Source organism: Spirillospora sp. NPDC127506 (assembly GCF_040302145.1).
Lineage (GTDB): Bacteria > Actinomycetota > Actinomycetes > Streptosporangiales > Streptosporangiaceae > Spirillospora.
Window position 1 is genome coordinate 55847 of the sequence record NZ_JBEORG010000007.1, and the last position, 112486, is coordinate 168332.

At 73.4% G+C, this 112486-nt stretch carries 102 protein-coding genes, 1 tRNA gene, 1 other RNA gene and 1 pseudogene (2 of these 105 cut by a window edge); 48 read left to right on the top strand and 57 right to left on the bottom strand.

The window, feature by feature from the left end:
• On the bottom strand, positions 1-247 hold the 5' portion of the coding sequence (locus ABTW95_RS09870) for a PH domain-containing protein (protein ID WP_396447110.1). 314 nt of this gene lie to the left of the window's left edge; only the first 247 of its 561 coding nucleotides appear in the window; it begins with the start codon at positions 245-247; its stop codon lies off the left edge, out of view.
• 246 nt (positions 248-493) lie between these two features.
• Here ABTW95_RS09870 and ABTW95_RS09875 point away from each other — a divergent pair, with 246 nt between their 5' ends.
• Both ABTW95_RS09875 and ABTW95_RS09880 read left to right on the top strand, forming a co-directional pair.
• On the top strand, positions 494-1486 hold the full coding sequence (locus tag ABTW95_RS09875) for an ATP-binding cassette domain-containing protein (protein WP_500225977.1): 993 nt from the start codon (positions 494-496) through the stop codon (positions 1484-1486).
• Entirely contained in the window at positions 1483-2292 is an 810-nt protein-coding gene (locus tag ABTW95_RS09880; protein ID WP_396447108.1) for an ABC transporter permease, read from the top strand. Before ABTW95_RS09875 ends, ABTW95_RS09880 begins: the two co-directional genes overlap by 4 nt.
• 317 nt (positions 2293-2609) lie before the next feature.
• On the opposite strand, the gene ABTW95_RS09885 is transcribed toward ABTW95_RS09880, so the two are convergent.
• Positions 2610-3983, bottom strand: coding sequence for an NAD(P)/FAD-dependent oxidoreductase (locus ABTW95_RS09885; RefSeq protein WP_396448619.1), 1374 nt, complete (start codon positions 3981-3983; stop codon positions 2610-2612).
• 388 nt (positions 3984-4371) lie between these two features.
• Here ABTW95_RS09885 and ABTW95_RS09890 point away from each other — a divergent pair, with 388 nt between their 5' ends.
• The 3 genes from ABTW95_RS09890 (at position 4372) to ABTW95_RS09900 (ending at position 9340) form a co-directional block, all read left to right on the top strand.
• Positions 4372-4965, top strand: coding sequence for a YbhB/YbcL family Raf kinase inhibitor-like protein (locus tag ABTW95_RS09890; RefSeq protein ID WP_500225979.1), 594 nt, complete (start codon positions 4372-4374; stop codon positions 4963-4965).
• Positions 4966-5233: 268 nt separating this feature from the next.
• A complete protein-coding gene (locus ABTW95_RS09895) occupies positions 5234-6973 on the top strand; it encodes a hypothetical protein (protein WP_500225980.1) in 1740 nt (579 codons plus the stop codon).
• A gap of 126 nt (positions 6974-7099) precedes the next feature.
• Positions 7100-9340 carry a SulP family inorganic anion transporter gene (locus ABTW95_RS09900; RefSeq protein ID WP_500225982.1) on the top strand — a complete coding sequence of 747 codons (2241 nt, stop codon included), beginning with the start codon at positions 7100-7102 and terminating at the stop codon, positions 9338-9340.
• 83 nt (positions 9341-9423) lie between these two features.
• Here ABTW95_RS09900 and ABTW95_RS09905 read toward each other — a convergent pair whose 3' ends face one another.
• The 6 genes from ABTW95_RS09905 to ABTW95_RS09930 all read right to left on the bottom strand — a co-directional run bounded on the left by ABTW95_RS09905 (position 9424) and on the right by ABTW95_RS09930 (position 14477).
• The gene (locus tag ABTW95_RS09905) at positions 9424-9621 is read right to left on the bottom strand and encodes a hypothetical protein (RefSeq protein ID WP_396448616.1); all 198 of its coding nucleotides are present in this window, start codon (positions 9619-9621) and stop codon (positions 9424-9426) included.
• A gap of 343 nt (positions 9622-9964) precedes the next feature.
• An RNA gene (gene rnpB / locus ABTW95_RS09910) (RNase P RNA component class A) lies at positions 9965-10362 on the bottom strand.
• A 50-nt stretch (positions 10363-10412) separates the two neighbouring features.
• Positions 10413-11756: a TrpB-like pyridoxal phosphate-dependent enzyme gene (locus tag ABTW95_RS09915; RefSeq protein ID WP_500225983.1), complete on the bottom strand. Its 1344-nt coding sequence runs from the start codon at positions 11754-11756 to the stop codon at positions 10413-10415.
• A 44-nt stretch (positions 11757-11800) separates the two neighbouring features.
• Positions 11801-12919, bottom strand: a complete 1119-nt coding sequence (locus ABTW95_RS09920) for a bifunctional RNase H/acid phosphatase (protein WP_500225985.1) — start codon at positions 12917-12919, stop codon at positions 11801-11803.
• Complete coding sequence (locus ABTW95_RS09925; protein WP_500225986.1) at positions 12916-13659, bottom strand: zinc ribbon domain-containing protein; 744 nt, start codon at positions 13657-13659, stop codon at positions 12916-12918. Before ABTW95_RS09925 ends, ABTW95_RS09920 begins: the two co-directional genes overlap by 4 nt.
• Positions 13656-14477 carry a Nif3-like dinuclear metal center hexameric protein gene (locus ABTW95_RS09930; RefSeq protein ID WP_396448612.1) on the bottom strand — a complete coding sequence of 274 codons (822 nt, stop codon included), beginning with the start codon at positions 14475-14477 and terminating at the stop codon, positions 13656-13658. Before ABTW95_RS09930 ends, ABTW95_RS09925 begins: the two co-directional genes overlap by 4 nt.
• 115 nt (positions 14478-14592) lie before the next feature.
• Here ABTW95_RS09930 and ABTW95_RS09935 point away from each other — a divergent pair, with 115 nt between their 5' ends.
• The 5 genes and pseudogenes from ABTW95_RS09935 (at position 14593) to ABTW95_RS09955 (ending at position 17707) form a co-directional block, all read left to right on the top strand.
• Positions 14593-15132, top strand: coding sequence for a pyridoxamine 5'-phosphate oxidase family protein (locus ABTW95_RS09935; protein WP_396448611.1), 540 nt, complete (start codon positions 14593-14595; stop codon positions 15130-15132).
• 45 nt (positions 15133-15177) lie between these two features.
• Positions 15178-15522 carry a DUF6191 domain-containing protein gene (locus ABTW95_RS09940; protein WP_396448610.1) on the top strand — a complete coding sequence of 115 codons (345 nt, stop codon included), beginning with the start codon at positions 15178-15180 and terminating at the stop codon, positions 15520-15522.
• 49 nt (positions 15523-15571) lie between these two features.
• Positions 15572-15970, top strand: coding sequence for a hypothetical protein (locus tag ABTW95_RS09945; RefSeq protein WP_396448609.1), 399 nt, complete (start codon positions 15572-15574; stop codon positions 15968-15970).
• Positions 15971-16039: 69 nt separating this feature from the next.
• Positions 16040-16147: pseudogene (locus ABTW95_RS09950) on the top strand (DUF2510 domain-containing protein); the annotation flags it as partial.
• Positions 16148-16858: 711 nt separating this feature from the next.
• Positions 16859-17707: a M48 family metalloprotease gene (locus ABTW95_RS09955; protein ID WP_500226123.1), complete on the top strand. Its 849-nt coding sequence runs from the start codon at positions 16859-16861 to the stop codon at positions 17705-17707.
• Here ABTW95_RS09955 and ABTW95_RS09960 read toward each other — a convergent pair whose 3' ends face one another.
• Positions 17708-19831: a hypothetical protein gene (locus ABTW95_RS09960; RefSeq protein ID WP_500225989.1), complete on the bottom strand. Its 2124-nt coding sequence runs from the start codon at positions 19829-19831 to the stop codon at positions 17708-17710.
• 163 nt (positions 19832-19994) lie between these two features.
• On the opposite strand from ABTW95_RS09960, the gene ABTW95_RS09965 reads away from it, so the two are divergent.
• Positions 19995-22757 (top strand): ATP-binding protein, encoded by a 2763-nt coding sequence (locus tag ABTW95_RS09965; protein WP_500225991.1) that lies wholly within the window; start codon positions 19995-19997, stop codon positions 22755-22757.
• 127 nt (positions 22758-22884) lie between these two features.
• On the opposite strand, the gene ABTW95_RS09970 is transcribed toward ABTW95_RS09965, so the two are convergent.
• From ABTW95_RS09970 to ABTW95_RS09995, 6 genes are all read right to left on the bottom strand, one after another.
• Complete coding sequence (locus ABTW95_RS09970) at positions 22885-23328, bottom strand: OsmC family peroxiredoxin (RefSeq protein ID WP_396448605.1); 444 nt, start codon at positions 23326-23328, stop codon at positions 22885-22887.
• A 125-nt stretch (positions 23329-23453) separates the two neighbouring features.
• Entirely contained in the window at positions 23454-24188 is a 735-nt protein-coding gene (locus tag ABTW95_RS09975) for a maleylpyruvate isomerase family mycothiol-dependent enzyme (protein ID WP_396448604.1), read from the bottom strand.
• 48 nt (positions 24189-24236) lie between these two features.
• Complete coding sequence (locus ABTW95_RS09980) at positions 24237-25445, bottom strand: glycosyltransferase (protein WP_500225994.1); 1209 nt, start codon at positions 25443-25445, stop codon at positions 24237-24239.
• Complete coding sequence (locus ABTW95_RS09985) at positions 25442-29671, bottom strand: beta-ketoacyl synthase N-terminal-like domain-containing protein (RefSeq protein WP_500225996.1); 4230 nt, start codon at positions 29669-29671, stop codon at positions 25442-25444. The genes ABTW95_RS09980 and ABTW95_RS09985 overlap by 4 nt, the downstream gene beginning before the upstream one ends.
• Entirely contained in the window at positions 29668-35490 is a 5823-nt protein-coding gene (locus tag ABTW95_RS09990) for a beta-ketoacyl synthase N-terminal-like domain-containing protein (RefSeq protein ID WP_500225997.1), read from the bottom strand. Before ABTW95_RS09990 ends, ABTW95_RS09985 begins: the two co-directional genes overlap by 4 nt.
• Before the next feature lie 186 nt (positions 35491-35676).
• The gene (locus tag ABTW95_RS09995) at positions 35677-36681 is read right to left on the bottom strand and encodes an alpha/beta fold hydrolase (protein WP_396448599.1); all 1005 of its coding nucleotides are present in this window, start codon (positions 36679-36681) and stop codon (positions 35677-35679) included.
• 326 nt (positions 36682-37007) lie between these two features.
• On the opposite strand from ABTW95_RS09995, the gene ABTW95_RS10000 reads away from it, so the two are divergent.
• A complete protein-coding gene (locus tag ABTW95_RS10000) occupies positions 37008-37850 on the top strand; it encodes a hypothetical protein (protein WP_500225999.1) in 843 nt (280 codons plus the stop codon).
• Here the strand turns inward: ABTW95_RS10000 and ABTW95_RS10005 are convergent.
• A complete protein-coding gene (locus ABTW95_RS10005) occupies positions 37831-38463 on the bottom strand; it encodes a hypothetical protein (protein ID WP_396448597.1) in 633 nt (210 codons plus the stop codon). The genes ABTW95_RS10000 and ABTW95_RS10005 overlap by 20 nt on opposite strands.
• Positions 38464-38640: 177 nt before the next feature.
• The gene (glnII, locus tag ABTW95_RS10010) at positions 38641-39654 is read right to left on the bottom strand and encodes a glutamine synthetase GlnII (protein WP_396448596.1); all 1014 of its coding nucleotides are present in this window, start codon (positions 39652-39654) and stop codon (positions 38641-38643) included.
• A gap of 285 nt (positions 39655-39939) precedes the next feature.
• Here glnII and ABTW95_RS10015 point away from each other — a divergent pair, with 285 nt between their 5' ends.
• Positions 39940-41007: a right-handed parallel beta-helix repeat-containing protein gene (locus tag ABTW95_RS10015; RefSeq protein WP_396454298.1), complete on the top strand. Its 1068-nt coding sequence runs from the start codon at positions 39940-39942 to the stop codon at positions 41005-41007.
• A gap of 63 nt (positions 41008-41070) precedes the next feature.
• On the opposite strand, the gene ABTW95_RS10020 is transcribed toward ABTW95_RS10015, so the two are convergent.
• Positions 41071-42021 carry an ArsR/SmtB family transcription factor gene (locus ABTW95_RS10020; protein ID WP_500226002.1) on the bottom strand — a complete coding sequence of 317 codons (951 nt, stop codon included), beginning with the start codon at positions 42019-42021 and terminating at the stop codon, positions 41071-41073.
• 73 nt (positions 42022-42094) lie between these two features.
• Between ABTW95_RS10020 and ABTW95_RS10025 the strand changes: the two genes are divergently transcribed.
• Positions 42095-43465, top strand: coding sequence for a hypothetical protein (locus ABTW95_RS10025; protein WP_500226004.1), 1371 nt, complete (start codon positions 42095-42097; stop codon positions 43463-43465).
• A gap of 61 nt (positions 43466-43526) precedes the next feature.
• On the opposite strand, the gene ABTW95_RS10030 is transcribed toward ABTW95_RS10025, so the two are convergent.
• Positions 43527-43940 carry a VOC family protein gene (locus tag ABTW95_RS10030; protein ID WP_500226005.1) on the bottom strand — a complete coding sequence of 138 codons (414 nt, stop codon included), beginning with the start codon at positions 43938-43940 and terminating at the stop codon, positions 43527-43529.
• 76 nt (positions 43941-44016) lie between these two features.
• Here ABTW95_RS10030 and ABTW95_RS10035 point away from each other — a divergent pair, with 76 nt between their 5' ends.
• The 3 genes from ABTW95_RS10035 to ABTW95_RS10045 are packed head-to-tail and all read left to right on the top strand — an operon-like array spanning position 44017 to position 45916.
• Positions 44017-44847: a sigma-70 family RNA polymerase sigma factor gene (locus ABTW95_RS10035; RefSeq protein WP_500226007.1), complete on the top strand. Its 831-nt coding sequence runs from the start codon at positions 44017-44019 to the stop codon at positions 44845-44847.
• Positions 44847-45182 (top strand): VOC family protein, encoded by a 336-nt coding sequence (locus ABTW95_RS10040; protein WP_396448588.1) that lies wholly within the window; start codon positions 44847-44849, stop codon positions 45180-45182. Before ABTW95_RS10035 ends, ABTW95_RS10040 begins: the two co-directional genes overlap by 1 nt.
• Before the next feature lie 53 nt (positions 45183-45235).
• Positions 45236-45916, top strand: coding sequence for a DUF899 domain-containing protein (locus ABTW95_RS10045; protein WP_396454295.1), 681 nt, complete (start codon positions 45236-45238; stop codon positions 45914-45916).
• Between the two features lie 95 nt (positions 45917-46011).
• Here the strand turns inward: ABTW95_RS10045 and ABTW95_RS10050 are convergent, their stop codons facing one another.
• Together ABTW95_RS10050 and ABTW95_RS10055 are read right to left on the bottom strand one after the other, a co-directional pair.
• A complete protein-coding gene (locus ABTW95_RS10050; RefSeq protein WP_396448586.1) occupies positions 46012-46845 on the bottom strand; it encodes a CPBP family intramembrane glutamic endopeptidase in 834 nt (277 codons plus the stop codon).
• A 59-nt stretch (positions 46846-46904) separates the two neighbouring features.
• Positions 46905-47528: an NADPH-dependent F420 reductase gene (locus ABTW95_RS10055; protein ID WP_396448585.1), complete on the bottom strand. Its 624-nt coding sequence runs from the start codon at positions 47526-47528 to the stop codon at positions 46905-46907.
• Between the two features lie 152 nt (positions 47529-47680).
• Here ABTW95_RS10055 and ABTW95_RS10060 point away from each other — a divergent pair, with 152 nt between their 5' ends.
• Positions 47681-48556 (top strand): LysR family transcriptional regulator, encoded by an 876-nt coding sequence (locus tag ABTW95_RS10060; RefSeq protein WP_500226009.1) that lies wholly within the window; start codon positions 47681-47683, stop codon positions 48554-48556.
• Between the two features lie 329 nt (positions 48557-48885).
• On the opposite strand, the gene ABTW95_RS10065 is transcribed toward ABTW95_RS10060, so the two are convergent.
• The gene (locus ABTW95_RS10065) at positions 48886-49146 is read right to left on the bottom strand and encodes an ArsR/SmtB family transcription factor (RefSeq protein WP_500226011.1); all 261 of its coding nucleotides are present in this window, start codon (positions 49144-49146) and stop codon (positions 48886-48888) included.
• Between the two features lie 37 nt (positions 49147-49183).
• On the opposite strand from ABTW95_RS10065, the gene ABTW95_RS10070 reads away from it, so the two are divergent.
• On the top strand, positions 49184-49504 hold the full coding sequence (locus ABTW95_RS10070; protein ID WP_500226013.1) for an antibiotic biosynthesis monooxygenase: 321 nt from the start codon (positions 49184-49186) through the stop codon (positions 49502-49504).
• 214 nt (positions 49505-49718) lie between these two features.
• On the opposite strand, the gene ABTW95_RS10075 is transcribed toward ABTW95_RS10070, so the two are convergent.
• A complete protein-coding gene (locus tag ABTW95_RS10075) occupies positions 49719-50186 on the bottom strand; it encodes a hypothetical protein (RefSeq protein WP_500226014.1) in 468 nt (155 codons plus the stop codon).
• A gap of 452 nt (positions 50187-50638) precedes the next feature.
• Between ABTW95_RS10075 and ABTW95_RS10080 the strand changes: the two genes are divergently transcribed.
• The gene (locus ABTW95_RS10080; RefSeq protein WP_500226016.1) at positions 50639-51139 is read left to right on the top strand and encodes a protein-tyrosine phosphatase family protein; all 501 of its coding nucleotides are present in this window, start codon (positions 50639-50641) and stop codon (positions 51137-51139) included.
• A 152-nt stretch (positions 51140-51291) separates the two neighbouring features.
• Here the strand turns inward: ABTW95_RS10080 and ABTW95_RS10085 are convergent, their stop codons facing one another.
• Entirely contained in the window at positions 51292-51720 is a 429-nt protein-coding gene (locus tag ABTW95_RS10085; RefSeq protein WP_500226017.1) for an NUDIX hydrolase, read from the bottom strand.
• A gap of 78 nt (positions 51721-51798) precedes the next feature.
• Here ABTW95_RS10085 and ABTW95_RS10090 point away from each other — a divergent pair, with 78 nt between their 5' ends.
• Together ABTW95_RS10090 and ABTW95_RS10095 are read left to right on the top strand one after the other, a co-directional pair.
• Positions 51799-52182 (top strand): GntR family transcriptional regulator, encoded by a 384-nt coding sequence (locus ABTW95_RS10090; protein ID WP_500226019.1) that lies wholly within the window; start codon positions 51799-51801, stop codon positions 52180-52182.
• 20 nt (positions 52183-52202) lie between these two features.
• On the top strand, positions 52203-52730 hold the full coding sequence (locus ABTW95_RS10095) for a tyrosine-type recombinase/integrase (RefSeq protein ID WP_500226125.1): 528 nt from the start codon (positions 52203-52205) through the stop codon (positions 52728-52730).
• A gap of 60 nt (positions 52731-52790) precedes the next feature.
• Here the strand turns inward: ABTW95_RS10095 and ABTW95_RS10100 are convergent.
• The 8 genes from ABTW95_RS10100 to ABTW95_RS10135 all read right to left on the bottom strand — a co-directional run bounded on the left by ABTW95_RS10100 (position 52791) and on the right by ABTW95_RS10135 (position 58964).
• Positions 52791-52862: transfer RNA gene (locus tag ABTW95_RS10100), tRNA-Val, on the bottom strand.
• Between the two features lie 54 nt (positions 52863-52916).
• Complete coding sequence (locus ABTW95_RS10105) at positions 52917-54068, bottom strand: geranylgeranyl reductase family protein (RefSeq protein ID WP_500226020.1); 1152 nt, start codon at positions 54066-54068, stop codon at positions 52917-52919.
• Positions 54068-54703: a dienelactone hydrolase family protein gene (locus ABTW95_RS10110; protein ID WP_396451103.1), complete on the bottom strand. Its 636-nt coding sequence runs from the start codon at positions 54701-54703 to the stop codon at positions 54068-54070. The genes ABTW95_RS10105 and ABTW95_RS10110 overlap by 1 nt, the downstream gene beginning before the upstream one ends.
• A complete protein-coding gene (locus tag ABTW95_RS10115) occupies positions 54700-55119 on the bottom strand; it encodes a CBS domain-containing protein (RefSeq protein WP_396454757.1) in 420 nt (139 codons plus the stop codon). Before ABTW95_RS10115 ends, ABTW95_RS10110 begins: the two co-directional genes overlap by 4 nt.
• A gap of 48 nt (positions 55120-55167) precedes the next feature.
• Positions 55168-56076 (bottom strand): PAC2 family protein, encoded by a 909-nt coding sequence (locus ABTW95_RS10120; RefSeq protein WP_396451107.1) that lies wholly within the window; start codon positions 56074-56076, stop codon positions 55168-55170.
• A 79-nt stretch (positions 56077-56155) separates the two neighbouring features.
• The gene (gene cbbX, locus ABTW95_RS10125) at positions 56156-57106 is read right to left on the bottom strand and encodes a CbbX protein (RefSeq protein ID WP_396451109.1); all 951 of its coding nucleotides are present in this window, start codon (positions 57104-57106) and stop codon (positions 56156-56158) included.
• Complete coding sequence (locus tag ABTW95_RS10130; RefSeq protein ID WP_396451110.1) at positions 57103-57531, bottom strand: ribulose bisphosphate carboxylase small subunit; 429 nt, start codon at positions 57529-57531, stop codon at positions 57103-57105. Before ABTW95_RS10130 ends, cbbX begins: the two co-directional genes overlap by 4 nt.
• The gene (locus ABTW95_RS10135) at positions 57531-58964 is read right to left on the bottom strand and encodes a form I ribulose bisphosphate carboxylase large subunit (RefSeq protein WP_396451112.1); all 1434 of its coding nucleotides are present in this window, start codon (positions 58962-58964) and stop codon (positions 57531-57533) included. The genes ABTW95_RS10130 and ABTW95_RS10135 overlap by 1 nt, the downstream gene beginning before the upstream one ends.
• A gap of 200 nt (positions 58965-59164) precedes the next feature.
• Between ABTW95_RS10135 and ABTW95_RS10140 the strand changes: the two genes are divergently transcribed.
• Positions 59165-60178 (top strand): LysR substrate-binding domain-containing protein, encoded by a 1014-nt coding sequence (locus ABTW95_RS10140; protein WP_500226025.1) that lies wholly within the window; start codon positions 59165-59167, stop codon positions 60176-60178.
• Here the strand turns inward: ABTW95_RS10140 and ABTW95_RS10145 are convergent.
• The gene (locus tag ABTW95_RS10145) at positions 60135-60311 is read right to left on the bottom strand and encodes a hypothetical protein (protein WP_396451113.1); all 177 of its coding nucleotides are present in this window, start codon (positions 60309-60311) and stop codon (positions 60135-60137) included. The two genes, ABTW95_RS10140 and ABTW95_RS10145, sit on opposite strands and share 44 nt — an antisense overlap.
• Before the next feature lie 124 nt (positions 60312-60435).
• Between ABTW95_RS10145 and ABTW95_RS10150 the strand changes: the two genes are divergently transcribed.
• Positions 60436-61614 (top strand): saccharopine dehydrogenase family protein, encoded by a 1179-nt coding sequence (locus tag ABTW95_RS10150; protein WP_500226027.1) that lies wholly within the window; start codon positions 60436-60438, stop codon positions 61612-61614.
• Here the strand turns inward: ABTW95_RS10150 and ABTW95_RS10155 are convergent.
• Both ABTW95_RS10155 and ABTW95_RS10160 read right to left on the bottom strand, forming a co-directional pair.
• On the bottom strand, positions 61574-62764 hold the full coding sequence (locus tag ABTW95_RS10155) for a sensor histidine kinase (RefSeq protein ID WP_396454754.1): 1191 nt from the start codon (positions 62762-62764) through the stop codon (positions 61574-61576). The genes ABTW95_RS10150 and ABTW95_RS10155 overlap by 41 nt on opposite strands.
• Positions 62761-63417, bottom strand: coding sequence for a response regulator (locus ABTW95_RS10160; RefSeq protein WP_396451119.1), 657 nt, complete (start codon positions 63415-63417; stop codon positions 62761-62763). Before ABTW95_RS10160 ends, ABTW95_RS10155 begins: the two co-directional genes overlap by 4 nt.
• Before the next feature lie 160 nt (positions 63418-63577).
• Between ABTW95_RS10160 and ABTW95_RS10165 the strand changes: the two genes are divergently transcribed.
• A complete protein-coding gene (locus tag ABTW95_RS10165; RefSeq protein WP_500226030.1) occupies positions 63578-64564 on the top strand; it encodes a phosphoribulokinase in 987 nt (328 codons plus the stop codon).
• A 212-nt stretch (positions 64565-64776) separates the two neighbouring features.
• On the opposite strand, the gene ABTW95_RS10170 is transcribed toward ABTW95_RS10165, so the two are convergent.
• The 5 genes from ABTW95_RS10170 to ABTW95_RS10190 all read right to left on the bottom strand — a co-directional run bounded on the left by ABTW95_RS10170 (position 64777) and on the right by ABTW95_RS10190 (position 67062).
• Positions 64777-65145 (bottom strand): hypothetical protein, encoded by a 369-nt coding sequence (locus ABTW95_RS10170; RefSeq protein ID WP_396451121.1) that lies wholly within the window; start codon positions 65143-65145, stop codon positions 64777-64779.
• A 69-nt stretch (positions 65146-65214) separates the two neighbouring features.
• A complete protein-coding gene (locus ABTW95_RS10175) occupies positions 65215-65709 on the bottom strand; it encodes a peroxiredoxin (protein WP_396451122.1) in 495 nt (164 codons plus the stop codon).
• 18 nt (positions 65710-65727) lie between these two features.
• Entirely contained in the window at positions 65728-66156 is a 429-nt protein-coding gene (locus ABTW95_RS10180) for a DUF3052 domain-containing protein (protein ID WP_396451124.1), read from the bottom strand.
• Between the two features lie 228 nt (positions 66157-66384).
• Positions 66385-66792, bottom strand: coding sequence for a secondary thiamine-phosphate synthase enzyme YjbQ (locus tag ABTW95_RS10185; RefSeq protein ID WP_396451126.1), 408 nt, complete (start codon positions 66790-66792; stop codon positions 66385-66387).
• 72 nt (positions 66793-66864) lie between these two features.
• A complete protein-coding gene (locus ABTW95_RS10190) occupies positions 66865-67062 on the bottom strand; it encodes a DUF1918 domain-containing protein (protein WP_396451128.1) in 198 nt (65 codons plus the stop codon).
• A gap of 319 nt (positions 67063-67381) precedes the next feature.
• Here ABTW95_RS10190 and aceE point away from each other — a divergent pair, with 319 nt between their 5' ends.
• Positions 67382-70165: a pyruvate dehydrogenase (acetyl-transferring), homodimeric type gene (gene aceE, locus ABTW95_RS10195; RefSeq protein WP_500226034.1), complete on the top strand. Its 2784-nt coding sequence runs from the start codon at positions 67382-67384 to the stop codon at positions 70163-70165.
• A 197-nt stretch (positions 70166-70362) separates the two neighbouring features.
• Here aceE and ABTW95_RS10200 read toward each other — a convergent pair whose 3' ends face one another.
• The 4 genes from ABTW95_RS10200 to ABTW95_RS10215 all read right to left on the bottom strand — a co-directional run bounded on the left by ABTW95_RS10200 (position 70363) and on the right by ABTW95_RS10215 (position 73679).
• Positions 70363-70737 (bottom strand): VOC family protein, encoded by a 375-nt coding sequence (locus tag ABTW95_RS10200; RefSeq protein ID WP_500226035.1) that lies wholly within the window; start codon positions 70735-70737, stop codon positions 70363-70365.
• A gap of 229 nt (positions 70738-70966) precedes the next feature.
• Positions 70967-71833: a DUF1963 domain-containing protein gene (locus ABTW95_RS10205; RefSeq protein WP_500226037.1), complete on the bottom strand. Its 867-nt coding sequence runs from the start codon at positions 71831-71833 to the stop codon at positions 70967-70969.
• Between the two features lie 132 nt (positions 71834-71965).
• A complete protein-coding gene (locus tag ABTW95_RS10210) occupies positions 71966-72673 on the bottom strand; it encodes a helix-turn-helix transcriptional regulator (RefSeq protein ID WP_500226038.1) in 708 nt (235 codons plus the stop codon).
• Positions 72674-72728: 55 nt separating this feature from the next.
• Positions 72729-73679 carry an alpha/beta fold hydrolase gene (locus tag ABTW95_RS10215; RefSeq protein WP_500226040.1) on the bottom strand — a complete coding sequence of 317 codons (951 nt, stop codon included), beginning with the start codon at positions 73677-73679 and terminating at the stop codon, positions 72729-72731.
• A 174-nt stretch (positions 73680-73853) separates the two neighbouring features.
• Here ABTW95_RS10215 and ABTW95_RS10220 point away from each other — a divergent pair, with 174 nt between their 5' ends.
• A complete protein-coding gene (locus ABTW95_RS10220) occupies positions 73854-74642 on the top strand; it encodes a 3-hydroxybutyrate dehydrogenase (RefSeq protein WP_396451136.1) in 789 nt (262 codons plus the stop codon).
• A gap of 11 nt (positions 74643-74653) precedes the next feature.
• Positions 74654-76537, top strand: coding sequence for a helix-turn-helix domain-containing protein (locus ABTW95_RS10225; RefSeq protein WP_500226044.1), 1884 nt, complete (start codon positions 74654-74656; stop codon positions 76535-76537).
• A gap of 84 nt (positions 76538-76621) precedes the next feature.
• Here the strand turns inward: ABTW95_RS10225 and ABTW95_RS10230 are convergent, their stop codons facing one another.
• Genes ABTW95_RS10230 through ABTW95_RS10250 form a run of 5 tightly spaced genes read right to left on the bottom strand, consistent with a single transcriptional unit; the run spans position 76622 to position 81200 of the window.
• Positions 76622-77611, bottom strand: a complete 990-nt coding sequence (locus tag ABTW95_RS10230; RefSeq protein ID WP_500226047.1) for a branched-chain amino acid ABC transporter permease — start codon at positions 77609-77611, stop codon at positions 76622-76624.
• Positions 77608-78471 carry a branched-chain amino acid ABC transporter permease gene (locus tag ABTW95_RS10235; protein WP_500226049.1) on the bottom strand — a complete coding sequence of 288 codons (864 nt, stop codon included), beginning with the start codon at positions 78469-78471 and terminating at the stop codon, positions 77608-77610. The genes ABTW95_RS10230 and ABTW95_RS10235 overlap by 4 nt, the downstream gene beginning before the upstream one ends.
• Positions 78472-78483: 12 nt before the next feature.
• Entirely contained in the window at positions 78484-79722 is a 1239-nt protein-coding gene (locus ABTW95_RS10240; RefSeq protein ID WP_500226050.1) for an ABC transporter substrate-binding protein, read from the bottom strand.
• A gap of 10 nt (positions 79723-79732) precedes the next feature.
• Positions 79733-80425 carry an ABC transporter ATP-binding protein gene (locus tag ABTW95_RS10245; RefSeq protein WP_500226052.1) on the bottom strand — a complete coding sequence of 231 codons (693 nt, stop codon included), beginning with the start codon at positions 80423-80425 and terminating at the stop codon, positions 79733-79735.
• Complete coding sequence (locus tag ABTW95_RS10250) at positions 80412-81200, bottom strand: ABC transporter ATP-binding protein (RefSeq protein ID WP_500226053.1); 789 nt, start codon at positions 81198-81200, stop codon at positions 80412-80414. Before ABTW95_RS10250 ends, ABTW95_RS10245 begins: the two co-directional genes overlap by 14 nt.
• 261 nt (positions 81201-81461) lie before the next feature.
• Between ABTW95_RS10250 and ABTW95_RS10255 the strand changes: the two genes are divergently transcribed.
• Positions 81462-82751, top strand: coding sequence for a tannase/feruloyl esterase family alpha/beta hydrolase (locus ABTW95_RS10255; RefSeq protein ID WP_500226055.1), 1290 nt, complete (start codon positions 81462-81464; stop codon positions 82749-82751).
• A 45-nt stretch (positions 82752-82796) separates the two neighbouring features.
• On the opposite strand, the gene ABTW95_RS10260 is transcribed toward ABTW95_RS10255, so the two are convergent.
• The gene (locus tag ABTW95_RS10260; protein WP_396447102.1) at positions 82797-83825 is read right to left on the bottom strand and encodes a PHP domain-containing protein; all 1029 of its coding nucleotides are present in this window, start codon (positions 83823-83825) and stop codon (positions 82797-82799) included.
• An 84-nt stretch (positions 83826-83909) separates the two neighbouring features.
• On the opposite strand from ABTW95_RS10260, the gene ABTW95_RS10265 reads away from it, so the two are divergent.
• The 10 genes from ABTW95_RS10265 to ABTW95_RS10310 all read left to right on the top strand — a co-directional run bounded on the left by ABTW95_RS10265 (position 83910) and on the right by ABTW95_RS10310 (position 94108).
• Positions 83910-85208: a sensor histidine kinase gene (locus ABTW95_RS10265; RefSeq protein ID WP_396447101.1), complete on the top strand. Its 1299-nt coding sequence runs from the start codon at positions 83910-83912 to the stop codon at positions 85206-85208.
• On the top strand, positions 85205-85870 hold the full coding sequence (locus tag ABTW95_RS10270) for a response regulator (RefSeq protein WP_396447100.1): 666 nt from the start codon (positions 85205-85207) through the stop codon (positions 85868-85870). Before ABTW95_RS10265 ends, ABTW95_RS10270 begins: the two co-directional genes overlap by 4 nt.
• Before the next feature lie 161 nt (positions 85871-86031).
• Positions 86032-86979 (top strand): alpha/beta hydrolase, encoded by a 948-nt coding sequence (locus ABTW95_RS10275; protein ID WP_396447099.1) that lies wholly within the window; start codon positions 86032-86034, stop codon positions 86977-86979.
• Positions 86972-88138 (top strand): acyltransferase family protein, encoded by a 1167-nt coding sequence (locus tag ABTW95_RS10280; RefSeq protein ID WP_396447098.1) that lies wholly within the window; start codon positions 86972-86974, stop codon positions 88136-88138. The genes ABTW95_RS10275 and ABTW95_RS10280 overlap by 8 nt, the downstream gene beginning before the upstream one ends.
• Before the next feature lie 11 nt (positions 88139-88149).
• On the top strand, positions 88150-89187 hold the full coding sequence (locus ABTW95_RS10285) for an alpha/beta hydrolase (RefSeq protein WP_396447097.1): 1038 nt from the start codon (positions 88150-88152) through the stop codon (positions 89185-89187).
• 54 nt (positions 89188-89241) lie between these two features.
• Positions 89242-90411, top strand: coding sequence for a PucR family transcriptional regulator (locus tag ABTW95_RS10290; protein WP_396447096.1), 1170 nt, complete (start codon positions 89242-89244; stop codon positions 90409-90411).
• 102 nt (positions 90412-90513) lie between these two features.
• The gene (locus tag ABTW95_RS10295; RefSeq protein ID WP_396447095.1) at positions 90514-91440 is read left to right on the top strand and encodes an ACP S-malonyltransferase; all 927 of its coding nucleotides are present in this window, start codon (positions 90514-90516) and stop codon (positions 91438-91440) included.
• A complete protein-coding gene (locus ABTW95_RS10300) occupies positions 91437-92405 on the top strand; it encodes a beta-ketoacyl-ACP synthase III (RefSeq protein WP_396447094.1) in 969 nt (322 codons plus the stop codon). Before ABTW95_RS10295 ends, ABTW95_RS10300 begins: the two co-directional genes overlap by 4 nt.
• A 58-nt stretch (positions 92406-92463) precedes the next feature.
• Positions 92464-92715: an acyl carrier protein gene (locus tag ABTW95_RS10305; RefSeq protein ID WP_067636232.1), complete on the top strand. Its 252-nt coding sequence runs from the start codon at positions 92464-92466 to the stop codon at positions 92713-92715.
• Between the two features lie 85 nt (positions 92716-92800).
• Positions 92801-94108: a beta-ketoacyl-[acyl-carrier-protein] synthase family protein gene (locus tag ABTW95_RS10310; protein WP_396447093.1), complete on the top strand. Its 1308-nt coding sequence runs from the start codon at positions 92801-92803 to the stop codon at positions 94106-94108.
• A 166-nt stretch (positions 94109-94274) separates the two neighbouring features.
• Here ABTW95_RS10310 and ABTW95_RS10315 read toward each other — a convergent pair whose 3' ends face one another.
• Complete coding sequence (locus ABTW95_RS10315; RefSeq protein WP_500226061.1) at positions 94275-94769, bottom strand: DUF3145 domain-containing protein; 495 nt, start codon at positions 94767-94769, stop codon at positions 94275-94277.
• Positions 94770-95082: 313 nt separating this feature from the next.
• Here ABTW95_RS10315 and ABTW95_RS10320 point away from each other — a divergent pair, with 313 nt between their 5' ends.
• Genes ABTW95_RS10320 through ABTW95_RS10335 form a run of 4 tightly spaced genes read left to right on the top strand, consistent with a single transcriptional unit; the run spans position 95083 to position 99831 of the window.
• Positions 95083-96312, top strand: coding sequence for a S8 family peptidase (locus ABTW95_RS10320; RefSeq protein ID WP_396447091.1), 1230 nt, complete (start codon positions 95083-95085; stop codon positions 96310-96312).
• Between the two features lie 38 nt (positions 96313-96350).
• Positions 96351-96875 (top strand): RNA polymerase sigma factor, encoded by a 525-nt coding sequence (locus tag ABTW95_RS10325; RefSeq protein WP_396447090.1) that lies wholly within the window; start codon positions 96351-96353, stop codon positions 96873-96875.
• A complete protein-coding gene (locus tag ABTW95_RS10330; protein WP_396454158.1) occupies positions 96872-97321 on the top strand; it encodes a hypothetical protein in 450 nt (149 codons plus the stop codon). Before ABTW95_RS10325 ends, ABTW95_RS10330 begins: the two co-directional genes overlap by 4 nt.
• Positions 97318-99831 (top strand): CHAT domain-containing protein, encoded by a 2514-nt coding sequence (locus tag ABTW95_RS10335; protein WP_500226065.1) that lies wholly within the window; start codon positions 97318-97320, stop codon positions 99829-99831. Before ABTW95_RS10330 ends, ABTW95_RS10335 begins: the two co-directional genes overlap by 4 nt.
• Before the next feature lie 12 nt (positions 99832-99843).
• Here the strand turns inward: ABTW95_RS10335 and ABTW95_RS10340 are convergent, their stop codons facing one another.
• The 3 genes from ABTW95_RS10340 to ABTW95_RS10350 form a co-directional block, all read right to left on the bottom strand.
• On the bottom strand, positions 99844-100674 hold the full coding sequence (locus ABTW95_RS10340; protein WP_396447086.1) for a sulfurtransferase: 831 nt from the start codon (positions 100672-100674) through the stop codon (positions 99844-99846).
• 107 nt (positions 100675-100781) lie between these two features.
• On the bottom strand, positions 100782-101906 hold the full coding sequence (locus ABTW95_RS10345; protein ID WP_500226067.1) for an alkaline phosphatase family protein: 1125 nt from the start codon (positions 101904-101906) through the stop codon (positions 100782-100784).
• Positions 101903-102484 carry a DUF5998 family protein gene (locus ABTW95_RS10350; RefSeq protein ID WP_396447084.1) on the bottom strand — a complete coding sequence of 194 codons (582 nt, stop codon included), beginning with the start codon at positions 102482-102484 and terminating at the stop codon, positions 101903-101905. Before ABTW95_RS10350 ends, ABTW95_RS10345 begins: the two co-directional genes overlap by 4 nt.
• 87 nt (positions 102485-102571) lie before the next feature.
• Here ABTW95_RS10350 and ABTW95_RS10355 point away from each other — a divergent pair, with 87 nt between their 5' ends.
• Entirely contained in the window at positions 102572-102901 is a 330-nt protein-coding gene (locus ABTW95_RS10355; RefSeq protein ID WP_500226069.1) for a hypothetical protein, read from the top strand.
• Between the two features lie 16 nt (positions 102902-102917).
• Here the strand turns inward: ABTW95_RS10355 and ABTW95_RS10360 are convergent, their stop codons facing one another.
• On the bottom strand, positions 102918-105356 hold the full coding sequence (locus tag ABTW95_RS10360) for a bifunctional acetate--CoA ligase family protein/GNAT family N-acetyltransferase (RefSeq protein WP_396447081.1): 2439 nt from the start codon (positions 105354-105356) through the stop codon (positions 102918-102920).
• 168 nt (positions 105357-105524) lie between these two features.
• On the opposite strand from ABTW95_RS10360, the gene ABTW95_RS10365 reads away from it, so the two are divergent.
• Positions 105525-106448, top strand: coding sequence for a carbohydrate kinase family protein (locus tag ABTW95_RS10365; protein ID WP_396447080.1), 924 nt, complete (start codon positions 105525-105527; stop codon positions 106446-106448).
• A gap of 144 nt (positions 106449-106592) precedes the next feature.
• Here ABTW95_RS10365 and ABTW95_RS10370 read toward each other — a convergent pair whose 3' ends face one another.
• Positions 106593-107567, bottom strand: coding sequence for a LysR family transcriptional regulator (locus ABTW95_RS10370; RefSeq protein ID WP_396454156.1), 975 nt, complete (start codon positions 107565-107567; stop codon positions 106593-106595).
• Positions 107568-108124: 557 nt separating this feature from the next.
• Here ABTW95_RS10370 and ABTW95_RS10375 point away from each other — a divergent pair.
• Complete coding sequence (locus ABTW95_RS10375; protein ID WP_396447078.1) at positions 108125-108652, top strand: pyridoxamine 5'-phosphate oxidase family protein; 528 nt, start codon at positions 108125-108127, stop codon at positions 108650-108652.
• 61 nt (positions 108653-108713) lie between these two features.
• On the opposite strand, the gene ABTW95_RS10380 is transcribed toward ABTW95_RS10375, so the two are convergent.
• Positions 108714-110801 carry a RecQ family ATP-dependent DNA helicase gene (locus ABTW95_RS10380; RefSeq protein WP_500226074.1) on the bottom strand — a complete coding sequence of 696 codons (2088 nt, stop codon included), beginning with the start codon at positions 110799-110801 and terminating at the stop codon, positions 108714-108716.
• Positions 110802-110994: 193 nt separating this feature from the next.
• Here ABTW95_RS10380 and ABTW95_RS10385 point away from each other — a divergent pair, with 193 nt between their 5' ends.
• Together ABTW95_RS10385 and ABTW95_RS10390 are read left to right on the top strand one after the other, a co-directional pair.
• The gene (locus tag ABTW95_RS10385) at positions 110995-112323 is read left to right on the top strand and encodes a threonine/serine exporter family protein (protein WP_396447076.1); all 1329 of its coding nucleotides are present in this window, start codon (positions 110995-110997) and stop codon (positions 112321-112323) included.
• Between the two features lie 55 nt (positions 112324-112378).
• Positions 112379-112486: the beginning of a DUF8820 family protein gene (locus ABTW95_RS10390; RefSeq protein ID WP_396447075.1), read on the top strand. 219 nt of this gene lie beyond the right edge of the window; 108 of the gene's 327 nt are visible here — the first part of the coding sequence; its start codon is at positions 112379-112381; its stop codon lies beyond the right edge, outside the window.

The window sequence follows — 112486 nt, forward strand, 5'->3', positions numbered from 1 at the left end:
CGGCGCCGATGACGTAGGGCAGCCAGCCGACACGCCCGGACACCCAGCCGGGCAGGGCGTCCCACCCGGAGTCGCCGGCCCAGGCGGCCACGCCCAGCGCGAGCCCGAACGCGAGCCCCCACAGCAGCAGGTACTCGATCGCCCAGTGCGCGATGGCGCGGGGCGAGACCCGGTGTTCGGGCGGCCGCAACCGCGGCGGGTGCGGCCCCCCGCCGTCCTTCTGGTGACCGCGCCGCACCGTCGTCACACCGCGAGTCTAGAACGCCGGAGGCCCCCTCCAGCCGGTCCGGCCGGGAAGGATCACCGGAATCGGCGGCACGATCCCGGCCGCGGCGACGTTTTGTCAGTGGCGGATGCCAGGTTGGGGAACACCTCTCGCGCATCCGGCAGGGGCGGCGGAAAAAACCGAATGACACCACCCCGGACACCGCATATTTTGGCTGGTCCCCGTCGGAGGGCCCCGCACGTCCGGCAGACGATCCCAGGAGATCACATGACGTACGCGATCCAGGCCGAGGACCTGGAGAAGCGGTTCGGTGAGACCCAGGCGCTGGCCGGCGTCTCGCTCACCGCGGAACCCGGCACCGTCCTCGGCGTGCTCGGGCCGAACGGCGCCGGCAAGACGACCATGACCCGCATCCTCGCCACGCTGATCGAGCCGACCGCCGGGACCGCGCGCGTCGGCGGGTTCGACGTGGTGAAGGAGGCGCACAAGGTCCGGCAGCTCATCGGCCTCACCGGCCAGTACGCCGGGGTCGACGAGATGCTCACCGGCACCGAGAACCTCATCCTGATCGGGCGGCTGCTCGGCATCCCCCGCAAGGAGTCCAGGGCGCGGGCCGCCGAGCTGCTGGAGCGGTTCCAGCTCACCGAGGCCGCCGAACGCGCGGCGAAGACCTACTCGGGCGGGATGCGCCGCCGCCTCGACCTCGCGGCGAGCCTCGTCGGGCGCCCGCAGATCCTCTTCCTCGACGAGCCCACCACGGGCCTCGACCCGCGCAGCCGCAACGGCCTGTGGGACATCGTCCGCGGCCTGACCGACGACGGCGTCACCGTCCTGCTCACCACGCAGTACCTGGAGGAGGCCGACCAGCTGGCCGACGACATCATCGTCATCGACCGCGGCGAGGCCATCGCGCACGGCACGTCCGACACGCTGAAGGCGCAGGTCGGCGGGCAGGTGCTGGAGGTGCGCCCGATCCACGGGGCCGACGGCGGCACCGTGGCGAAGATCGTCGGCGAGCTGGCCGACGCCGTCCCCGAAGTGCGCGACGGCCTGATCAGCACGCCGATCACCGACCCGCGGATCATGCCGGCGGTGGTCCGCCGGCTCGACGACGCCGGCGTCGCCGTCGGCGAGATGTCGCTCCGCAAATCCAGCCTGGACGAGGTGTTCTTCGCCCTCACCGGCCACCACACCGACGACATCGACGCCGAGGCCGACGAGCTCGCCCAGTCGGCCGACAAGGAGGGGGCGTCCGCATGACCACCGCGACACTCGCGCCGCAGAGCCTGTCCAAGCGGATCGCCCCCGGCACGGCCCTGCGCAACACGGCCACGCTGGCCTGGCGCAACCTCGTCCAGATCAAGCACAACCCGATGGAGCTGCTGGACCTGTCCATCCAGCCCATCATGTTCGTGCTGCTGTTCGCGTACGTGTTCGGCCCGGCCATGGCGGGCAGCGTCGAGGCGTACCTGCCGGTCGTCATCCCCGGCATCATCGCGCAGAACGCCCTGTTCGCCGGGATGAGCACCGGTTTCGGGTTGAACACCGACATCACCAAGGGGGTGTTCGACCGGTTCCGCAGCCTGCCGATCGCGCGCAGCGCCCCGCTCGCCGGGCGGATCATCGCCGACACCGTCAAGCAGGCGTGGTCGATGCTGATCCTGCTGCTGGTCGGCTTCGCCATCGGCTTCCGGATCGAGACGAACGTGCTCTCCCTGCTCGGCGCGTTCCTGCTGCTGCTCGCGTTCGCGGTCCTGTTCTCCTGGACGTCGGTCTACATCGCGATGAAGGTCAACGAGCCGGAGAAGGTGCAGATCTTCGGCTTCGTGGTGATCTTCCCGCTGAGCTTCCTCAGCACCGCGTTCATCCCGAACACCGACGGCATCCCCGGCCCGGTGGCGTTCGTCATGGACAACAGCCCGGTCACGCAACTGGTCGAGGCGATGCGCGGGCTCCTGGTCGGCGGCCCCGTCTTCGAACACGCCTGGATAGCCCTGGCCTGGGGCGCCGGCATCTCCATGGTCTTCGCCCCACTGTCCCTGAGGGCCTTCAAAAAGCGGGCGTGATCTCCCAGGGGGGCGACTCCCTGGAACCCCCCGTTAGCGACGCAGGCGATCCTCACGACGTCGTTGCGGTTGCTGTGCCCGTTGCGGTTTGCGCGGCGTCGCTGCGGTCGCCTGCGTCGCGCGGGCATGCCCGCTCCGGGCGCAGAGCGCCCCCCGCGTGCCTGCCCGTGCCGGTCGCTTCGGTCTGCGCCACGGCTCAGGTCTGGTGCAAGAGGGTTCGAATCGTGCTCGTCCCGGGCGGCGTGGTGGGCCGGGGGCGATTCTGGTGGGTGTGGTGACGCCCCGGCGGTTGTGGGCCGCCGGGGCGTCAGGGTGCGTCAGGCTGCGGTTTCCTCTACCTTGCCCGTCGCCTTGGTGTCGTCCAGGGCGGCGAGCTGGAAGTCGGCGCGCGGCTGCTCGACGGTGGCGAGGGAGACGGTCTCGCGCTTGAGGAACAGCGCGAGCGTCCAGTCGGCGACGACGCGCAGCTTGCGGTTGAAGGTCGGGACCTTCGCGCCGTGGTAGCTGCGGTGCATGAACCACGCCGGCCAGCCCTTGACCTTGAAGCCGTAGGTCTGGGCGACGCCCTTGTGCAGGCCGAGCCCGGCGACGGCGCCGATGTTGGCGTGCACGTACGGCTTCAGGTGCTTGCCGCGCAGCGACCGGACGATGTTGTCGCCGAGGAGCTTCGCCTGCCGGACCGCGTGCTGCGCGTTCGGCGGGCAGTACATGCCCTCCTGCGTCAGGTCCGGGATGGCGGCGTTGTCGCCGGCGGTGAACGCCCGCACCAGGCCCTCGATGGTGAGGTACTCGGTGCCCTTGACGCGGCCCCGCTCGTCCAGCGGCAGGTCGCCGTGCCGGACCACCGGCGACGGCTTGACGCCCGCGTTCCACACCAGCGTCCCGGCCGGGAAGCTGCTGCCGTCCGACAGCTCGATCTGGCCGTCGACCGCCGACTCCAGGTAGGTGTTCATCTTCACGGCGATGCCGCGGCCGCGCAGCTGCTCGGCGGTCCACTTGCCCATGTCGGGGCCGACCTCGGGCAGGATGCGGTCGGCGGCCTCGACGAGGATGAACCGCAGGTCCTGCGGGGTGACCTTGCGCATGTACTTGGTGGCGTCGCGGGTCATGTCCTCCAGCTCCGCGACCGCCTCCACGCCGGCGAACCCGCCGCCGACGAACACGAACGTCAGCGCCTTGCGGCGCACCGCGACGTCGTCCGTCGACTCGGCGATCTCCAGCTGCTCGAGGACGTGGTTGCGCAGGTGGATGGCCTCGCCGACGGTCTTGAGGCTGATGCCCTGCTCGGCGAGCCCGGGGATCGGCAGCAGCCGCGGCACCGCGCCGGCGGCCATGACCAGGTAGTCGTAGGAGATCCGCTCCGGGGGCCCGGACAGCGGCTGGACGATCGCCCAGCGCTCCTCGTGGTTCAGCTCGGTGACGCGCGCCTTGCGCACGGTGCACTTGGGCAGCACCCGGCGGAGCGGGACGACGACGTGCCGCGGGGAGATGTTCCCGGCGGCGGCCTCGGGAAGGAACGGCTGGTACGTCATGTACGAGTTGGGGTCAACGACGGTGACCTTGACCTCGCCGCGTCTCAGCTCTCGCTTCAGCTTCTTCTGCAGACGCAACGCGGTGTACATGCCCACATAGCCGCCACCCACGATGAGGATGTGGGGAGCGCCAGAGGTCTCCTCGGCGGTCCTGGCCATTGCGGCCCTCCAATGTCACGGTCGGCTTGTGAAGACATTCACAAGCTATCCGATGGGACGTGCCCTGCACCAACGAATAACCAGGGAAGAATGCGAGAACTTCCCGATCCGGCAAAGCGAGGTCCTGGATCGCGTGTGAAACCCGCCACTCCTTCTCAAATAATGGGATGGAACGGGTCAAAGCACACATGACGAAGGTCACAGGGAGGCCGGCGGGGCCGCCCGGCGGGCGGCCCCGCGAACCGCCCGTCGCACCCCCGGGAAAGCCCTATCGTTGGGGCCGACGAGGAAGGGGGCGCCGGGGGCGGACGCGCGCGGCCGATGAGCGGGACCGAGATGACGGCGGCCCGGCGGTCCGCGGGCTACGATCTCGCCCGGGAGCGTATCGATGATGAGCAGAGACCGGCGTCCGACGCCGACCGCGGCGGGTGCCGTCGCCCTCGCCCTCGCCGGGGCCCTGAGCGGCTGCGGGCTGATCGGGCCGCCGCAGAACAAGAGCGCCGAGCTGTCGGAGTGGTTCACCGTGACCAGCCCGGTCTTCCGCGATGGCGGAGACTTGCCCCCGCGGTACGGCTGCACGACGTACCCTGGCGGGCAAGGGAAGACCCCGCCGCTCCGGTGGTCGGGCACTCCGGCCGGGACCAAGTCGTTCGCGATCGTCGTGGACGACCCGGACGCGGTCGGCGGCGCCTACGTCCACTGGGTGATCGCGGGCATCGACGGCACGGTGAACGAGATCGTCGAAGGTGCCCGGCTGGACAGGACCGTCGAAGGGTTGACCACAGGCAAGAAGGCGGGCTACGCGCCACCGTGCCCGCCCAAGGGACAAGAGCATCGGTACCGGTTCACCATCTACGCGCTGGACGATCCGGCACCGTTCCAGAACGGCGCCGAACTGAAGGACTCGCTCCCCGCCATCGCCGAGCACACCATCGGGCGCGGGCGGATCACCGGGAACTTCGGCGGCGAGCAGGCGCGTTGACCGTGCAGCCTGGCGGCGCAGGGTCAGCGCGGACCCCTCGGGGGGCTGGAGCCGACAGGGGTGTGCGGATCGGCGAAGTTGGCCGATCGGTACACGCCGTGTGAGGGTAAATGTGCGCGAAGGGTGTGACAACGGTCATAGCGGTCGGACACAATCGGGCTGAGCCCCGGCGGCATCAGTCCGAGATGATCCGGACGCTTGCGACAATCGGGACGGACCCGCGGTCCACGCCGGCGACTCTCGCTGGGCCAAGGCATTGGGTGGTGGCATGACTTCTTACATCGTGGTCTTCGGCCTCATTGTGGTCGTCGTCCTGGTGGTCGTCCTCGTGGCCCTGGGCCTGCGGGCCAGCAGAGCCGGACGCGACGACGACGACTGGATGGACGACGAGCCGCAGAAGGCGCGCGGCCGCCGGGGAGTCCCGCCGCAGGAGCAGCTGGGCCACGACGACTACGGCCCCGGCTACAACGACGGGTACGACGAGGGCTACGACGGCGGCTACGACCGCGCGCCCGAGCCCGGGCCGGACCGCCGCGTCGCCGGCGGGCCGCTCGCCGCGCCCACCGCCGCCCCGTCCCCGCCGCCCCCCGCGCCCAGCGGCCAGGCGTCCGACGAGATGGAGGACGACGACTACTGGGCGACGATCACCTTCGACAAGCCCAAGTTCCCCTGGCAGCACGACCGCGACCACGAGGGCGAGCGCCCGGAGCCCGACCCCGCCGCCGACCCGCTGAACGCGCCCGGCCCGCCGCCCGAGCCGCAGCCCGCCGAGCAGCCCCAGCTGACCCAGCCGGTCTCGATGGGCGCCGACGGCACCGTCCTGAACGGCCTCGGCCACCCCGGCCGGCAGGGCGGCGGCACCGGCCCGCAGCAGATGCCCGCCCCGGGCGGGTTCCCGGGCGGTGCGCCGTTCGGCAGCGACCCCGGCGCGACGTCGCTCGACCCGGTCCCCGCCGACCTCGGCGGGCCGTCCTACGGCGGCCCGGGCGTGCCCGACCAGCCGGCGTACGGCGGGCAGGAGCCGCAGCCCGCGTACGGCGCCGCCGCCGACTACGGCCCCGGCGACCCGTCCTACGGCGGCCAGGACCAGTACGGCGCTCCCGAGCAGCCCTCGTACGGCTCCCGCGAGCCGTCCTACGGCGACTACGGCTCCGACCCGCTCGGCGGGCGCCCGGCCGCCGGGCCGCCCCCCGGCGGCCGCCAGGACTTCGACATGCCGCTCGGCCCCGGCGGCGACCCGCGGGCGTCCGACCCGCTCGGGCTGCCCCTCGGCCGCCCCGACGAGCCGGCCGCCCCGCCCCCTCCCCCGGTGCCTCCGGCGCAGGCTCCGGCCGCCCCGGCCGCGCACGGCGGCTCCGGCGGCGGGTCCGACACCGACGGCCACAAGCTCCCGACGGTGGACGAGCTGCTCCAGCGCATCCAGTCCGACCGGCAGCGGTCGGCGGGCGCCGCGGCATCGTCCGACTCGGGCGGCTCCTACGGCGGCGGCCCGCTGAACGACCCGCTCGGCGACCCGCTGAGCACCGGCTCCTACGGGACGAGCCCGCCCTCGGGCGGCACGGGCAACACCGGCCCATGGCCGTCCGGCGGGCAGGCCGGCGGGTACGACACGGGCATGGGGTCCGGCTACGACTCCGGCCTCGGCGCGCCGTCCGGCTACGGGCAGGGCCAGCAGCAGAGCGACGGCTACCCGACGGCCCCCGCCTACGGCGAGGCCACCCGCTACGACGACCCGCTGGGCGGCGGCGGCCACGACTCGTACGGCAGTTCCGGCGGCGTGTACGGCGACTTCAGCGGCAGCAGCTACAACGGCGGCGCCGACCCGCTGGCCGCACCGCACGACCCGGGCGCGCAGGGCGGCTACGCCGACCCCAACGCCACGCAGGCGTACGGTTCCGGCTACTACGGCGGCGGAGCGCAGCAGCAGGGCGGCTACCCGGGCGGGCAGCAGAACGACCAGTACGGCAACCGCCAGCCCGCCGACGACTGGGAGAACTACCGCCGCTGAGCACGTCTCTCCGAAGGGCCCGGCGGATCCACCCGGCGGGCCCTTCGCCGGCTCTGCGAGCGTGTAATCGCGTGAAGCCGCGCTAGTCATGATTATATACACTCTGTGACTTCAAAGCCACGCAGTGTGTCCATCTTCCGGCGGGATCTGCTCGCCTCGTTCGTCGTCTTCCTCGTCGCGGTCCCGCTGTCGCTGGGCATCGCGGTCGCGTCCGGCGCCCCGGTCGCCGCGGGACTGGTCGCGGCGGCCGCCGGCGGCATCGTCGCCGGGCTGCTCGGCGGCTCGCCGCTCCAGGTCAGCGGGCCGGCCGCCGGGCTCACCGTGCTCGTGGCGGAGCTCGTGCAGACCTACGGCTGGCGCGCCACGTGCACGATCACCATGCTCGCCGGGCTGGTGCAGCTCGTCCTCGGCGCCGGACGGGTGGCGCGGGCCGCGCTCGCCGTGTCCCCCGCCGTCGTGCACGGGATGCTCGCCGGGGTCGGCGTCGTGATCGTCCTCGCGCAGGTGCACGTCGTCCTCGGCGGCAGCCCGCAGCAGTCCGCCGTCGCCAACCTGCGGGAGCTGCCCGGCCAGCTCGCGCGCCCGGCGCCGTGGCCGGCGCTGGTGGGCGGGCTGACCGTCCTGGTCCTGCTCGGCTGGTCGAGGCTGCCGCGCGGCGGGCGGCTGCGGCTCGTCCCGGGGCCGCTGCCCGCCGTCGCGCTCGCCACCGCCGCCGCCTGGGGCCTCGGCCTGCCGGTGCGGCACGTCGACCTGCCGGACTCGCCGCTGGACGCCTGGTCCGCCCCCGCCCTGCCGGCGGGCTCACCGCTCGGCATCGCCGGGGCCGTCGTGTCGATCGCGCTGGTGGCGGCCGTCGCGTCGCTGCTGTGCAGCGTGGCGGTCGACCGGATCCGCCCGGCCGGGACGCCGCCCGCCGACCTCGACCGGGAGCTGCGCGCCCAGGGTGCCGCGAACGCCGTGTCGGGGCTGCTCGGCGGGCTGCCGGTGGCCGGCGTGATCGTCCGCAGCACGGCCAACCTGGACGCGGGCGGGCGCACCCGGCTGTCCCCCGTCCTGCACGGCGTGTGGGTGCTCGGGCTCGCGCTGGCCTGCGCGCCGCTCGTCGAGCGCGTCCCGCTGTCGGCGCTCGCCGCGCTGCTGATCGTGCTCGGGCTGCGGCTGACCGACCTCGCCCGCGTCCGCGCCCTGCGGCGCCACCGGGAGGCGCCGGCGTACTTCGGCACCGTCGCCGGGGTCGTCCTGCTGGGGCTCGGCGAAGGCGTCCTGGCGGGCGTCGCGATCATGGGGGTGCTGGCGCTGCGGCGGCTGACGCGGCTGTCGGTCCGGATGGAGGAGCTCGTGCCGGTGCCGGGCGACGGGCCCGTCCCGCCCCGCCGGCACGTGGTCGTCGAGGGGACGTTCACCTTCCTCGGCGTCCCCCGGGTGACGCGCGCGCTGCGGGAGATCCCGGCCGGCTGCAGCGTCGACCTGGACCTCAATGTCGACTTCATGGACCACGCCGCGTTCGACGCGATCCACCAGTGGCGGCTCGCCCACGAACGCCAAGGGGGGAGGGTCGACATCGACGAGATTCATGAGGCTTGGTATGAAAGAGCCGTGACAGGCGATATGAGTCAGCCGCGGAAAACAGCCCCGCCTTCCCGCTGGTGGGCCCCCTGGGCGAACCGGCGGCGGCGGACCGAGGCTGAGCTCGACGCCCCGGAGACGTCCCCGGCCTCGGTGCTGCTGGACGGCGTCCGCGAGTACCACGGCAGCACGGCGAACCTCGTCCGGCCGATCATGGCCGAGCTGGCGATGGAGCAGAAGCCGCAGCACCTGTTCATCACCTGCGTGGACTCGCGGGTCGTGCCCAACATCATCACCGCCAGCGGCCCCGGCGACCTGTTCATCAACCGCAACGTCGGCGCCCTCGTCCCCCGGCACGGGACCCGGACGCCCGACGACTCGGTGTCGGCCACCGTCGAGTACGCCATCAACGTCCTCGACATCCGGACGATCACGATCTGCGGCCACTCCAACTGCGGCGCGATGGCCGCGCTCCTCGCGGGCGGCACGGAGGTCGAGCACCTGACGGGCCTGTCGCGCTGGCTGCGGCACGGCAACCACAGCCTCGCCCGCTTCCTGTCCACCGACCCGGACGGCTGGGACGAGCCGCCCCTCACCCGCCTCTGCAAGATCAACGTCATGCAGCAGCTCGACAACCTGCTGACCTACCCGTGGCTCCGGGAGCGCGTCGAGTCCGGCGAGATCGAACTGGTCGGCCTCTACCTGGACCTGTCCACCGCGACGGTCGAGGTCCTCGACCGCTCCACCGGGACGTTCGCCCGCGTCCCGGACGAGGTCCCGAACACCCGCACCCTTACCTGAGGGTGCGGGCCGTCCCCCCGCCTGGACGACCCGCACGCTCCCCGCCGATCCGCCGGGCCCCGGCGCCCGGCGGATCTGCTCGGTCAGCGGCCGACCAGCTGATCGTCGCTCCGGTAGTCGCGCACGTACATCCCCGTCACCCGGCGCGCCCGGCGCGCGCGCCCGTCCTGCGCCGGGAGGAACAGCGCGTCGCGCCGGCTGGCGCGCGAGAAGTCCCACAGGTACACGAGGCCACCCAGCAGCCCGGCGAACGCGAGGGCCATGAACACGATGACGAACATCAGCACTCCTCTCCACGGGGCTCAGCACCCCGGCCCCGCCGTCGTCACCGATCAAGGCGATCAGCTCTTACCTGGACGGTAAGCGCCCCGTTTCATCCCGTCTGTGTCCCATGACCCGATTCGCCAGGGTCGCATGCCCCAGCGGAGGCGGAGAGGTGAGGCGCCGAGTCGGAGGCGCGTGCGGCCCGGGTACGCGATGCGCCTCTACGGCATCTCGTGCCGGAGGCCGGCGGCCGGGCTCGTAGCGCGCTGGATCGGGCGTTCAAGCCGGTGCTCGATGTGCCCTGAAAGTGCCCTGGGCGATCTTGCGCTCAGTCGCGCTCCTGGTCAGAGCGTCTGGGGGCGGACGAGTCGGCCTGTAAGCCGGGTTCTGTGCCCGCCGTCCCTTGCGGGGCGGCGGGTGACGGCCATCCATCTCGGACCGCCGTTGCCGGCGGCCTCCAGCGGTCTACCCGCAGGCTCGGGCGGGCCGCCCTCGGGCACCTGCGCGGGGCCTCTTGCGGGGCCCCTTCTTGACCTTGCTCCGGGTGGGGTTTACCGAGCCGCCCACGTCACCGTGGGCGCTGGTGAGCTCTTACCTCACCGTTTCACCCTTACCACCGCGCGAGGCGGTGGCGGTCTGCTTTCTGTGGCACTTTCCCGCGGGTCACCCCGGGTCGGCGTTACCGACCACCCTGCCCTGTGGAGCCCGGACTTTCCTCGACGGGGATCGCTCCCCGACGCGGCCGTCCGGCCGGCTCGTCCGCCGTACACAGAAGGTTAGCGGGTCCGGCGGGGCGCTTGTTCCCCGGTCAGGGGAGGCCGGCCCACGCCTGCTCCAGGCGCGCTTCGGGGAGGGTGTGGTCTTCCATCTCACCGGAGAGGTAGCGGTCGTAGGCGGCCATGTCGAGGTGGCCGTGGCCGCAGAGGGCGGTGAGGATGACCTTGGGTTCGCCGGTCTCGGCGCAGCGGCGGGCCTCGGCGACGGCGGCGGCGAGGGCGTGGGTGGGTTCCGGGGCCGGGACGATGCCTTCCGTGCGGGCGAACAGGACGCCGGCCTCGAAGCATTCGCGCTGCAGTTTCGCCTCGGCCTCGAACAGGCCCAGGTCGTACATGTGGGAAAGGAGGGGCGCCATTCCGTGGTAGCGGAGGCCGCCCGCATGGATCGGGTCGGGGACGAAGTCGTGCCCGAGCGTGTGCATTTTGAGGAGCGGGGTGAAACCGGCGGTGTCGCCGAAGTCGTAGGCGTAGTGGCCCCGGGTGAAGGACGGGCAGGCGGCGGGTTCCACGGCGCGGATGTCCGGGTTCATGCGGCCCGCCAGTTTCTCGCGGAGGAACGGGAAGAAAAGGCCGGCGAAGTTGGAGCCGCCGCCGGTGCAGCCCACGATCAGGTCCGGGGTGTCGCCGGCCAGGGCCAGCTGTTCCAGGGCTTCCTCGCCGATGACGGTCTGGTGCAGGAGGACGTGGTTCAGGACGCTGCCGAGCGCGTAGCGGGTGTCATCGGGGGCGGCGGATTCGACCGCCTCGGAAATCGCGATGCCCAGGGAGCCGGGTGAGTCGGGGGAATCCGCGAGGATTTTCGCGCCCGACGACGTCAGGGGTGAGGGGCTCGCGTGCACCTGCGCGCCGTACAGTTCCATCATCGAGCGGCGGTACGGCTTCTGGTCGTAGGAGGCGCGCACCATCCAGATCTCGCAGTCGAGTGAGAACTGCGCGCAGGCGAAGGCCAGCGCGCTTCCCCATTGGCCCGCGCCCGTTTCGGTCGTCAGGCGGCGGATTCCCTGGCGCGCGTTGTAGTAGGCCTGCGGGACGGCCGTGTTCGGCTTGTGCGAGCCGACCGGCGAGACGCCCTCGTACTTGACGTAGATGCGGGCCGGTGTGCCGAGGGCGCGTTCGAGGCGGTGCGCCCGGATGAGCGGAGTCGGACGCCAGAGGCGGTAGACCTCGCGCACCTCTTCGGGGATGTCGATGTACCGGTCGCCGCTGACCTCCTGGGCGATCAGATCCATGGGGAACAGCGGCGCCAGGTCGTCCGGCCCGACCGGCTCACGCGTGCCGGGGTGCAGGGGCGGGGGCGGCGGCGCGGGCAGGTCCGGGACGACGTTGTACCAGCGGCTCGGGAGCTTCGACTCGTCCAGCAGGATCTTCGTGGTCACGGTCCCTCCCCAGGTCACTTATGGGGAGCGTAAGCGCCCGTGGGTCACGAGGGAAGGTGGTGGACGTCGTTGAAGCTGCGGAGGGTCGCAGGTCCGTCGGCGTACCAGTCGATGGACGACAGGGCCGCCACGTCCAGGTGCATCCGGTAGAGCGACGACATGGGCGCGCCCAAGGCGTCCTTGACCAGAAGCTTGATGGGCGTGACGTGCGATACCACCAGCACCGTCTGCTCGCGGTAGCGGACCTTGAGCTTGTCCAGTGCCGTGCGGACGCGGCGGGACACCTGGGTGAAGCTCTCCCCGCCGGGCGGCGAGGCGCCGGGGTCGGCGAGCCACGCCTTCATCTCGGCGAGCCACCCCTTGCCGACCTCGGCGAACGTGAGGCCCTCCCATTCGCCGAAGTCGGTCTCGCGGAGACCGTCCTCGACGCGGACGTCCAGGCCGGTGACGGCGGCGACCTCCGCCGCGGTGTCGCGGCAGCGGGAGAGGGGGGAGGTGACGATCGCGTCGAGGCCGCGGTCCTTGAGGGCGAGGGCGGCGGCGCGGGCCTGGGCGACGCCGTTCGCCGTCAGCGGCACGTCGCTGATCCCGGCGAAGCGCTTCTCGATCGAGAGGGGCGTCTCCCCGTGCCGCAGCAGGACCGTGGTCATCGGGGTGGACGACGGGGGGCGCGGCGGCGGCTCGGGCTCCCCCGGCGTCTCCTCGACCTTGCGGGTCCAGTGCTCGCCGCGCGCGGCGGCGTCCATCGCCTCGTTCGCCAGCCGGTCGGCGTGCGCGTTCCGGTTGCGCGGGACCCAGCCGTAGGACACCGAGCCCAGCCCGGACGCCAGCTCCCGCGCCTCCAGCGCCAGCGGGATCATGTCCGGGTGCTTGATCTTCCAGCGGCCGGACATCTGCTCCACGACGAGCTTGGAGTCCATCCGGACCTCGACGCGGGCGGACGGGTCGATCCCGGCGGCGGCCCGCAGCCCGGCGATCAGCCCCCGGTACTCGGCCACGTTGTTGGTGGCGTGCCCGATCGACTCGGCGATCTCGGCGAGGACCTCGCCGGTCAGCGCGTCCCGGACGAGGGCCCCGTACCCGGCCGGGCCGGGGTTGCCGCGCGAGCCCCCGTCCGCCTCGACGATCAGCTTCCGGGCGCGGCCCGCGGCGGCTGCGCTCACAGGCCCGACTCGGGGGTGCGGACGAGGATGCGGCGGCATTCCTCGCAGCGGATGACCTCGTCCTCGGCGGCGGCCCGGATGTTGTTCAGGTCGACGGTGTTGAGCGCGAGGTGGCAGCCCTGGCACGCGCCCCGGTACAGCTTGGCCGCGCCCACGCCGCCGAACTGGCCGCGCAGCTTCTCGTAGAGGGCGAGCAGGTCGTCCGGGATGTCCTTGGCGACGGCGGTGCGCGCGGCGCTGGTCGTCCCGGCCTCCTCGTCGATCTCCCGCCGGGCGGCGTCGCGGCGCTCGGTGAGCGCGGCCAGCTCCTCCTGCGCGGCCGCCTGGTCGGCGCGGATCGCGGCGACCCTGCCCTCGGCCTCCTCGGTCCGCTCCATGATCTCCAGCACGACCTCCTCCAGGTCGGACTGGCGGCGGTGCAGCGACTCGATCTCCGCCTGCAGGCTGGACAGGTCCTTCGCGGACGTCACCTGCCCGGTGTCGAGCCGCTTCTGGTCGCGTTCGGCGCGGGAGCGGACCTGGTCGACGTCCTGCTCGGCCTTCTTCTGCTCCCGCTGCAGGTCGCCGACCTCGGTCTCGGCCGCGACGAGCGCGTCGCGCAGCTCGGTGAGACGCCCCTCCAGCCGCTCGATCTCCGCCAGCTCGGGCAGCGTGCGGCGGCGGTGCGCCAGCCGGTCCAGCGAGCTGTCGAGATCCTGCAGGTCGATCAGGCGAAGCTGGGCTTGCGGTGCGGCTTTCACAATGCTCCTTCTGCGTGGAGGCGCCACGCGTCGGTGACGAGCGTGGACACCCGTGTCTCCAACTTGCCCGCTTCCGGGGAGGACGCGGCCAGCCGGCGTTCGGCGTCGGCCAGCCAGGGCCACTCGGTCGCCCAGTGCGCGGCGTCCACCAGGGCCGGGCCGCCGTGCTCGGCGAACTCCGACGCGGGGTGGTGCCGCAGATCGGCGGTGAGGTAGGCGTCGACACCCGCGGACCGCGCGGTGTCGAGGAGGGAGTCGCCCGCGCCGCCGCAGACGGCGACGGTGCGGACGACGGCGCCGGGGTCGCCGGCGGCGCGGACGCCCCAGGCGGTGGGCGGCAGCCCGGCGGCGGCCCGCTCGGTGAACTCCCGCAGCGTGACGGGCTCGTCCAGCTCCCCGATGCGGCCGAGCCCGCGGCGCGGATCGTCGTCGGCGGGGACCATCGGGCGCAGCTCGCCGGTGAGGCCGACGGCCCGCGCCAGCGCGTCCGAGACGCCGGGATCGGCCCGGTCTGCGTTGGTGTGCGCGGTGTGCAGCGCGATCCCGTTCGTGATCATCCGGTGGACGAGCCGGCCCTTCGGGGTGGTGGCGGCGACCGAGTGCACCCCGCGCAGCAGCAGCGGATGGTGCGTGACCACCAGGTCGGCGCCCCACTCCAGCGCCTCGTCGACCACGGCGGCGACCGGGTCGACGGCGAACAGGACCCGCCCGACCTCCTGGTCGGGGTCGCCGCAGACGAGCCCGACCGCGTCCCAGGGCTCCGCCCACGCGGGCGGGTACAGCTCCTCCAGAACCGTGATGACATGGGATAGGCGCACGTCCCGCAGGCTACCGCGCCGAGCCGCCGCAACCGAGCCGCCGAGCGTCACCACGGGACGCCTGGGTCTGTAACGATATGGGACGGGGACAGTGCACGATCGAGAAGGGAACGCCATGCCGGCTGACGCCGCCGCGGAACCTGAGCCCACCGGGCCCGCCGAGCCCAAGGCCGAACGCCCGTACATGCCCGGCTACGGCATCGTCGGGCCGGACGAGGGCAGCGGCCTGCTGCCGTGGTCCTGGGCCGAGGAACGGCTGCGGGCGGCGCGCAACTTCTGGGTGTGCACCGTCCGGCCGGACGGACGCCCGCACGCCATGCCCGTGTGGGGCGCGTGGTCGGGCGAGGCGCTGCTGTTCAGCAGCTCCGTCCCGTCCCGCAAGATGGTGAACCTGCGGGCGAACCCGCAGGTCGTGGTGACCACCGAGGAGGCGGAGAACCCGGTGGTCATCGAGGGGCGCGCGGAGATCCTCACCGACCAGAAGGAGCTCCAGCGGTTCATCGACCTGGTCAACTCCAAGTACGCCACCCGCTATCGTGTCGACTTCCTGGACCCGGAGGTGAACGCCACCGTCGCGGTGCGCCCACAGTCGGTGTTCGGGCTCCGCCAGGGAGATTTCACCGGTTCTCCCACCCGGTGGTCGTTCGTAACCTGAATGTCCGCCGGGATCAATCTGGAGACTCATCGCGTTGGAGTCTGTGTGAAATCACCCTTTCGGCGCCGCAAGCGCGTCAAGGGCCGTCCGATGGGCAACCGCCCGGAGGCGGCCGAACCGGAGATCGTCGAATGGCCCCGCGAGGGGACCGGCAGGTCGTCGCTGATGGGCGCCATCCGCGGCGACGGCGAGACCGGGGCCGGCTTCGGCGGCGGCATGTTCGAGGACCTGGCGTCGGCGTTCGAGGGCTCCAAGAAGGTCAAGGTCGAGGAGCAGGAGCGGCAGCGGCTGCTGCGCCAGGACGACCACGAGCAGGCCGGGGACGGCGCCGCGCGGGACGACCTGGACTCCGGCAAGATCCGGATCCGGCGCACCCCGCCCACCGAATAGTGTCCGTTTTATATCGAACATAGGTTCGAATCGGCGTTATCCTGCCCTCGTGAGCACCTACGTTCCGCCCGGCTGGCCCTCGCAGGTGCATCCACCGGGCACCGACCGTTTCGAGGACACCGCCCTCGGCTGGCTGCTCGAGCTCGTCCCGCCCGAGTACCGCCGCTACGGCGTCCTGCGCCGCTACCCCATCGCCCTCGCCCGGATGGCCCGCCAGCACGTCGCCGCGTCCGTCGAGGCGGCCCGCGAGGGCTTCCGCACGGCCCGCGTCGACCTCGGCGACCTCGTCCCGCCGCACGGCGTCGACTCCGTCCTGGACGCCTACCGCCGCGAGGGCGCCCGCCTCGTCGCCGTCCTGCGCGCCGTGGAGCTGGTCGAGACGGCCCTGCGCGGCCTCGCCGACCCCGACGACCCCGCCCACCGCCGCCCCTTCACCCCCAAGCTTTGATGATCCCGTTGACTCGCTGTCGCGACGTGCGCAAGCCTTTGAGTCGATCCTGACGGGAGGCGGGTTCCGGTGAGCACACCACCCGGGTGGTACCCGGATCCAGAGTGGATGGGCCGCGAACGCTACTGGGACGGACAAACCTGGACCACCCACTCACGCCGCTACGAATCCCGCACCCGCCGCCGCCCCGCACCCCCGCCGGCAGCGCACCCAGCACCCGCCGAACCCGCGCCGGGTTCCCGCCCCGCGCCGCCGCCCGGCCCGCCGCACGCTTTCCCACACGCCCCCGCATCGCGGCCTGCGCCTGCTCAGCCACCCGCAGACACCGGCGGCCCGCCGCCGACCGATACCGGCACCTCGACGCAGCCCGACCAGGCACATCAGCCCCCAAGCGGACCACCGCTCCCGCCCTCTTCCCCGCACGGCCCCGCATCGCAGCCTGCGCCTGCTCAGCCGCCTGCCGCGGGCGTCCGAAGCGCGCCACCAGCGGATACCGGCACTTCAGCGTCCCCGGCACACGCTCGGCCTCCGGCTGATCCGTCACTCCCGCCCCCACACGCCCCCGCGCCGTGGCCTGCGCCTGCTCAGCCGCCCACAGACACCAGCGGCGCACCACCGACCGGTACCGGCACCTCGGCACTGCCGGACCAGGCACATCAGCCCCCAACCGGGTCGGCGCTCCCGGCCTCGCACGTCCCCGCGTCGTGGTCTGGGCATGCTCGGCCGCCTGTGGGTGGCGGGGGTGCGTCGGTGTTTCCGGCGCGGCCCGGGGACGTGTCGGCTCCCCCCGCCGCTTCTGCGTCGGAGCGGGCAGGTGACTGGGCGGTGCAGGGTTCGGTGGGCGGGGGAACGGTCCAGGGGCCGGGTGGGGTGGCTCAGGTGCCGGCCGTGGCGGGACGCGGGTTGCCGCCGGGGGCTCGCGACCTGCCGCCGGGACGGGGCGGGGTCGGGCTGGGGCCGGTCGCGGCCGTCGTGGGGGCCGAGTCCGTCCTGGTGGCGGCTGCCGGGTTCGGGCTGCATCTCGTGTGGCCGGTCTGGGGTGCGGTGGCCGTCGTCGCCGTGTGGGTCGTCGTGCTCGCGGCGCCGCTCGGGGCGGGGCGGGTGTACGGGTACCGGGAGCCGGACTCCGCGGAGCGCGTGCGGTTGGCGCAGGCGTGGCGGGACGTCCAGCGGCGGGCGGGGGCCGGGGCGTACCGGCTGGTGGTCGTCGATTCGGAGGAGCTGAACGCCTGCATGCCGTTCGGGCGGACGGTCGCGGTCACGTCGGCGTCGGCGCGGTCGCTGCCGCCCGGGCGGCTGGAGGCCGTGCTCGCCCACGAGCTGGGGCATCTGCTGGGGTGGCGGGCGGTCCCGGCGTTCGTGCACGCGCAGGTCACGCTGCCCGCCAGGGCGCTGCTGCGGGCGTTGCGCAGGTCGTGGTCGCCGGTCGGCCCCATGTGGCGGCGGGCCGTCGCGTGGCATCGGCCGATCGGGTTCGTGCTCGTGTTCCTCCTCGCGCTGGCCGCCGCTGCGGTCACGGTGGTCGCGGCGGTGCCCACGGGTGCGGCGTACGCCGCCGCGTGGGGTGCGCGGCTGCTGAGCCGGCGCGGCGAGGGCAGGGCGGACGCCGTGGCCGTGCGGCTCGGGTTCGGCGCCGAGCTGGTCGCCGTTGTGGAGGACCGCATCGAGCACGCCGGGGAGGGGCTGCCGCTCCACCTCGTCCGGCGGGCTCAGGGGCTGCGGCGGCGGCTCGGGTGATCAGCCCCCGCCGCCGAACAGCGGCGGCGGTCCCTGGCGCGGGCCGGGCCGGTGGCCGGGCGGCGGCCCCGGGTCGGACGCCAGGGGCGCCCGCGGGGGCGGCGGCGCGGGCGGCGTCGCCCACTGCGGCGGCGGGGCGGCCCAATGCGGCGGCAGGCGGGAGAGCGCGGCGGGGCCGGGAAGCGCCTGGCGCGGGGCGGGCGGGTCCGGGAGGGGGCCGGTCGTGACGCGGTCCAGCGTGATGATCGCCGGGTCGCACTCGACGGGCGTGACGGTGCGGCCCCCGCCGGGCGCCGACTGGACGAGCAGCAGCGCATGGTCGGGAAGGTGCTGCAGGGTGACGGGTTCGACGACGTACTCGTACACGCGCTGCGTCGTGTCGGCGTCGCTCCAGTTGGTGCTCTCCGCGTAGGAGTAGGCGGCCGACCAGTTGCGGGTGGTGGAGGTCGCGGTCCCCTCGGTGTCGGTGCGGCTCGTCGAACCGCCCCGGTTCCGGCCGCGCTGGCTGGACGTCGAGCGGTCGGGGAACAGCCCGAACATCTCCCCGCCCGAATAGCCGACGCCGGAGGAGCTGCTCGTCCCCCAGTTGCGGGACGTTCCGGTCGTGTGGCTCGTGCTCCGCGTCTCCGAATCGCCCTCGCCGCGCGTGCCGGTGGACGTGTGCGACTCGTTCCCGCCGACGTTCTTCGTGATCTGCGACAGGACGAACCGGTGGTCGCGCCCGATGAAGTCGGCGGCCCGCGCGGCGTCCTCGTGGTTGCCGAGCCGCATGAACGCGACCGCGCCGCCGCCGATCAGCTCGGCGGACGTCTCGCGCAGCCGCCGGAACAGCAGGGTCAGCGGGACGCCGCGCCGCTCGCAGGCGTCCGACAGCCGCTCCAGGTGGCGGCGGGCCAGCTCGTCCGCGCCGGCGACCACGAGGGCGGGCGTCGACTCCCAGGACGCGGTGATCCGGTGCGTGACCCACTGGACGATCAGGTCGGTGAGCAGTTCGGACCGCACGTTGCGGGCCTGGCTGTCCAGCGCGATGCAGGTCAGGTAGCCGGCGCCGGCCTTGGACGGCTCGGTGCCGAGGTTCTCCAGGGGGTGGACGTAGGACTCGATCCGCGACAGGTTCGCGTGGGCCTGGCGGCGGTACTCGACGGTGAACAGCTCGTTGGCGATGCGCCGCCGTTCGTCGCGGGTGAGGGCGTCCCCGTCGTCCGGTTCCCCCATCAGGACGCGCAGGGCGGCGGCGATCCGGGCGAGGGTGACGTCGTCGCCGAGGGCGCCGCACACCTTGGTCAGGATCCGGTCGTCCATGCTGCGCTCGGCGCGGGCGGCGTCGGGGGTTCCGCCGTGCATGGACTCGACGATCGCGTCCACGAGGTCCTGCGGCGGCATGTCGGCCAGGAGACCGGAGGACGCCTGCCGGCTGGGCAGGAGCTGCGCGTCCACCCCGATCCAGGCGGCCCTGGCCAGCTCGACCAGTTCGCGGCTGACGACCTCCCGGGACAGGTCGAGGACGAGCAGCGGCTGGACGGCGAGGGTGGACGTCCCGTAGGTGGTGAGCAGCGCCTCCCAGGCGAACAGCGTCCCGCCGAACACGTCCAGGCGGCGGCCGGGGCGCGGCGCTGCGCCCCATTCGGGGAGCCCGTCGAGCCGCGCCCGCTCGGCGGCCTCGTGGGCCTGCTTGCGCGCGTGCCACTGCCGCGCCTGTTCCTGGTAGCCGCCGACGACCTGCTTTTCGGCCAGCGCGTGGGCCTGCCGGGCGGCCTGCCGCTGCCGGACGGCCCACCATGTCAGCGCCCCGCCCGGCGCCATCGCGATGACGGCGAGGAGCAGCGACCCGATCGAGAGGCCGGTGGAGGCGCCGGCGGAGCAGGCGGCGAACATGACCAGGACGAGGGCTGCGGCCCCGCTGACCGGGAGCGTCCGGCTCAGCCTGCGCTGCGCGGCCCGCTCGGTCTCGGCGACCCGGCGCGCCAGGTACTCGGGGAGCGCCTGCCGCCGCGGCGGCGGCTCCGGGAACGGCGTGCGGAACCACCACCGGTCGCGGAACACCCATCCGATGCGGGGGTCGGGGCTGAAGAGCCGTTCACGGCGCGACAGCAGCCCCCCGTGGTCGACCGGTTCGCCCGTCACGACGCTGAACCCCCGCTCTGCTCGGGTGCCGACTGGACCGTCACGCCTTCGGGCCGCGCGGCGATGCCGCAGACCACCCAAGCAGATTGACTGGGAACTTGTCAGGCCCTACGTCTCAAATCGGCCTTCACACCGCGTCTCTTGCTCAATAGCCTGACTCCCCATGGCGGGGACGGAGATGTGGGAGCTGGTGCGCGGGCTGCCGGTGTGCCGGCTGCTGGAGGTGCCCCGCCCGGACCGGGAGGACGGCCGGGACGCGTGGCGCGACCAGCGGCTCGCGGCGCTGGTGTCGGCGTACCACGCGGGCGGGGAGCCGGTCCTCGTCGGCTGGCGGCGCGCGGCGGCGTTCGGGCCGGCGGAGGTGTTCGTCGGCGGGTCCGGGCTCATCGCCGACCGTGACGGGCGCGCGGCGACGCTGAGCCTGCCGGCGGGCGGGCGCGGGGTGGTGCTCCCGGGCGGCGTCGCCGAGGAGTCGATGGCGCACTGGGTCGGCATCGGCGGCATCGCGGACGGCCTGCTCGTCGACGACCGCCTCGGGGAGGAGGAGCCCGCCCGGCCGTCGCTGGAGGACGGCCTGCTCTCGGTGTGGATGCAGCCGTTCGCGTGGCTGCTGGTCGCCGAGCCCGTGGACCCGTCCGAGGCCGGGCGCCTCGCCGACGACCTCGCCGACCGGCAGCAGCGCGCCCAGTCGATGGCGGAGATGTCGCCGGAGGAGTCGGTGGCGGCCGTCCGGATGGAGCGCCGGCACCGGGAGCTGCGCCGGTCCGCGTCGTCCGGGCTGTGGCGGGTGCACCTGGCGGCGGGCGGCGCGACGCCGGAGGCCGCCGCGCGGGTGGCGGCGCTGGTGTGCGCGTCGGCCGACCTCTCGGGGCTGCCGTACGCGCTGGTCCCGGGCGCGAAGGGGCCGTTCGAGGCGAGCACCCGCCTGGTCGCGGCGCTGGCGCGGCCGCCCGTCCGGGAGGTCGCCGGGGTCCGGTTCGTGATGCGGCCGGAGTTCGACGTCACGCCGGAGCCGGCGGGCGCCGGGGTGCCGCTCGGCCGGGTCCTGGACCGCAACCGCCGCGAGGTCGGGCCGCTGTCGCTGCCGCTGCCCAGCCTGAACCGGCACACGTTCGTCTGCGGCGCGACCGGCGCCGGCAAGTCGCAGACGATCCGGTCGCTGCTCACCGCCGCGTCCGCCGCCGGGCTGCCGTGGCTGGTCGTGGAGCCCGCGAAGGCGGAGTACCGGCTGATGGCGTCGCGGCTGGCGGCGGCGGGGCTGCCGGACGCGGAGGTCGTCGCGATCCGCCCGGGGGACGCGGAGGCGATCGCCGCCGGGATCAACCCGCTGGAGCCCGCGCACGGCCCGGACGGGCGGCCGTTCCCGCTGCAGACGCACGCCGACCTCGTCCGGGCGCTGTTCCTCGCCGCGTTCGAGGCGGACGAGCCGTTCCCGCAGGTGCTCTCGGCGGCGCTGACCCGCTGCTACGAGCGGCTCGGCTGGGACCTGGCGCTCGGCGAGCCCGTGCACGCGGCCCCCGGGGGGCGCGCGGGGCCGCCGCCGCGCTACCCGACCCTCGCCGACCTGCAGGCCGTCGCCGAGGAGGTCGTCGACGACATCGGGTACGGGCAGGAGATCACCGACAACGTGCGCGGGTTCATCCGGGTGCGGCTGTCCAGCCTGCGGCTCGGCACGACCGGGCGGTTCTTCGAGGGCGGCCACCCGATCGACTTCGACGCGCTGCTCGCCCGCAACGTCGTCCTGGAGATCGAGGACGTGGGCGACGACCGCGACAAGGCGTTCCTGATGGGGACCGTCCTCGTCCGGCTGGTGGAGCACCTGCGGATGCGGCAGGGCGCGCCGGGACTGCGGCATCTCAGCGTGTTCGAGGAGGCGCACCGGCTGCTGCGGCGCAGCGAGCAGGCGGGTCCCGCGTCGCACGCGGTGGATACGTTCGCGAGCCTGCTCGCGGAGATCCGCGCGTACGGGGAGGGGTTGGTCGTGGCGGAGCAGATCCCGTCGAAGCTGGTCCCGGACGTCATCAAGAACACCGCCGTCAAGATCGTCCACCGGCTGCCCGCGCAGGACGACCGGGACGCGGTCGGCGCGACCATGAACATCACCGGCGCCCAGTCGCAGTTCCTCGTCACGCTGACGCCGGGCGAGGGCGCGGTGTTCGCCGACGGCATGGACTTCCCGCACCTGGTGCGCATGCCGGACGGCTCCGGGGTGGAGCGCGCGGCGCCGCTCGCCTCCCCCGGCGTCCTGGTGGCCCCGCGGAGCGGCACGTGCGGCGCGGACTGCCGCGACTCGCCCTGCACGCTCCGCGACATGCGCACCGCCCAGCGCGCCGTGGCCGACCGCCCGGAGCTGGTCCTGTGGGCGGAGCTGGCCGCCGCCGCGCACCTGACCGGCTGGGGCGCCCCCGCCCCGGACCCGTCCGTCCTGGACGGGCTGCCGCGCCGGCTCCGCGACTGCGCCGTCTCGCACGCCGTCGACGCGGCCGTCGCGTCCCGCGCCGCTCCGCCGGACCTGGCCGGCCATCTGGTGGCCGTCCTGCACGGCGAGCCGTGCGCCGACGACGAGACGGCCTATTTCGCCGCGCCCTACCGCTGGTGCCTCGTCCTGGAGGAACTGCAGCGAGCGCACAAGGAGAACCCCGACGGCGGCCGTCACCCGCTCAGCGGCAAATGGGAGGCCCTCTACAACAGGGCCATTCCCGGCGCCACTCTGGCCGATCAACTCGCCGTTGTCACCGCCTGGTGGAACCGTGACCAGCGCGACCTCGACGCCCGGTCCCTCGCGCTGTGGGGCACGACTTCGGCGATCGAGACCGCGGTGGGCGCCGTCCGGAGCGACGCCGACTGGCCCGACCGCCTCCGCGAGGCCACCGCCGGGTTCGGAGACGCGGGCGGCCTGATCGAGGGCTTCATTCCCACCGAATAGCCGTCTTCTGATGCACCCTGGTGACCATGGGGCTTCTGGAGCAGGTGGCACCGAACCTTGTCGACGTCCTCCGCCGCGACGCCTGGTGGATGCGACGCCACCCTGCGGGGCGCCCGCCGCCTGCGGCTCAGTCCTTGACGAGCTCCGCCTCGACGCTGATCTCGGCGCCGGCGAAGAGCCGGGACACCGGGCACAGCTCGGCCGCCTCGTCGACCGCGGTCTGGAAGCCGGCGGCGTCGAGGTCGGGCACCTTGCCCTCGACGCGCAGCGCCGACGACACGATGGTCGGCACGCCGTCCACCTCGTCGAGCGTCACGGTCGCGGCGACGGTGAGGCGCTCCGGCCGAGCCTTGTGCTCGCCGAGCCGCAGCGCGAGCGCCATGACGAAGCAGGACGAGTGGGCGGCCGCGGCGAGCTCCTCCGGGCTCGTCTTCCCGTCCGGCCGGACGGTGCGGGCGTCCCAGCTCACCGGCAGCCCGCTGAAGGCGCCGGTCGTCCCGTTGAGGGTGCCGCTCCCCTTGGCGAGGCTGCCTTCCCAGGTGGTCTCCGCCGTCCGCTCAGCGATCGCCATGTCCGTCTCCTCCTACTGTGACCGGATTACTTTTTTCCACGCTTCACCTATTTTTACAGGCTTATATGTGAAAAAAACAAGGGCGAGCGCGGCGCGATGACCCGGTCGCGGGGGCTTGCGGGGTGTCAGGCGGCGTAGTTGCGCAGGACGCGGAGGGCCTCGGCGGCGTGCGGCCCCTCGGCGGTCAGCGCGGTCTGCGCGGGGGTCAGCCGGCGGGCGCCGACGCGGCAGAACTCCGCGGCCGGGCCGGTGATGCGCGACGGGGCCGCGGGGTCGCCGAACGTCCAGCGCGCCCCGCCGGGGGCGGTGAGGTCGCAGTGGACGGGCGCGTCCGGGAGGCCCTCGACGGAGAACGCGTAGGGCAGGGTGCGGTGGGCCAGCCAGGCGATGTGCCGGAGCCGGTCGGTGTCGGGGTAGGCGATGCCGAGCGGGACGGCGATGTCCTGGGCGTGGGCCCAGTGCTCGGCGATCCGCGTGGTGGCGAGCGTGCGGGGCGAGAGGGAGGTCCGCACCCAGGGCATGCGCGTGCCCGGCGGCTGCGCGCGCAGGAGGTCGGCGGTGGCGAAGGCGGACCTGCGCCAGCGCGCGAGCAGGTCGGCGGGAGGCGACCCGCGTTCGGCGGCGACCATGCCGTCCACCACGTCGTCCACGCTGCTGCCGGCGGACGACAGGAACGGCGTCGCCTCCCCGGCGGCCGGCTCGCTGATCACTTCGTTGGTCTGCGCCAGGTGCAGGACGACGTCGGAGACCGTCCAGCCCTCGGCGCCCGACGGGTGCGCCCACTGCTCCGGGGTCAGGGACGTCAGCATCGCGTCCAGCTGCTGGTACTCGGCGGTCAGGTCGTCGAAGACATCGGCCATGCCGCCACGTTAACCGAATCTGATTCGGTTTGATCTGTCCACAGGTGGTCAGGCGAGCTTCTCCAGGCGGTCGGCGGCCTCGGCGGCGCCTCCGGCCGCCGCGAACGCCGGCCGGGCGGCCTCGGCGGCGGCGCGGTGCGGGCCGTCGGCGAGGACGGCGGCGAGGGCGGCGCGGAGTTCGTCCGGATCGTCCACGGAGATGCCCGCGCCGGCGGCCTCCACCCGGCGGGCGATCACCGGCTGGTCGTCCCGCATCGGCGCCATCACCAGCGGAAGCCCGTGGGACAGGGCCGCGCAGACCGTGGAATGGCCGCCGTGGCAGGCGACGGCCGAAAGGCGCTCCAGGAGCTTGTGCCGGGGGACGCGCTCGCGGACCAGGACGTTCGGCGGCGGCGCGTCCACCCCGGCCCCGGCGAAGACGGCCTGGACGTCCATGTCGCGGACGGCGTCGGCGGCGGCCCGGAAGAACCGCTCGGCGGGCGGACCGGTGACCTTGCCGAGGGTGACCAGGACGGCGGGGCGGCCGTCCAGCCACTCCCACGGGAACGCGCACGGCGCCTCGCGGGTCGCGGCCGGGCCGACGAAGGCGAAGTGGTCGGGGAAGAAGGAGGTGTCGCCGACCAGCGCCGACGTGGAGAAGACCAGCGTGAGGTGGTCGGAGAAGCGCAGGTCGAGCAGGTCCTCGATGCCGTGGTCGAGCTGGAAGTCCCCGATGTGGTCGCGGATCTCCTCCTCGACGTCGGGCCGGTCGGCGAGCGGGCGGGTGAACTCGGCGGGCGACGCGGCGGAGGTCGCCCAGGGGATCTCGCGGTGCCGGGCCGCGACGGGCGCGGCGAGCACGGCCTGGTCGGAGACCACCGCGTCCGGGCGGAACCGGTCGAGGGCGCGCTCGACGCCCGGCATCATCGCGTGGCCGAGCGGGACGAGGAAGTCCTCCCACAGGAAGCGGACGGCGTCGAGGCCGCGCAGCTCCAGCCAGCGGTCCCGCACCGGGCCGAACTCGTCCCCCGCGGTGCTGAAGATGCGCGAACCCGGCCGCAGCAGCGGCTCCAGCGTCGGGCGGTGCCCCGTCCAGGCGACCTTGTGGCCGCGGCGGGCCAGCTCGGCGGCGACCGCGACGGTCGGGGCGATGCGGCCGGTGAGCGGCGGGACCGCGAACAGGAAGCGGCGCTCCGGTGTCCGCACCCGCTGGATGCCCGGGTCGCCGAGGATGGACGGGACCTGGACTCGGCGGGCGCTCGCGCGGCGCTGGGTCATGCTCGGCTCTCCTCCATGTCCGTACCGGCGGACGCGGTCGTCCAGGCGACGACGTGTCCGTCGAGTTCGCGGGTCTGCACCGTGGTGACCGCGCCGCCGGCGGCGATGAGGAGCCGCTCGGCGTCGGCGACGGTCACGACCAGTTCGGCACGGTCCGTCTTCATCGACTGCAGCACCGCCTGCTTGGCCGCGCGGACCCGTGCGTTGTTCTCGTTGACGGCCAGCCCGATGCCCGCCGGGACGGCGCCGGGCCGCACGAGGGCCACGCCCAGCTCGGCGTCCGAGGCGATCGAGACGGTCAGGGGCTCGTCGAAGGGGCCCGCCACGGCCGGCCCGTCCTGCACGGTGAGCTCGGCGGGGAAGAGCGGGCCGTGGCCGTTGCGCCAGAGGTGGTCCCTGACGGCGTCCTTGGCCGCGATCCGCCCCAGCAGCCACGGCCCCTGCGCGACCGGCGGGAGCGCTTCGTACTCGGCGCGCTCGGCGGCGCGCAGGTACTGGCGCATGAGCAGGTCGCGCGACGCCGTGCCGTCCCAGCGTTTGCGGGCCAGCGTCCACCCGCCGGGCTGCGGCTCCCCCGTCCCGGACACCTCGGGGGTGAACTTCATCCGCCACAGGGCTTCGTCCGTGTAGAAGCGGTGCGTGGTCCAACCGTCGATGCGCGCCCACACCGCCCCGTCCTCGCGGACCATCTCCGCTGAGCAGCGCATGGTCGTGTCCGTGAGGGACTGGTTCCAGACGGTCGTCTCCAGCCGCTCCCCCGGGGACGGCGACGCCCCGTACAGCAGCACCCGCTCGATCCCCACGGGGAACACGGTCTGGTTGGTGTCGCCGTACACCTGGATCCAGTGCGCGCAGAGCTGCCCGGCGCCGTCCATGAGCGCGCCCGGCGTGGGCAGCGCGGTCAGGACGGCGCGCACACCGTCCTCCGCCAGGGCCGTGATCTCGCTGATGCCGCGGAAGAGCGGGCCGTGGAACATCCAGCGCTCCTCGTACAGCCGCTCGGCGGTGACGATGGGCGGCCCCTCGATGGTGAGCGGCGTGTGGTCCGGGGTGGGCGGCGCCGGGTAGCGCTCGGCGAGCAGGACCGTCCCGTCGGCGTAGTCCGGGATGACGACCTTCACCTTGCGCGGGCGGGCGCCGCCGTCGGCGAGGCGGGCTCTGATGTCGACGGTCGTGGGCGGGTCGGCCACCATCCACCGGACGGCCCGGACGTCCTCGAACCCGACGACGACCATGTCGGGCAGCAGCTCGCGCGCCGTGCCGGCCATCGCCTCCACCAGCGCGGCCAGCGGGACGACCGGGAACCGGTCCGACATGTCGGGCCAGCCGGGGGCCTGCGGGACCAGGCAGTGGTCGGCCAGCTGCGGCATCGCCTCGACGGAGAAGACGCGGGAGACGCTCAGCTCGGCGGCCGCCGGGGACGGCTCCGCCGCCGCGGCGGGCGACGGCCCGCCCCCGAGCGCCTCCAGCACCGACTGCGCGCCCGTCGTCGCGTCGTTGAGCAGCGCCTCCAGTTCCGCCATGACGGGATCGTCGGCGGGCAGCGACGGGACGCCGGGCGCCGGGCGGATCGGCTCCACCGTCCCGCCCAGCCTGACCAGCGGCGTGCCGAGGTCGAGCCGCAGGCCGCCGGCCGGCGCGGGCGGCGCGCAGCCGCCGTAGCCCTCGGCCCACAGCGCGGCGACGACCCGGCGCAGCTGCGCCATCCCGTCCCGGTCCGGCACGTTGACGGCCATCGCCAGGTGCTCGCGGTCGCCGAGCCGGTCGGCGACGAACCCGGTCAGCCCGCCGGGCCCGACCTGGACGAACGCCCGCACGTGCGCCGCGCCGTACAGCTCCTCGATCAGCTCGCCGAACCGGACGGGCTCGCGCAGGTGCCGGACGGCGAGGTCGCGGACCGCCTCGGCCCCGCGCGGGAACGGCGCCGCCGCCGACCCCGACCACACCGGTACGCGGGGCTCGCGGATCTCCAGCGCCTCGAACGAGTGCCGAAGCTGCTTCTCGAACGCCTCGGCCGGGGGCGCGTGGAAACCCGTCCGGAACGGCAGCTCCGTGCCGAGGACCCCCTCCGACGCGAGCCGCCCGAGGATCTCCCGGACGGCCTCCGGCGGCCCGCAGACCACCGACTGGTGCGGGCAGTTGTCGTGGCTGACGACGACCCCGGACCCCGCCGCGGCGGCCTCCCGCGCCCGCGCCGCGCCGCAGCCGAGCGCCGCGTACAGGACGTCGGGGCCGTCGAGCACGGCGCCGTCGAGGTCCCGGACGAGCGCGGCGGCGTCGCACATCCCGGCGACGGCCATGGCCGTCCACTCGCCGAGGCTGTGCCCCGCCATGACGTCGGCCTCCACGCCCAGCTCGGCGAGCGCGGCGGCCAGCAGGCGCCCGGCGCCCAGGACGTCGGCGGCGTGGCCGATCAGGTCGGTGCGGCCCGTGAGGCCCGGGTCGGGCATCCCGAAGTGCTCGGCGACGTCGGCGACGCGCGGGGCGAAGGCGGGCTCGAACCCGGGGAACAGGAACGCCAGCCGCCCGCCCTCCGCGAGCAGGGGCCGCGGCGAGAACCACACATCGCTGCGGCCGCGCCACGCGGTCCCCCGCTGGACGACGGCCCGCGCCAGCTCGAGCCTGCGGGGCGTGGGACCGACGATGGCGAGCCTGCACGGAAGGTCGGGGACATCCTCCGCCGCCCGCGCCAGGAGCCTGCCGTCGGGGGCGGCCAGCTCCTCGGCCAGCTCCTCGGCGGTGCGCGCGGCCAGGCGCAGCACGGCCTCGCCGTCCCGCGGCGTGTCGAGCCTCCGCCGCCCCGCCCGCCGGGCGCACGACGACGGCGGCTCCTCCAGCACGACATGCGCGTTGGCACCGCCGAACCCGAAGGCGTTCACCACGGCCCGCCGGGGGCCGCCGTCCCGCCGCCACTCGGACGCCTCCCGGAGCGGCCGCAGCCGGCCGTCCTCCAGCGCCGGGTGCGGGTCGTCCACGTGCAGCGTCGGCGGCAGGACGCCGTCGCGCAGCGCGAACGCGGCCTTGATCAGCCCGGCCATCCCGGCGGCGTGCATCGCGTGCCCGATCATCGACTTGACGGTGCCGAGCCCGACCGGCGGGCCGTCCGCGCCGAGGACGCGGCGCAGCGTCGCCAGCTCCGTCTCGTCCCCGGCCGGGGCGCCGGTGCCGTGCGCCTCGACGAGCCCGACCGCGCCGGGCGCCGCCGGGTCCAGGCCCGCGTCCCGCCAGGCGCGCTCGACGGCGAGGACCTGCCCGTCCACCAGCGGGCTCATGATGCTCGCGGCCCGCCCGTCGCTGGACGACCCGGCGCCGAGGATGACCGCGTGGATCCGGTCGCCGGCGCGCTCGGCGTCCGACAGCCGCTTGAGCAGGACCATCCCGGTGCCCTCGGCGAGGAGCGTGCCGTCGGCGGCCCGGTCGAACGGGCGGATCGTCTCGCTCGGGCTGAGCGCGCGCAGCTGGCTGAACAGGCTCCACACGGTGGCGTGGTGCGCGAGGTGGACGGCCCCGGCCAGCATCGCGTCGGCCTGCCCGCCGCGCAGCGCCCGCACGGCGTGCTCGACCGCGAGCAGCGACGAGGCGCACGCCGCGTCGAGCGTGTAGGCGGGGCCGCGCAGGTCGAACGTGCCGGCGATGCGGGACGCGGCGAGGCTCGGCACCAGCCCGATCGGCGCGTCCGGGCCGTCCGGGCCGAGCCGCTCGCAGAACGCCCGGCGGATCTCCGCCAGCCGATCCTCCCCGAGGTCCGGGACCAGCTCGGCGAGGATCGCGGCGACCTGGTGGGACGTCCGGACGCGCTGGTCGTGGCGGGCCAGGCCGGGCGTGATGTAGCCGCCGCGCCCGACGACCACGCCGATCCTGGACCGGTCGGGCAGCCGCTCGTCGCCGCCGGCGTCGGCGATCGCGTCCCCGGCGGTGCGCAGCGCGAGGAGCTGGTCGGGCTCCATGCCCCCCACGGCGGCGGGCAGGATCCCGAACCGCGCCGGGTCGAAGGTGGCCAGCTCGTCGACGAACCCGCCGCGCCGGCAGTAGAACCGGTCGCACTCCGGGGCCCGCGTGTAGGCGTCCGGGTCGTAGTAGAGGGCGGGGTCCCAGCGCCCGGGCGGCACCTCGCTGATCGCGTCGAACCCGGCGAGGACGTTGCGCCACAGCTCGGCCGCCGACCCGGCGCCCGGGAACACGGCCCCGGCGCCGACGATCGCGATCGGCTCGCGGTCCCTGTTCACCGGTCGTCTCCGGTCAGGAGAACATGCGTCTCGTCCCCCGCGCCGATCTCCCGCACCAGCGCCGCCGCGGCGGCGCCCGGATCGACCGCCCCCAGGCCGGCGACGAGCGTCCGCCCCCGCAGCCGGCGGCGCCACGCGTGCGCCAGCATCGCGCACGCGTCGTCCCCGGCTTGCATGTCGTCGCCGCGGAGACCGCACAGGACGGCGAAGAACCCCACACCGGACGGGACCGCCTGAGCGAGCGCGGCGGCGCCGTCCACCCGCGCCCGGTACGCCTCTTCGAGGCCGCCGGGCGTCTCGGCGAACCCTGCGGCGTGGATGACGCCGTCCAGGCGCCGGTGGGTCAGCTGGACGTTCTCGACGAGGCTCCGCACGGCCTGCGCATCCCGCGCGTCGCCCACGTGACACCTGACGGACGCCGCATGCTCCCGCATCAGCCGCACGTCCTGTTCCGGCGTGCGGCCCATGAGCTCGATGTGGCAGCCGCTCGTCCGGGCCAGTTCCAGGGCCGTCCGCGCGACGACCTCGTGCTCGCCGCCGGTCAGCACGACGACCGCGTCCCGCCCGAGGTCAGGGGCGCCGTCCGGCGGCTCGGACGGGAGCAGCTCCAGCCCGCGCCGCACGCCGCCCCGGTGCCCGACCGCGACCGGCCCATCGGGAGCCAGCAGCTCCGCCATGATCCGCCGCGCGATCGCCCGCGGGGTGTCGTCGGTGTCCATGTCGAGCGCCCGCACCAGCGCCTCGGGCCGCTCCCGCGCGAGCGTCCGGGCCAGCCCGCGCAGCCCCGCGCCCGGCGCCGGATCGCCGGCGGCGCCGCCGGCGAACCCCTGCCCGAACGTCCCGCCGGCCCCGCTCGCGAGGACGAGCCACCGCGGCTCCCCCTCCAGCGCACGCCCGATCCCCGCGAACGCCCAGGGCAGCACGGCCGCCGCCCCCGGCCGCAGGGCCGCCAGATGGACGAGCCCTTCACACGGCCCGTCGACGTCCGGCAACGTCCGCACCTCCGCACCGCGGCGTTCGAGCAGATCGCCCAGCTCGACCGCGATGCCGCACCCGTCGTCCACGAGCACGAACCGCGCACCGGCGAAGGCCTCCCCCGGCTCCGGCGCCCTGGGAAGGGGCTCAAGCTCCACAAGCCGCGAAACCCGCCGCACGACCCGACCGCGACCCCCAGGCCGCGGCCACACCTGCCGGTCGGCAGAACACTCCCCCACCGCCCCATCCGCGGCGGGCTCCCCCCGCCAAGCCGGCCCTTCACCCCCGACCGGCTCCCGACGCACGGCCGGCTCGTCGCGCACAGCCGTACCCTCACGCATGATCGGTCCACCGCGCACGGCCGAGCCCTCTGACACGACCGATCCCCCGCGCTCGGCCGACTCCCCGCGCAGGGCCGAGCCCTCGCGCACAGCCGATCCCCCGCGCAGGGCCGAGCCCTCTGACACGACCGATCCCCCGCGCACGGCCGACTCCCCGCGCAGGGCCGAGCCCTCGCGCGTAGCCGAACCCTCGCGCGTAGCCGAACCCTCGCGCGTAGCCGAACCCTCGCGCGTAGCCGAACCCTCGCGCGTAGCCGAACCCTCTGACGCGGCCGATCCCCCGCGCATAGCCGAGCCCTCGCGCACAGCGGAACCCTCGCGCACAGCCGATCCCCCGCGCGTAGCCGAGCCCTCTGGCACGGCCGGCTCGGCGCGCACGGCCGGCTTCTCGCATGCGACCGGTTCCCGTGGCGCGGCCGGTTCTTCGTACTCGGCCAGGTCTTGCCGCACGGTGGATCCGACACGCGCTGCGGGTTCGGCGCGCACGGCCGGTTCGTTGCGCACGGCTGGTTCGTTGCGCATGGCCGGGACTTCGGGGACGGCGGGTTCCTGCTTCGCGGCCGGGGTGGGGCCGCCGGACAGCGCCATGGTTCGTACGTGGGCGCTTGGGCGGGCCGGTGGCGGGACGCTCGGGCGCGGCGGTTCGGCGGGGGCCGCCAGGTGGCGGAGGACGACCTCGCGCTGGGCGGCGATGATCTCCCGGCTCGTGCGCAGGTACTCCAGGACGGCGGGGTCGGCGGGGCGGGCGGCGGCGATGCGCTCCGGCGGGCGGAGCGCGCCGGGCGGGTAGCCGCCTGCGGCGGTGCGTACGCGGTGGCCGTCGACGAGCCAGCCCGGCGCGGCGGCACCGCCGGTGAGCGGGCGGGTGCCGCGTCCGGCGAAGAGGGGCAGCGGGTCGACCGCGATGCCGGCGGCGGCCAGCTCGGCGAGCGCGCGCAGCAGCGCCACCAGCCCGTTCTCGCCGGGGGCGGCGCAGCTGACGGCGGTGTGCGGGCGGTCGCCGAGGACCGCGGCGGCGAGGTCGGTCAGGGCGCGGCCGGGACCCGTCTCCACGAACGTGCGGGCTCCCGCGTCGTACATCGCCTCGATCTGCTCGGCGACGTGGACGGGCGCGGGCGGCGCCGCGGCCAGGTCGGCCGGGTCCGTCTCGTACGGGCGGGCCGTCGTGTTCGCCCAGACCGGGAAGGCGGGCGAGCGGAGGTCGCGGCCGAGGAGGTCGTCGCGGGACGGGGGCGCGCCGGCGCACGCGGCGCCGACGTCGATCATGTCGGTGTCGTCGATGACGCCGGCGGCGCAGAGCGCGGCGAGTTCGCCGTGGCCGTGGCCGGCGGCGAGGTCGGGGTGGACGCCGACGGCGGTGAGCAGGCGGTGCACGGCCAGGCCCGCGACGCCGGTGCCCTCGTGGCGCCCGCCGGCGAGGCGCAGCAGGCGCTGGAGGCGGGGGAAGGCGACGAAGAGATCGGCGACCGTGCCGGGCCGCCCGTCCTCGTCCGGGAACAGGAAGGCGACCTGGCCGGGCTCGCCGGACGCGAGGCGGACGCCCCGCTCGGGGCGGAACTCCGCGGCGAGGGCGAGCTTCTCGCGGAGGTCGTCCGGCCCGGTCGCCGCGAACGCCGCCTGCACGGGGCCTCCTAGGGACGCGGCGGTCCGGGCGAGATCGCGCAGGCGGGGCTCCCCGTCGTCCAGGAGCCGCGCCAGCCGGTCGATCTCCTCCCGCGCGGCGGCCCGGTCGTCGCCGCGGATCAGGAACAGCTCGGCGGGCCACTCGGCGAGCCCCGACACCGGTTCGGGAGCGCCCGCATAGCCGGAGAGGACGGCGTGATACCGCGTGCCGCAGAACCCGGAGGCGCCCACGCCCGCGAACCGGTCGCCGGGGCGGGCGGTCCAGGGGCGGGCCGGCCCGGGGAGCACGCCCGTGTGCAGCGCGCAGGCGATCTTGATCAGCTCGGCGGGGCCGTCCGCCCCGGCGAGCCCGGCGGCCGACGGCGGCACGCCCGCCCGCTCGTGCGCGCGCTCAAGGGCGGGCCGGCCGCTGGATCCGGCGACGGACTCGACCACCGCGTAGATCCGGTCGCCGTCGCGCTCGGCGTCGGCGAGGCGCTTGAGGACGACGCAGGCGACGCTCTCGTCCGGGGCGGTCGCCAGGTCGTGCAGGCGGGCGCCCCCGCAGAGCGCCATGGAGCTCGAACCCGTCACGAGGTCCTTGCAGGCGGCGTCGAGGGCCGCGAGGGACGTCCCGGCGATGGTGCAGGCCGTTCCGCCGAGGCCGAGGCGGTCGGCGATCCGCGCGGCGGCCGCGCCGGCGGCGGCGCCGTCCGGGGAGTCCCCGGCCGGACGCGGGAGCTGCTCGTCCAGCCCGGCCGGGAGCCCGCCGAGATAGGACGGGAGCGCCGCGCGCAGGGCGTGCGCGGCGCCGAGGTCGCCGCCGCCCTCGGCGGCGAAGAACACCGAGGTCCGGGACCGGTCGAACGGCCGGTCGGCGTAGCCCGCGTCCCGCAGCGCGCGGGACGCGACCTCCAGCGACAGCAGCTGCACGGGGTCGATGCCGCCGATCGCGTCGGCGGGGATGCCGTAGGCCGCCGCGTCGAACGGGACGGCGGGAAGACGGCCGCCCGGCTCGCCGGCGCCGCGGACGACGCCCGCCCAGTAGCCGTCGGTGTCGCGGGCGCCCGGGGCGACGCAGCCCATGCCGATGATCGCGATGCCGGCCGGGCGCGCGGGTTCCCGCGCGGCGTCGGCGGCCCCGATGCCCAGCTCGGCGGCGCGCGCCGCGAGGAACGCGGTCGCGCCGGAGGTGACCTGCTCGTGCAGGTCGGCGATCCCGGTCCGGGCCGAGCGCAGCGCCGCCGCCTGCCCCATCGCGTACATGCCTTCGGAGCGCTGCCGGACGGGGTCGACGGGCGTGCCGAGCCGCAGTCCCCGGCTCGCCAGGTGCAGGCGCCCGGAGTTCAGCTTCTCCAGGCGGCGCCGCACCTCCGGCTCCGGCGTCCCGGCCTGCTCCAGCTCGCGGCGGGTCTCCTCGAACGTTTCGACGTAGGGGGTGCGGGCGCAGCGGACCGCCTGCCCGGGGGCGGTCTCCAGCAGGGCGGTGCCCTCGCAGGCGAGCGCGACCTCCTGGTAGCCGGGCGCGATGGCGCCGGCCGCGACCGCCTCCTGCGTGAACAGGTAGGCGGTGCCCATCAGGACGCGGACGTCGGCGCCGCGCTCGGCCAGCGGCCCGGCCAGCGCGGCGACCATCGCGGCGGACCGCTCGTCGTGGACGCCGCCCGCGAACATCAGCGACAGCTCACCGGCGTCGCCGCCGAACCCCATCAGCCGTTCGACCTGCGCGTCCCACAGCGGGAAACTCGCGTGCGGCCCGACGGGGCCGCCGCCCTCGCGGCCCGCGAGGACGAACTTCCGCGCGCCCTCGCCGAGGAGCCGGCCGAGCGCCTCGGGCGACGGGGCGTGCAGGTAGGCGGCGATCCCGGCGGCCTCGAGCGCCGCGGCCTCCGCGGCGTCCCCCGCGCCGGTGATCGCGTACGGGGGGCGGGCGTCCCGGACGGCGGTGAGCTGCTCCGCGCGCAGTTCCGGCGGCGCCCCGGCGGCGATCGCGGCGCCCCAGGGACGGTCGCCGAGCCGGTCGGCGGTCTCCCGCAGCAACGCCCGCACCCGGCCGCCGTCCATCGTGCCGAGCGCCAGGAACGGCAGGCCGCCGTCCTGTGCGACCGCGCCCGCGAACGCCGACCGGTCGCTGACCTGCGCCATCGGCCCCTGCACGGCGACCGGGACGGGGCGCGGCGCCAGCGGCTCGGCCCGCACGGCGGCCCGCAGGTGCGCGGCGATCTGCTCGCGGACGGCCTGGACCACTCCCCCGGCCGTCTTGTGGCGGCGGGCGAGCGCCGGCGCCGGCGCGTCGAGCCCGCCCAGGTCCATCTCCCGGACGCAGGCGAGCTGCTCGTCCAGGACGATCCCGGCCGCGCCGCCGGCGACGGACGCCGCGGCCGTGTGGGGACCGATGCCGCCCGCCGCGTACACCGGGACGTCGAGGTCGGCCAGCAGTCGCTGGAGCAGGATGAACGTGGTCATGTCGCCGCGGCCGCGCGCGATGATCCCGACCTGGTCGGTCAGGCCGCGCCCGACGCGGACGGCGGCCGCCGCCTCGGCGGGGTCCGCGACCTCGATCAGCAGGCGGCGCCCCCGGGCGATCGCGGCGATGTCGAGCCAGTCGCCGGACGCGGGCGCGGGGGCGTCCACGACGACGGTGCCGGCGACGGGCGGGACCTCCGCCGCGCGGACGCCGCACCCGGCCGGGACGCGGACGCCGAACGGGCCCGCCCACCAGCGGCGCACGTCGGCGAGCGCGGCGAGCGCGGGCGCCCGGTCGGCGCCGAGGTCGAGGATCCCCGTCCCGCCGGCGCGCGCGACGGCCACGGTGAGATGGGGCACGGGCCGGCCGGGCGGGGCGGCCCCGATGATCTCCGTCCCGGCGCCTTCCGCGGGGGCCGGGTGCCCCCGTGACATGCCGTATCCGCCGGCGTCCGCCGTCATGCTGTGCCCCCCGACGTCCCGTGCGCCAACAACGGAGCGCCACACTACGGTCGGCGACGCGACGATTACCGAGACGACACACTCGCGGGCGTGTCGCTGGCTGCGCCGCAAAGAAGATTGGGACGTCCCTTGGCGTGCGGAAGACCCCGAAGATCCGGATCAGCCGGGTACGGCGGCGCGCTGCGCGCGTATCCCGTGCCTGACGATGCCCTCGTCGAGCCACCGGTCGAGGTGCCGCCACGTGGTCGCCCTGGCCTCGCGCCCGGTCAGCACGCCGAGGTGGCCGCCGGACGCGATCTCGAACCGCACCTGCGGCGCCCCGCGCAGCGCGCCGACGAGCGGCCGGACGGCGCGGACGGGCGCGAACCCGTCGCCGCGTCCGGCGACCGCCAGCACCGGCACGCCGATCCGGCCGAGATCGACGGTGCGGCCGCCGATCTCCACGGCGCCGCGCAGGAGGGCCCCTCCGTCCAGAAGGGCGCGGTAAATCCGTCTGGCGGCATGCCCGGGATGGGCGGTCGTCAAGTGCCGGAAATGCTCCATCGCCTCGATCTGCGCGAGGAAATCGGCGCTGTCGAGATGGCCGATCATCGCGCAGGGGCGCAGCAGATATTTCTCCACGCCGCCCCGGTCCGGCGGCGGGGCGAGCCGCGCCGCGGCCGCGTCCACCGGCGCGGCGACGGCGGCGACCGACGCGATCGGCAGGCCGGGGTCGGCGGCGGCGGCCAGCAGCGCCATGATCCCGCCGAGGCACCAGCCGACGAGCTGGACGGGCTGCCCGCCCGCGTCCCGGCTGACCGCGCGGATCGCCGCCGGCAGCACCTCCCCGACCCACCGCTGCAGGGCCGGGTCGGGGTCGTCGTAGCGGGCGGGGTCGTGATCGAGCAGGTAGCTGCGGCGCCCGGCGCGGACGACGTGCTCGGCGAGGCTGCACCCGCGGCGCAGGTCGTAGCAGCGGGCCGGGGTGCCCGGCGGCGGCACGAACAGCACCGGCGGCCCGGCCGGCACCAGCCCCTCCGGCGGCCGGTAGCGGCGCACCGTCCGCCCGGGTCCGGCGTCGATCGGCTCCGCCGGCATCGGGCGCAGATCGGCGAACCGGTCGGACAGCGCCAGCCGGAACAGATTGGACGTCGCGTCTCGCAGGCCCCGCGGGGAGAGGATCATTTCGTCAGTATCCGTCCGCATTCGTGGATAACGGCGCGGGCGCATTGACCAAAGGCGGCCGCCGCCGTCCAGGCCATTAATACACTGGTCACCGTCCCCCGGAAATCACCGCCCTGTGAAGCCTGCGTGAATTCGGCTTGACAGCGCGGGCCGGAGGTGGCCTCGTGAGAATCTCGCACGGGGGCGGCGACATCGCGCATAATGGCGATCACGGTCCGTGGCGGCCCGGAACCCGTGCGGGCCGCCCGGGCACCCGCCTCTCCCCCTTCCCCGTCCCCCGCGCCGGTTCGACGGCGGCGACGGGGGGACGCTGAGGGAGAACGCTGATGGACGAGGCGGAGGTGGCGATGCCGAATCCTCACCTGACGGAGGTCGGCTGGGCGGGGTCCGTGCTGCGGCTCACCGGCCGGTTCGAGCCCGGCGGGGCCGTCCCCGAGATCGAACTGGTGCTGCACGAGCAGGACGAGGGCGGCCGGCTGCGCGTGCCCGTCGCCGTCGAGGCCCGCAACGGCGTCGTCACCTTCGAGGCGGAGGTGGACGTCGCGTCCGTCATGGGCGGGCGGCCGCTGCCCGGCGGGCTGTGGGACGTCGGCCTGGCCATCGGCGCGCCGCCGGCGCCCGGCACGGTCCCGCTCGGCCACGCCCCCGGCATGGACCCGTCGCCGCAGCGGCGGTTCCTGCCCGGTTCGGTCACGGTCATCGCCTACTTCGGCATCGACGGCCTCCTCAAGGTCGACGTCGGCGGGCGCTCGCACTCCGCCGGGTCCGTCCGCGCCGACGGGACGCGCTGGAACGGGGAGCGCGCCGAGATCGTCGTCACCGGCCACCTGGACCTGCGGGAGATCAGCATGCCGATCTCCGGGACGCTGCTGCTGACCCAGCCGGCCTCGGACCGCAGGTTCGAGGTCATCGCCATGCTGGAGGAGCAACCCGACCGGCTGCGCTACACCGCCGCCGTCCCGGTGACCCGGGCGCTCATCGACGACCCGCTGCCGCGCGGGACGTGGGACGTGTCGCTGTGCGTCGGCTTCTCCGGGATGCACCGGGAACTGCGGCTGCTCGCCCCCGACGAGGGGGTGGACGTGCAGGTGTGGCGGCGGCTCCGGCATCTGCGGGTGACGTCCTCGACCGCGCCCGACCCGCTGACGATCACCCTCGGCCGCGCCTGAGCGGCCCGCCCCAGGGGAACTGCCGGGACGCGCCCACCACCGCCGACAGCAGCACGACCACGGCGGTCCCGCCGGCCAGGTTGAGACCGGACGTCGCGAGCGCCGCGTCGAACGGGCCGCGCATGGTCAGCGGCAGCACCGTCAGCACGAAGACGGCGATCGCGCCGATGCACGCGAACGCCCGGACGGGACGCGCCGCCGTCGCGAGCAGCAGGTGCATCAGCGCGGTCGCCTGGATCGTGGCCGCCATCGCGCACAGCGCGTAGCTGGTGGCGGCGGGCGCCGCGGGCGTGTGCCCGCCCGCGAACACCGGGACCTCCACGCCGAACGCCGCGCGCAGCGCCATCACCGCGGCGAACGCCAGGCCGCCGCCCACCAGGGACGCGGAGATGCCCGTCCACCACAGCGGGCGCAGCGGCGGCCCTGACTCGGCGGCAGCGATCTCCTCGTGCAGCGCGACGAAGTCCTCGTACCGCTTCGGCGGCGCCTCGACCGTGCGGCGCCGCGCCGTGGAGGGGCACCGGAACGACCGTTCCCAGGGCCGCGGCGCAGGACGGCCGGCGTGCCTGCCGGGCAGGCCGCCGGGGTACCGCCCGGATGGCGAGTCGGGCATGTTCCCTCCCCCGGGTGCGAACGTAGACGTGCTACCCGGCAGCGATGTGGGAACTCGCCCAAGTTCGACAATTTGCAGTTGTTTGGCCCCGTACCCCGGCATGCCGGCGCCCCCGGCGGCGGCCTGGGGCCGCGGACCGGGGGCGCCGTCCCCGTCCGGTCGTCAGACGTCCGGTCGTCAGACCTGGCCGGCCTTCTCCAGCGCCGCGCAGCACGTGCCGGTGATCAGCCTGGTCACCACGTACGGGTCGACGTTGGCGTTGGGGCGGCGGTCCTCGATGTAGCCCTTCTTGTCCACCTCGACCTGCCAGGGGATGCGCACGGAGGCGCCGCGGTCGGACACGCCGTAGCTGAACGTGCTCCACGCGGCCGTCTCGTGCATGCCGGTCAGCCGGCGCTGGATGTCGGCGCCGTAGTTCGCGACGTGCTCGTCGGCCTTCTCGGCGAGCGCCTCGCACGCCGTGATGATCGCGTCGTAGCCCTCGCGCATGGCCTTGGTCGAGAAGTTCGTGTGCGCGCCGGCGCCGTTCCAGTCGCCCTCCACCGGCTTCGGGTCGAGGGTCGCGGCCACGTCGTACTCCTCGGCGATGCGGTAGAGCAGCCACCGGGCGACCCACATGTGGTCGCCGACCTCGACCGGGCCCGCAGGGCCGATCTGGAACTCCCACTGGCCCGGCATGACCTCGGCGTTGATGCCGGAGATCTTCAAGCCGGCGTCCAGGCAGGCGTCCATGTGCCGCTCGACGATCTCGCGCCCGAACACCTCGTCGGCGCCCACGCCGCAGTAGTAGAAGCCCTGCGGGGCCGGGTAGCCGCGCTCGGGGAAGCCGAGCGGGCGGCCGTCCTTGAAGAACGTGTACTCCTGCTCGATCCCGTACCAGGAGTCCTGGTCGGCGTACTGCTCGGCGATCGGGCGGAGCTTGGCCCGCTGGTTGGTCTCGTGGGGCGTCCCGTCCACGAGGAAGACCTCGCACAGGACGAGCTTGTTGGCGCCGCCCCGGATGGGGTCGGGGCAGGAGAAGACCGGCTTCAGGACGCAGTCGGACCGGTCGCCCGGCGCCTGGTTGGTGCTGGAGCCGTCGAACCCCCAGTCCGGCAGATCTGCGCCGTCGGCGAGGATCCGCGTCTTCGACCGCAGCCGCGCGGTCGGCTCGGTGCCGTCGATCCAGATGTACTCGGCCTTGTAGCTCAACGTCGGTCCTCTCGTTCCGCCTGGCCTCACGGGTTCGGCCCCGTAGAACGTGCCAACCGGGCATTTCCGACCTGTTGCCCGTATGTGAACGCCATGTAACACGCACCCCGACCTGCGGAGACGTTCGTCACACCGGCCCATTGCGCCCGCCGCCGCAAAGTCCCCCCGATTGTTTACCCCACCGGCACCGGCCGATTACACCGCCCGTTCCAAGATGATCACGGAATGCCGTCCGGCGCATGCCGCGGCGGCTCCTACCAGGAAAAACAGAACGGGGGAAAACGGATGAGGCGGATTTTCTCGGCCTCGCTCGGCACGGTCGTCGTGCTGGCGGGGCTCGCCTCCGTCGCGCCGGCGAGCCAGGCGGCCGGCGGCCCGAAGGGCGGGCGCACCCATGTCGTCCTGCCCGGCCATTCGATCCAGGCGGCCGTCGACCGCGCCAGACCCGGCGACACCATCCGGCTCAAGAAGGGCCACTACGCGGGCGGCGTCCTCGTCCGCAAGCGCCTCACCATCCGCGGCGAGGGCAACGAGACGATCCTGCGTCCGGGGCACCGCGACCACTGCGCCAAGGCCGGCGCGCCCGGCATGGGCATCTGCGTGATCGGCAAGGCGAAGCACCCGGTCAAGGGCGCGACGATCCGGAACCTGAGCGTGCAGGGCTTCAAGGCCAACGGCGTGCACGGCATGTACACCGACCGCCTGACGGTGCTGGCCGTCCTCGCCAAGAAGAACGGCGAGTACGGCATCGCCGAATTCCGTTCGACCCGCGGCCGGTTCGTCTGGAACTGGACCCTCGACAACGACGAGGACGCCGGCCTCTACGTCGGGGACGCCGCCAACGCGCGCGGCACCGAGGTCGCCTACAACCACTCCTACGGCAACACGCTCGGCGTCCTCGTCCGGCACGCCCACCACGTCAACGTCCACGACAACGAGATCACCGGCAACTGCGTCGGGGTCGCCCTCGTCGACGACGGCCAGAAGGGCGGGCAGGGCCACAACAACGTCTGGAAGAACAAGATCTACAAGAACAACCGGAGCTGCGCGGGGCACGGCCCCGTCCCGCCGCTCGGCGGCACCGGGATCCTGTTCTTCGGCGGCGAGCACAACACCGTCAAGAAGAACGTCGTGAAGTCCAACCGCGGCAAGCTGGACTACTCCGGCGGCATCGTCCTCTTCCCGGGCGTCGCCGCTCCGGGCGGCCACGCCCTTCCGGCGCGCCACAACCTGATCAAGGCCAACGTCGCCCGCGGCAACGCCCCGTACGACCTGGTCGACCAGAGCGGCAGCAAGACCAACCGCTTCGTGCACAACAAGTGCCGCACCTCGAAGCCGCGCGGGCTCTGCTGACCTGACCCGCACGCTCCGCGAGGACCCCTTTCCCGCGTCCGGGAAGGGGGTCTTCTCGCGCGATCACCCCCGGCCGCGCAGGAACCGCTCGCCGAGGGGGGTCAGCGCGTGGTGCACCGTCTTGCCCCGGCGCTCGCTGGCGATGAGGCCGGCGCCGCGCAGGGCGGCCGCGTGCTGGGACGCCGACGCCGCGCTGACGCCGAGCCGCGCCGCCAGCGCGCCGGTCGTGAGCTCGCCCTCGGCGACCGACCGCAGAGCGGCCGCGCGGGTCCGGCCGAACACCCGCGGCAGGGCCGCGCCGCTCGACCCGCTGAGCGGGCGGGACGCCGGGAGCACGATGCTCGCCGGGCCGCCGCCGGCGACCAGGACGCGCGGGCCGGTGACGAACGGCGACGGCATGATCACGAGCCCGCGTCCGCGGAGCCGGACGTCGCCGTCGCGCAGCGTCTCGATCTCCAGGACCGGGGGCGTCCAGCGGACGGCGGGGTGCAGGTTCCCCAGCAGGCCGCCGATCCCCTGCTCGGCCATCGTCCTCGCGTGACCGGCCGCCTCGGCGGACAGGTGGTCGCCGAGTTCGGGCCACACGTCCGCCAGCGCGGTCCGGTGGAAGTCCCTGAGGCCGCGGACCAGCGCCCGCATCGTCTCGCGCTCCCCGGCGGCCAGCCGGGGCAGCCACGACGCGGGGGGACGCGGGCCGTGCGAGCGCTCCAGCTCGGCGCGGATGCGCCGGGCGGGCGTCGAGGCGACGGCGTCGAGCTCCGCTTCGAGCCCCGGCACGGGCGTGTACGGGGTCAGGAAGTCGGGGAGCCAGCGGCCGGGCGGCACCAGGTCGAGCAGCAGGCGGGACGGGCCGGTGAGCCGGGCGCGCGTGCGGGACCGCCACCCGCCGGGGATCGGCGCGGGCCCCGGCCGGCGCAGGGCCTGCGCGCCGAGGACGGTCTGGGCGATCGGCGAGAGGCCGGGAATGACGCGGATCCTGGCGAGGTCGTCGTAGTCGAGCCAGAGCCGCAGCATGACCGGAATCTATGACATTTCGGCTATTTCCAAAATCATTGCGCGGGGCTCGGGGCTCATGGAGGGTGCCGCCATGAAGCGCCTGATCTGCCGCACCGTCCCGTTCGTGATGGCCGCAGCCTTGATCTCCATCGCGGCGCCCGCACGCGCCGGCGTCCGCGAGGGCGACATCGACGGGGTCCCGTACCGCGTCGAAGTCCCGAGCCGCTGGAACGGGACGCTGCTCCTCTGGAGCCACGGCGCCTACAGCCTGGAGTTCCCGGCGCCCACGGACATCTCGCTGACCAACCATCCGGCGACTGAGCGGTGGCTGCTCGACCACGGCTACGCGCTGGCGGCGTCCCAGTTCCGCACGGTGCGCGGCTGGGGCGTCGTGGAGTCCGGCCTCAAGGACCAGATCGCCCTGCTCGACTGGTTCACCGCCAACGTCGGCAAGCCACGCCGCACCATATCCGCGGGGGCGTCGGCGGGCGGCCTCGTGGCCGTGCTCCTGGCGGAGCGCAACCCTGCCCGCTTCGCCGGCGTCGCTTCGCTTTGCGGCGTGCTCGGCGGCACCACGGGGCACTTCAACAGCGCACTCGATGCGAACTTCGCCATCAAGACGCTGGTCGACCCTGGGCTCGAACTGGTGCGCATCAAGGACCCGGAGGCGAACACCTCGAACGCTCGGGGCGTCCTCACGTCCGCGCTGGGTGACGCCAGTGGCCGCGCCCGGCTCGCTCTGGCGAGCGCTCTGGCGGACGTCCCCGCTCGATACACGTCGCGTGCGCCGACGCCGAAGACGGTCGCCGAGCAGGTTCAGCAGCAGTACTACTACGCCGCTTACGACCGGGGCGCCTTCTGGGGTCTGAACCGGTCGGACATGGAGTCGCGCGCGGGCGGAAACCCGTCCTGGAACACCGGCGTCGACTACCGGAAGCTGTTCGCCCGCTCCAGCCAGAAGTCGCTGGTCATCAAGGCGTACCGCGAGGCCGGGCTGAGCCTCCGCAAGGACCTGGAGAGGTTGAACGCCGCACCGCGGATCAAGGCGGACCCGAAGGCCGTGCGCTACATGGACCGCTTCGGCACCCCCACCGGCCGCACACCGTGGCCGGTGATCACCCTGCACTCGACGGGGGACGGCAACGTCCCGCCCGAGAACCAGCGCTACTACGCCACGCAAGTACGGCGAGCGGGCAACCCGGCGAACTTGAAGCAGCTCTACGTGGACCGGGGCAACCACTGCACTTTCAGCGCGTCTGAAGAGATAACCGCCCTGCGGACCCTTCTGACCCGCATGGACACCCGCCATTGGCCCGGCACGCGCCCATCAGTGCTCAACCGGGCCGCCGCCTCACTCGGCCCGGACTACCAGACCGTCTTCGACCCGGACCCTGAGCCGGGCCTGCACCCGACGACACCGTCCTTCACCCTGCACCACCCGTCGCGCTACCTGCGTCCGTAGCCGCTGCGCGGGGGCATGACCCCCTGTCTCCGTCCGTCCCGGAAACAGGGGGTCCTCGCGGCTACTCCGCGTACGGCTGGTTCTCGCCCTGGGCGCTGTAGCTGATGCTCCAGACGTAGCCGTCCGGGTCCGCGAAGGTGCCGCCGTACCCGCCCCACGACAGGGGGCCGGCCGGCTTGTGGATCGTCGCGCCGGCCTTCTCGGCCTCCGCGATGATCTCGTCCACCCGCGCCTCGCTGCGGACGACGTACGTCAGGACGACCCCGCAGAAGCCGCTGCCCTCGGGGCTCACGCCGACCTGGCCGGCCAGGCCCGCCCGCTCGTAGAAGCCGACGAGCGAGGACCCGTCCGACGCGAAGATGATCGACACGCCGTAGTCGTCCCGGATCTCCCAGCCGAGCCCGTCAGTGTAGAACCGCCTCGTCCGGTCCATGTCCTGGACGCCGATGAGGATCGTGCTGACGTGCGCTTTCATATCTGGTCCTTTCGTCACATCGGCGTGGTCCCGCCGGTCAATCGGTATGACAGGCACGGATGGAGGAATGTGACGGATGGCCGAACACGACTGGCTGAGCGAGCGGTTCGCCGAGCACCAGGGCCGCCTGGAGGCGCTGGCCTGCCGGATGCTGGGCTCCCGCAGCGAGGCCGAGGACGCGGTACAGGAGGCGTGGCTGCGGGTCGGCCGCGCCGACACCGGCGAGATCGAGAACCCGGGCGGCTGGCTGACGACGATCGTCGCCCGGGTCTGCCTGAACATGCTGGAGTCGCGCCGGACCCGGCGCGAGGATTCAGCCGGTGCCCTACCGCCCGAGCGGGCGGCCCCAGCCCAGGCCGGCCCCGAGGACGAGGCCCTACTAGCCGACTCCGTCGGCGTCGCGCTGACCGTCGTGCTGGACACGCTCACCCCGACCGAACGTCTCGCGTTCGTCCTGCACGACATCTTCGCCGTCCCCTTCGCGGAGATCGGCGCCATCCTGGACAAGTCCCCGGCAGCCGCACGCCAGCTGGCCAGCCGCGCCCGCCGCCGGGTACAGGGCGCAGCCGAGGAATCGTCGCGCTCGCCCAACCGGGAGATCGTCGCCGCCTTCCTGGCCGCGTCCCGCGGCGGAGACTTCACCGCCCTGCTGGAACTGCTCGCCCCGGACGCCGCGGCCGGCGAGATCCGCGGCGCCCGCGAAGTGGCGGCCTTCTTCTCCGGCCGAGCCCAGGCCGCCCGCCTGGCCCTGGTCAACGGCGTCCCCGGGGCCGTCTGGTCGCACCGAGGCCGCCCGAAGGCCGTCTTCTCCTTCACCATCACCGCCGGGAAGATCACCCGCATCGACATCGACACCGCCCCGACCGACCTCGACATCGTCTACCTCCCGACCGCCGAGGAGCGGTGATGAGCCGCCGCACTCTGGCGGTCCACGACCTGGACGAGGCTCTCGCCTTCTACCGCGAGGTACTCGGCTTCAACGTCGTCCACCGGGACGCTCAACAGGCGACCGTCAGCTCCCCGAACGCACAGGTCGTCCTTGCGGCCTCACCAGACCTCGAGGACCCGAGCGAGCTCACCGTCCCAACCGACGACTGCGACGCCGCCTTCGAGCGCACTGAGGCCGCAGGCGCCGAAGTGATGCAGGAACCGATCACCCGTCCCGACGGCACCCGCACCTGCGCGTTCCTGGACCCGTCCGGCAACACACTGCGTTTCATCCAGTCCGCCGGGCACCGATGAATTCGACGGCCGGGCATGGTCCACACCTGCGGACACACGGATCTGGAGGAGCCATGCCTGCACTACCGCCCATCGTCGACGCCGAGACCTGGCAGCAGCACCTCGACGACCTGCGCGTCCGGGAGAAGGCCGCGACGCGGGAACTCGACGCGATCGCCGCCGAGCGCCGCCGGATGCCGATGGTCGAGATGCCCGACTACACCCTCGAAGGCGAAAACGGCCCGGTCAGCCTCGCCGACATCTTCGAGGGCAAGAGCCAGCTGATCGTCTACAACCACATGTGGTTCCCGGACGAGACCTGGCAGTGCTCGGGCTGCACCGGCTTCACGTCCCAGTTCACGCGCCTGGAGTTCCTGGACGCCTACGACGCCCGGTTCGTCATCGTCACGCAGGGGCCGATCGAGGAGGCACTCGCCTACAAGCGCCGGGTCGGCAACAAGATGACCTGGTACTCCACCGCGAACAGCTCCTTCGGCAGCGACGTAGGCGCGCCCCCAGGCGGCGGCTTCGCAGTCAACGTCTTCCTCCGCGACGGCGACACCGTCTACCGGACCTGGCACACCAACGGCCGGGGCACCGAGCAGCTCAGCCACTCGTTCGCCCTGATCGACGTCCTCCCGTACGGCCGGCAGGAGGAATGGCAGGACTCCCCGAAGGGCTGGCCGCAGTCCCCCACCTACTCCCGCTGGCCCAGCTCCGAACAAATCGCCGCCGCCTACGGCGAGCACTCCTAACGGTTAGTACTCCGGCCGCCTGTGTACCAAGCCGACGGCACTCCCGAACCGTGACGTCGCTCTGCCGTCACGGTCCGGGATCCGGGGGCGTTGGATCACTTGGCGAGCCCAGCGGCCATGTCCGTCCGGGCCGGGCGACGGACGGGGAGCACGTGACCACGCCGGTGTGCCAGCCACATGAACACGACGGTGGCCACCACGCCGAACACCACGGCGTACACACTGCCCTCCGGTCCGAAGTCGCCGCCCGTGACAAGCGCGGGACCCGACATCGTCGCGTCCAGCAGCCCCTGCGGGGTGTTGCTGCCCGACACCTCGGTGCTGAAGATGGCGCTCGCGGCGACGTTCCAGCCGAAGTGCAGACCGATCGGCACCCACAGCTTGCGGGTGGCGATGTACGCGGCGGTCAGCATCCCGCCCGCCTCGATGGCGATGGCGACGGCGCCCCACAGGGTGGCGTTCGCGTTGAGCAGGTGGATCAGGCCGAACAGCGAGCCGGTCAGCACGAGCGCGATCCAGGTTCCGGTCCAATGCTCGACGTTCCGGAACAGGACACCGCGGAAGACCAGCTCCTCGGTCACGGCGGCACCCGCCATGATGCCGAGCAGGGCGACCGCGTTCGCCGGCGTGCCCAGGCCGTTGATCGTGTATTCGCCGAAGAAGGCGATGTTCGCGATGACCGTCCCGAACAGCGCGATGCCGAGCAGCGTGCCCCAGCCGATCGCGGCGCCTGCCCCCTTCGGCGACACTTCGACGGGGGTCCGGTGCTCGGTGCGCCGCACCACCCAGCCGTAGACCAGGACCGCGACGACGGCCGTCAGGACGCCGGCGACGAGCGCCAGCCAGGGGTTGTCCTTCGCCGCCGCCGTGCCGAAGCTGCCGGGGATCCAGACCGCCACTACCGCTAAAAGCTGCCATATCAGACGCATGATGACTCCTTCGTGAGAATCCGCGGCGTGGGCGCCGCGGGCTGTCGGCAGGGGTGCGCTCAGCCGGAGAGGTCGACGCCGAGGGCGATGTCGAAGGTCCCCGCGCCGTTGCGGGCCAGGCCCATCAGCAGCGGGCCGACCGCTTCCAGCCACCGGGCCATCTCCAGGCCGCCGACATCGAGCGGGCGCAGTCCGAGGCTCTCGATGAACGCCGACACGTCGGCCTTGGCCCGCGCGTCATCTCCGGCGACGAACACGTCCAACGGACGCCCCTGGGCCAGCACGTGGCCGAAGACCGTGTTGAACGCCTTCACCACGTGCGCACTCTCCGGGACTGCCTTGGCGATCTCCTGCGCACCGGACGTGCCTTCAGGGGTGACGACCCCGGTGGCGTCGGCGTTGAACGTGTTGGAGATGTCGATGATGAACTTGCCGGCCAGTGCGTCCCCGTAACGGGCGACGACCGGCACGGCGCTGGCGTATGGCACGGCCAGGACGACGATGTCGCCGACCGGGACGGCGCCGAATGTCCCAACTGTGGCCCCGCCGCCGAGCGTCGCGGCCAGGTCCTTCGCCTTGGCCGCGTCGCGGCCGATGATCTCGACGCCGTTGCCGCCGGCGACCGCGCGTGCGGCTATGGCGTGGCCCATGCCGCCCAGGCCGATAATGCTGACGCCACTCATTTCGTCTGCCTTCTTTTTTTGGAACTGATTAGGACGCTGTGCCTGCTGCCAAACGGTTGTGGCCCTTGCGCCATTCCCGTGGGTAGGTCGGTATCCGATACTTCTTTCAGCAGCTGCGATACCCTGGAGGCATCGCCGGACCGGGAGGCTTCATGGATCTGGACCTGCGCAAGGTCCGCTATTTCGTCGCCGTCGCCGGCAGGCTGCACTTCGGCCGCGCCGCCGATGAGCTGCACATCGCGCAGCCGGTGCTCAGCCGGCAGATCCGCGCGCTGGAAAAAGATCTCGGCACCCCGCTGCTGACAAGGGACAGCCACGGCGTGGCGCTGACCGACGCCGGCAGGCAGTTGCTGGCCGACGCCGGCCCGCTGCTGGCCTCCGCGGACGCGGTCCGCCGCCGGGTGACCGCGGCCGCGCGGGGCAGCCGGCGGCTGGCGGTCGGCTTCCGGACCGGTATCCCGGTCATCCCGGCGGCCCGGGCGTTCGAGGCCCGGCATCCGGACGTGGTCGTGGACGTGCACCGGATCGAATGGGACGACCAGGCCACGATGCTGCTCGACGGCCGCATCGACGTCGGCTTCGTGCGGCTGCCCATCGACGAGACCGGCCTGCGCGTCATTCCGCTGTACACCGAGCCGCTCATGGTGGTGCTGCCCGCAGGCCACCGGCTGGCCGGTAGGGAGCAGGTCACCGAGGCCGACCTGGCCGGTGAGCCGCTGGTCTGGCATGCCGACCCGAGCACGCACCCCACCAGGCGCCCGCACCCCGACTCCGGGCTCCGGGTACGTGGCGTGGAGGAGAAACTCGAGCACGTCGCGGCCGGCCGGGGCATCTCGTTCGTGGGGCGTTCGGAAACGCTGTTCTACTCACGCCCGGGCATCGGCTACGTACCCATCCCGGAACTCCCGCCCGACCAGGTGTGCCTCGCGATGGCGGCATCGCGCATTTCGCCGCTGGCCGACGACTTCTTCACCGCGGCGCAGGCGACGGCCGAGACCACCGCGGAATGCGGGAACTATGAGATATGACGGCGTGCAAGCGGTGCCGTTTCAAATGAGGTGATCTCAGAGAAACGAATCGGACGCCCGATTCTCAACCACGCGAGAGACAGCCGGCAGAATCTGACATTCGATGATCAGTGCTCGGGCGCGGCCGACCCTGCGCTGCGGGTCCGCTCGCGCTTGGCTTACATAAACACTGTCGCCGTACCGATCAGGCTGAGCACGCGCAGCTCAGAGACCAACTGTGGCGGGCGATTGGTCGGGCTGATCAGGTGGCAGAGGACGCGCAGGCGCGCATCGTGCGCGTCCTAGCGGCCTGACTGCCGGCCTCGGGGCCGGGGCCGCACCGAGGTGTGTCAGCTGCCGGTGGCCGCACGTGTGCGGCCGACTCCGTTGAGGACCGAGTCGAGCAGTCCGGGGAACAAGGCGTCCAGGTCGTCGCGGCGCAGCCGCACCAGGCGGGTCCGGCCCTGCACGGTGGTCCAGGTGACGCCCGCCTCGCGCAGCACCCGGTAGTGGTGCGACAGCGTGGTCTGGTGGACGTCCAGGTCACCGCCGATCCACTCCGGGTGGCGGACATTCCCCCTTTGTGCGTCCTCGGAGGGCGGTATGGTCAATGCCCACTCATAGGTACCTGTGACAACCGGAGCCATAATGATCGCCAGAGTTTGGCGCGCTACCGCTACCGCCGAGGGGGCGGAGGCTTACCGTGACCACTTCACCGGCTCAGTACTCCCAACGCTCCGTCGTCTCGACGGACATCGAGGCGCATACCTGTTTCGCCGGGATGGGGATGACCTGGTGGAGCTGGAGGTCATGACCCTGTGGGAGTCCAATGAGGCCATACGGGCTTTCGCTGGAACTGACATGTCAACGGCTGTGGTGGAGCCGGAGGCACGAGCGGTGCTCGTGGCTTATGACGAGACAGTCAGCCATCGGACGATCGTGGTCGACACCGTGAACGATCAGCTCTAGGCGGCGCTCCAACACGGGCGGCGGCGCGACCAAGTGAGGCGAGACTGTGGCCAAGCTCGGCGTGCCGAACCTGCACTTTCACGACCTCGGCCCGCGGACCTTCTCGGCGCTGTCGGCGTCCGTCCTCCACAGACCGACTTGAGGTCGCGACGTGATCGGCTTGGTTGCCTCGCGACGTGAGGACCGCGCCCAGGCGAGCATGATGATTCGACGGCTAACGGGCTTGAATGTCCCGTTCGGCGAGGCGCCGTCTCAGAGCGGTTCGCATACGCGCTGACGCGCCAGGCGACGAAGCCAGGGCCTGCAACTCCTCCGGCTCAAGTTCTAGCCGGGTGGCGAGCGCGAGCACAGCCGCGTATGGCCGGCTTGTGGCTGTCAGCAATCGGGCCTCAAGCTCGGCCAGCACCTTGAGCAGCACCTCACGATCAGCGTTGGGATGCTCAGCGAGCAGGCGCAAGAGCCGACCGTCGTTCCACGCGCTATCCCTCTTCGAGCACAGGCCGTCCAGGACATGCGCAGGTGTACGAGGGTTGGAGGCCAGGGCCTGCCAGACAAACGGATACGGACACCGAGCGAGATGGCAGAGCGTTTGCATGTCGGTGTCCGGATCACGCGCCGCATCGCGGTAGTCCGCAGGCGTGTGGAAGCGCCGGGGTGCTTCGTCATGGTTACTCTCGCCCACCTCAGACAATCTATGCCCGAACACCTCTTCAGCCGGCTTCCAAGTTGTCCGGCAGTACTCTGCTCGATAACCCGGCGTGACTAAGCCGTGAGGTTGCTAACGGCGGCGCTAACAGCAGGTCTGGATGATCTCGGATGGGTGTGGACGTGCGGGACGTCGCGGGGCTGGTCATGGGACTTGCGGGGACTGGCGGCTAACGCGTCGATGAGGGTGTGTCCCAAGCTCGACCTGTCGAGCAGGCCGCGTGCGGCGGCGACGGTGCGCCCGTACCGCTGCTCATGCACCAGCAACCGATCCTCTACCCCAGCAGGCCTATGAGCCCGGTCAAGTGCATCAAGCTTTCTGAGGGGATCATCTGCGCAGATCAGCAGTTCTGGTTGTACGGTGAGGGCGTGTTTGGTTGATCTTGCCCGGCCTACGGTGGTCGGGGCGGCGCCGGCGGGAGCGAGGCCATGCGGACCAAGGGTCGAGGAGCACCCGATGCCGGCGCGCCGTGGGATGAGATCGTCCCGTTGCTGTGGATGGGGGGCCACTTCTACCGGGACCCGATGGGGGACCGGGCGCCAGCCATCGTGAGTAACGAGTTCGATCTAGTGATCAGCTTGCACACGCGAGAGGGGCACGGTCCAAGCGGCGGCGTCGATCACCGGTTGGCGGAAATTCCCGATGGACCACTGACCGCTGAGCAGATCGCGATGGTCTGTCGGGCAGCCGAGTCGGCAGCGGAAGCGGTCGAACAAGGCAAGCGTGTGCTGGTCCGCTGCCATTCCGGCTACAACCGATCCGGGCTCGTCATCGCCCATGCCCTCACGCTGTCGGGTTACAGCATCGATGACGCCATTTTTCTAGTCCGCTACCGTCGATCGAAATGGGCACTGAACAACTCCTTGTTCGTGGATTACCTGAACACCGGACTCGATGTAGCGCGCTTGCTTACCGGGCTCGAAGCCTGACCCGATTACTAACGCATGTGCTAACAACCAGCTCGGATCGCCGTGGACACGGGTGGATACGCAATAGGGCCACTTGCAGGTCAGAAGGCACCCATGGACGAGCACGGACGTCGCTGATCTTGCTGGTATGGAGACACTCCGCTGATGGGTAGTCAGTCGAGGACGCGGAAGCCGTCGTGTTGGCGGATGGGGACGGTCTGGTGGGTGGCGAGGGCGTCTTGGACTCGGATGGCGAAGGCTTCGTCAGCCAGCTTGCCGACCTCGGTGGCGGTGACCCAGCGGAAGGCTGTGCTCTCGTCTGTCTCGCGGAGGGTGCCGGCCTCGGCCTTGCAGCGGAAGACCAGGGCGACTATTCCGCGTGGCATATTCTTGTAGACGCCGGTCAGGGCGATTGGTGTGACCTCTAGGCCCGTTTCCTCGCGGACTTCGCGGCGGAGGCCGGTGATGATGTCTTCGTCTTGCTCCAGGACGCCGCCGGGGGCCTCCCAGTGGCCGTTGTCTCGGCGCTGGATGAGGAGGGCGCGGCCCTGGTCGTCGACGACGACACCCGCCACGCTGACGGAGTGGCGACTGTCGGGCATTGCGCAGGCTCCTTGGAGCAGGTCCGGCTACTAGACTCCACGCTAGTACACGTATGTACGAGTTGAGGAGTTGGCCGCGTGAGCGATCTGCAGCTGCCGGAGCTGGATCCGACGAGCGATCGGCCTGTCTTTAAGCAGATCGCGGACCACCTCCGGGCGGCAATCGACAGCAAGTCGCTTTCGCCGGGCGAGAAGCTGCCCTCGGAGAGCCAGCTCATTTCGCACTACGACGTTGCCCGGATGACGGTTCGGCACGCTCTGCAGATCTTGCAGAGCGAGGGATTGACCGTCGCCGGGGACTATGCGCAAGGACGATTATCAGAGTTCCGAGTGATCACCACAGTCGGGCTCGCGACTTCGTGTGGTAGGAGCTTCGTGGCCGACAGCCCGTTCGAGGTGGCGATGCTGGGTAGCCACGCTCCCCACTCATCGTCAAGCAGGATCGCCTGGAAGGCGTACTGAAGGCCGCCTCCCTTGTCGCGCTGCGCAGGATGGACCTCGACCTCAACGCCGGGACGGTCACCGTCCGGCAAGCACAGGTCGAGTTGGACACCGGCGAACTGATCATTGGGCCGCCCAAGTCACGGGCTGGCCTCCGCACCGTGGCACTCCCCCAAGCGATCGTCCCGGACCTGCGGCGGCATCTCGGCAACTTCACCGGCGCTGAGCCTGACGCGCTGATCTTTACCGGCAAGCGCGGGGGCGTCCTGCGACGGGCGAACTTCCGGCGCGCTACCAAGTGGGGCGCGACCGTCACCAAGCTCGGCGTGCCGAACCTCCACTTTCACGACCTGCGCCACACCGGGAACACGTTCGCGGCCGAGTCCAGCGCGACGCTTCGCGACCTCATGGAGCGGATGGGCCATGACAGCGTGCGGGCCGCGATGATCTACCAGCACCGCACGGCGGGCGGTAACCGAGCGATCGCCCGAGCCATGGACAACAAGATCAACAGCGCCAACCCGGACGACGACGATGGGGCGGCCGGATCGCTCGCGCTCGTCGGCTAATGGCACGCTAATGGCGCGAAGACCCTGTTCCCATGGTCGGGAACAGGGTCTTTTCGTGGGTGGGCGCGGACGGGTTCGAACCGCCGACTCCTCGCTTGTAAGGCGAGTGCTCTACCCCTGAGCTACGCGCCCGGGTCGCCGGGAAAGCGTACCCGGTTCGTGGGGGGCTTCGCGAAACGGTATCCGTCAGGTGGTGGGGGTCAGGCGGGTCACGGCGGCGGCCAGGCGGTCGGTGGGGGTGGGGACGGTCGCGGGCGGCATGCCGTCGAAGAGGGTCATGGCGAAGCGCATCAGGGTGGGGTGGGCGAGGCCCTGGGTCGTTGCCAGGCGCATGAGGCGGGGGTTCTCGATGGCGCGGGTGAAGGCGCGGCCGAGGGTGAAGGGGGCTCCGCTGGCGCGGCGGATGGCGGACGGGTAGGAGCTGAGGATCTTCTCCGGGAAGGGGCCGCGAAAGGCCCTGGTGATCACTTCGGCGGCGATGCGGCCTGCTTGGAGGGAGTAGGCGATGCCTTCGCCGCTGAACGGGTTGACCATGCCGCCGGAGTCGCCGACCAGGAGGAGGCCGGGGAGGTAGTGGGGGCGGCGGCTGAAGCCCATGGGGAGGGCGGCGCCGCGCAGGGGGCCCACGGCGTCGTCTTCGGTGAAGGGGAGGGTCTTCAGCCAGTCGGAGAACAGGTGGTGGTAGTCGGGGTGGTCGGTGCGCAGGAGGGCCACGCCCACGTTGCAGGTGCCGTCGCCCATGCCGAAGATCCAGCCGTAGCCGGCGGGCGCCAGGTCCAGCCGGATTTCGAGGTACGGGTCGTCGTGGCGGGGGCTGCGGTAGTAGCGGCGGCCCGCGATGCCTATCGGGCGGTCGCGGCGGGGGTGGAGGCCCAGGGCGACGGAGAAGCGGGACGAGGCGCCGTCCGCGGCTATGACCAGGCGGGCCTTGTGGGTTCCGTCGGCTGTGCGGACGCCCGTCACGCGGCCACGGTCCAGGAGGGGTGCGGTGACCTTGGTGTTCTCGTGGAGGGTCGCGCCGGCGGCGGTCGCGTTGCGGGCGAGGAGTTCGTCCAGGTCGCTGCGGGTGCGGGTCAGGCCGTGGCCGGACGGCCAGGGGAGTTCGAGGGTGCGGCCCGCGCCCAGGAGGCGGACGCCTACCGTGCGGAACCAGTCGGAGAGGTCGATGTCGAGGGCGCGGAGCTCGTCGACCGCGCGGGGTGTCAGGCCGTCGCCGCAGATCTTCTCGCGGGGGAAGGACGTCTTCTCCAGGACGAGGACGTCGAGACCCGCTCGGGCGAGGTGGCACGCCGCTGAGGATCCGGCGGGTCCGGCGCCCACCACGATGACGTCGTGCATCACAGGTTCCGATTGAACCAGTCGGCCGCCTGCATGGTCACCTCTTCCAGGGCGCCCGGCTCCTCGAAGAGGTGCGTCGCGCCGGAGACGATGTGGATCTCGCAGCGGTCGAGGCTTTTCGCCGCCTGCTTGTTCAGGGCCAGGACTTCGGTGTCGCGGCCGCCGACGATCAGGAGGACGGGAGCCCGGACGCGGGGCAGGGACGGGGCCGCCAGGTCGGGGCGGCCGCCGCGGGAGACGACCGCGCCGACGCGGGGCCGGGCCGCGGCGGCGGCCAGCGCGGCGGCGGCGCCGGTGCTGGCGCCGAACAGGCCGATGGGCATGCCCGCGGTGTGCGGGGCGGACTCCAGGCCCTCGGTGAGGCGGTCGATCGCGCCGATCAGGCGGAGGGTGAGGAGCTCGATGTCGAAGCGGAGGGCGGCGGTGACGCGGTCGACCTCCTCTTCGTGCTGGGTGAGCAGGTCGATGAGCAGGGTGCCGATGCCGGCGGCGTTGAGGCCCTCGGCGACGGCGCGGTTGCGGGGGCTCAGCCGGGAGCTTCCGCTGCCGTGCGCGAACAGGACGACGCTCGTCGCGCCGTCCGGTATCGACAGGTCGCCGGGCAGTTCGGCGTCCTGGAGACGCAGTGTGATCATGTGTTGGGCGGTTCGGCGCTGATGTCGGCGAGGGCGGAGCGCTCGTCCCGCTGGACGGCGAGGTCGCCGATGGACACCATGCCGATCGGCCGGTCGCCGTCCACGACGGGGACGCGGCGGACGGCGTTCTCGCGCATCAGCCGCACCGCCTCGCCGGCGTCCTCGCCGGGCGCGACCGTGACCAGGTTGGTGCTGCAGATGTCGGCGACGGTGGTGCCCGACATGTCGCGCTGCGCGGCGACGGCGCGGACCACGATGTCGCGGTCGGTGACCAGGCCGCGGAGCCGCCCCTCGTGGACGACGAGGACGTCGCCGATCCCGTGCTGCCGCATCAGGTCCCCGACCTCCGCCAGGGACGTGTCCGGGGACACCGACACGGGAACCGGCGTCATCACCTCGTTCACCTTCTGGGCCATGCGAACCTCCCCTCGGGCGCTCGCCTACCCAGCGGCGGACGGGATATGTCAGCCGGAGGAGTCGGGCCCGTCCTGCTCGGCGAGGAACCGCTCGAACTGGGCGCCGAGTTCCTCGGCGGTGGGCATGTCCTGCGATTCGGCGAGCAGGCTGTCGCGCTCGGCGGCGCCGGCGAACGCGTCGTACTGCTGCTCCAGGGCCCGGACGACCTTCTCGACCTCGTCGTTGCCGTCGACCTGCTCGGCGATGTCGGCGTCGGTGGCGGCGGCCGCGTCGCGGAGCCGGTCGACGGGCAGCACCAGCCCGGTCGCGGAGATGATCGCCTCCAGCGCGGCGACGGCGGCGGCCGGGTAGGCGGACTGGGCGAGGTAGTGCGGGACGTGCACGGCGAACCCGACGGCGTCGTGCCCGGCCTCGCCGAGCCGCAGCTCCAGCAGCCCGGCGGCGCTGCCCGGCACCTGCACCTTGTCGAACCACGAGTTCTTGGTGATCAGCTCGGGCCGGGTGGCGTGCGCGGTGGTGCCGACGGGCCGGGTGTGCGGGACGCCCATCGGGATGCCGTGGAACCCGACGACGATGCCGACGCCCAGCTTCTTGACCAGGTGGACGACGGCCGAGGTGAACCCCTCCCACAGCCGGTCGGGCTCGGGCCCGGACAGCATCAGGAACGGGCTGCCGGCCTCGTCGCGCAGCAGCCGGACGACCAGCTCGGGCGCGTCGTAGGAGGCCCAGTGGTCGCGGTCGAACGTCATCGGCGGCCGGCGGGCCCGGTAGTCGATCAGCGAGTCGACGTCGAAGCGGGCGATCACGCGGTGCTCAAGTGACTCCAGGAGGTGCTCGCGCACGAGCTGCCCGGTGGATCCGGCGTCCACGAAGCCGTCGAGGCTGTGCAGCAGCACCGGACCCGTCATCTCCGGCAGGTCGGCGTCAAGCTCGTACAGATCCTCAGGGTTAAGCAACTTCTCCCCCACCTCTACATGTCTTACGCCCAACATTAGGACATGCGGAGGCCCATCCCCGGTTCGGACGTGACGCGGGTCACGCGAAGACGCGGCTGGCGAGGAAGTCTTCCGGGAGAAGGGTGGTGAGTTCCTCGCGGCCCACGTCGCCGCCGCCCGCGAGGAGGCGGCTGGCGTGGCGGAGGCGGGCCCGTTCGATGGCGTTCCGGACGGAGCGGGCGTTGGCGAACCGGGGCTGCGCGCGGCGCCGGGACAGGTAGTCGCGGAAGACCGGTTCGGTCTCGGGGGCGAGCCCGTAGCCTTCGCGTTCCATCATCAGGCGCCCGATGGCCTCCAGCTCGTCCGGTTCGTAGTCGGGGAAGTCGATGTGGTGGGCGATGCGGGAGGACATGCCGGGGTTGGACGCGAAGAAGGCGTCCATGCGGTCCTTGTAGCCGGCGAGGACGACGACGAGGTCGTCCCGCTGGTTCTCCATGACCTGGAGGAGGATCTCGATGGCCTCCTGCCCGTAGTCGCGCTCGTTCTCCGCCCGGTACAGGTAGTACGCCTCGTCGATGAACAGCACACCGCCCATGGCGCGCTTCAGGACCTCCTTGGTCTTGGGCGCGGTGTGGCCGACGTACTGGCCGACGAGGTCGTCGCGGGTGACGGAGACGAGGTGGCCGCGGCGGATGTAGCCGAGGCGGTGCAGCAGTTCGGCGAGCCGGACGGCGACCGACGTCTTGCCCGTCCCGGGGCTGCCGGTGAAGCACATGTGCAGGTTGGGGCGTCCCGAGTCGATGCCGAACCGGGCGCGGACGCGGTCCACGAGCAGCAGCGCGGCGATCTCCCGGATGCGGGTCTTGACCGGCGCGAGCCCGACGAGTTCGGCGTCCAGGGCGTCCAGGACGGAGTCCACGTGCGAGTCGGCGCGTTCCCTGGCGAGGTCGATGCGCGCGCCGGGAGGGAGCGGCTCCCCGGTGGCGGGAGCCCGGGAAGAGTCCACCGGGGAGCCGTTGTGGCGCATCCCGAAGCCGGGGCGTTCGGTCAACGTCCCGCCCCGTAGCGGTCGCCCTCGGGCCGGTCGAGGGCGTACGGGTGGAGCGTGTACCGGACGCGCCGGTCGGACGTCTCGGTCCGGTCGAGCCGGAAGCCGGGCTCGTCGGCCGGGCGCTGCACGATGAACGACAGCGCCGTGGTCTGCCGCCCGTACCGGGCGTCGTAGGCGTTCAGCCGGATGTAGCGGTCCGGGTACGCCTTGCGGCACTCGTTGATCTCGTACAGGACGCCGGCGGGGTCGGCGAGGTCGAACATCGGCAGGCCCCACATCTCCCAGTAGGAGTTGCGCGGGTGCGGGTCGTCGGTGAACTCGACCGAGCACGGCCAGCCCTGGTCGAGGGCGTAGGCGACCTGCTTGGCGATGTCCTCGTCGGTGAGGTCGGGCAGGTACGAGAAGGTTCCTTGAGTGATTCGCATCAGACGCTCACCGGGGTCTCGACGACGTCAGGGGTGTCGGTGGATTCGTAGGTGAAGGTGATGTCGCCCCAGGTGGACAGGGCGATGTCGAGTTCGCGGCTGTGCTTGGCCGCGGCGCGCAGGATCTCGGGGCCTTCGGCGAGGTAGTCGCGGCCCTCGTTGCGCGCCTTGATCATCGCTTCGAGGGCGACGCGGTTGGCGGTGGCGCCGGCGGCGATGCCCATCGGGTGGCCGATCGTCCCGCCGCCGAACTGCAGGATCGAGTCCTCGCCCAGGTAGTGCAGGAGCTGGTGCATCTGCCCGGCGTGGATGCCGCCGGACGCGACGGGCATCGTCCCCGGCATCGACGCCCACTCCTGGTCGAAGTACAGGCCCTTCACCGGGTCGGCCTCCACCTTGTCCAGGCGCAGGGTGTCGTAGTAGCCGCGGACGCTGTTGGGGTCGCCCTCCAGCTTGCCGACGACCGTCCCCGCGTGGATGTGGTCGACGCCCGCCAGCCGCATCCACTTGGCGATGACGCGGAAGTTGACGCCGTGCGACTTCTGCCGCGTGTACGTCGAGTGGCCCGCGCGGTGCAGATGCAGGAGGACGCCGTTCCTGCGCGCCCACTTCGCCATCGACTGGATCGCCGTGTAGCCGATGGTGAGGTCGATCATCACGACGACGCTGCCGAGTTCCTTGGCGAACTCGGCGCGCTCGTACATGTCCTCCATCGTCGCGGCGGTGACGTTGAGGTAGTGGCCCTTGACCTCGCCCGTGGCGGCCTGCGCCCGGTTCACGCCCTCCATGCAGTAGAGGAACCGGTCGCGCCACCGCATGAACGGCTGGGAGTTGATGTTCTCGTCGTCCTTGGTGAAGTCGAGGCCGCCGCGGAGGGCCTCGTACACGACGCGCCCGTAGTTGCGCGCCGAGAGCCCGAGCTTGGGTTTGACCGTGGCGCCCAGCAGCGGACGCCCGAACTTGCCCAGGTACTCGCGTTCCATGACGATGCCGTGCGCCGGCCCCTGGAACGTCTTCACGTAGTGGGGCGGGATGCGCATGTCCTCAAGGCGGAGCGCCTTGAGCGCCTTGAACCCGAAGACGTTCCCGATGATGGACGACGTCAGGTTCGCGATCGACCCCTCCTCGAACAGGTCGAGGTCGTAGGCGATGTAGGCGATGAACTGGTTCTCCTGGCCGGGGACCGGCTCCACCTTGTAGCACTTGCCCTGGTAGTTCTCGTAGGACGTGAGCCGGTCCGTCCAGACGACCGTCCACGTCGCGGTGGACGACTCGCCGGCGACGGCCGCGCCCGCCTCCTCCGGCGGCACGCCCGGCTGCGGCGTGATCCGGAACGCGGCGAGGACGTCGCTGTCCTTCGGTTCGTAGTCCGGGCGCCAGTAGCCCATCTCCGCGTAGGGGATCACGCCCGCCGACCATCTGCCCGAGCCCATCGCCGCTCCCTCCTGGACGACGGGGCGCGGCGCTCCCCTCCGCGTGAAGGACGGCATGTCCCAGGGGATCTCGGAGCGGATCGCCGCGCCCCGGTCGCGTGCAACCGTGACACTTCGAGCTTCACCCCCAGACACTTGCGATGTCCATCAAGTGTTCTACGGTGACCATTGAGCATTCACTTGAACAAGGAGGTTCGGACGTGACGGAGGCCCGGCTGCGGACGTTCGCCGCGCTCGCCGACACCGGGTCGGTGCGGGCGGCGGCGCGGCGGCTGTACGTGACCGAGTCGGCGGTGTCGGCGGCGGTCGCGGCGCTGACCCGCGAGCTCGGCGTGCCGCTCGTCCAGAAGGTCGGCCGCGGCGTCCGGCTCACCCCCGCCGGGGCCGTCTACGCCGGGTACGCCCGCCGGGTCCTCGGGCTGCTGGAGGAGGGGCGGGCGGCGGCGCGCGGCGCGGCCGACCCGGGGCGCGGGCCGCTGCGGCTCGCGGCGGTGACGACGGCCGCCGACCAGCTCCTCCCCGAGCTGCTCGCCTCGTTCCGGGCGCGCTGGCCGGACGTGGAGCTGGCGCTGGAGGTCGGGCCGCGCCGCCAGGTGTGGAGCAGCCTCGCCGCGCACGAGGCCGACCTGGTGCTGGCCGGGCGGCCGCCCGCCGAGGTCGCCGCGACCGTGCTGGCCAGGCGTCCGAACGAGCTGGTGGTCGTCGGGGCGCCGGGCCTCGCGGACGGCTTCGCCCTCGCCCGCACGCCCTGGGTGATGCGCGAGCCCGGCTCGGGGACGCGGGCGACGGCGGACGCCTACCTCGCCGAGCGCGAGGCGGCGCCGCCCCGGCTGGTGCTCGGCTCGAACGGCGCGGTCGTCGCGGGCGCGGCGGCCGGACTCGGGGTCGCGCTCGTGTCGCGGGACGCGGTCGGCGCCGAGCTGGAGTCCGGGCGGCTGGTGGTGGTGGACGCGCCGGGGATGCCGCTCGACCGCCCCTGGCACGCGGTCGCCGGCGCGGCCCCGACCCCGACGACCCTGCTGTTCGTCCGGCACCTGCTGGACGCGCCCGGATGGACGCCCGCCGAGACGGCCCCACCCACCAAGGCAGGCCCGCCCACCAAGGCAAATCCGCCCGCCGAGGCAGGCCCGCCCGCCGAGACGGCCCCGCCCACCAAGGCGGGCCTGTCCGCTAGGGCAGGCTCCACAGCGACACCGACAGCAGACCCAGGCTGACGGCGATCAGCACCATGGCGACCGAGCGCCCGCTCTCGTCGCCCGACTCCGGCCTCCCCCGCGTCACCAGCACCACGAAGCCCGCGAGGAAGCCCACGGCGACGACGTCCATCGCCACGGCCAGCCCGGTCACGACTCCACCAATCCCGTCATCGCAGCAACCCTAGAGGAGTGCGGTCGCTCACATCGGCGCCCCGCCGCACATCGTCCGCGCCGGAACGGCCAGAATCGGGTTCGGAGCCATGAGAGGGGCCGCCATGACCGCCGACCGCCCGTACGACATCGTCCTGTTCGGGGCGACCGGGTTCACCGGCGCCCTGACCGCCGAGTACCTGGCCGGACACGCCGGTCCGGGCACGCGCTGGGCCCTCGCGGGCCGCAACCGGGCCAAGCTGGCGGCCGTCCGCGACCGGCTCGCCGCGATCGACCCGGCCTGCGCCGAGCTGCCGCTGCTGCACGCCGACACCGCCGACGCCGCCTCGATCGACGCGATCGCCGAGTCGGCGCGCGTCGTCATCACGACGGTCGGCCCCTACGTCAAGTACGGCGAGCCGCTGGTCGCCGCCTGCGCGCGCGCCGGGACCGACTACGTCGACATCACCGGCGAGCCCACGTTCGTCGACCGCATGTACGTGAGGCACCACCGGCAGGCCGTGCTCAGCGGGGCGCGCATCATCCACGCCTGCGGGTTCGACTCGATCCCCCACGACCTCGGCGCGTACTTCACGGTCCAGCAGCTCCCCGAGGGCGTCCCGCTGCACGTCGAGGGCTTCGTGCGGGTGCGCGGCGCCGCGTCCGGCGGCACCCTGCACTCGGCGGTCGGCATCTTCGGCGACCCCGCCGGCATGCTGCGCGCCGAGCGGGAGCGCCGCCGGCTGGAGGACCGGCCCGCCGGCCGCAGGGTGCGGATCTCGCGCAGCCCCGTGCCGAAGGCCCGCGTCGGGGACGGCTGGACGCTGCCGCTGCCCACCATCGACCCGCAGATCGTCACCCGGTCGGCGGCGGCCCTCGACCGGTACGGCCCCGACTTCTCCTACGGCCACTACGTCGCGGTCAAGCGCCTCCCGTCGGCGGCCGCGCTGGCGGCGGGCTTCGGCGCCGTCACCGCGCTGGCCGCGCTGCCGCCGACCCGGCGGCTGCTGCTGCGGCTCGGCAGCCCCGGCGAGGGGCCGTCGCGGGAGCGGCGCGAGCGCAACTGGTTCAGCGTGAAGTTCGCCGGCGAGGGCGGCGGGAGGCGCGTCGTCACCGAGGTCGCGGGCGGCGACCCCGGCTACACCGAGACGGCGAAGATGCTGGCCGAGTCGGCGCTGTGCCTCGCCCACGACGACCTCCCCGAGACCTCCGGGCAGGTCACGACCGCGGCGGCGATGGGCGACGCGCTGATCGGCCGCCTGGTCAAGGCCGGGCTGACCTTCCGGGTGCTCGAGTCGGCGTGACCCCGCTCGCCGGGCGGCGGCCGGGGACCGGGATGACGGCCTCGACCGTCGTCCCGGCGCCGGGCCGGCTCTTCACCGCGACCCGCCCGCCGAGCAGCTCGGCGCGCTCCCGCATGCCGCGCAGCCCGTAGCAGTCGGGGCGCACCCCCTTGGCCGAGCCGGGCGCGAACACGTCCCGGACGGAGAACCCGGTGCCGTCGTCGGTCACCCGCAGCCGGACGCGGTCGGGCGAGTGCTCCAGCAGCAGGTCCACGCAGGTCGCGGACGCGTGCCGCAGGCTGTTCCCCACCGCCTCCTGCGCGATCCGGTAGAGTGCGGTCTGCACGTGGTCGGGCAGCTCGTCCTCCAGCTCGCCCTCGACGGTCACCGTCACGTCGATCGCGCCGGACGGACCCGGCCCGCCCCCGGCCTCCCGGGCCAGCGTGGCGAGCGCCGCCGACAGGCCCAGGTCGTCCAGGACGGGCGGCCGCAGCCCGCCGATGGCCGCGCGCGTCTCGGCCGCCGACAGCTCGCACAGCCGCCGCGCCATCATGATCTGCGCCAGCGCCTCCGGATGGTGCTCGGGCAGCGCCCGCTCGGCGGCCGACAGGTGGAAGCCGAGGCTGGCGAGCCGCTGCGCGATGCCGTCGTGGATCTCCCGGCTCAGCCGGGACCGCTCGGCCTCCTGCGCCGCGACGGCCCGCTCGGCGAACCGCTCGGCCGCGCGCTCGCGCTCGCGCGCGGAGCGCAGCCGCCGGCACGACGACAGCACCGGCGCGAACAGCGCGGCGAGCGCGGTGACCAGCGCGAGGTCCTCCGCGGGCACCGGACCCGCGGACCGGACGTCCACGACCGCGATCACGCCGCCGTCGCCGTGCACGGGGACCGCGGCGCCGCGCCCGTCGGCGTGCGCGCGGGCGCGGCCGTGCGCGGCGACCCAGCCGGCGTCGCCCTCCCCCAGCGGCACGGGCGGCCCCGACCATTCGAGGGCGCGCCCCTCCTCGTCCAGGACGTACACGTCGCAGAACGTCAGCGCCCGCGCCGACCGGACGACGAGGCAGGCCAGCTCGTCCGCCATCCGCGGCAGCTCGCGGTCGGAGCAGGCCACGGCGGCGATGCGGACGAGCAGGTCCGCGCCGCGGCCGGCGATCAGCTCCAGCGGGGACGTCACCGGAACAGGCCCTCGCGCAGCGCCACCGCGATCGCCGCCGACCGGTCGGTCACCTCCAGCTTGCGGTACAGGGCGCGCAGGTGGCTCTTCACGGTCTCCTCGCTCAGCACGAGCCGCGCCGCGATCGCCTTGTTCGACAGGCCGCCGACCAGCAGCGACAGCACCTCGCTCTCGCGCTGGGTGAGGCCGCGGTTGGCGCCCGGCCAGAACTCGCCGCGGGTCAGCCGGGCCGCGGTGACGGCCATCCGGCCCGCGAGCGTCGGGTCGACGACCGTCTCGCCCTGCGCGACCTCCTCCAGCCGCCGGACGAGCTCGGGACCGTCCACCCGCTTGAGGAGGTAGCCGCCGGCCCCGGCCCGCAGCGCCTCGAAGACGTACTGCTCGTCGTCGTAGACCGACAGGAACACCACCCGCGCCTCCGGGACCCGCCCGGTGATCAGCCGGCACAGGTCGAGGCCGCTCTCCGGGCCCAGCCGGACGTCCAGCAGGACGACGTCCGGCCGCAGCGCGGTCACCAGCCGGGCCGCCTCGTCCCCCGTGCCCGCCTGCCCGACGACGCGCACCCGTCCCGCGAACCCGGCCAGCATCGCCTGCAGCCCGGCGAGGATCATCTCGTGGTCGTCGACCAGGACGACGCGTACGGGGACACTCATTCCCGCACGATAACAATCGGAAGCTACTCATCAGTAGCCGACCCGGAGGGCGCCTCCGGGCGTTTCACTCCCGGTCTCCCCCGATTGGGGGACGATCCCGCCCCCGCGGCCCCGTAATCTCCTTTTACGAAAATTGAATTCCGCAGGACGGAGGAGCAAGGTGCCCCATCGGATCGTGCATATGCTCCGGGCGCGCGGGTCCGGCCGCCGCCCCGTCATGCTCGCGATCGCCGGGGACAGCGCCGCGGGCAAGACCACGCTGACCAGGGGGCTTGTGCGGTGTCTGGGGGCCGACCGGATGACCGCGGTGTGCGTGGACGACTACCACCGCTACGACCGCGCCGAACGCGCCGGCAAGCCGTTCACGGCGCTGCACCCCGACTGCAACCACATCGACATCATGGAGCAGCACCTCCAGCTGCTGTCGATGGGGGAACCGATCCTGAAGCCCGTCTACGACCACGCGACCGGCGAGCTCGTCCGGCCGGAACTGGTCGAGCCCCGCGACTTCGTGATCGTCGAGGGCCTGCTGCCGCTGCACACCCGGATGGCGCGGGCCTGCTTCGACATCACCGTCTACCTCGACCCGCCCGAGCCGCTGCGGCACTCCTGGAAGGTGCGCCGCGACTGCGCGAAGCGCGGCTACAGCCCCGAGCAGGTGATGGCTGAGCTGGCCCGCCGCGAGCCGGAGAGCGCCGCCTACATCCGCCCGCAGCGCAAGCACGCCGACATCGTCGTCCGGTTCGCCCCGGTCGCCGGGCGCCTCGACCCGCCCGGCACGCCGCTGTCCGCCGAGCTGCTGCTCCGGCCGACGATCGACCATCCCGAGCTGGCGGACGTCCTGGACGGCGGCGCCGGCGACGCCGCGGCGGGGCAGACCGAGACCGCCCTGCACCTGCGGCTGCACCGCGACACCGACGGCCGCCCGGTCGACGCCCTGCACGTCCACGGGTACGTTTCGCCCGAGGAGTCGCAGGTCGTCAAGAAGGCCATCTGGGAGCGGCTCGGCCCCCGCGCCGGCGCCGCGCTCCCCGACCCGGAGGCGCTCGGCAGGCTCGGCGACGACGGGACGAGCGATCCCCTCGCCATCACCCAGCTGCTCCTGCTGTACCACCTGCTGGACGCCGACCACCGCCAGGCGGCATAGGCTCCGCGTGCGCGCGGGGAGGCCCCGGGGCTTCGGACCTGTGCCCCGGGCCGCGCGCGGCGGCCGCCGGGAGGGCGCACAGCGGGCGCGCCTGCGCCCTCCCGGCAACTCCGTCAGCGGGCGGGGCTCCAGCAAGCCGGGCTCAACGAGTGGGGCTCAGCGAGCCGGGTTCAGCGGGCCGGGTTCAGCGGGCCGGGTTCAGCGGGCCGGGTTCAGCGGGCCGGGCCGCGTTTGAGGACGCGGGACAGGGCCGCCGCCACCTCCTCCGACAGGCCGCCGTCCGACGGCCCGTCCGCGCCGGCCGGCCGCTCGGCGCCGGAATGCACCAGGTCGCCGGGACCGGCCTCGTCCCGGACGGCGGGGCGGGTGTGCCCGCAGTCGCGGCATTCGACCTCACCGAGCCGGCACACCAGGGCGGCCGAGCCGCAGGCCGCGCAGCGGTCCAGGTCGTCCGCCCAGTCGCGGCCGGCCTGGCAGCCGGGGCAGACCAGCACCTGGCGGTCCGCCCGGACGCCGCGCCGCCACGGGCTCGCGCCGCGCACGGGATCGGTCTGCCGCGCCCCGCAGCGGAAGCAGGGCATCACACCTCCAGAGGTGCGGGGACCGGTTCCGGCCACCTGCCGCGGCGGCGCGGAACCGGTCCGTTTCGCTCAGAGCCCGGCGAGCGCCTTGCGGTACTCGTCGATGTCACGTGCGTCCGGCAGCGCGTTCACGACCTTCCACCGGACCACGCCCTCGGTGTCGATGACGAAGGTGCCGCGCAGCGCCAGCCCCTTCGCCTCGTCGAAAACGCCGTATCGCTGTGCGGTCCCGCCGTGCGGCCAGAAGTCCGACAGCAGCGGGAACCAGAACTTCTCCTGATCTGACCAGGCGCGCAGCGCGAACATCGAGTCGACCGAGACGGCGAGCAGCCGCACGTCGCCCTCGTCGCCCGCCACGTCCCGGAACTCGTCCCTCAGCCGGGTCAGCTCCCCGGTGCACACGCCGCTGAACGCCAGCGGGTAGAACACGAGGACGACCTTCTTCCGGCCGCGGAACCCCGACAGCCGCACCGGCGTGCCGTGCTGGTCCCGCAGCTCGAAATCCGGCGCCGCGTCCCCCACGCCGACGGCGGCTGCGCCGGCGTCGCCCGCATTGACGGCCACTCCCCTACCGTCCCCCGGCTACTTGCGGACCTTGGGCGCGACCAGCCGCGTGCCTGACCACTCCTTGGCGGCGCTGATGCTGCTGGTCTGCGAGAGCCCGGCCGTCTGCGCGGCCTCGCCGATGTCGCTCGGCTCCACGTGCCCTTCCCGGCCCGCCTTCGGCGTCAGCAGCCAGATGTTGCCGCCGCCGGTGAGCGGGATCATCGCGTCGGTCAGACCTTCGAACAGGTCGCCGTCGTCCTCGCGCCACCAGAGCAGCACGGTGTCGACGACGTCCTCGTAGTCCTCGTCGACCAGTTCGTTCCCCGTGAGTTCCTCGACGGAGCGGCGAAGCTCCTCGTCGACGTCGTCGTCGAAGCCGATCTCCTGCACCACCTGGCCCGCCTTGAGGCCGAGCCGTTCGGCCAGGCTGCGCTCAGACTGCGCCTGACCCGCGGTCGCGCTCACGAAAGTCCTCCCATTGTCGTCAGTCCGCACGGTGCCGTGCACTGTCGTTCCCAGCCCCCCGGGATGGGCGGCCCGCCCGCACCTGTGCGGTGTTTGCGGGACAGTCCACACAAGTGAGGGCCACTAGCGCAAGTGTCTTCCGGGCTTTTTGCCGCCCTCATTGGCCGGATTCCTCGTTTCGCCCCCCGCCGCACGGCGCGGGCCCCCCGCGCCCCCGGCCCGCCGCGCTCATCCCCTGAGGAAGGACAGCCGGACCTGCCGGTCGGGGTTGTCCACGTTGAGGTCGACGAGGGCGATCGACTGCCACGTGCCGAGGGCGAGGCGCCCGCCCACGACCGGGACGGTCGCGTACGGCGGGACGAGCGCGGGCATCACGTGCGACCGCCCGTGCCCCCTGGAGCCGTGCGCGTGCCGCCAGCGGTCGTCCGCCGGCAGCAGGTCGCGCAGCGCCGCCAGCAGGTCGTCGTCGCTGCCCGAGCCCAGTTCGAGGATCGCCACGCCGGCGGTGGCGTGCGGGACGAAGACGTGCAGCAGCCCGTCGCCGCCCGCCGACGCGGCGAACCGTTCGCAGTCGGCCGTGATGTCGTGGACGGCCTCCCTCGTACCGGTGGCCACCCGGACCACGGTGCTCTCCATGATCCGTGTCTACCCGATCCGCGGCCGCGGACGCACCCGCGCCGGACGAAAGCGGCCGGCGCCGGCCGCCCGTCAGTGCGGGACCTGCTCCCGGGACTCGATGACCGCGTCCGGGCCGGGGTAGACGAGGGTCTCGCGGCCGTCGTCGAACCTGACCAGGTACGGCGGGCCGCCGTCCGGTCCGCGCACCTCGATGATCTCACCGGTCCGGTCCGGCTGCCCGACGATGTTGCCGTGGACGTGCAGCCGGTCTCCGATCTGTCCGTACATCACTCCTCCCAAGCTCGTTCGTCCGCCTCCGGGGCGGACCGTGCCGGGTGTGGCGGGTCGTTGCCCTCAGCCTCATACGTTCCCCGCGCCGCGTCGAGGGCAATCCCCTTCCGATGGTGGAAAAGGCCACTTCGCGAGGGCCGGAACCCCCGTTGACCGGGGAGAATGGTTACCGGTTGGTAGAGATGCGTTGGCCGTCATAAACGGCGACGATGGGGATCACCAGACGAGCGACCGACAGTCTGCCGGGGACCGGTGGCCTCCCGCGCGGCGGGCCACGGGTCTCACCAGCAAAGACGGTAAGGACAGAGGGGACCCCGTGGCTTCCGGACGTCAACGCTTCTCAATCATCAGCGACGGCCTGCCGAGCCAGCTGCCCGACATCAACCCGGACGAAACCCGGGAGTGGCTGGAGTCGCTGGACACGGTCATCAAGACCGAAGGCCGCGGCAGGGCGCGGTACGTGATGCTCCGCCTCCTGGAAAGGGCCCGAGAACTGCAGGTCGGGGTGCCCGGCCTGCGCAGCACCGACTTCATCAACACGATCCCGCCGGAGCACGAACCCTGGTTCCCCGGCGACGAGCACGTGGAGCGGCGCATCCGCGCCTACATCCGGTGGAACGCCGCGATCATGGTGTCGCGGGCGAACCGCCCCGAACTCGGCGTCGGCGGGCACATCGCCACCTACGCCTCCGCGGCGTCGCTGTACGAGGTGGGCTTCAACCACTTCTTCCGCGGCAAGGACCACGGCGAGTCCGGCGACCAGGTGTTCATCCAGGGGCACGCGGCGCCCGGCATCTACGCCCGCGCCTTCCTGGAGGGCCGCCTCCCCGAAGAGAAGCTGGACGGGTTCCGGCAGGAGCAGTCGCACCCGGGCGGCGGGCTGTCGTCCTACCCGCACCCGCGGCTCATGCCGGACTTCTGGGAGTTCCCCACGGTGTCCATGGGCCTGACCGCGATCAACTCGGTGTACCAGGCGCGGTTCAACCGCTACCTCTACAACCGCAAGATCAAGGACACGTCCCGCTCGCACGTGTGGGCGTTCCTCGGCGACGGCGAGATGGGCGAGCCGGAGTCGCTCGGCGCGATCGGCCTCGCCGCCCGCGAGGAGCTCGACAACCTCACCTTCGTCGTCAACTGCAACCTGCAGCAGCTCGACGGCCCGGTGCGCGGCAACGGCAAGATCATCCAGGAGCTGGAGTCGTTCTTCCGCGGCGCCGGCTGGAACGTCATCAAGGTCATCTGGGGCCGCGACTGGGACCCGCTGCTCGCGCAGGACGTCGACGGCGTCCTGGTCAACCAGATGAACACCACCCCGGACGGCCAGTTCCAGACGTTCTCCGTGGAGTCCGGCGCGTACATCCGGGAGAAGTTCTTCGGCGCCGACCCGCGGCTGCGCAAGATCGTCCAGCACCTGTCGGACGACGAGCTGCGCAAGCTGTCGCGCGGCGGGCACGACTACCGCAAGGTGTACGCGGCGTTCAAGGCGGCCCGCGAGCACGTCGGGCAGCCGACGGTGATCCTCGCGCACACCATCAAGGGCTGGACGCTCGGCTCCGACTTCGAGGCCCGCAACGCCACCCACCAGATGAAGAAGCTCACCAAGGCCGAGCTGAAGGAGTTCCGCGACCGGCTCTACCTGGACATCCCCGACTCGGCGCTGGAGCAGCCGCTGCCGCCCTACTACCACCCCGGCGAGGACTCCGACGAGATCCAGTACATGCGCGAGCGCCGCGCCGCGCTCGGCGGCTTCCTGCCGAAGCGCGTCGTCCGCGCCAAACCGCTCAAGCTGCCCGGCGACCCGGTCTACAGCGAGATGCGCAAGGGCTCCGGCAAGCAGAACGTCGCCACCACCATGGCGTTCGTCCGGCTCCTCAAAGACCTGATCAAGGACGAGAACATCGGCGCCCGGTTCGTGCCGATCGCCCCGGACGAGTACCGCACGTTCGGCATGGACTCGCTGTTCCCCACGTCCAAGATCTACTCCCCGCACGGGCAGACGTACGACGCGGTGGACCGCAAGCTCCTCCTCTCCTACAAGGAGTCCGAAAGCGGCCAGATGCTGCACGAGGGCATCAGCGAGGCCGGCTCGATGGCGTCCGCCATCGCCGCGGGCACGACCTACGCCACGCACGGCGAGCACATGATCCCCGTGTACATCTTCTACTCGATGTTCGGGTTCCAGCGGACCGGCGACCAGATGTGGGCGTTCGGCGACCAGATGGGCCGCGGCTTCCTGCTCGGCGCCACCGCCGGCCGCACCACGCTCACCGGCGAGGGCCTGCAGCACGCCGACGGCCACTCCCCGCTCCTCGCCGCGTCGAACCCGGCGTGCGTCCACTACGACCCGACATGGGCGTTCGAGCTGGGCCACATCGTCCGGGACGCGCTGCGCCGCATGTACGGATCGTCGGAGGAGCACCCGAACGGCGAGGACATCTTCTACTACCTCACCGTCTACAACGAGCCCTACCAGCAGCCCGCCGAACCCGAGGGCCTCGACGTCGACGGCCTCCTCAAGGGCCTGTACCGGTACCGGGCGGCGGAGACCGCCGCCGACGGGGACGCGCCGCGCGCGCAGATCCTCGCGTCCGGCGTCGGCGGCCGGTGGGCGCTGGAGGCGCAGCGGCTCCTCGCCGACGACTGGGGCGTCGCCGCGGACGTGTGGTCGGCGACCTCGTGGAACGAGCTGGCCCGCGAGGCCCGCGCGTGCGACGAGTGGAACATGCTGAACCCCGACGCCGAGCAGCGCGTCCCGTACGTCACCCGGACGCTCGACAACGTCACCGGGCCGATCGTCGCGGTATCGGACTACACCCGGGCCGTACCCGACCAGATCGCCCCGTGGGTGCACGGCGACTTCACCTCGCTCGGCACCGACGGGTTCGGCTTCTCCGACACCCGCGCCGCAGCCCGCCGCTTCTTCCACGTGGACGCGGCGTCGATCGTCCTCGCCGTGCTCACCCGCCTCGCCCGCCACGGCGAGGTCAAGCCGGAGACACTGCCCCTGGCGATCGAGCGCTACAACCTGAACGCCAAGGTCAGCGACGTCTTCGCAGGCGGTGTGAGCAGCCGCGAAAGCAACACCGGCGGTGACGCGTGATTTATCTGGGGGGCGCCCCCCAGACCCCCGCCACGAGCCAGTCGATCGGTCGTGCGACCTCCGGGCGCTGGGCGCCCTCCGGCCGCCCGACCCGTGACGGTGGCTGAGGCCGCTCCAAGAGGGTGATTGCGGAGGTGTAGGCCGCAATCACCGGAAGGGCCCCGAGGATTCCCCTCGGGGCCCTTTGCCTTCGCTGGTCAGCCGGCCGGGGGCGTGAAGACGCCGAAGGTGTTGCCGGACGGGTCCTGGAGGTAGGCGAACTTGAGGCCGTTGGCCGTGGTCAGGGCGGGCAGGGCGACCTTGCCGCCGTGCTGCACCGTCTGCTCGCAGGTGGCCTCGACGTCCTCCACCATGACCAGGAACATCGCGTGGTTGCGGGAGGCGTCCGGCTCGTGCGAGATGCCGCCGCTCGGCATGTCGGAACCCGGGTAGCTGACCAGGTCGTAGCCGTCGGCGTCCGGGTCGAGCGTGAACTGCCAGCCGAACATGTCGCCGTAGAAGCGGCGGGCCTCCTCCGGCGCGTCGGTGCCGACCTGGAACCACGTGACGGTGTTGAACGCGGGAACGCTCATCGCTGTCCTCCTTCGAACGCTGTGGGCACCAGCGTCCGTGAGCGTTCCGACAACCCCCTGTCGGTGTTTGCGGACAAGATCCCGCACGGCGACGGGAACCGCGCCCACACGATGGTGCGGTCGCTGTCCGTCCGGAACCCCCAGGCTTCCGCCAGGGCCGCCACGATCCTGAGCCTCCTGCTCCCCCGCGCCAGGCCGGCGGCCACCGCTCCGAGCGCGACGGTCTGACTCAGGGGTTGGCGTACATGGTGACGGCCGTGCGGTCGAAGCGGCGCGCGGCGAGGTCCTGCCGCCTGATCGCCCAGTACATGGTGGCCATCTCCAGGCCGGTCATCGCGGGACGCCATTCGGCGAGAAGCGCCCAGTCCCGAAGGCGGGTCTCCTCCTCGCCGCTCTCCCGCACGCAGTCGACGACGGGGTCGCCCCATCCCTCGCCATCCCAGGCGTATCCGCCGATCTGCAGCTGAGACCACTTGGAGACCCTGCGCTCTTCGCCCCAGATCTCCTCCCACACCTCGCGCAGTTCCTCGGCGCGAGGATGCTCGGCGGTGTCGACGGTCACCTCGTCGTCGGCGATCTCGTGGTTGGGCAGGGACACGCAGGGCTTCAGGCGCAGTTCGCCCCGCAGTTCGTTCTCGAAGTCCAGGCTCGCCAGGTGGTCGCCCGGGTCGTAGTCGAACTCCATCGGGCGCTCCTCGACGGGCGTGCCCTCGGGGACGTACACCGCGGCGCCGGCGGCGCCGTCCAGGGCCGGGATCGCGAACAGCAGCAGGCGGCCGCCGGGCGGCATCGGCAGATCGGTCGCGTCCCCGGGCAGCGCCGCGAGGTCGAGGTCCGCGATCAGGTGATACGGCATCTCGTACGAGCGGCCCATGGACGTGAAGGAGTCCGCGGGAACGGGAACACCGGGCGGGAGCATCACCGGCCCCCCGAGCCGGCCCACGACCGGCCCGTCCTCGTCCCGGGACAGGACGGCGCAGGGGCGGCCCAGTTCCAGCCAGCGATCCACGTCCTCGGACGGGATCCCCCGCCCGAGCGCCTCCGCGCGGAAGCGTTGCAGGCTGCTCGGCGGCTCAGAGTTCGGCGTGTCGGACATGCACGTCTCTCCTTCTCCATTGCGACCGGTCATCGCCGTCGGAGAGCCGCCTCGGAGGACGGCCCCGGGGTTGTTCCGCGCACCGGCCCGGTCGGGAGCAGGCTTCGTCGATCATGGCGCACGCCGGCCGATTCAGACGAACTCCAGGGGACGGACGACGCAGTCGGGCGGGATGTCGTCGTGCATGGTCTCGGCGGAGCGGTCGGGGGCGGTCTCCTCCAGGAGGACGGCGCGGCGGACGCGGTCGGTGCGGAAGACGCGGCAGCCGCCGCGCATCCGGCACCAGGCGGTCAGGTACCAGCCCTTCTCGGACGCGGTGAACGTGACGGGCTCGACGTCGCGCTCGGTCTCGGCGCCCCAGCGGTCGACGTAGGCGAGGCGGACCACGCGGCGGGTCAGGACGGCCTCCTCCAGCACGGCGGGCACGGACGCCGCGCCGCCGTTCCCGGCCGGGCCCAGGAAGCGGATGCGGGCGGCCAGCTCGCGGGCCGAGGCGCTGTCGTCCGCCGACATGGCGGCGACGATCTTGTGGAGCGCGGTGCGGGCGGCGCGCGAGTAAGGCGAGCCGCCCGCGCGGGACAGGGTGATCGCGACGGCGACGGCCTCGGCGGGGGTGAAGTTCAGCGGCGGGAGCGTGCGGCTCTTGTCGAGGGTGTAGCCGCCGCCCCGGCCGACGTCCGCGAAGATCGGCACGCCGGCCTGCTGGAGCGCGCTGATGTCGCGCTCGACGGTGCGGACGCTCACCTCGTACCGCGCGGCCAGTTCGCGTGCGGCGAGGCGGCGCGGCGCGCAGGCGCGCAGTTCCTCCACGAGCGCGTACAAGCGGTCGGTCCGGTTCACGCGGCGACCGTACGTCCCGGCTCCGACATTTCCGGTGCCGCCGGGGCCGGTGCGGTCAGAGCGCGCGGAGGAAGGCGAGCATCGCCTCGTTGACCTCGGCGGGGCGCTCCTGCTGCGTCCAGTGGCCGCATCCGGACAGCCAGACGGTGTCGCGGAGGTTCGGCACGAAGTCGCCCATGGTGTCGATCGCGTGCCGGGCGCCGACGGCGACGACGTCGCGGTCGCCGGCGATGTAGAGGGCGGGAGGGCCGATGGGCGCGCGGTGCCAGGCGGCGGTGAGCTCCCAGTTGCGGTCCAGGTTGCGGTACCAGTTGACCGGGCCGGTGAAGCCGCTCCCGGCGTACTCCTCGACGTAGGTCGCGATGTCGGCGCCGGTGAGCCAGCCGGGCAGCTTCTCCGGCTCGGGGAGCGCGTCGAGGAACCCGCCGCCCTCGGGGGCGATCAGCGCCGGGGCGGGGCCGTCGCCGGACATCCCGTACAGCATCCGGCGGAACGTCGCGGCCCGGTCGCGGTCGAGCTCGGCCTCCGGTGCGTCCGGCCGCTGGAACCGCACCATGTAGAACCCGTCGCCGAACAGGCGCCGCATGGTCTCCACCGGCGGCCGGCTGGACCGCGGGCGGTGCGGGACCGACATGCCGATCACGCCGCGCACCTTGTCCGGCCGCATCTGCGCGACCGCCCACGCGACGGGCGCGCCCCAGTCGTGGCCGGCGACGACGGCCCGGTCCGCGCCGAGCGCGCCGATGAGCCCGACCGCGTCCCCGGCCAGGTGCAGGATCGTGTACTGGCCGGTCTCCGCGGGGCCGCCGGTGCGGGCGTAGCCGCGCTGGTCGGGCGCGACGGCGTGGAACCCGGCCTCGGCGAGCGCGGTGAGCTGGTGCCGCCAGGAGTACCAGCATTCGGGAAAGCCGTGCAGGAGCAGCACGAGCGGCCCCTCGCCCGCCTCGGCGACGTGCATGCGCAGGCCGCTTTCCGACTGGACGAAGCGATGCGTGATGTCGGTCATCGATACCCCTCGCGGTGGTCGGGACCGGTGCGAGCCCAACGCTAGCCCCACGAACTACCGCCCGGTAGCCGGGATGCCGGAAACGCTCCGGTGCCCCCGGCCCATACCGTCCGGCCGAGGATTGTGTGCCCGCGACACATGGGAGGGCGGGGGCGCGCTCCGTAAGTTCTGCGCATGACGAGCGTGACACCGCGGCCGGCCGCGGGGACTTCGGGGACGCTGGATCTGTCGGGGCGGCGCGCCCTGGTCACCGGCGGCGCGGGCGGCATCGGCCGGGCATGTGCGCGGCGGCTCGCGGCGGCGGGCGCCGAGGTGGTGGTGGCGGACCTGGACGGGGAGGCGGCGGAGCGGGCGGCGGCCGAGATCGGCGGCGTCGCGCTGCCCGCCGACCTCGCGGACGTGGACGCGATCGGCGGGCTGGCGTCCGGCGTCGACATCCTGGTCAACAACGCGGGCATCCAGCACGTCGCGCCCGTCCACGAGTTCCCGCCGGACATGTTCGCGCGGATCCTGCGGCTGATGCTGGAGGCGCCGTTCCGGCTGGTGCGGGACGCGCTGCCCGGCATGTACGAGCGGGGCTGGGGCCGCGTCATCAACATCTCGTCCGTGCACGGGCTGCGGGCGTCGCCGTACAAGTCGGCCTATGTCGCGGCCAAGCACGGGCTGGAGGGGCTGTCCAAGGTGGTCGCGCTGGAGGGCGCCGCGCACGGCGTCACGTCCAACTGCGTCAACCCCGCCTACGTCCGCACCCCGCTGGTGGAGAGCCAGATCGCCGACCAGGCGCGCGCGCACGGCATGCCCGAGGACGAGGTCGTCGAGCGGGTGATGCTCGACCACGCGGCCGTGAAGCGGCTGATCGAGCCGGACGAGGTGGCCGAGCTCGTCGCCTACCTGTGCTCGCCCGCGGCGTCGATGGTGACCGGCGCGTCCCTCGCACTCGACGGCGGCTGGACGGCCCATTGAGAATGGCCCGTATGTCCTGCGGCGTCTTCCTCGAACTGCTGGCCCGAGAGGCCTCCCCCGTCGAGTTCGAGGGCCCCCTCGTCCAGGCGCGGGCGGAGGGCGCGCCGCCCGCCGTCCTGGAGGAACTGGAGGCGGCCAAGCTGGCGGCGCTCCGGGTCCGGACGATCATGCGGCGGCACGCCCGGCGGGAGGCGGAGCTGGCGGCGCTGTTCGACACCGCCGGCGACCTCGCCGGGCTGCGCGACCTCGACGCGGTGCTGGAGGCGATCACCCGCCGCGCCCGGCGGCTGCTGAACGCCGACATCGCGTACCTGACGCTGAACGACGACGAGCGCGGCGACACCTACATGCGGGTGACGGACGGGTCGGTGTCGGCGGCGTTCCGGCGGCTGCGGCTGCCGATGGGCACCGGGCTCGTCGGCCTCGTCGCGCAGACGGCGATGCCCTACAACAGCGACCACTACCTGGGCGACGAGCAGTTCGAGCACCGCGGCTTCATCGACGACGCGGTCATCGAGGAGGGCCTCGTCGCGATACTCGGCGTGCCGATGAAGCTCGGCAGCCGCGTCATCGGCGTCCTGACGGCGGCGAACCGGAGCGAGCGGCCGTTCGACCAGGAGGAGGTCGCGCTGCTCGGGTCGCTGGCCGCGCACGCCGCGATCGCCATCGACAACGCGCGCCTCCTGGAGGAGACCCGCACCGCCCTGGACGAGCTGAGCGCCGCCAACGAGGAGGTCAAGGCGCGCAGCGCGGCCGTGGAGCGGGCGGCGCGCGCGCACGACCGGATGACGGCGGTCGTCGTGCGCGGCGGCGGCGTGGAGGACGTCGGCGCGGTCGTGACCGAGCTGCTCGGCGGCACGCTCTACGTCCTGGACGCGGACGGCCGCCGGCTCGCCACGACGGGGGACGCCTCGTCCGGCCTGACCGACGACGAGCTGGCCGGGGTGTCGGCCTCGGCCCACTCCGCGCGCGCCCAGGGCCGGACGGTCCGCCGCGGCGACCTGTGGATCGCGTCGGTGTCGACCGGCGACGAGATGCTCGGGACGCTGGTCCTGCGCACCTCCGAGGAGGTGGATGACGCCGACCAGCGGATCCTGGAGCGGGCCGCGCTCGTCACCGCGCTGCTGCTGCTGTTCCAGCGCAGCGTCACCGAGGCGGAGGGCCGGGTGCGCGGCGAGCTGCTGGACGACCTGCTGTCCGGCCGCCACGCCGGCGTGGAGGCGCTGACGGCCCGCGCCCGCCGCGTGAACGTCGACCTGACCGCCCCGCACATCGTGCTGTGCGCGAAGTACGACTCGCGCGACCACCGGCAGCGGGCCGCCTTCTGGGCGTCGTCCTACGCGGCCGTGGAGCGGGGCCTCGCCGCCGACCGCGCCGAGGAGATCGTGCTGCTCCTGCCGGGCGACCGGCCCGGCGACGCGGCGCGCCGGGTCGCGAAGGAGCTGGGCGCGTCCCTGGGCGGGCCCGCGACGGTCGGCGCGGCGGGCCCGGTGCACGGGCCGGCCGGCGTCGCGTCCGCGCACCGGGAGGCGCAGCGCTGCGCCGACGCGCTGCTGGCGCTCGGCCGCCGCGGCGACGGCGCCGGAGCGGCCGAACTCGGCTTCGTCGGCCTGCTCATCGGCGACGACCGCGACGTCGCGGGCTTCCTGGCGAGCGCGCTCGGGCCCGTCCTCGACTACGACGAGCGGCGCGGCACGTCCCTCGTCCAGACGCTGGAGGCGTACTTCGGGACGGGCGGGAGCCTGTCGCGGACGGCGGAGCGCCTGCACATCCACGTGAACACCGTCAGCCAGCGCCTCGACCGGATCTCGCGGCTGCTCGGCGAGGACTGGCAGACCCCCGAGCGCGCACTCGAGCTCCAGCTCGCGCTGCGCCTGCACCGCCTCTCCCGCTGAGAACGCCTCTCACGTTGAAAGCGCCTCTCCCGCTGAAACGCCGGCGTGCCGCTCCCCGCCTCGGGAGCGGCACGCCGCGGGGTGTCAGACGGACGCGCCCACTTTCGTGTCGTTCGGTTCGGGTGCGGGGCGCTTGCGGGACGTGCGGGCGGCGATGAGGTCGCGGGCGGTGCCCCAGACCCCGCGGCGGAACAGCAGCACCACCAGGATGAAGATCGCGCCGGTGATGATCCCGGTCTCCTCGAACCCGGCCGTGGCCAGGTAGTCGTTCAGCTCCACGATGAGCGCCGCGCCGATCGCGCCGCCCCACAGGGTGCCGATGCCGCCGAGGACGACCATCATCACGGCCTGGCCGGAGGTCGTCCAGTAGACGCCCTGCAGGGACGCGAAGCCGTGCCCGACCGTGAACAGCCCGCCGGCGAGGCCCGACAGGGCCGCCGACAGGACGAAGGCGAGCAGCTTGTAGCGGTCGATGCTGTAGCCGAGCGCCCGCGCCCTGTTCGGGTTGTCGCGGATCGACATCAGCACCCGCCCGAACGGGGAGCGGACGATGCGCCAGGCGGCGAACATCCCGGCCAGCACGAACGGCAGGGCCGCGTAGTAGAAGAAGAACGGGTCGGACAGGTCGACCCCGAAGAACTCCCTGGGGATGCCTTGGAGTCCGTTCTCCCCGCCGGTGACGTCCCGCCACTGGTTGGCGACGAAGTAGACCATCTGGGCGAAGGCCAGGGTGACCATGGCGAAGTAGATGCCGCGCAGCCGCACCGACAGGAACCCGATCGGGACGGCGAGGACGCCCGCGAAGGCGGCCCCGCCCAGGACCGCCACGGGGAACGGCAGACCGGAGTGCAGGGCGATCAGGCCGGTGCAGTAGGCCGACCCGCCCCAGAACGCGGCGTGCCCGAACGACAGCAGCCCGGTGAAGCCGAGCAGCAGGTCGACTGCGGCGGCGAACAGCGCCCAGCAGGCGATGTCCAGCGCCACCGGCGGGTAGATGAACCACGGCAGGACCAGCGCCACCAGCAGCCCGGCGGCCAGCAGGAAGGGTCGTCCGGCGAGCTTCGGCAGGATCACCGGAACGCCTCCTCTCGTCCGAACAGGCCGGCCGGGCGCCACAGCAGCACGGCGGCCATGAGGATGAACACCAGCGTCTGCGACAGCGACGGGACGTAGTAGTTGCCGAGGGCCGACACCAGCCCGACCGCGAACCCGGCGGCGACCGAGCCGAACACCGACCCGAGCCCGCCGATGACGACGACCGCGAACACCGTGATGATCAGGTCGGCGCCCATCAGCGGGTTGACCGCCCGCATCGGCGCGGCCAGCACCCCGGCGAACGCGGCCAGCGCGACGCCGAACCCGAACACCGGCGTCACCCACCGGCCGACGTCGATGCCCAGCGCGCGGGTCAGCTCCGGCCGCTCGGTCGCGGCCCGGACGATCATCCCGACGCGGGTACGGGTCAGCACCACCCAGACGGCACCGCACAGCAGCACCGACATCGCGAGCACGAACACCTGGTACGCGGGGTAGGTGAACAGGCCCAGGTCGACCGATCCGCTCAGCGCGGACGGGCGCGGATACGGCTGCGACTGCACGCCGTACTGCCGCTTGACCAGGTCCTGCAGGATCAGCGCGAGACCGAAGGTGAACAGGAAGTTGTAGAGCGGGTCCAGGGGCGCGAGCCGACGGATGAACAGCCGTTCCAGCGCCACGCCGGCCACCCCAAGGACGACGGGGACGAGCGGCAGCGCCAGCCAGAAGTTCACGCCGAACGAGTCGAGCGCGATGAACGCCCCGAACGCGCCCAGCATGTAGAAGGCGCCGTGCGCGAAATTGACCACGCCGAGCATCCCGAAGATGACGGACAGGCCGAGGGCGAGCAGGGCGTAGAACGCCCCGCCCACCAGCCCGTTGAACGCCTGTTGCAGCACGTCAGGCCCGCCTCACAGGTTGCACGCGGGGTCGGGCTGCTGGAATGCCTCGGCCGCCGGGATCGTCTTGACGATCTTCTCGTAGTCCCAGGGCTCCTTGACCTCGCTGGACGGCTTCACCTGCGCGATGTAGGCGTCGTGGGTCAGGAGGTGGTCCTCGGCGCGGATCGTGCCGGTGGACGTGAAGACGTCGTCGACCTTGTGGCCTTCGAGCTCCTTGACCACGGTGTCGGACTTGTCGGTGCCGCCGCGCTGCACGGCCTCCAGGTACTGCAGCGCCGCCGAGTAGTCGCCGGCGTGGACGGCCGTCGGACGAGTGCCCGTCTTGGCCTTGAACTTGTCCGCCCACGCGCGGTTGCCCTCGTTGGCGTTCCAGTACCAGAAGTCGGTGAAGTACGTCCCCGACAGGGCGTCCGGGCCGAGGGAGTGGATGTCGGTCAGGAACATCAGGCCGACCGCCAGGCCCACGCCCTTGTCGCGCAGCTTGTACTCGTTGTACTGCTTCACCAGGTTGACCAGGTCACCGCCGGCCTGCATGGCGCCGAGCACCTGCGGCTTGGGGTCGAGGCTGGGCGCCTTCAGCAGGAACGTGGAGAAGTTGTCGTTCGGGAACGGCGTCGGGTCGCTCTTCACGACGGCTCCCCCGGCACCCTTCACGGCCGCCGTGAACGTCTTCTCCATGTCCTGGCCGAACGCGTAGTCCGGGTAGACGATGTACCAGCTCTTGGCGCCGTCCTTGGTCACCTCAGTGCCGGTGCCGTGGGCGAGCATGTAGCTGTTGTAGCCGTAGTGGAAGGTGTACTTGTTGCACTGCTTGCCTTCCAGCTCGGTGGTGGCGCCGCCGACGTCGATGAACACCTTCTTCTTGTTCTTCGCGACGGTGGCGACCGCGAGCGCGGCCGAGGACGTGGGCACGTCCACGATCAGGTCGGCCTTCTGCCGGTCGTAGAGCTCCTGCGCCTTGGAGTTGGCGATCTCCGGCTTGTTCTGGTGGTCGGCGGAGACGACCTCGATGTTCTTGCTGACCGCCTTGTCGCCGTACTTCGCCTTGAAGTCGGCGACCGCCATCTTCACCGCCTCGACGGCGTTCTTGCCCGACAGGTCGGCGTACACGCCGGACTGGTCGGTCAGCACCGCCAGGACGATCTTGTCGTCGCTGATCTTGCCCCCGCCCCCGCCGGGACCGCCCGCGCATCCGGCCAGCAGCACTCCGGCGGTCGCGAGCGCGGCCGAACGTCCGATAACTCTCATGGGGGTTCTCCTAGATTCCGAGGTACTGGAGGAGTTCGTCTTCGCGGGCGCGGACCTCGTCGTTGTCCATGGACTCGACGATCCGGCCCTCGGCGAGCAGATGGTGGCGGTCGGCGACGGTGGCGGCGAAGTGCACGTTCTGCTCGATGAGCAGGACGGTCACCCCGGCGGCCTTGACCTCCCGGAGGATCTCGCCGATCTGCTGGACGATCAGGGGCGACAGGCCCTCGGTGGGCTCGTCGCACAGCAGCAGCCGGGCACCCGTCCGCAGCACCCGGGCCAGCGCGAGCATCTGCTGCTCGCCGCCCGACAGCTTCGTCCCGGGGAACCGGCGCCGATCTTTGAGGCGGGGGAACGTCTCGTACACCCGGTCCAGCGACCACGGCTCCGGACCCATGCGCGGCGGCAGCGTCAGGTTCTCCTCCACCGAGAGCGTGGCGAAGATGCCGCGGTCGTCGGGCACGTAACCCAGACCGCGGCGCGCGCGCTTGTGGGAGCTGAGGGAGGAGATGTCCTCGTCCAGGAAACGGACCGTTCCGGACGTTCCCTTATGGAGCCCCATCAGGGAGCGCAGCAGGGTGGTCTTGCCGGCGCCGTTGCGTCCGACGAGCGTGACGATCTCGCCCTCCTCGACGTGGAGGGACACATCACGCAGCGCCTGCGCCTCGCCGTACCAGGCGGACAGTCCGTCAATGCGCAGCATTGGAGTCTCCGAGGTAGGCGGTGACGACGCGGGGGTCGTGGCGGATCTCGGCGTAGGGGCCCTCCACCAGGACCTGGCCGTGCTGGAGCACCGTGACCCTGTCGGCGAGGCTGGAGACGACGCTCATGTTGTGCTCGACCAGGACCACGGTCCGCCCGGCGCGCACCTTCTTGATGAGGTCGACCGTCCGGCCGACGTCCTCGACGCCCATGCCGGCGGTCGGCTCGTCCAGCAGCAGGACCTTGGGGTCCAGGGCCAGCGCGAGCGCCAGTTCCAGCGCACGTTTGCGGCCGTAGGCCAGCGCGCCCGCCGCGATGTCCGCGTGATCGGCGAGCCCGACCTGGTCGAGCAGCTCGGCGGCGCGGCCGGCGTAGCGGCCGAGCGCCCGGTCCGAGCGCCAGAACCGCCAGCCGAGCCCGGACCGGCCGGCCAGCGCCAGCTCCACGTGCTGGCGCGGCGTCAGCTCCGCGAACAGGCTGGTGATCTGGAACGACCTGGCGAGCCCGAGCCGCGCGATCCGCTCCGGGGTGCGGCCAGCCAGCTCGTGCCGGCCCAGCCGGACACTGCCCGCGGTCGGCTTCAGGAACCCGGTGAGCAGGTTGAACAGCGTCGTCTTGCCGGCGCCGTTGGGGCCGACCAGCGCGTGGACCGAACCCTCCCCGATGTCGAGGTCCACGCCGTCCACGGCCCGGAAACCGCGGAACTCCCTGACCAGACCCCGCGCTTCGAGAACCGGCGCCTTCACCACCGGGGCATCCTGAACGGGACCGCCCATGCGCCCTCCTCACGCTCCTTCGAGGTGACCCGGAGCACACCGGGCCGCCGTGTCCGGGAACGCTAGGTCGCACCCGCGGACCGAACCATGTGAGCGGCCCCCACATTCGGACCGTCCGATACGTCAGTGCTCCACATCACACGCAGGTCACGACCGCCTGCACATGACGGCTCCGGACGATATGTGGGCGGGCCACGTGGCCGCGACCACGACCGCCCCTCACCATGGCGGGCACCCCACGTCCCACCCCGAGGAGGCGGAATGCTCGTCCGCACCGTCCTGACCGCCGGCGCCGTCGCCGCCGCCCTGGCCGCACCGGCGCACGCGCAGGAACGCCCGCTCACCGTGCCGGGGGCGGAGAAGCTGGTCTCGGCCCGCCTGGGCGACCTCACGACCGCCGGGACGGTCGCGTCCGGGCACACCGTCCCCGCCGACTACGCCGGCCTGCACGCCACCGGGACGCGCAACCCTACAGGCGTCCCCGGCATCCAGCTGGACGGCTACTTCCCCGACACCTCGACCACCAACACCAACCACGGCTGGAACCACGACGCGCAGTTCGTCATCCGCCTGCCCGACCGCTGGAACGGCGGCCTCGTCGTCGCCGGCTCCCCCGGGAACCGCCGCCAGTACGCCAACGACGTCACCATTTCCGACTGGGCGCTCGGCAAGGGCTACGCCTACGCGGCCACGGACAAGGGCAACACCGGCCTGGAGTTCTACGAGGACGGCCGCCGCCCGGGCGACGCCATCGCCGAATGGAACCACCGCCTGACCCAGCTGACCCGCGCCGCCAAGAAGGTCGTCCGCGAGCGCTACGGCCACTCCCCCCGCCGCACCTACGCGGCGGGCATCTCCAATGGCGGCTACCTCGTCCGCTGGCAGTTGGAGAACCGCCCGGAACTCTACGACGGCGGCATCGACGCGGAAGGCACCCTCTGGCGCGCCGAAGGCCCGAACCTGTTCACCTACCTGCCGGCCATTCTCCGCGCCTACCCGTCCTACGCGGCCACCGGCGACCCGGCCGCGCACAAGGCGCTCCTGAAGGCGGGCCTGGCCCCCGGCTCGGAATTCCTGTGGCCATTCCACGACCAGGTCTACTGGGAACTCACCCAGCGCATCTACCGCGAAGAATTCGACCCCGCCTACACCGGCGCCGAGGCCGACTACAACTACGCCGCCCGCCCGAAGAAGGTGCACCGCGCCGTGGCCCGGATCTCCCTCACCGGCCGGATCCGCAAACCCCTGATCACCCTCCAGGGAACCTACGACTCGCTACTGCCGATCAGCACCGACTCCGACGTCTACGCCAAACTCGTCCGCACCCGCGGAAAGGCCCCCTACCGCTACTACCGCCTGGAGGCCGCCAACCACGTAGACGGCCTCTACGACACCTACCCCGACCGCCTGCGCCCGCTGCTCCCCTGCATGCGCACGGCCTTCACGGCCCTGGAGTCCTGGACGCGGGACGGCACACCCCCGCCGGCGAGCGCCACACTCCCCCGCCCCACGTCCGGAGACCTCCTCAACACCTGCTCCCTCACCTCTTGAACAACCTGAACACCAAATAGGTGAGCCCCGAGCCGGGGGGTGGGGTCAGAGTTTGGAGCGGGTCCAGGTGAGGAGGTCGTCGGCGGGCCAGGTGTTGACCACCTGGGCCGGGGGGACGGCGCAGCGGGCGGCTCGCTCGCAGCCGTGGGGCTGCCAGTCGAGCTGCCCGGGAGCGTGGGCGTCGGAGTCGATCGAGAAGCGGCAGCCCGCCTCGACGGCCAGGCGCAGCAGGCGCTTGGGCGGGTCCAGGCGCTCCGGGCGGGAGTTGATCTCGACGGCGACGTCGTAGGCGGCGCAGGCGTCGAAGACGAGGGCGGCGTCGAACTCCGACTCGGGGCGCAGCCCGCCGCGCCTGCCGCCGGCCTTGACGATGCGTCCGGTGCAGTGGCCGAGGACGTTCACCCGCGGGTTCGCGATCGCGGCGACCATGCGCTTCGTCATGGCGACGCGGTCCATGCGGAGTTTGGAGTGGACGCTGGCGACGACGACGTCGAGGCGCTCCAGGAGGCCGGGGTCCTGGTCGAGGGTGCCGTCCTCCAGGATGTCGACCTCGATGCCGGTGAGGATGCGGAACGGCGCGAGGCCGGCGTTCAGCTCGGCGACCACGTCGAGCTGGCGGCGGAGGCGGTCGGCGGACAGGCCGTTCGCCACCTTCAGGCGCGGCGAGTGGTCGGTGAGGGCCAGGTACTCGTGGCCCAGGCCGCGGGCGGTCTCGGCCATCTCCAGGATGGGCGAGCCGCCGTCCGACCAGTCGCTGTGGGTGTGCAGGTCGCCCTTGAGCGCGGCGCGCAGCGCGGCCGCGGCCTCGTCGAGGGGCTCGCCCTCGGTGGCCTCCAGGCGCCGCAGGTAGACGGGGGTCTCGCCGCGCAGCGCCTCCTCGATCACCAGCGCGGTGACCTTGCCGATGCCGGGGAGCGCGGTCAGCGTGCCGTCGCGGGCGCGGCCGACCAGCTCGTCCGGGGAGGTGCGCTCGACGAGGTCGGCGGCCGCGCGGAACGCGCGGACGCGGTAGGTCGGCTCGCGGGCGCGCTCCAGCAGGAACGCGATGCGGCGCAGCGCTTCGACGGGCTCCACGCCTCGCACCGTACCCAGGTACTACGCGCGGTGTCCCACCACGGTTTCATCCGGTATGCCCGTCAGGTCTCTAGCCTGGTCGTCATGGTCGGCGACCGGACGAACCCGTTGCGGGCGGTACTGCGGGACGGGATCCTCGCCGCCCTGGCGACGGGCCGGGCCGAGCCGGCGCCGCCGCTCGACCGGCCATGGCCGGCGGGGCTGCGGTGGACGCGGTTCCTCGGCGTCGGGCGGCTGCCGTTCGGGCTGGTCGTGAACCTGTTCTGGTTCTTCCTCACGCTGCTGCTCATCAGCGGCACCAGCTCGATGCTGAAGGAGCCGGTGCGCGCCGCCGCCGCGGACTACCCCGGGGACGGCGCGGCCCTGCTGGTCGCGGCCCTGGTGACCGCGCCGCTGGCGCTGCGCGACCGGCACCCGCTGGCGGCCTGGCGGCTGAGCTTCGCGGCGCTGGCGCTGCTCGCGCTGCTCCCGTGGCCGCCGGGCATCGAGTACACCGAGGGCGGCGCCTTCGCCGCGCTCATGTGCCTGTACACGGTGACGGTGCGCTGCTCGCGGGACATCACCCTGGGCGTCGCCGTCCTGTCGCTCACCGGCGTGTGGATCAAGGACGCGGACTCCGCGCCCGGGGCGTCGGTGCTGCTCATGGTGCCGCTGGCGGTCGGCTACGCCGTCCGGGTCCGCCGGACGGCGCGGCGGGAGCTGGCCGAGCAGGAGAGGCGGCACCAGGACGCCGAGGCGGTGCTGACCGAGCGGCAGCGGATCGCGCGGGAACTGCACGACGTCGTCGCCCACCACATGTCGATGATCGCGATCCAGGCGGAGGCGGCCCCCTACAAGGTGGAGGCCCTCCCGGACGAGACCCGGGCCGACCTCGCCGAGATCCGCGCGACCGCGCTGGACGCGCTGACCGAGCTGCGCCGCGTCCTCGGCGTGCTGCGCGCCGAGGACGGCGCCGAGACCGCGCCGCAGCCGGGCCTGGACCGGCTGGACGAGCTGATCGGCAACGCCCGGAGCGCGGGCCTGCGGGTCGAGGCGCGGCTGGACGGCGACCTCGCCGGGCTGCCGCCGGGCGTGGGCCTCACCGCCTACCGGATCCTGCAGGAGGCGCTGAGCAACGCGATGCGGCACGCGCCCGGCGCCCGGGTCGAGGTCCGCGTCTCCCGGGACGACGGCGAGGGTGGCATCGTATGGCTGGGCGTGGTCAACGGCCCGCCCGGCGCCGGGCAGGCGCCGCACCCGCCGCTGCCGGGCGGCGGCCACGGGCTGCTCGGGATGCGGGAGCGGGCCGCCGCGCTGGGCGGTGAGCTGACCGCCCGCCCCACCCCCGAGGGAGGATTCGCCGTGACCGCCACGCTGCCGGTGAAGGCGCGGGAGACGACGTGACGATCCGGGTCGTGATCGTCGACGACCAGGGCATGGTCCGCGCCGGGTTCGGCGTGCTGCTGAACGCCCAGCCGGACATCGAGGTCGTCGGCGAGGCCGCCGACGGCGAGGAGGCCGTGCGCCGGGTCGCCGAGCTGCGCCCCGACGTGGTGCTGATGGACGTCCGCATGCCCGTCCTGGACGGCCTGGAGGCGACCCGCCGCATCCTCGGCGGCGCCGCCGGGGACGCCCCGAAGATCCTCATGCTGACCACGTTCGACCTGGACGACTACGTGTACGCGGCGCTGCGCGCGGGCGCCAGCGGGTTCCTGCTGAAGGACGCGTCCGCGACCGAACTGGCCGACGCGGTGCGGGTCGTCGCGGCGGGCGACGCGCTGCTGTCGCCGTCGGTGACGCGCCGGCTGATCGCGGAGTTCTCCCGGCTCGGCGGGCCGCGCGCGCCGTCCCGCACGCGGCTGGACGCGCTGACCGAGCGGGAGACGGAGGTCCTGGCCCTGGTGGCGCGGGGGCTGTCCAACGGGGAGATCGCCGCGAAGCTCGTCGTCGCCGAGCAGACCGTCAAGACGCATTTCGGGCGGATCCTGATGAAGCTGGGGCTCCGGGACCGCCCGCAGGCGATCGTCTACGCCTACGAGGTGGGGCTGGTCCGCCCCGGCGACTGATCCCGACGCGCGAGCGGCCCCCGCCGCTGATACCTGCGCGCGAGGCGTCAGCCCCCGGTCGTACGCGGCAAGTTCACTCCGCCGGTTGATCTGCGACCGGGCGTTCGGTTCCTAGCTTCCTGGTCAGTGCCGCAAGCCACTGACCTGGAAGGACGCACCGGATGCCGCGTGCCCGCACCACCGCCGCCGCACTCTCGCTCGTCGCGGTCGGCGCGGCGCTCCCGGCGGCGCGCTCCGCCGAACCGTACGCCGCCCCCGCGCCGGTCCCCGCCCTCTCGTCCGCGACCCTCGGCGCCCGCTACCAGGCCGCCGGGCGGGACATCCGCCGCGCCCTGGCGACGGCGGAGCGCCTCCACGACGGGGACCGGACGCGGGTGCTGTCCGCCTTCCTGGCCCCGGGCAGGCGGTTCCTCGCCTTCGACCCGCGCGGCGACGGCCGGGCCGTCGAAGTCATCGGCGATCTGGAGCACGCCGACCGGATCGCCGTCGTCGTGCCGGGCGCGGACAACACGCTGGCCGACTTCGACGCGCCCAAGTTCGCCGGCGGCGACGGCCGCGCCCTCTACGGCGCGGGCCGCGCCGTAGCGCCCGGCCCGCGCCTCGCCGTGATCGCCTGGCTCGGCTACGACTCGCCCTCGACGCTGAGCGCCGCCGTCCTGACGGACGGCAAGGCGCAGGACGGCGCACGCGGTCTGGAGCGCCTGCTCGCCGGCGTCCACCGCGTGAACGGGCGCGCCCGGTTCGCCCTCCTCTGCCACAGCTACGGGTCGGTCGTCTGCGCGAAGGCCGCCCGGCGCGTCGCCTCCCTGCCCGTGGACGACATCGCCTTCTTCGGCAGCCCCGGGACCACCAAGGACAAGGCCGCCGATCTCGGGACGTCCGCGCGCATATGGGCGGCCCGCGCGAAGGGCGACTGGATGCGCTTCGTGCCGAACGTCCGCCTCGCGGGCATCGGGTTCGGCGCCGACCCCGTCTCGCCCGCCTTCGGAGCACTCCGCTTCGACGCCGGCACCGGCCCGCACAGCGGTTACCTCAAACCCGGCTCCCCGGCGCTCCGCAACCTCACCATGATCGCCCTGGGCCGCCCCGCGGAGGTCACCCGTGCCTGACACCGAGCTCCGCGAAACGACACCGCCCAGGACGCCGCCGGCCGCCCGGGCGCCCCGGCCCGTCCGCGATCACGCGGTGGACGCGCTGCGGGTCTTCGCGATCCTCGGCGTGGTGCTCGGCCACTGGCTGGTCACGGCCTTCGTGGCGGACCCGTCCGGGCGCGACCTGCACGTGACCAGCCCGCTGAGGACGATGCCGGAGCTCGCGCCCGTCTCCTGGGTCTTCCAGACGCTCGCAGTGTTCTTCCTGGTCGGCGGGTACTCGGCGGCGAAGGCGAGCCGCCCCGGCGAGGCGTGGGCGGCGCTGATGCGGCGGCGGCTGGCCCGGTTCGCGCGGCCCCTGCCCGTCCTGGCCCTCGCCTGGGTTCCGGTCGCCGCGGGGCTGTGGTGGGCGGGGTTCTCCGCCGGCACCGTCCGGACGATGATCGAGCTGGTCGTCAGCCCGCTGTGGTTCCTGTGCGTGTACGCGGCGCTCACCGCGCTCACCCCGCTGATCGCGGCCGCCTGGGAGCGGTTCGGGCTCCGGGGCGCCGCGCTGCCCGTCGCCGCCACCGCCGCGATCGACCTCGGCCGGTTCGCGCTCGGCGCGCCCGGCTGGACGGGCTGGGCCACCGTCCTCACCGCCTGGCTGCTGCCCTACTACCTCGGCCTCGGCTGGGCGGGCGGCGCGCTGCGCTCCCGCCGGGCCGGGCTCGCGCTGCTGGGCGGCGGGGCCGCGGCGACCGCGCTGCTGGTCCTGTTCGCCGGATATCCGGCCTCCATGGTCGGCGTGCCGGGAGCGCCGGTCTCCAACCTCAGCCCGCCGACGCTCGCCGCGGTCGCGTTCGGCCTCGCGCAGACGGGCCTCGCGGTGCTGCTGCACGGGCCGCTCACCCGCTGGACGCGACACGCCCGGGTGCGCGCGGCGGTCGGCAGGGCCGGCCGGCCGGCGATGACGGTCTTCCTGTGGCACCAGACCGCGCTGATGGGCGTCACGGCGGTGACGCTGCTCACGTTGGGTAGCCTGCAGGGGGTGCACACCGCACCCGGCCGGCCGGAGTGGATCCTGATGCGCCTTCCGTGGCTGGCCGTCTGCGCGGCCGCGCTGACCGTGATCACGGTCCTGGCGGGCCGGTTCGAACGGGGGCCGTCCCGCCCGCGTAAAGATCTTGGATGGTAGAAAAAGGCAGGATGCCGCCGCACCGCAGGACGCCGAGGACGCCCGCCCGGGCGTCGCGCGGGGACCGGCGACCCCGGCGGCCGCGCAGGCTCCTCGCCGCCGCCGCGTCCGTCGGCGTGATCATGCTGACGACGGCCGGGACCGGCCACGCCGACCCCTACGCGGGCCCCGTCCCCGTCCCGACGATGGCCCCGTCGACGCTGGACGTCCGGTACGCCGCCGAGCGCCGCGCCATCGAGCGGGCGCTGAAGACCGCTCAGGACGTCGGCGACGCGGACCGCGGCAGGGCCCTCGGCGCGTTCCTGCGTCCCGGCCGCCGCTTCCTGTACTTCGACCCGCGCGGCCGCGGGCGGGCCATCGAGGTCATCGGCGACATCAGCAGGGCGCGGCGCGTCGCGATCCTCGTCCCGGGCGCCGACACCACGCTGTCCGCGTTCGACGAGCGGGGCGCCAAGCCGTGGTCGACGCCGGGCGGCGGTGCGCGCGCCGTGTACGCGCAGGCCCGCTCCATGTCGCCGGACCCCGGGCTGGCGGTCGTCGCCTGGCTCGGCTATGCCGCGCCCAAGACGTTCAGCAGCGACGTCCTCACCGACGACAGGGCGTCCGAAGGCGCCGGGAAGCTCCGCCGTTTTCTCACGGGACTGCATCGGGTGAACCCCGGCGCGACCGTGGGTCTGCTGTGCCACAGCTACGGCTCGGTGGTGTGCGGCCGCGCGGCGATGGACGGCCCCGGCAGCGCCGCCTGGCGCCAGGTCACCGACATCGCGCTCTACGGGAGCCCCGGCACGACGGCCTGGTCGGCGTCCGAGCTGAGCGGCACGGCCCGCGTCTGGGCGGGACGAGGCGCCACCGACTGGATGGAGGACGTCCCCCACGTGCGCATCTTCGGGCTCGGGCTCGGCCCCGACCCGGTCTCCCCCGACTTCGGCGCGCGGGTGTTCGACGCCGGATCCGGCGGCCACAGCGACTACCTCGCGCCCGGCTCGACGCCCCTGCGCAACCTCACCGGCATCGCCCTCGGCAATGTCGCGCAGGTAAGCGATGGGTGACCCCGTTGCTCACTTGAGGACGGGTCATCGCCGCGTTGGTGGCACCCTGGGGTGGTGGACACCGCGCACGAGACCGAAATCCGCGAGCAGACCACCCAGCGCCTGGAGAAGGCGATGGGGACGTTCGGCACCGCGGCCCTGACGAGCATGGAGGAGCAGCTCCCCTGGTTCCGGCGCATGCCGGCCGACCAGCGCTCCTGGATCGGTCTCGTCGCGCAGGCCGGCATCGCCGCGTTCGTCGAGTGGTTCAAGAACAACGAGAAGACGCGCCCGGCCATCGCCGGCGAGGTGTTCGGCACCGCGCCCCGCGAGCTGATGCGCTCCATCAAGCTGCACCACACCATCGACATGATCCGCGTCATCATCGAGGTGGTGGAGACCCGGCTGGACGAGCTGGCCGCGCCCGGCGGCGAGGCCCAGCTCCGCGAGGCGATCCTCCGCTACACGCGGGACGTGGCGTTCGGCGCGGCGCAGGTCTACGCGCGCGCCGCCGAGACCCGCGCCGCCTGGGACGCGCGGCTGGAGGCCCTCGTCGTCAACGCGGTCCTGCGCGGCGAAGTCGACGACGGCATGCACTCCTGGGCCGCAGCCCTCGGCTGGACGTCCAAGCCGGTCACCGTCATCGCGGGGTTCACCCCGGAGGACGAGGAGCCCGAGGTCACCATCGACCAGATGCAGCTTGCGGCGCGCCGCGCGCGCGCCGACGTGCTGGCCGGCGTCCAGGGGCGCCGCGTCATCGTCATCGTGGGCGGCGACACCGACCCCATGGAGGCGGCCCGCCCCATCGCCGCCAAGTGCGGTCCCGGGCCCGTCGTCGTCGGCCCGCAGGTCCCCGACCTCTACGACTCCACCCACTCCGCCCAGGCCGCCGTCGCCGGGCTGCGCGCCGCCGCCGGCTGGCCGGACGCGCCCCGCCCCGTCCAGGCGACCGAGCTGCTGCCCGAACGCGCCCTCGACGGCGACGACGACGCCCGCCGCTACCTGGTGGAGAGCGTCTACAACCCCATGCTCGCCGCGGGCGCACCCCTGCTCGACACGCTCACCACCTATCTCGAACAGGGGTCGTCCCTTGAGGCGACGGCGCGGCTCCTGTTCGTGCACCCCAACACGGTCCGGTACCGCCTGCGGCGAGTCACCGAGCTGACGGGCCTCGCCCCCACCGACGGGCGCAACGCCTTCACCCTCCGCATAGCCCTCGTTTTGGGGCGTTTCCAGAACCGCTGAACCCCTATATAGGGGTCTTGTAGGGGTCGTACAAAGCCCGCTCCTCAAACTTCGTCGTGATCGGTATCGAGGTCGGGGGACATTGACGGCAGGCTGGACGCTGTGATTCTCCTCGCATCGCCCGGCCAGGGCGCCCAGACCCCCGGCTTCCTGCAGCCATGGCTCGAGATACCCGGAGTCGCCGATCGGCTCGCGTGGTGGTCGGCCGTCACCGGGCTGGACCTGGTCAGGTACGGGACGGAGGCGGACGCCGAGGAGATCCGCGACACCGCCGTGGCGCAGCCGCTGCTGGTCGCCGCCGCGCTCGCCGCCTACGAGGTGCTGTACGAGGACGCGGCCCGGGACGCGGTTCCGGACGCGGTCGCCGGGCACAGCGTCGGCGAGCTCGCCGCCGCCGCGATCGCCGGGGTGCTGACCCCCGAGGCCGCGCTGGTGCTCGTCCGGGAGCGGGGCAGGGCGATGGCCGAGGCCGCCGCCGTCACCGAGACCGGGATGACCGCCGTGCTCGGCGGCGACCCCGACGAGGTCCTCGCCTCGATCGACAAGCACGGGCTCACCCCCGCCAACGTCAACGGCGCCGGCCAGATCGTCGCCGCCGGGACGACGGAGCGGCTCGCGCGGTTCGCCGACGAGCCGCCCGCCAAGGCGCGGCTCCGCCCGCTGTCGGTCGCGGGCGCCTTCCACACCGAGCACATGGAGCCCGCCGTCGAGACGCTCCGCCGCCTCGCGGCCGGCGCGCCCGTCGCCGACCCGCGCACGAAGCTGCTGCAGAACCGGGACGGCGCCGTCATCGCGTCCGGCCGGGAGTTCGTCGCCCGGCTCGTCGACCAGGTCAGCGCGCCCGTCCGCTGGGACTCGTGCATGGCCGCCATGCGCGACCTCGGCGTCACCGCGATCATCGAGCTGCCGCCCGCCGGGACGCTCACCGGCCTCGCCCGGCGCGAGCTGAAGGGCGTCGAGCTGGTCGCCCTCAAGACCCCCGCGGACCTGGACAAGGCCCGCGAGCTGATCAAGGCGGACGCGTCATGACCGCCGCGCTCCAGATCCCCGAGATGACCGCCGGCTCCCGCGTCCTGGCGTTCGGCGGCTACCGGCCGGCCCGCGTCGTCACCAACGACGACCTCGCCGAGCTGGTCGACACCAGCGACGAGTGGATCCGCAGCCGCGTCGGCATCGCCGAGCGGCGCATCGCCGGCGACGACGAGGGCATCGTCGAGCTGGGCGTGCACGCGGGCGGCAAGGCCCTGGCCAACAGCGGCCTCGACCCGTCCGACATCGACCTGGTGATCCTCGCGACGTGCTCGGCGGAGTCGCCGATGCCGAGCCACGCCGCGCTCGTCGCGCACCGCCTCGGCATCGACGCGCCCGGCGCGTTCGACCTGAACGCCGCGTGCGCGGGGTTCTGCTACGCGCTCGCGACCGCCAGCGCCGCCGTCCGGTCCGGCAGCGCCCGCAACGTGCTGGTCATCGGGTCGGAGAAGATGTCCCAGTGGATCGACTGGACCGACCGCTCCACCTGCATCATCTTCGCGGACGGCGCCGGCGCGGCCGTCGTCGCGGCCAGCGACTCGGCCGGCATCGGCCCGGTCGTGTGGGGCAGCGCCGGCGACAAGTACGACAAGATCATCATCGAGGACCGGCACTCGTTCATCCGGCAGGAGGGGCAGGCGGTGTTCCGGTGGGCCACCACCGCCATCGCGCCCGTCGCGCTGGCGGCCTGCGAGCGCGCCGGCGTCAAGCCCGAGGACCTCGCGGCCATCGTCCCGCACCAGGCCAACCTGCGCATCATCGAGGCCATCGCCCGCAAGGTGAAGGCGTCCAACGCCGTCGTGGCCGACGACATCGTCCGGTCGGGCAACACCTCCGGCGCCTCGATCCCGCTGGCGATGTCCCGCATGATCGAACGCGGCGACGTTCCGTCCGGCGCCCCGGCCCTGCTGGTCGGGTTCGGCGCCGGACTGTCCTACGCTGCCCAAGTCATCCAGATCCCGTAGGCCGTCACGCCGCTCGCAGGCTCTGGACCAACCACCCACCGAAGGAGAACGCAGAACCATGGCAGTCGCCACCGAACAGCAGATCCTGGACGGCCTCGCCGAGATCATCGACGACATCGTCGGCATCGACAAGTCCGAGGTGACCCCCGAGAAGAACTTCATCGACGACCTCGACATCGACTCGCTGTCGATGGTGGAGATCGCGGTGGCCGCGCAGGACCAGTTCGGCGTCGAGATCCCCGACGACGAGCTGCGCAACCTGAAGACGGTCAAGGACGTCATCAACTTCGTCCAGAACCTGCAGAGCTAGATCCGCGGGGAGGGCGCGCCGCCGTTCCGGCCGGAGGCGGCGCGCCCGACCTTCCTCCCCTCACAGTCCGCAAGGAGCACCCACTATGAGCAAGAGCCAGACCAGAGTCGTGGTGACCGGTCTCGGTGCAACGACCCCTCTCGGCGGAGACCTGCCGTCGACCTGGTCCGCCCTGCTCGCAGGAGAGTCCGGGGTCCGCCCCCTGGACTGGGAGGGCGTCGAGGACCTGCCGGTCAGGTTCGCCGCGACGCTGAAGGTCCAGCCGGAGGAGGTCATCCCGCGGCAGGCGATGCGCCGCCTCGACCGCAACCAGGCGATCGCGCTGATCTCCGCGCGCGAGGCGTGGACCGACGCCGGGTTCGCGCCGCCCGCCGGCGGCAAGCCGCAGAAGGGCATGGACAAGGCCGGCGTCGAGGGCGGTTTCGCCGTGGACGGCGAGCGCCTCGGCGTGGTGTTCTCCAGCGGCATCGGCGGCCTGCACACCGCCCTCAACAGCTACGACGTGTTCAAGGAGAAGGGCTGGTCGCGGGTCTCGCCCTTCACCGTCCCGATGCTGATGCCGAACGGCGCGTCCGGGCACGTCGGCATCGAGTTCGGCGCGATGGCCGGCTCGCACGCCCTGGTCAGCGCCTGCGCGTCCAGCGGCGAGGCCGTCGGCTACGCCATCGACATGATCCGCGCGGGCCGCGCCGACGTGGTGATCTGCGGCGGCACCGAGTCGTGCATCCACCCGCTGCAGATGGCGTCGTTCGGCGCGATGCGCGCCATGTCGACCCGCAACGACGAGCCGGAGCGCGCCTCCCGGCCCTACGACAAGAACCGCGACGGGTTCGTGCTCGGCGAGGGCGCGGCGGTGCTGATCCTGGAGTCGGAGGAGCACGCCCGCGCCCGCGGCGCCCGCGTCCACGGCATCGCGGCCGGCTGCGGCTACTCCGGCGACGCCTACGACATCGTCCTGCCGGACCCGAGCGGCGCGGGCCAGGCCAAGGCGATGCAGCGCGCCCTCAAGGACGCCGGGCTGGAGCCGACCGACATCGTGCACATCAACGCGCACGCGACGTCGACCCCGGCCGGCGACGTGGCGGAGCTCGCGTCCATCAAGGCGGGCCTCGGCGAGGAGGCCGCCCGCCAGGTGGCCGTCACCGCGACCAAGTCGATGACCGGGCACCTGCTCGGCGGCGCCGGGGCGCTGGAGTCGGTGTTCACCGTCCTCGCGCTGAAGGAGGGCCTCATCCCCTTCGTCGCCAACCTGGAGGACCTCGACGACGAGGCCGACCTGGACATCGTCCGGGACGAGCCGCGCAAGATCTCCGACGGTCCGGCCGCGGCGCTGAACAACTCGTTCGGCTTCGGCGGCCACAACGTGTCGGTCGCCTTCCAGCGCGCCATCTGACGCGCCGGGCGACGGCCCGGACACGAACGGCCCGGCGGCTTCGAGCCGCCGGGCCGTTCTCATGCGCGACGCGTTCCCGCGTGCCCGTCGCCTGCCGGGCGGGGGGCGTGCGCGTTGCGGGGCGGGCACGCTCCGGCCAGCCGTCGGCGGGGCAGGCGGGCGGGCCTTACACGGCGGCGTGGAGCCAGCGGACGGGCGCGCCGTCGCCGGCCCTGCGGAAGGGCTCCAGCTCGTTGTCCCACGGGGTGCCGAGGAGGCGCTCCAGCTCGTGCTCCAGCGACGTCTTGCCGTTGGCGGCGTTGGCCATGACGGCGCGGAGGCGGTCCTCGGGGATGAGGATGTCGCCGTTGGCCCCGATGACGCCGGAGAAGACCCCGAGGGACGGGGTGAAGCTGAACCGGACGCCGTCGGTGCCGGGCGTCGGATCCTCGGTCGCCTCGAACCGCACGAGCTTCCAATTGCGCAGCGCCGAGGTGATGCCGGCGGCGGTGCCCGGCCTGCCCTCCCAATGAAGCTCGGCGCGCAGCGTTCCCGGCGCGGCCGCCTGGTCCGCCCATTCAAGGGAAACGGGCACACCGAGAACACCTGCGGCGGCCCACTCGATGTGCGGGCTCAGCGCAGGCGGCGCGGAGTGGACGTAGAAGACGCCACGTGCGGTCACCGGACCTCCTGGATCTGTACCGAGGCTCGTCTTCCCCTACGGCCTCGTACGTCCCAAGTCGGCGTCCGCGTCCCTCATTGTGCATCATCGGCACGTCTCGCACCACCGGGGAACCGCTGTTTATTGAACGCTTGACCATGCGATGCACGTCATCCGCGAGGCCCCGCGCGCAGGGACGAGGCGCTCGCGGGCAGGTCAGCGGGCGGAAGGACGCAGACACGGGGCCGGCGACTCGGCGTCCACGGCCGGTGACGGAAGGTGGCCGGATCCGGCACCATGTGTGCGCGGGGGTCGCGGGTGAGAGCGAGGACCGATGTTCGATCAGCAGGCGCGGCTGGACCGGGTGCTGGCCCGGCATTCCGACGCCGCGGTGGTGGAGCCGCTGCCGGGGCGGCCGGCGCTGATCCGGCGGGACCAGATCCTGGTCGCCGGGGAGGACGCGGGCGCGGCGCAGGACCTCGTCCGGCGCTGGTACGACTCGCGGCAGGAGGAGCGCGGCGTCACGCGGCTGCGGCTGCGCGCCCCGGCGAAGGTGGACGTGTGCGAGCTCGCCGCGCTGCTGTCGGCGGACACCCGGTTCCGGCGGCTGAGCGCGGCGCCCAACCACCTCGTGCTCGGCCAGCCGATGTGGTGGAGCGGGCCCGCGGACCTGCCCCGTCCGGCGGCGCCGGTGCCGCGGCCGCGGGCGGTCCCGGTGCGGCGCGACGTGACGGTCGCGATCCTGGACACGGGCCTGTCGCCGCATCCCTGGTACGCGGAGACCGACTGGTACCGGGAGCAGCGGGCGGAGGTCGCGGAGGTCCTGGACGCCGACCTCGACTTCGAACTGGACGCCCAGGCCGGGCACGGGACGTTCATCGCCGGCGTCGTGCTGGCCCGGGCGCCGGGGGCGCGGCTGCGGGCGCGCCGCGTCATCGGCGGCGACGGCGTCGGGGACGAGCTGGACGTCGTCCGGGCGCTGCACTGGCTCGCCGAGTGGGGGCGCGCCGACGTCGTCAACATCTCGCTCGGCTGCCATACCTACGACGACCGCCCGTCCCCGGTGGTCGCGCGGGCGCTGGCCGCGCTCGGCCGCCGGACCGTCGTGGTGGCGTGCGCGGGCAACTCGGCGACCGACCGCCCCTTCTGGCCGGCGGCGATGAAGCCCGTCGTCGGGGTCGCGGCGCTGGACGGCGACGACCGGGCCTGGTTCTCCAACCACGGCTGGTGGGTGGACGCGTGCGCGCAGGGCGTCGGCGTGGCCAGCACGTTCGTGTCGTTCGACGGGACGCGGCCGCCCGTGCGCGGCGTCGATCCCGACCTGTTCCAGGGCTACGCCGTGTGGAGCGGGACGTCGTTCGCGGCGCCGGCGGTCGCGGGCCGGATCGCCGCCCGCGCCGCGGCCGAGGGCGTCGACGCGGTCACCGCGGCCGACCGCGTCCTGGACCCGGCGTCGCACCCGGTCCTCGCCGGCCTCGGCGTGGCCGTCGACCGGCACGCGGAGGCGCCGCGCTCCGGCACCGGACCCGCGGAACCTACTGACGGTCAGCGCCCGATGGCATAGGGTCAACACGGAGCGGGGGGCCTCGGGAGGAGACTTCGGTGGCCCAGAGGGACGGTACGGACGAGCTGGTGGCGCGGGCGCGCGACGGCGACGGTGAGGCGTGGGCCCTGCTGGTCGAGCGGCACAGCCCGCTGCTGTGGTCGATCGCCCGCTCGCACGGGTTGAACGACGCCGACTCGGGCGACGTGGTGCAGACGACGTGGCTGCGGCTGGTGGAGCGGATCGACGGTCTGCGGGACCCGGCCGCGACCGGCTGCTGGCTGGCCACGACGGCGCGGAACGAGAGCCTGCGGCTGGTGCGGCGGCGCGGCCGCGACCTGCCGCTGGTGCCCGCGCCGCGGCGGCCGGAGCCGGGCCCCGACCGGGTCGTCGCGGCGCGCGAGCGGCTCGGCCGGGTCGGCGCCGCGCTGGACGCGCTGCCGCGGCGCTGCCGGACGCTGCTGCGCCTGTTCGCGCTGGCGCCGAGCCACGCGGAGCTGGCCGCCGCGCTCGGCATCCCGGTCGGCAGCGTGGCGCCGACGCGGGCGCGGTGCCTGGACGCGCTGCGGAGGCTCGTCCCGTGAACGACGACGAGCTGATGTCCGGGGTCCGGGACGCGTTCGAGATCCTGGACCCGGTGCCGGCGGACGTGCTGGCGGCGGCGCGGGCGTCGATCGCGTGGCGGACGCCGTCCGCGGCGCTGGCGGAGCTGACCCGCGACCGGACCGGCCGGGCCGCGGCCGGGGTGCGGGGCGCGGCGGGCCGGACGCTGACGTTCGCGTGCCCCGGCTCGACGGTGGAGATCGAGGTGGCCGAACACGGCCGGCACCGGGAGATCACCGGGCGGCTCGTCCCGTCCTCGGCGGCGGACGTCCAGGTCCGGCACCGGGACCTGCCGCCCGGCGGGATCACGGCGCGGGCCGAGCCCGCCGGGCTGTTCTGCGTGCCGGGCGTCCCGCAGGGCCTGGTCAGCCTGGTGTTCCGGCTGGAGGACGGCTCCTCGATCGTGACCAGCTGGATCCGCCTGTGACCGGCGGCGAGCGGGCGCTGCTGCGGCTGGCGGCGATGGACCCCGCGACCGCCCTGGCGCGCGCACAGGACCTGCTGGGCGACGGCGACGACGTCCTGGCGCTGCGGGTGGCGGGGCTGGCGGCCAAGGAGCTGGGGCGGCTGGACGAGGGCCTCGCCTACCTCGACCGTGCGCTGCGCCTGGCCGAGGGGTATGCGGCGGCGCAGGTGCGGATGAACCTCGTCGGCCTGCTCACCGCGCGCGGCGACGTGAACGCGGCGCTCGCCCACGCGCGCGAGGCGGAGGCCGTACTGGACGGCCCCGACGCGGACCGGCTGGCCGCCAACAAGGCGTGCGCGCTGGCCCGCGCCGGACGGCTGGACGAGGCGCGCGACGCGGCCGCGAGCGCCCTGCCCCGCCTCCGCGGCGGGCACGACCCGGCCGTGCTGAACGGTCTCCTCACCAACCTGGGTCTGGCGCTGGCCTTCCGCGGTGACTACGACGGTGCGGAGGAGGCCCTGTCGGAGGCCGTCGCGGTGGGCGAGGCCGCCGGGCTGCGGCACCAGACGGCCATGTCCAAGGGCAACCTGGCGTTCGCGGTGTCGCGGCGTGGGGACGTCCCGCGCGCGCTTCGCCTCTTCGCAGAGGCCGAACCCGCGTTGAGCGGTGAACGCCTGGCGCAGTGCCGGTTCGACCAGGCCGAGACCCTCATCATGGCGGGTCTGCCGGGTGAGGCCCGTCCTGTCCTCACCGCCGCCCTGGACGCGGCCATGGCGAACGGGTACGGATGCGATGTCGCGGACGGCTACCTCCTGCTCGCCCACGCCGAACTGGCCGACGGCAACCCCGAGCAGGCCACCGACGCGGCCGAGCACGCCCGCACCACGTTCGGCCGGCAGGAGCGCACCGGATGGATGCTCCTGGCCGAGCACGTCCTGCTCAAAGCCAGGTGGGCGTCCGGTGAGCGCTCTGCCGTCCTGCTCCGGTCGGCCGCGGCGACGGCCGAGCGGCTGGAGAGCGGCGGCTGGCCCGACGCCGCCGACGAGGCCCGCATCGTGGCCGCGCGCGTGGCGCTGGCGCTGGGCCGGCCCGCCGGGCACCTGCTGTCCCGCGTCGGACGCTCGCGCGGCCGCACCGGGATCGCCGCCTGGCACGCCCTCGCCCTGGAACGCGCGGCCCGGCACGACCACCGGGGCGCGGTGGCGGCGGTCGACACCGGCCTCCGGATCGCCGAAGAGCACGCGGAGGTGCTCGGCGCGCTCGACCTGCGCGCCCGCGCGGCGGGACTGGCCACCGAGCTGGCCGGACTCGGCCTCGGCCTGGCCCGGTCGGCGGAGGAGCTGCTGGCCGTGGAGGAGCGGCGGCGGGCGATCGCGCGTCCGGTCCGGGTCCGCCCGCCGAGGGACCCCGAGCGCGCCGCCGCGCTGACGGCGCTGCGCGCGCTGAGCGCCGACCACACCGCCGACACCGCGCGGGGCGGCGTCCCGTCCGCGCTGTCGCCGGACCTGGCGGCGCTGGAGGCGCGGATCCGCTCCCGGACACGGCTCCGCCCGTCCGGCGCGTCCCCGCCCCGTCCCGCCGAGGCCGGCGAGATCGCCGCGGCGCTCGGGGACCGCGCCCTCGTCGAGCTGGTCGCGATCGGCGGCGACCTGCACGCCGTCACCGTCGCGGACGGCCGGCCCCGCCGCCGCCGTCTGGGCACGTGCGAGGGCGTCGCCCACGAGACCGGCCTGCTCCGCTTCGCGGCGCGCCGCCTCGCCGAACGCGACCCCGCCGAACGCGACGACCCGCAGTCGCTCGCCGCCCTGACCGGCGCGGCCGGGCGCCTCGACGGCCTGCTGCTCGGTCCCCTGCGCGACGTCCTCGGCGACCGCGACCTGGTGATCGCCTCGACGGGCGCGCTGCACGGCCTGCCGTGGGCGGCGCTCCCGTCGCTGGCGGGACGGCCGTTCACGCTCGTCCCGTCCGCGAGGGCCTGGCTTCGGGCGCACGCGGCGGCGCCCTCCGCCGGGCACACCGTTCTGGTCGCCGGGCCCGGCCTGCGGCACGCCGGCCGCGAGGTCGCGGCCCTGCGCGGCCTCCACCCGCGCGCCCGGGTGCTGTGCGGTCCCGACGCGCGCGCCGAGCCAGTCCGGGACGCCCTCGACGGCGCCGCCCTCGCCCACATCGCGGCGCACGGCGAGTTCCGCGAGGGCAACGCCCTGTTCTCCCGGCTGCGCCTCGCCGACGGGCCGCTGACCGTGCACGACCTGGACGAGCTGACCGCGCCGCCGCGCCTGGTCGTCCTGTCCGCCTGCGACGTCGGCCGCGCGGACGAGGGCGACGCCGTCCTCGGCATGGCCGGCGCGCTCCTCGCCCTCGGCGCCGCGACGGTGATCGCCAGCGTGACGCCCGTCCGCGACGACGCCACCCCGGAGTTCATGGCCGCCTTCCACGAGGCCGCGGCGTCCGGCGTGGCCCCGTCCCGGGCGCTGGCGGCCCTCCCCCGCACCCCGGCCACTCTGGGCTTCGCGGCCATGGGCGCAGGCTGACGGCCCGGCGGGTCAGTGGTCGCCGGTGGCCACCGGGTTGGACGGGTCGGCCACCCAGTTGGACCAGGAGCCGACGTAGAGGGCGGCGGGGATGCCGGCGAGGTTGAGGGCGAGGATCTCGTGGGCGGCGGTGACGCCGGAGCCGCAGTAGGCGCCGACGTCGAGGGCGTCGGTGGCGCCGAGCTTCGCGAAGCGCTCGCGGAGCAGCTCGGGCGGCAGGAACCGGCCGTCAACCCCGACGTTGCCGGATGTCGGGGCGTTCCGGGCGCCCGGGATGTGCCCGGCGACCGGGTCGACGGGTTCCTGCTCGCCGCGGTAGCGCTCGGCCGCGCGCGCGTCGAGCAGGACGCCCGCCCTGGCCAGCTCGGCGGCGCCCTCCGCGTCCAGGACGGGGAGGCGGCCCGGCTTGGCGATGAAGTCGCCCGGTTTCACCTCGGGTTCGGCGGTGCTGACCCGGAGGCCCGCCTCCGTCCAGGCGCGGTAGCCCCCGTCGAGGACGCGGACCCGCTCGTGCCCGAAGTAGCGCAGCGACCACCACACGCGGGCCGCGGACGTGGAGTCGGCGTCGTCGTAGACGACGACCAGGCCGTCCTGGGACACGCCGGCGCGGCGCATCGCCGACTCGAACTCGGCGGGGTCGGGGAGGGGATGGCGGCCGCCTGGGCCGGGCGGCCCGGTCACGTCGCGGTCGAGGTCGATGAAGACGGCTCCGGGCAGGTGCCCCTTGCGGTAGGACTCGATCCCCGGCTGCCCCGCCAGATGCCATCGGACGTCCAGCAGGATCACGGGCGACTGGCGTCGCAGCAGCCGGTCCAGTGCGGGCACTTCGATGAGAGGGTGCACACGGCCAGTTTGACCGCCGATGCCCGGATTAGGGAGGGGCGAAGGCTGGTTCATCTCACATCCGCGGTTGTCGGGGGCGGGTCTCGGGCGGGGCGTCTCGGGCGGGGTCAGGGGCGGGACGCGGTGAGCAGCGGCACGAGCTGCTCGGCGGGGACGAGGGAGCCGTGCATGCCGACCATCCGCTTCAGCCAGAACTCCCGCTCGGACGCGACGATCGCGAGGTCGCCGTGCGGGACGGCGAGCACGTCGCCGATGCGCTCGGCCATCCCGTCGCCGAGCGGGCCGAACCAGCCGTCCGCGACGGCCTGCTCCCGCGGCACGACCCAGGCCCGGTCGCCGAGCACGGCCGTCCACGCGGCGAGCACGTCGCCGTGGGCGCCCGGCTCGCTGTACACGTAGCGGCAGCGGGCGTCGCCGCCGAGGAGCGCGACCCCCTCCCGCAGCTCGGGGACGGTGTCGGCGTCCACCCGCTCGGCCGGGTCGACCATGCCGTGGTCGGCGGTGACGTACAGGGCCGTACCGGGCGGCAGGACGGACGCGATCTGCTGGACGAGCATGTCCACGAACCGCAGCTGGTACCGCCAGTCGGCGGAGTCGACGCCGAAGCGGTGCCCGGTCCCGTCGAGGTCGGCGTGGTACACGGTGACGTACGCGCGGTCGCCCCGGCGCAGCGCCATCTCGGCGCGCCCGACGAGCTGCCCGAGGCTGTCGGCGGACAGGTAGTCGGCGCCGCGGGCCGTGGCCCGGCTCAGCCCGGACCGCTTGTACTGCCGCAGCGACACGTACCCGACCTCGACGCCGTCCGCCGCCGCCCGCTCGTACGCGGTCGGGACGGGCTGGAACTCCACCGGGTCGGGGTCGTCGTCCTTCCAGTGCAGGCAGTTCAGCAGCCGCCCGGCGCCCGGGATCGCCACCTGCAGGCCGAGCAGCCCGTGCGCGCCGGGCGGCGCGCCCGTCCCCAGCGACGCGAGGCTGGTGACGGTCGTCGCCGGGAACCCGGCGGTGATCGGGCCGCCGTCCATCGCGTTCAGGAACGGCGCCTCGTCCGAGTGCGCCTTGAGCTGCTCCCAGCCGAGCCCGTCGACGAGCAGGACGCAGGCGCGCGGCAGGCCGGGGAGCCCCAGCACGTTCTCCGCGCCCGGGACGCCCAGCGCCGCCAGCACCGAGGCCGGCACGTCGGCGAGCGACCCCGTCCCGTACCGGGGGACGGGCGGCCGCGGCGGCGCCGTCACCGGGCGGTCGCGGCGGACAGCTCCTCGGCGAACGCCAGCACCTGGGCCACCGCGTCCGCGCCGTCCGCCGCCTCGCTGACGCGCAGGGACAGGTCGTCGGCGGTGACGCTGCCGGTGTAGCCGTGGTCGGCCTCGCAGTTCTCGTCGCCGCACGTCGCCGGTTCGAGGTCGATGTGGGCGATGGCGCCCCAGCCGATGGTCAGCACGACCTCGGTGGGCGGCACGCCCGGCACGTAGGACGCGGGGTCCGGGACGACCCGCGTCACCGCGACCGACTGGACGCGCTCCAGCTTCACGGCCTCGGTGGTGGTGGACGCGTGCGGCTGGGCCATCCCCTCGCCGGGCGGATGCTCGTCGGTGTGGCACACCAGCAGCCGGCTCGCGGAGAGCACGAGCACCGTCACGTGCCGCCGCACCTCCATCGCGGGGTCGAACGTCGCCTCATGGTGGACGACGTAGGCGACCACGCGCTCGTCGCCGACGGCCGACTCGACCGCGTCCGCGACCAGGGCCGGGTAGTAACCGCTGCGCTCGATCGCCGTGCGCAACCCGCTTGCGGTCGCTCGGGTTTCCCTCATGGCCCCCATCCTGCCCTGTCCGGCGCGGAGGCGCACATGACGTCCCGGGACGCGGTCAGCCGCGCGCCCGCGGGGTAGGGGTGGGGCATGGACGAGCATCCACTGCCGACCCCGCCGCCGGTGCCGCCGCCCACTCCCGATCCGGCCCCGCCGCCGGAGCCGCCGGTGCCGCCCAAGCCGCCGCCCGAGCCGCCGCCCGGCCCCGCTCCGGGGCCCGCGCCGCGGCCGCCCGGGCCCGTCCCGCCGGGGCCGTCCCCCGAGCCGGTCCCGCCCGGCCCGCCGCCGGAGCCCACCCCTCCGGGCCCGCCCCCCGACCCGAGCCCGCCGGCGCCGCCGCCGGAGCCGATCCCGCCGGGGCCGGAGCCCGACCCCGTCCCGCCGACCCCGGAACCGCGCCCGCCGGCGCCGCCCGGGTAGCGCGGCCGGCGGGGCGTCAGAGGCGGCGGGGGGCCATTTCGGGGCGCGGGCCCAGGGGGCGCTCCAGCGTCAGCTTCGCCTCGCGCACCGTCACGCCGGCTCCGTCCGCCATGACGGGGTTCAGCTCCAGGCGCGCCACCTCGGGGAGGTCGTAGCCGAGGCGGGACGCGCGCAGCAGCAGCCGTTCGAGGGCTCCGACGTCCACGGGTTCGGCGCCCCGGTGGCCGAGCAGCAGCGGGGCGGTGCGGATCGCGCGGATCATCTCGGCGGCGTCCACGTCCGCGAGCGGCGACAGGCGGTAGGCGCGGTCGTCGAGCAGGTCGGCGGTCTCGTCCGCGATGCCGAACGAGATCAGCGGGCCGAACGAGCGGTCCTCGCTGACGACGATGCGGGCCGGCACTCCGCCGCCGCCCTCGGCGACCTCGATGCCGTAGCAGGCGAGGAGCTCGGCCGCCTGCTTCGGCGCGACGTCCACCGGGCCGCCGTCGCCGAGCAGGCCGGCGACCAGGACGCGGGCGCGGTCGCGGTCGACGTCCTCGAACACCGGCATGTGCCCCGCGGGGCGCTGCCGCCACTGCGCGTACCGGATCACGTACGCCAGCGCCCGCACGGCGTCCTCCGGCGAGGCGTAGGACGGCACCGACCCCTCGGCGGGCATCCCGTCCGGGCCGGGGACGCGCAGCTCGGCGGGCATGCCCTCGCTGCCCAGGTAGGTCGCCACGATCGGCTTCCCCGCCCCGGCGGCCAGCCGCAGGATCTTCTCCGGGACGCGCACGTCGTAGCCGCCGATCGTCGGGGGCGTGAACAGCGCCACGACCGCGTCGACCGTGTCGTCGGCGAGCGCGCCGGCGAGGGCGGCCTCGTAGTCGTCGGCGTCCGCGCGCGGACCGAGGTCGATGCGGGGCCGGACGTCCAGGCCGAGCGCGACCGCCTCGTCCTGCGCCAGCAGGCCCAGCGAGTTGGAGTTGTCGATGATCGCGATGCGGTCGCCGGCGGGGAGCGGCTGGTAGGCGAGCACCTGCGCGACGTCGAACAGCTCCGCCAGGTCCTCGACCCGGATGACGCCGGCCTGCTCGAACAGGGCGCTGACCGCGTGGTCGGGCAGGGTGAGCGCGCGCGCCGCGTGCCCCAGCGGGACGCCCTGCGTGCTGCGGCCGCTCTTCACCGCGACGATCGGCTTGCGGCGGCCGAGCCGGCGCGCCAGCCGCGCGAACTTGCGGGGGTTGCCCAGCGACTCCAGGTACAGCAGGACGGCCTTGGTCGCCGGGTCCTCCTCCCAGTACTGCATGAGGTCGTTGCCGGACACGTCCGCCCGGTTGCCCGCGGACACGAACGTCGACAGGCCGAGGCCGCGCTCGGCCGTCCGCTGCAGGATCGCGATGCCCAGCGCGCCCGACTGGGAGAAGAAGCCGACCGGCCCGCGTCCCGGCATGGTCGGCGCCAGGGTCGCGTTGAGCCGCACGTCCGTGTCGGTGTTGGCGATGCCCAGGCAGTTGGGGCCGACGACGCGCATCCCGTAGGCGCGCGCGAGGCTCACCAGCTCCTCCTGGGCGGCGCGCCCCTCCTCGCCGACCTCGCCGAAGCCGGACGACACCACGACCAGGCCGCGCACGCCCTTGCTCGCGCACTGCTCCACGACCTCGCGGACGGCGTCGGCGCGGACGGCGACGACCGCGAGGTCCACGTCGTCCGGGATCTCCAGGACGGACGCGTACGCCCGGACCCCCGCGACCGCCACGGCCGTCGGATGCACCGGGTACACGGGCCCGGTGAAGTCGCCGGCCAGCAGGTTCCGCAGGACGGTCTGCCCCACGCTGTGCTCCGCGCGGCTCGCCCCGATCACCGCGACCGACCCGGGGAACAGCAGCCGCTGGATCGACCGCGACTCGGCCCGGTGCTCGCGGGCCGCCATGACCTCCAGGGACGTCTCGGTCGGCTCCAGGTCGAGGACGAGCTCGATCACGCCCTCCTCGAACCGCTGCTCCGCCCGGTACCCCGCCTCCCGGAACACCCGCGTCATCCGGCGGTTGTCGGGCAGCACGCTCGCCACGAACCGCCGCACGCCGCGCTCCCGCGCCGCCGCCGCGATGTGCTCCAGCAGCACGGCGCCGAGGCCGCGGCCCTGGTGCGCGTCCTCCACGAGGAACGCGACCTCCGCCGTCTCCGGCCGGTCGGGGAGCCGGTCGTAGCGGACGACCGCCACCATCACCCCCGCGATCGTGGCGATCAGCGCGACACGCCGGTCGTGGTCCACGGTGGTGAAGTGCTCGACGTCGCGGTCCGACAGGTGCGGGCGCGGCGAGAAGAACCGGTAGTAGATCGACTCCGGGGACAGCCGCTGGTGGAACGACCGCAGCAGGTCCGCGTCATCGGGCCGGATGGGACGCAGATGCGCCGTCCCGCCGTCGCTGAGGACGACGTCGGCCTCCCACTGATCCGGATAACCCTCGGTCACGTACCCGAGGGTAAGGCACGGACCCCCCGGCCCCGCGCGGGGAAAAATCGGGCTTCCCCGGGTTTCGCTGCGCGTTCGAGACCTAATCCGGGCTCAAGAGCTGTTACGGTCGACCACACGCCCAGTGTTGCCGCTCGCGCGGGCCGTGTTGATCGAGGTGATGACTCCATGACGCGCGTGGTCGTGGTCGGCGATCTTATGACAGACACCGTGGCGCGTGCCGCGTACCCCTTGGCCAAGGGGAGCGACACGCCCGCCGCCGTGACGACCCACGGGGGCGGCTCGGGCGCCAACGTGGCCGCCTGGCTCGCCCTGGAAGGGGTCGAGACCGCCTTCGTCGGACGCCGCGGCTCCGACATCGCGGGGCGGAACCGGGACATGGAGATGATGGGGTACGGCGTCGACGCCCGCCTCGTCATGGACCAGGAGCGTCCCACCGGCACCTGCGTGGTGATGGTCACGCACAAAGGCGACCGGACGATGCTGTCGGATCCCGGCGCCAACGGCGCGCTCCTCCCCGAGGACATCGAGCGCTGCAAGGACCTGTTCACGCAGGGCACGCACCTGCACCTGTCCGGCTACTCGCTGATCAACGAGGGCTCCCGGAAAGCGGCCATCCACACGCTGGACCTCGCCCGCAAGGCGCAGATGTCGGTGTCGGTGGACGGCGGCTCGCACTCCCCGCTCAAGCGCATGGGCGCCGAGCCCTTCCTGGAGTGGACGCAGGGCGCGCGGCTCCTCGTCGTCAACGCCAAAGAGGCGGAGATCCTCACCGGCCGCGAGACGCCCGAGCAGGCCGCCAAGGTGCTGACCGCCTGGTACCCGCAGGTCGTCATCAAGAACGGCGCCGAGGGCGCCCTCTGGTACACCAACGGCCGCCCCGAACCCGTCACCGTCTCCGCCGAGCCCGTCGAGAAGATCGTCGACGGCACCGGCGCGGGCGACGCGTTCGTCGCCGGGTTCCTGCCGCCCTGGCTGGACGGCAAGCAGCCCGCCGACGCCCTCACCGCCGGCTGCCGCCTCGCCGCCCAGGCCATGAAGCACCTGGGCGCCCGCCCCACCCTCGACGTGGTCGACAACCAGATCAAGTAGGGGGTGCCCCCGGGGGGGCATGTTCTCCAGGGGGGCGCGACCCACTGGAACCCCGTCGCGAGCTGGGCGCTGGGCGCCCTCCGCGTGCCCGCCCGTGATCGGTGGCCGGGGTTCACGACCGGAGAGCCGGCGTGCCCGGGACGGTCAGGCCAGCGGGGTGTAGGTGCGGACGTCCTCCTTGACCGCCGCCCACAGGCGGTTGAGGGGATGCCCGGCGTCGTAGCGCTCCAAGTCGGCGCGGCGCACGAACGCGCCGGTCATCAGCTCGGCCTTGGGCTCCAAGTCGTCGTGCAGCCGGATCGCGCGCAGCGGGACGGCGTCCGGGTCCTCCTGGGCGGCCATGCCGCGCCCGATCGACCCGGTGACGATCATGCAGCCGCGGACGAACCCCGACCGCAGCAGCGACAGCCCGTAGTGGACGTCGTCGATGTCGGCGACCACGTTCAGCCGGTCGCGGAAGTTCGCCCCGTACCAGGTGGCGAGCAGGTCGGCGACCAGCCCGGCCGGCGGCACCACCAGCGGCACTCCCCCGAGCGCGCTCGTCTCGACCGGCGCGTCGGGCAGCTCGTTCTCCGGCAGGTTGGTCAGCAGCAGCGCCTGCCCCCGCGCGTACTCGACGACCTCGTACTCCTTCAGGCGCAGATCGCCCTCCGGGGTGCTGACGATGCTGCCGCACACGAGGTCGACCTGCCGGTTCTCCAGGCGTGACCACACGTCCTTGGTGCGGACGTGGGCGACCTTGAACTCGACCTCCCGCTGCCGGAACTCCTCCGAAACGCGGTTCCAGGCCCGCGACACGATCGGCAAGGTGAACTCGGTGGTGCCGACGGTCAGCATCCGCCCGAGGCGGCGCCGGCTCAGATGAATGGACTCCAGCCATTTGTCGAACGTCATCCGCGCCCGTTCGACGGTGGCCTCCCCGGTGGGCGTGAACAGGTAGTCCTTGCCGCGCCCCTGCCGGACGGTCAGCACCTCGCCGCACAGCGTCTGGCTGTTGCGGTTCAGGATGTCGAGCTGTTTCTGCACGCTGGACTGCTCGCGCCCGAGGACCCGCGCCGCTCGCAGGGCCGATCCCGTCTCATGCACGATCAGCAGCGTCCGCAGCTGATCGAACGTCATATCGAGCAGCCCGGACGGACAATCCAGAAGCGCCTCGAGACTCGGTGACACGGTGAGGGACATTACTACCTGTTTCGCCGCCCCGCAGAAATGGCCGCACGGCCAACTGAGCGGGAAATGATGACATTTCCCCTCTAACTTATCTCAAGATGTTCTTGCAAACAACTGGACAGGGTTTTCTGACCTCTAGAACACTTTCTCCCGACCACGCCGCCGTCATCCGTCCCATCCAGGACGGCGGCGCTCCCGGGCGCGCCCCGGCGGTGCCGGCCGCCGGGGCCGCCGCACGGACTCCCGTTCGCCGCGGCCCTTCTCCGCCGCGGCGCCGGGACCTGCCGCCGGCCCGTGCGCGGGGCCGCGCGCACGGGCCGGCACGATCGTCCCGCCCGCGCCCACGGGGGCGCGCGGGCGGCACGAACGCCCCCGCGCGAACCGATGAGAAACCAAGGGGCATGAAGGTCTGCACGTAGACCCCGCAGCGGCTGCGAAATGGACCCGGACATGACGGCCGCCTCCCTGATCGACCGCATCGCCCTGCCCGCGCCATCGCCGTGACCATGAAGATCGGAGTGACCATGAAGAACCCGACGCCTCAGCTCGACGAGCGCTTCAGCCAACCGGGCAGCGAGCCGGTGCCGTGGGCGACCACCCTCGAAGCCCTGGAATCCGCGCAGATGTTCTGGATCACGACCGTCCGCGCCGACGGCCGGCCCCACGTCACGCCCCTCGTGGCCGTGTGGCTCGACGACGCCCTCCACTTCACCACCGGCCCCGAGGAGCAGAAGGCCCTGAACCTCGCAGGCAACCCGCGGGTCGCCCTGATCACCGGCTGCAACCGCTGGGACGAGGGCCTCGACGTGATCGTCGAAGGCGCAGCCGAGCGCGTCACCGCACGCCCCGCCCTCGAACGACTCGCCGCGGCCTGGGCCGCCAAGTGGGACGGCCAATGGCAGTACGAGCCGACCGAGAACGGCTTCGCCCACGACCAGGGCGGCGAGGCGCACGTGTTCGCCGTACGCCCGGCCAAGATCCTCGCCTTCACCAAGGGCGCCTTCACCCAAACCCGCTACCTCCCCACCGACTAGCCCGCCCACGACGGGTAGGGGACGCGTCTCGGCGGGCGGGGCGGCGCGTGGCCGGGTGAGGTCAGTTCGGGATCGCGAGGGTCAGGGGGAGGACCGTTTCGGCGCCTGCTTCCTTGAGGAGGCGGGTGGCCACTGTCATGGTCCAGCCGGTTTCCACGCGGTCGTCCACCAGGAGGATGGGGCCGGGGTTCGTGGGGAGGGCCGCGGCCAGGTCGCCGGGGACGGCCAGGGCATGCCAGACGGAGCGGAGGCGCTGGGCGCTGTTGTGGCGGCGCGGGACGGGGTCGCCGACGGGAGTCAGCTCGCCCAGGTAGGTCAGCCGGCCTATCTGGGCTATGCGCCGGCCGAACGTCGTCACCAGGCGAGGCCGGGACCGGGAGCCGATCGTGACGACGGCCGTGGGGCGGGCGGGCCAGTCCCAGGCGACCAGGACCTTCACCACGGCGTCCACCATGTCGGCGGGTACGTCGGCGTCGGGGGCGGCGAACAGTTCGCGGAGGCGGGTACCCCAGCCGATGTCGGTGAGGCGGCCCAGGGCACGGCCCGTTTCAGCCGGCTGGGCGATGCGGCCTGAGACGCCGAGGTCGTCCTTGACGCCGGTGGGCCACATCCGGCGGGGGGCGATGTCCACGCCGGGGCGGTGCAGGCGGTTGCGCGCCTGGGCGGCGCTCTCCTCCGCGACGTCGGTGGGCCAGCGGCGGCCCGTGCAGTTGTCGCAGCGGCCGCAGGGGGCCGCCTCCGGGTCGTCCAGCTGGCGGCGCAGGTACTCCTCGCGGCAGGCGTCCGTCGCGATGTAGTCGAGCATCGCCTGCTGCTCGCGGCGCCGTTCGGCGGTGACGCGCTCGTAGCGCTCGCGGTCGTACGCCCAGGGCCGGCCGGTGGACGTCCAGCCGCCCTTGACGCGGCGGACCGCGCCGTCCACGTCGAGGACCTTGAGCATCATTTCGAGGCGGGAGCGGGTGAGGTCGACCATCGGTTCGAGGGCGCCGGTGGAGAGCGGCCGGCCGGCCGTTTCGAGGACGTCCAGGGTGGCGCGCACCGTCTGCTCCGGAGGGAAGGCGAGGCCGGCGAAGTACGCCCAGATGTCGCGGTCTTCGCGGCCGGGGAGCAGGATGACCTCGGCGCGGTCGACGCCGCGGCCGGCGCGCCCGATCTGCTGGTAGTAGGCGACCGGCGACTGCGGGGCGCCGACATGGACGATGAAGCCGAGGTCGGGTTTGTCGAACCCCATGCCGAGGGCGCTGGTGGCGACGAGCGCCTTGAGCTTGTCGTCCTGGAGGTCCTGCTCGGCCTGGAGGCGTTCGGCCTGCTCGGTCTGGCCGGAGTAGGCGGCGACCTCGTGGCCCCGGTCGCGCAGGTAGCCGGTGATCTCGTGGGCGGCGGCGACGGTGAGCGTGTAGATGATGCCGGAGCCCGGCAGGTCGGCGAGGTGCTCGGCCAGCCAGGCGATGCGCTGCTCGGCGGTGGGCAGCCGGACGACGGCGAGGCGCAGCGACTCCCGCTCCAGCGGCCCGCGCAGGACGAGGGCGTCGTCGCCGGCGAGCTGCTCGGCGACGTCCTGGGTGACGCGGGCGTTGGCGGTCGCGGTGGTGGCGAGCACGGGAATGCCGGGCGGCAGCTCGGCGAGGAGGGTGCGCAGCCGCCGGTAGTCGGGCCGGAAGTCGTGGCCCCAGTCGGAGATGCAGTGCGCCTCGTCGACGACGACCAGGCCGGCCCCCGCGGCGAGCTTGGGCAGGACGAGGTCGCGGAAGTCGGGGTTGTTGAGGCGTTCGGGACTGACCAGCAGGACGTCCACCGCGCCCTGCTCGACCTCGGCGAAGATCCGCTCCCAGTCGTCGGTGTTGGACGAGTTGATCGTGCGGGCGCGGATGCCGGCCCTGTCCGCGGCCTCGATCTGGTTGCGCATCAGCGCCAGCAGCGGCGAGACGATCACGGTGGGGCCGGCGCCGCGCTCGCGGAGCAGCCGGGTCGCCACGAAGTAGACGGCGGACTTGCCCCAGCCGGTGCGCTGCACGACGAGCGCCCGGCGCCGCTCGACGACGAGCGCGCTGATCGCCGTCCACTGGTCGTCGCGGAGCCGCGCGTGGTCGCCGGCGAGCGCGCGCAGGCACCGCTCGGCATCGTCCCGGAGCTGCTCTGGAGTGGTCATGCGTCCTTGGTACCAGCGCCGCGGAAGCCGCCGCACCGGAATCGCGTTCTGTGGAAAGGGCGGGGGCGGCCGCGGAGTTGGAGCGGGCGGGCCGCGGGTAGCCTGCCAGTCAAGATCGGTTACAAGGCGGGGAAGGGGCACGAGCGGGGGAATGCGCGCGGCCGAACGCTTGCGGCGGACATGGCAGGTCCTGATGGACGGATCCCCCCCGGAACCGCCCGAAGAGGAACCCGGCGAGATCGTCGATCCCCGGGCGGTCGACCTGGTGCTCCGCGTCGGCGAGCTGCTGCTGGCCAGCGGCGAGACCACCGAGCGCGTCAACGAGGCGATGCTCAGCCTGGCCCTCGCCTACGACCTTCCCCGCTGCGAGGTGCAGGTCACCCTGACGAGCCTCCTGGTCTCGGCCCACCCGGGCAAGGGCGCGCCGCCCATGACGGGGACGCGCGCCATCCGGCGCCGCACCCCGGCCTACTGGCGGCTGACCGCGCTGCACCAGCTCGTCCAGGACGCGTCCATCGGCATGCTGGAACTGGACGAGGCCCACAACCGGCTCAGGCAGATCAAGGCGGGCCGCGCCCCGTACCCGGCCTGGCTGCTGGTGGTGTCGCTGGGGCTCATCGCCGCGTCGGGCAGTGTCCTGTCCGGCGGCGGTCCGCTGGTGGCGGCCACCGCGTTCATCGCCACGCTGCTCGGCGACCGCACCGCCGCCGCGCTGGCGCGGCGCGGCATCGCGGAGTTCTTCCAGCTGGCGCTCGCCGCCGCGATCGGCGCCGCCGCCGCGGCCCTGGTGGTGGCCATGGGCAACCCGGGGCACGCCTCCACGATCGTCACCGGGGCGATCCTGGCGCTGCTGCCTGGACGCCCGCTCGTCGCCAGCATCCAGGACGGCATCACCGGCGACCTGGTGAGCGCCGGGGCCCGGGTGCTGGAGGTCTTCTTCATGATCGCGGCGATCGTGGCGGGGCTCGGCGCGGTCGTCTACATCGCGGTCAGCATGGGCGTGCCGATCGACGTCAAGCACCTGCCCGCGCCGGCGGCGGAGCTGAGGCCGGTCGCGGTCATCGCCGCCGCCGCCATCTCCGTGACCTTCGCGATCTCGCTCGCGGCGCCCAAGTACGTCCTGACCGCGGCCGCCCTGGGCGGGGCCCTGATCTGGGTGCTGTACGTCCTCGCGCGCGGGTGGGACATGCCCCCCGTGCTGGCGGCGGCGGTCGCGGCGACGGTCGTCGGGGTGGGGGCGAACTGGCTGGCCCGCCGCAACAACCAGCCCGTCATGCCGTTCGTGGTCCCCGCCATCGGCCCCCTTCTGCCCGGGACCGCGCTCTACCGGGGCATGGTCGAGCTCAACACCGGCTCTCCGAACACCGGCGTGCTGAGCCTCATCGGCGCCATCTCCGTCGCGCTGGCGCTGGGAGCCGGGGTGAACCTCGGCGGCGAGCTGGTCCGGGCGTTCCAGCACGTCGGCCTCGGCGGTTCCGGACGCTGGGGACGGCCGGCGGCCCGCCGCACCCGCGGCTTCTGACCTCGGTGTTCCCGCGCGCCCGCATTTTGTCGGTGGCGGAGGTTACGTTCGCCGCATGTACCGACAGGGAGACGTCCTGATCATGCCCGTGCCCGAGGAGGCGGTTCCGCGGTCCGTCCGCGACCTGCCGCCGGCCCCCCGCGACGGCCGCGGGCGCATGGTG

What these genes read in the sequence shown, in the direction of transcription:
- ABTW95_RS09875 (WP_500225977.1), top strand. Translation starts at nt 494, where the DNA reads ATGACGTACGCGATCCAGGCCGAGGACCTGGAGAAGCGGTTCGGTGAG.
- ABTW95_RS09880 (WP_396447108.1), top strand. Translation starts at nt 1,483, where the DNA reads ATGACCACCGCGACACTCGCGCCGCAGAGCCTGTCCAAGCGGATCGCC.
- ABTW95_RS09885 (WP_396448619.1), bottom strand. Translation starts at nt 3,983, where the DNA reads ATGGCCAGGACCGCCGAGGAGACCTCTGGCGCTCCCCACATCCTCATC.
- ABTW95_RS09890 (WP_500225979.1), top strand. Translation starts at nt 4,372, where the DNA reads ATGATGAGCAGAGACCGGCGTCCGACGCCGACCGCGGCGGGTGCCGTC.
- ABTW95_RS09895 (WP_500225980.1), top strand. Translation starts at nt 5,234, where the DNA reads ATGACTTCTTACATCGTGGTCTTCGGCCTCATTGTGGTCGTCGTCCTG.
- ABTW95_RS09905 (WP_396448616.1), bottom strand. Translation starts at nt 9,621, where the DNA reads ATGTTCGTCATCGTGTTCATGGCCCTCGCGTTCGCCGGGCTGCTGGGT.
- ABTW95_RS09935 (WP_396448611.1), top strand. Translation starts at nt 14,593, where the DNA reads ATGCCGGCTGACGCCGCCGCGGAACCTGAGCCCACCGGGCCCGCCGAG.
- ABTW95_RS09965 (WP_500225991.1), top strand. Translation starts at nt 19,995, where the DNA reads ATGGCGGGGACGGAGATGTGGGAGCTGGTGCGCGGGCTGCCGGTGTGC.
- ABTW95_RS09970 (WP_396448605.1), bottom strand. Translation starts at nt 23,328, where the DNA reads ATGGCGATCGCTGAGCGGACGGCGGAGACCACCTGGGAAGGCAGCCTC.
- ABTW95_RS09975 (WP_396448604.1), bottom strand. Translation starts at nt 24,188, where the DNA reads ATGGCCGATGTCTTCGACGACCTGACCGCCGAGTACCAGCAGCTGGAC.
- ABTW95_RS09980 (WP_500225994.1), bottom strand. Translation starts at nt 25,445, where the DNA reads ATGACCCAGCGCCGCGCGAGCGCCCGCCGAGTCCAGGTCCCGTCCATC.
- ABTW95_RS09990 (WP_500225997.1), bottom strand. Translation starts at nt 35,490, where the DNA reads ATGTCACGGGGGCACCCGGCCCCCGCGGAAGGCGCCGGGACGGAGATC.
- ABTW95_RS09995 (WP_396448599.1), bottom strand. Translation starts at nt 36,681, where the DNA reads ATGATCCTCTCCCCGCGGGGCCTGCGAGACGCGACGTCCAATCTGTTC.
- ABTW95_RS10000 (WP_500225999.1), top strand. Translation starts at nt 37,008, where the DNA reads ATGGACGAGGCGGAGGTGGCGATGCCGAATCCTCACCTGACGGAGGTC.
- ABTW95_RS10005 (WP_396448597.1), bottom strand. Translation starts at nt 38,463, where the DNA reads ATGCCCGACTCGCCATCCGGGCGGTACCCCGGCGGCCTGCCCGGCAGG.
- ABTW95_RS10015 (WP_396454298.1), top strand. Translation starts at nt 39,940, where the DNA reads ATGAGGCGGATTTTCTCGGCCTCGCTCGGCACGGTCGTCGTGCTGGCG.
- ABTW95_RS10020 (WP_500226002.1), bottom strand. Translation starts at nt 42,021, where the DNA reads ATGCTGCGGCTCTGGCTCGACTACGACGACCTCGCCAGGATCCGCGTC.
- ABTW95_RS10025 (WP_500226004.1), top strand. Translation starts at nt 42,095, where the DNA reads ATGAAGCGCCTGATCTGCCGCACCGTCCCGTTCGTGATGGCCGCAGCC.
- ABTW95_RS10030 (WP_500226005.1), bottom strand. Translation starts at nt 43,940, where the DNA reads ATGAAAGCGCACGTCAGCACGATCCTCATCGGCGTCCAGGACATGGAC.
- ABTW95_RS10035 (WP_500226007.1), top strand. Translation starts at nt 44,017, where the DNA reads ATGGCCGAACACGACTGGCTGAGCGAGCGGTTCGCCGAGCACCAGGGC.
- ABTW95_RS10040 (WP_396448588.1), top strand. Translation starts at nt 44,847, where the DNA reads ATGAGCCGCCGCACTCTGGCGGTCCACGACCTGGACGAGGCTCTCGCC.
- ABTW95_RS10045 (WP_396454295.1), top strand. Translation starts at nt 45,236, where the DNA reads ATGCCTGCACTACCGCCCATCGTCGACGCCGAGACCTGGCAGCAGCAC.
- ABTW95_RS10050 (WP_396448586.1), bottom strand. Translation starts at nt 46,845, where the DNA reads ATGCGTCTGATATGGCAGCTTTTAGCGGTAGTGGCGGTCTGGATCCCC.
- ABTW95_RS10055 (WP_396448585.1), bottom strand. Translation starts at nt 47,528, where the DNA reads ATGAGTGGCGTCAGCATTATCGGCCTGGGCGGCATGGGCCACGCCATA.
- ABTW95_RS10060 (WP_500226009.1), top strand. Translation starts at nt 47,681, where the DNA reads ATGGATCTGGACCTGCGCAAGGTCCGCTATTTCGTCGCCGTCGCCGGC.
- ABTW95_RS10070 (WP_500226013.1), top strand. Translation starts at nt 49,184, where the DNA reads ATGATCGCCAGAGTTTGGCGCGCTACCGCTACCGCCGAGGGGGCGGAG.
- ABTW95_RS10080 (WP_500226016.1), top strand. Translation starts at nt 50,639, where the DNA reads ATGCGGACCAAGGGTCGAGGAGCACCCGATGCCGGCGCGCCGTGGGAT.
- ABTW95_RS10085 (WP_500226017.1), bottom strand. Translation starts at nt 51,720, where the DNA reads ATGCCCGACAGTCGCCACTCCGTCAGCGTGGCGGGTGTCGTCGTCGAC.
- ABTW95_RS10105 (WP_500226020.1), bottom strand. Translation starts at nt 54,068, where the DNA reads ATGCACGACGTCATCGTGGTGGGCGCCGGACCCGCCGGATCCTCAGCG.
- ABTW95_RS10110 (WP_396451103.1), bottom strand. Translation starts at nt 54,703, where the DNA reads ATGATCACACTGCGTCTCCAGGACGCCGAACTGCCCGGCGACCTGTCG.
- ABTW95_RS10115 (WP_396454757.1), bottom strand. Translation starts at nt 55,119, where the DNA reads ATGGCCCAGAAGGTGAACGAGGTGATGACGCCGGTTCCCGTGTCGGTG.
- ABTW95_RS10130 (WP_396451110.1), bottom strand. Translation starts at nt 57,531, where the DNA reads ATGCGAATCACTCAAGGAACCTTCTCGTACCTGCCCGACCTCACCGAC.
- ABTW95_RS10135 (WP_396451112.1), bottom strand. Translation starts at nt 58,964, where the DNA reads ATGGGCTCGGGCAGATGGTCGGCGGGCGTGATCCCCTACGCGGAGATG.
- ABTW95_RS10150 (WP_500226027.1), top strand. Translation starts at nt 60,436, where the DNA reads ATGACCGCCGACCGCCCGTACGACATCGTCCTGTTCGGGGCGACCGGG.
- ABTW95_RS10160 (WP_396451119.1), bottom strand. Translation starts at nt 63,417, where the DNA reads ATGAGTGTCCCCGTACGCGTCGTCCTGGTCGACGACCACGAGATGATC.
- ABTW95_RS10170 (WP_396451121.1), bottom strand. Translation starts at nt 65,145, where the DNA reads ATGCCCTGCTTCCGCTGCGGGGCGCGGCAGACCGATCCCGTGCGCGGC.
- ABTW95_RS10185 (WP_396451126.1), bottom strand. Translation starts at nt 66,792, where the DNA reads ATGGAGAGCACCGTGGTCCGGGTGGCCACCGGTACGAGGGAGGCCGTC.
- ABTW95_RS10190 (WP_396451128.1), bottom strand. Translation starts at nt 67,062, where the DNA reads ATGTACGGACAGATCGGAGACCGGCTGCACGTCCACGGCAACATCGTC.
- ABTW95_RS10200 (WP_500226035.1), bottom strand. Translation starts at nt 70,737, where the DNA reads ATGAGCGTTCCCGCGTTCAACACCGTCACGTGGTTCCAGGTCGGCACC.
- ABTW95_RS10205 (WP_500226037.1), bottom strand. Translation starts at nt 71,833, where the DNA reads ATGTCCGACACGCCGAACTCTGAGCCGCCGAGCAGCCTGCAACGCTTC.
- ABTW95_RS10215 (WP_500226040.1), bottom strand. Translation starts at nt 73,679, where the DNA reads ATGACCGACATCACGCATCGCTTCGTCCAGTCGGAAAGCGGCCTGCGC.
- ABTW95_RS10220 (WP_396451136.1), top strand. Translation starts at nt 73,854, where the DNA reads ATGACGAGCGTGACACCGCGGCCGGCCGCGGGGACTTCGGGGACGCTG.
- ABTW95_RS10225 (WP_500226044.1), top strand. Translation starts at nt 74,654, where the DNA reads ATGTCCTGCGGCGTCTTCCTCGAACTGCTGGCCCGAGAGGCCTCCCCC.
- ABTW95_RS10240 (WP_500226050.1), bottom strand. Translation starts at nt 79,722, where the DNA reads ATGAGAGTTATCGGACGTTCGGCCGCGCTCGCGACCGCCGGAGTGCTG.
- ABTW95_RS10245 (WP_500226052.1), bottom strand. Translation starts at nt 80,425, where the DNA reads ATGCTGCGCATTGACGGACTGTCCGCCTGGTACGGCGAGGCGCAGGCG.
- ABTW95_RS10250 (WP_500226053.1), bottom strand. Translation starts at nt 81,200, where the DNA reads ATGGGCGGTCCCGTTCAGGATGCCCCGGTGGTGAAGGCGCCGGTTCTC.
- ABTW95_RS10255 (WP_500226055.1), top strand. Translation starts at nt 81,462, where the DNA reads ATGCTCGTCCGCACCGTCCTGACCGCCGGCGCCGTCGCCGCCGCCCTG.
- ABTW95_RS10265 (WP_396447101.1), top strand. Translation starts at nt 83,910, where the DNA reads ATGGTCGGCGACCGGACGAACCCGTTGCGGGCGGTACTGCGGGACGGG.
- ABTW95_RS10275 (WP_396447099.1), top strand. Translation starts at nt 86,032, where the DNA reads ATGCCGCGTGCCCGCACCACCGCCGCCGCACTCTCGCTCGTCGCGGTC.
- ABTW95_RS10285 (WP_396447097.1), top strand. Translation starts at nt 88,150, where the DNA reads ATGCCGCCGCACCGCAGGACGCCGAGGACGCCCGCCCGGGCGTCGCGC.
- ABTW95_RS10300 (WP_396447094.1), top strand. Translation starts at nt 91,437, where the DNA reads ATGACCGCCGCGCTCCAGATCCCCGAGATGACCGCCGGCTCCCGCGTC.
- ABTW95_RS10305 (WP_067636232.1), top strand. Translation starts at nt 92,464, where the DNA reads ATGGCAGTCGCCACCGAACAGCAGATCCTGGACGGCCTCGCCGAGATC.
- ABTW95_RS10310 (WP_396447093.1), top strand. Translation starts at nt 92,801, where the DNA reads ATGAGCAAGAGCCAGACCAGAGTCGTGGTGACCGGTCTCGGTGCAACG.
- ABTW95_RS10320 (WP_396447091.1), top strand. Translation starts at nt 95,083, where the DNA reads ATGTTCGATCAGCAGGCGCGGCTGGACCGGGTGCTGGCCCGGCATTCC.
- ABTW95_RS10350 (WP_396447084.1), bottom strand. Translation starts at nt 102,484, where the DNA reads ATGAGGGAAACCCGAGCGACCGCAAGCGGGTTGCGCACGGCGATCGAG.
- ABTW95_RS10355 (WP_500226069.1), top strand. Translation starts at nt 102,572, where the DNA reads ATGGACGAGCATCCACTGCCGACCCCGCCGCCGGTGCCGCCGCCCACT.
- ABTW95_RS10365 (WP_396447080.1), top strand. Translation starts at nt 105,525, where the DNA reads ATGACGCGCGTGGTCGTGGTCGGCGATCTTATGACAGACACCGTGGCG.
- ABTW95_RS10370 (WP_396454156.1), bottom strand. Translation starts at nt 107,567, where the DNA reads ATGACGTTCGATCAGCTGCGGACGCTGCTGATCGTGCATGAGACGGGA.
- ABTW95_RS10375 (WP_396447078.1), top strand. Translation starts at nt 108,125, where the DNA reads ATGAAGATCGGAGTGACCATGAAGAACCCGACGCCTCAGCTCGACGAG.
- ABTW95_RS10380 (WP_500226074.1), bottom strand. Translation starts at nt 110,801, where the DNA reads ATGACCACTCCAGAGCAGCTCCGGGACGATGCCGAGCGGTGCCTGCGC.
- ABTW95_RS10385 (WP_396447076.1), top strand. Translation starts at nt 110,995, where the DNA reads ATGGACGGATCCCCCCCGGAACCGCCCGAAGAGGAACCCGGCGAGATC.